The following is a 115343-nucleotide window of genomic DNA, read 5'->3' on the forward strand; positions in this document are numbered from 1 at the left end:
CGGGATCGCTTCGAGGCGGTGGTCGACGGGGTCGTCGCCAAGCGGGAGGGTCTGCCGGGGAAGCCCGCGCCGGACACCTTCCTGCGGGGCGCCGAGCTGCTGGGGGCGGAGCCGGAGCGCACGGCGGTGTTCGAGGACGCCGCGTCGGGAGTCGCTGCGGCGCACGCGGGCCGCTTCGGCCTGGTGGTCGGGGTGGATCGCGGTGCGGGGGCGGCGATGCTCACGGATGCGGGGGCGGACCTGGTGGTGGCGGATCTGGAGGAGCTTGCACGATGAACCCGGAACTCTTCGACATTCCCGTGGAGGACCTGCACCGCGACTTCGGCGAGGACCCGTGGCGGCTCGTGGTGCGCGGCATCGACGGCTCGCACGCGGCCGAGGACGAGACGCTGTTCTCGCTCGCGAACGGCTACCTGGGGCTGCGCGGCAATCATGAGGAGGGGCTGCCGCTCGGCAGCCACGGCACCTTCATCAACGGTCTGCACGAGACGTGGCGCATCCGCCACGCTGAGAACGCGTACGGCTTCGCCGAGCACGGGCAGACGATCGTGAACGCACCCGACGTGAAGACGATCCGCATCTACGTCGACGACGAGCGGCTCAACCTGGAATCGTCGGAGATTCTCGATGTGCAGCGCGTGCTCGACCTGCGCGCCGGCACCCTCACCCGCACGCTGCTGTGGCTCACCCCCACCGGCAAGCGGGTGCGCGTGGAGACGCGGCGCATGGTGTCGTTCGCGTCGCGGCACCTCGCGACGATCGAGATGCGCGTCACCGTGCTCGACGCCGACGCGGATCTCACCATCTCCAGCCTCATCATCAACCGGCAGGATCTGCGGCGCGTGCGCGCCGAGAAGGAGGCCACGGGCATCGCGGACCCCCGCAAGAGCGAGCAGCTGACGGAGGAGCGGATCCTCGACCCCGGCCCTGCCCGTCACGAGGGCGGCCGCAGCGTGCTGAGCTACCGGGTGCACGATTCGGGCATGACGATGGGGGTGGGCGTCGACCACGACTTCGACGGGGGCGACGCGAGCGAGTGGCAGACCCGCGTCGAGACCTCCTCGGACCGGGTGCGGCACCTGTTCCAGGGCACCGCCAGGCAGGGGCGCACGGTGCGGCTCGTGAAGACGGCGGCCTACCACTCCTCGGCGACGGCGGGCCCGGAGGAACTGCTCGACCGCTGCGTGCACACGCTCGCGAAGGTCGCCCCGGAGCCGCCCGAGCTGCGGTGGCAGCGCCAGCGGGAGTTCCTCGACGCGTTCTGGGATCGCAGCGACGTGCAGGTCGAGGCGGAGCCGGGGGTGCAGCAGGCGATCCGTTGGAACCTGTTCCAGCTCGCACAGGCGGCGGCGCGCGCCGACGGGCGCGGGATCCCGGCGAAGGGCCTCACCGGATCGGGGTACAGCGGCCACTACTTCTGGGATTCCGAGATCTACGTGCTGCCGTTCCTGAGCTACACGACGCCGCTGTGGGCGCGCAATGCGCTGCGCTCTCGGGAGCGGATGCTGGATCAGGCGCGGCGCCGCGCGGTCACGCTGAACGAGGACGGCGCGCTGTTCCCGTGGCGCACGATCAACGGCGAGGAGGCGAGCGCCTACTACGCCGCGGGCACGGCCGCATACCACATCAACGCCGACATCACCTATGCGCTGGCGCGGTACGTCTTCGCGACGGGCGACTTCGAGTACCTGCTGTCCGGAGCGTGCGACATCCCCATCGAGACGGCCCGCCTGTGGCGCAGCCTGGGCTTCTGGCGCACGGGGCGCGACGGGGTGAGGCGCTTCCACATCCACGGCGTCACCGGCCCCGACGAATACACGACCGTGGTGAACGACAACCTCTTCACCAACGTCATGGCGCGCTTCAACCTGCGCGTCGCCGTGCACATGGTGCGCCGGCTCGAACGGGAGGCTCCGGAGGTCTACGCCGGGCTGCTCGACCGCCTGCGCCTCGACCCCGACGAGGTGCTGGCCTGGGAGGAGGCGGCCGATGCGATGAGCGTGCCCTACTCGGAGGAGATGGGGATCCACCCGCAGGACGCCCACTTCCTCGACCGCGAGGTGTGGGATCTGGCGGCGACGCCGCCCGAGCAGAAGCCGCTGCTGCTGCACTTCCACCCGCTCGTGATCTACCGCTTCCAGGTGCTCAAGCAGGCCGACGTGGTGCTGGCCCTGCTGCTCGCGGGCGACGATTTCACCCGCGACGAGAAGCTGCGCGACTTCGAGTACTACGACGCGCTCACCACGGGCGATTCGACGCTCTCGGCCGTGGTGCAGTCGATCATCGCCGCCGAGGTGGGGTATCCCGAGCTGGCGTACCGCTACTTCGAGCACGCCCTGCGCGTCGACCTCGACGACCTGCACCGCAACTCGGCAGACGGGGTGCACATCGCCTCCACGGGCGGCGTCTGGATGATGCTCGTGCAGGGGTTCGCGGGGCTGCGCGACTCCGCCGGGAGGCAGCTCGCCTTCGATCCGCGGCTGCCCGTGCACTGGGATTCGCTGCGCTTCAAACTGGTCTGGCGCGGCTGCCGGATCGCGGTCGAGCTGCGGCGGGATCGCATCGCGTTCGAGATGATCGAGGGGGAGACGCCCGTCGTGGTGAGCGTGCGCGGCGAGCAGGTCGAGATCGGCCCGCGCGGGCGGCGGGAGGTGGCGCTCGCCGACCAGGGCCCTGATCTCGGCCCGTTCCGCGGTCTCTCGGCGGGGATGCTGCCGCGGGAGGGCGACACGGGCGTGCTGCCGCCGCTGTACCCCGACGTGCCCGCGGTGACCACGGAGATCCCCACGCGCGACTACTCCGAGCTCTGAGCGCGGGAGTCCGGGGCGGTGATCCGCCGGGGAGTAGGATAGGGGCGTTACGAGCCGAGTGAAGACGGTCGGCTGAGGCGAATGGTGATCCGTCGCCGTTCGACCGCTGCGGCGAGTGCCGCGGCCTGATGGAGTGAAACGAAAGGTAGGGGCATCGTGACCTATGTGATCGCTCTTCCGTGCGTCGACGTGAAGGATCGTGCCTGCGTCGACGAGTGCCCGGTCGACTGCATCTACGAGGGCGAGCGCTCGCTCTACATCCACCCGGACGAGTGCGTCGACTGCGGTGCGTGCGAGCCGGTCTGCCCCGTCGAGGCCATCTACTACGAAGACGACCTCCCCGAGGAGTGGGCCGACTACTACAAGGCCAACGTCGAGTTCTTCGACGAGATCGGCTCGCCCGGCGGGGCGGCGAAGGTCGGCGTCTACGACTTCGATCACCCGATCATCGCGGCGCTGCCGCCGCAGGGCGAGTAGCCGCATGCGCGGCCCGCTTCCCGACTACCCCTGGGACGCGATGGCGCCCTACGCCGAGCAGGCCGCGCGCCACCCCGGGGGCGCGCTGAACCTCTCCGTGGGGTCTCCCGTCGACCCGGCGCCGCAGAGCGTGCGCGAGGCGCTCGCCGCGGCGACCGACGCGCACGGCTACCCGGCGACCGCCGGCACCCCGCGGCTGCGCGAGGCGATCGCCGAGTGGTTCTCGCGCCGCCGCGGGGTCGCGGTGGACCCCGGCGCGGTGCTGCCCACGGTCGGCTCGAAAGAGCTGGTCGCCCTGATGCCGTTCCTGCTGGGGCTCGGCGCAGACGAGGCGGTCGTCTTCCCCCGGATCGCCTACCCGAGCTACGCGATGGGTGCGGCCCTCGTGGGCGCCGAGGCGGTCCCCTCCGACGACCCGGCGGAGTGGCCGGAGCACACCCGCCTGGTGTGGATCAACTCGCCGTCGAACCCCGACGGCCGCGTGCTGGGCGTCGACGCGCTGCGCGCCGCCGTGGCGCGGGCGCGCGAGCTCGGCGCCGTGATCGTCGGCGACGAGTGCTACGCCGAGTTCGGCTGGGAGTCGCCGTGGCGATCGGAGCGAATCCCCTCGATCCTCGATCCCCGCGTCGTCGGCGACGATCACCGCGGCGTGCTCGCGGCGTACTCGCTGAGCAAGCAGTCGAATCTCGCGGGGTACCGTGCCGCGTTCGTGGCCGGCGATCCGCAGCTCATCGACCGCCTGCTCACCGTGCGCAAGCATGCCGGGCTCATGGCGCCCGCACCGGTGCAGGCCGCGATGGTGGCGGCGCTCGGAGACGAGACGCACGTCGACGAGCAGCGCGAGCGGTACCGGGCGCGACGCGAGGTGCTGCGGCCGGCGCTCGAGGCGGCGGGCTACCGGGTGGAGGGGAGCGAGGCGGGCCTGTACCTCTGGGTCACCCGCGACGCCGACGCCTGGGACGCCGTGGCGGAGTTCGCGGGGCTCGGCATCGTGGTGGGGTCGGGGCACTTCTACGGATCCCACTCGCCGCGCCACGTGCGACTCGCCCTCACCGCGAGCGACGAGGCCATCGCGGCTGCGGCGCACCGGATCCGCGAGGCTGCGGCGGGGGCGTGACCGCGAGCGCGGTCGAATCGCAATTTGCTCGACGTCAAGATATTCTAGGTGGCGGCACAGCGAATCGACGGTGTGCACGTTCGCTCCCACGGAGCCGATAGGGTGATAAGAACGAAGGCGTCTACCCGATGCCTTTCCGTATGAGACCTCACGAGGAGACGACGTGACCGATTCGACTCAGCAGCAGGGCCCGGCCACCGCGAAGCTCACCTTCCCCGGAGGGGAGGCCGAGTTCCCCATCCTCGAGTCGGTCGACGGGCACTCGGCCATCGACGTCAGCACGCTCACCAAGCAGACGGGCTACACCGCCCTCGACTACGGCTTCGTCAACACGGCGTCCACGAAGTCGGGCATCACCTACATCGACGGCGAAGAGGGCGTGCTGCGCTACCGCGGCTACCCGATCGAGGAGCTGGCCCGCAACTCGACCTTCCTCGAGGTCGCCTACCTGCTCATCTACGGCGAGCTGCCGAGCTCCGATGAGCTGGCCGCCTTCGACGACGAGATCCGCCGCCACACGCTGCTGCACGAGGACATGCGCTACTACTTCGAGGGCGTGCCGCACACGGCGCACCCGATGGCGGTGCTCTCCGGCGGTCTGCAGACCATGTCGACCTACTACGAGAGCTCGCTCGACACCACGGTGCCCGAGTTCGTCGAGGTCAACACCATTCGCCTGCTCGCGAAGCTGCCCGTGCTCGCGGCGTACGCGCACAAGAAGTCGATCGGTCAGGCCTTCCTGTACCCGAAGAACTCGCTCGGCTTCGTCGAGAACTTCCTGCGTCTCAACTTCGGCAACAAGGCCGAGGACTACGAGATGAACCCGGTGCTGGTCGACGCGCTCGACAAGCTGCTCATCCTGCACGCCGACCACGAGCAGAACGCCTCGACCTCGACCGTGCGCCTCGTCGGGTCGACCGGGGCCAACATGTTCTCGTCGGTCTCGGCCGGCATCAACGCGCTCTCGGGCCCGCTGCACGGCGGCGCGAACGAGGCCGTGCTCGACATGCTCGCCCAGATCCGCGACTCGGGCCAGAGCGTCGAGACCTTCGTGGAGAAGGTCAAGCGCAAGGAAGACGGCGTCAAGCTCATGGGCTTCGGGCACCGCGTCTACAAGAACTACGACCCGCGCGCCCGCATCGTGAAGGAGAGCGCCAGCCGCGTGCTCGAAGAGCTGGGCGTCAACGACCCGCTGCTCGGCCTCGCGCAGGAGCTCGAGCAGATCGCCCTCGAGGACGACTACTTCAAGGAGCGCAAGCTCTACCCGAACGTCGACTTCTACACCGGCGTGATCTACAAGGCGATGGGCTTCCCCACGCGCATGTTCACGGTGCTGTTCGCGATCGGCCGCCTGCCGGGCTGGATCGCCCAGTGGCGCGAGGCCCGCGACGACGTGCAGACGAAGATCGGCCGCCCCCAGCAGCTGTACACGGGGGCCGGGGAGCGTCACCTGGGCCGCTGATCGGCCGCTCGCACTGACACCTCCTCGCCGGGCTCGCCGAGCCCGGCGGGGAGGTGTCGTTTCTGCGCGGTGCGCCGCGCCGCGAGGTGTGCTGCTGGTTCGTCCGCGATGCCGGTGGCGTCGGGACTCACCTCACCGAAGCGATCGCAGTTCAGGCGGAGGAAATGCGCTGACCTCCTCCGCCTGAACTGCGATCTCCGGTCTGAGCTGCGAGCCCGTGCGAGCGGCGGCCCGGCAGGCCCGTTGGCCCGTGGGCCGCCGGGTGCGGCGAGCTACGCGTGCAGCTCTGAGTTCAGCTCGATGCCGGCGCCCTCGCGGGGCAGCGCCTCGACGCCACCGGTGCGCGAGTTGCGGCGGAACAGCAGCTGCGGCAGACCCGACAGCTCCACGGCCTTCACCTCGACGGGCTCGCCGCCCGACTGAGCCGTGCCCTTCGGCAGCACCACCTTGGTGCCGGCCGTCACGTAGAGGCCCGCCTCGACGACGCTGTCGTCGCCCAGCGAGATGCCGATGCCCGAGTTCGCGCCCAGCAGGGCCCGTTCGCCGATCGTGATCCGCTGCGTGCCGCCGCCCGAGAGCGTGCCCATGATCGAAGCGCCGCCCCCGATGTCGGAACCGTCGCCCACGACGACGCCCTGCGAGATGCGACCCTCCACCATCGAGGCACCCAGCGTGCCCGCGTTGAAGTTCACGAAGCCCTCGTGCATCACCGTGGTGCCCGGCGCGAGATGCGCGCCGAGGCGCACCCGCGACGCGTCGGCGATGCGCACCCCCTCAGGCACGACGTAGTCGGTGAGGCGCGGGAATTTGTCGAGCCCGACCGCGGTGATGCCCGCGCGCTTCAGCCGCGGCAGGCGCTCCGCGTACACCTCGGGCAGCATCGGGCCGGCCGTGGTCCACGCCACGTTCGGCAGCTTGCCGAAGATGCCGTCGAGGTTGATGCTGTTGGGGCGCACCAGGCAGTGGGAGAGCAGGTGCAGGCGCAGGTAGGCGTCCTCGGTGGAGGCCGGGGCCGCATCCAGATCGATCTCCACGTTCACCGGGCGCAGCTCAACCCCGCGCAGCTCGTCGGCGCCGGCGAGCTCCTCCAACTCGGCGGGAGCGATCCAGCGATCGCGATCCGTCGGCCGTTCGCCCAGCGCGGGCGAGGGGAACCAGGCGTCGAGTACCGTGCCGTCGGCTGCGGTGGTGGCGATACCGGCGGACCATGCAAAGCGGGAGTCAGTCATGGGATCTAGGCTACCGTTAGGCTGGGTCGGGTGAACGCCGATCCGTCCCTCGCCTCCGCCCTCCGACTCGATCCGGCCCTCGGAGCCGTCGAGCTCACCCGCCAGCTGTGCGACATCCCGTCGGTGTCCGGCGACGAGCGGGCCATCGCCGACGCGGTCGAGGCGGTGCTGCGCGAGCGCGCCCCGCACCTGCGGATCACCCGCGACGGCGACACCATCGTCGCGCGCACGGAGCTGGGCCGCGAGCGCCGCGTCGCGATCGCCGGACACCTCGACACCGTGCCCATCAACGACAACCTGCCGGTGCGCGATGAGATCGACCCCGCGACGGGGGAGACGTCGATCTGGGGTCGCGGCACGGTCGATATGAAGGCCGGCGTCGCCGTGCAGCTCGCGCTCGCGGTCGAGCTCGCCGAGCCCGCAGTCGACCTCACGTGGATCTGGTACGACCATGAGGAAGTCGCGTCGGAGCTGAGCGGCCTCGGGCGGGCGATGCGCAACCACCCCCAGCTCTTCGCCGCCGACTTCGCGATCCTCGGCGAGCCCTCCAACGGGACCATCGAGGGCGGCTGCAACGGCACGCTGCGTGCGCGGATCACGGTGCACGGCAAGCGCGCCCACTCGGCGCGCAGCTGGATGGGCGTGAACGCGATCCAGCGGGCTGGTGCGCTGCTCGACCGGCTCGCCCGTTACGAGGCCGAACGCATCGTCGTCGACGGGCTCGAGTACCGCGAGGGCCTGAACGCGGTGCGCATCGAGGGCGGTGTCGCCGGTAATGTGATCCCCGACCGCTGCAGCTTCGAAGTCAATTACCGCTTCGCCCCCAGCCGATCCACCGATGAGGCCGCACAGGTGGTGCGCGAGTTCTTCTCGGATGCCGACGAGGTCGAGATCGTGGATCTCGCGCCCGGCGCGCGCCCCGGCCTGGACGCGCCCCTCGCGCAGCGCTTCGTCGCGGCTGTCGGGGCCGAGCCCACGGCGAAGTTCGGCTGGACCGACGTGGCACGTTTCTCGGCGCTCGGCATCCCCGCAGTCAACTTCGGTCCGGGCGACGCACTGCTCGCGCACGCCGACGACGAACGGGTGCCCGTGAGCCAGATCGAGTTCACCGAGCGGGCGCTGCGCGCCTGGTTGCAGAGCGACGAAGCGTAATCGGCGGTAAGCGGGTTGGCCCTCATCTACGGCGGCCCGATAAACTGGACATCAACCATAACTTTCGAGGAGGCGTCATGGCTGCAATGAAACCGAGGACTGGGGACGGACCCATGGAGGCGGTTCGTGAGAGTCGGCTGATCGTCGTGCGCGTACCGCTGGAGGGCGGCGGCCGTCTCGTGGTGTCGGTCAACGACCAGGAGGCCACCGAGCTGCGCGACGTGCTGTCGTCGGTGCTCGACGGCTGAGCCGGTCGAAGCCTAGGCGCAGAACCTAGAGGAGCCCCGGGAATCTTCGGATTCCCGGGGCTCCTCGCTGTCTGCGGCGGCTGCAGCGGCGCCGTGCCGCGCCGCACAGTGCGGCGGTGCTGTGCCTTGCTGCGGTGCGCGTCAGCCGTCGAGCCGCACGAGGGTGAGCACGCCGTCACCTGCGGGGGAGAGCGTGGGCGCGATCGCCGGCGACTCGGCCACGAGAGCGAGCAGATCGCGGCACGCGACGGTCGCCTCGTCGCGGGCGGCCGGATCCGGCACCCGGCCGTGGGCGAAGACCCCCGGCACCACGATGCAGCCGCCGGGGCGCACGATGCCGAGCGCGTGCTCGAAGTGCTCGAGCAGCAGCCGCGGCTCCGCATCGAGCAGCACCAGATCGTAGGCGGCGAGGTTCAGTCGCTGCATGACGTGGCGGGCATCGCCCTCGATCAGACGCTGCCGCGACGACGGCACCCCCGCCTCCGCGAACACGGTGCGCGCCTCGCGCAGGTGCTCCGGTTCGATCTCGATCGAGGTGAGAGTGGCTTCGGGCACGTAGCGCAGCAGCGCGAGACCGCTCACCCCGACGCCTGTGCCGACTTCGCAGATCGCCTGCGCGCGGGTGAGCGCGGTGAGGGCCGAGAGCTGCGCGGCGGTGGATCGGCTGACCGGCTCCAGCCCGAGCTCGAGCGACAGGCGGCGCGCGCGCACGATCGCGTCGGTCTCGCCCGGATACTGCTCGGCGTACTGCCAGTTGCGTTCGAGCTTGCTCACGATCTCCTCCGGTGTGCTGCGGCATCCTCGCGCCGATGCGTTCTAGCGTAGCGCGACCTCGACCAGGTCCTCCGAGCGCTACGATAGTGGGTGATGGGCCTCACGATAGACAAAATCCTGGTGATCATGGTGATCGCCTTGTTTGTGCTGGGTCCCGACCGCCTGCCGGTCTATGCCAAGAAGCTCGGGGAGTTCGTGCGCGGGGCGAAGCGCATGGCCGACGGCGCCAAGGAGCGTCTGCGCGACGAGATGGGGCCGGAGTTCGACGAGGTCGACTGGAAGCAGCTGGACCCCAGGCAGTACGATCCGCGACGCATCATCCGCGACGCGCTCGTCGAAGATGAACGAGAGGCGCGTGCCGCCGCTCGACGCGCCCGGGCTGCCGAGGTGGCCCAGAACCGGCGGGCGGTCTCGGGAACCGCCGACGCCGGAACAGACGCACCACCAGGGGGGCTGCACTACGACGAGGAGGCCACGTGAGCGCACCGGGCGCAGCCCCGAATGCTATCAGCGCAGAGCTGCGAGAGCAGTTCAGCGCATCGGATAGCGAGTTCAACGAGATCATCTCTGCCCTCAATAGCTTCTCCATCGTTGCGGTCACCGATCGGCGAGGCATCATCATGCACGCCAACGATCGTTTCTGCGAGATCTCGAAGTACTCGCGCGAGGAGCTGATTGGCCAGACCCACAGCATCATCAACTCCGGCTACCATCCGCGGGAGTTCTTCAAGGAGATGTGGCGGGTCATCGGCCGCGGCGACGTCTGGAAGAACGAGATCTGCAATCGTGCCAAGGACGGCAGCGAGTACTGGGTCGACACCACCATCATTCCGCTGCTCGACGGCGACGGGCGGCCGCAGCGGTACATCAGCATCCGCACCGAGGAGACCCAGCGCCACCTCGCCGAGGAGCAGGCGCACAAACTGGCCTATTGCGACCGGGCGACCGGGCTCTCGAACCGGGCATCGATGCTGCTGATGATCGGCACCGCCATGTCGCGGATGCCGGGGTGCGAGTTCAGCGGCTTCATCGCGGCCAGCGTCGACGACCTCTCCGTCGTCAACGACGCCTTCGGCTACGAAGTCGGAGACCGCCTGCTGCTCGACGCTGCGCAGAAGCTCACTGTACTGGGCGAAGACGGGCTGAGCGTGGCCAGGATCGGATCGAACACCTTCGCCGTGCTGCTGCCACGCATCGGCAGCGACCACCGCCTCGCTGAGCAGCAGGCCGCCGAGGTCGTGCACCGGGTGCTCGCGCTCCTGAGCGGCCCCGTCGATCTCGGTTCCGGCGTCGTCGTTGACGCCTCGGCGAGCGTCGGCTACGTGCTGTGGGCGGCGCCCGGCATCAGGCAGCGCCGCCACGACCAGGAGAACGGCGAGGCCGCCACGGCCGACGGCTACATCGAGACCGCCGACCCGCACGAGGTCATCAAGTGCGCCGACATCGCCCGGAAGCGTGCCCGTCGCGCCGGCGGGCACCGGCGCATGCGGCACTTCCGCCAGAGCATGCTCGACGACGCGCAGCAGCGCGTGCACCTCGTCTCCGAGCTGCGGCGTGGCATCGAGAACCGCGAGCTGCGACTCTTCGCCCAGCCGATCGTCGACCGCGAACGTCGGGTGATCGGCGAAGAGGGGCTGATCCGCTGGCTCAGCCCGGCGCGCGGGCTCGTGCCGCCCGGAGACTTCATCCCGCTCGCCGAGCAGACCGGCATCATCGTCGAGATCGGCGAGTGGGTACTCGACGAGGCCTGCCGCGTGCTCGCCGCCTGGAAGGACGACCCGGAGCGCCAGCACCTCACCTTATCCGTGAACCTCAGCGAGCGGCAGCTGCGGGTGGAGGACTTCGCCGAACGCGTGAGCGCCATCATCGCACGCCACGGCGTGACCCCGGGCAGCCTTAAGTTCGAACTCACCGAGAGCGTGCTCCACACCGACCTCGACCGCACGATCCGACTGCTGTCGCTGCTGCGAGCCGAAGGCGTGCTCTCATCGCTCGACGATTTCGGCACCGGTTACTCCTCGCTGAGCTATATGCGGCACCTGCCCGTGCAGCAGATCAAGATCGACCGCTCCTTCGTGATGGCCGTCGGCTATGACGAGCAGGCGGCCGCGATTGCCCGCACCATCGTCCAGCTCGGCCGCAGCTTCGAACTGCAGGTCGTCGCCGAGGGCGTCGAGACTGAAGCCCAGTTCGAGAAGCTGCGAGACCTCGGCGTCGACGCTTTCCAGGGCTTCCTGTTCGCGCGGCCGCGCCCCGTCGACGAGACGCTCACGGCGATCTGAGCAGCTGAGTCGCGGTGCGCGGATCGCCATCGCGAGCGGGGGGGCGGATCGGCGCCGCGCTCGGCGCGGGGCGGTTCAGCGCGGCGCGATCCCGAGCGACCTACCGGCGAGGCTCCGGCCCTGCGCTGCGATCGTGCGCGCCACCCGGATCACCTCCGCCGCAGCCGGATCATCAGGGGCCGACAGCACCGCCGGCTCGCCGCGGTCGCCGCCCTCGCGGAACGCCGGACTGAGCGGCACACTGCCGAGCAGCGGCACCACGCCGTGCTCGTCGTCGCTGAGGCGATCCGCCACCAGTCTTCCGCCGCCGCTGCCGAAGATCTCGACCACACTGCCGTCGGGCTGCACCAGCCCCGCCATGTTCTCGACCACGCCGAGCACGCGCTGCCCCGTCTGGCGCGCCACGAGCGCGCTGCGCACGGCCACATCGGCGGCCGCCTCCTGCGGCGTCGTCACCACGAGCACCTCGGCGTGGGGGAGCAGCTGCCCCACGCTGATGGCGATATCGCCCGTGCCCGGCGGCAGATCGAGTAGCAGCACATCGAGGTCGCCGAACCACACATCGCGCAGGAACTGCTCGATCGTGCGATGCAGCATCGGGCCGCGCCAGGACACCGCCGTGGTGCGCGGATCCGCGTCGCCCAGGAACATGCCGATCGACACCGTCTTCACGCCGTGCGCGACCGGCGGCAGGATCATATCGTCGAGGCGCGTCGGCTGCTCGGTGCGCCCGTCGCGGCTGAGTCCCAGGATGCCCGGGATCGAGAAGCCGAACACGTCGGCGTCGACGAGCCCCACCGACAACCCCTCCTGAGCGAGCGCGACCGCGAGCCCCGCCGTGAGCGACGACTTGCCCACACCGCCCTTCCCGCTCGTCACCGCGATCACCCGCGTCAGCGAATCCGGGCCGAACTGCTGCGGCCGTGCGCCGCGGTCGCCCCGTACCCGCTCCACGAACGCCTTGCGCTCGGCGGGCGACATCACACCCACCTCGACCGACGCCGACGAGACGCCCGGTGCCGACTCGGCCGCCGCCAGCGTATCCGCCTCGATGCGCCGGGCCGCCGGGCAGCCCGCGATGGTGAGCAGAATCGAGACCGTCGCCCGGCCCTCCTCGTCCACCCGAACCCCGCGCACCATGCCGAGCTCCGTGATCGGGCGCATGATCTCGGGATCGCGCACCCGGTCGAGCGCGGCCAGCACCGCCGCCTCAGCGCTCGTCGGCATCGCGATCCTCGACGGTGCGCCGCTCAGTCGGTTCGGCGCGGGGCGCCTCGGGCAGCGGCGTCTCCGGATCCGGATCCTCGATCACCGCCGCATCCTCCCGCTCCGCTTCCAACTCGGCGAGCAGCGAGCGCAGCTCCGCGCGAATGAAGTCGCGATCCGGCAGATCCTTCAACGCGATCCGCAGCGCCACCACCTCGCGCGCCAGGAACTCGGTGTCGGCGAGGTTGCGCTCCGCGCGCTGCCGATCCTGCTCCATCTGCACGCGATCGCGGTCGTCCTGCCGGTTCTGCGCGAGCAGGATCATCGGCGCCGCATACGACGCCTGCAACGACAGGATCAGCGTCAACGCCGTGAAGCCCAGCGCCGCAGAGTCGAAGCGCCAGCTCTCCGGGCCCCAGGTGTTCCACGCCAACCACGCCACGCAGATCAGCGAGAGGATCAGCAGGAACCACGGCGTGCCCATACCGCGGGCGATGCTCTCCGTCCACCGCCCGAAGCGCTCGTTGCCCGATCCGCCGCGACCCGCGCGCGTCCCCGCCGAAAGCGGTGCGTCGAAGCCGGGATCCCGCTTGAACAGGCTCATCGCCGCCCGCCCTGCGAATCGGAGGCGCGCGGCGCCTCGTCGTCGGCGTGACGCCAATCGTCGGGCAGTAGATGATCGAGCACGTCATCGACCGTCACCACGCCCACCAGCCGGTGCTGCGCATCGACCACCGGGATCGCCACCAGATCGTAGCTCGCAATGCGGCGCGACACCTCGGCAGCGCTCGCATCGACCGTCACCGGCTCGATCTCGGTGTCGATCAACGCCACCAGGCGCTCGTGCGGAGGGAAGCGCAGCATGCGCTGGAAGTGGGCCATGCCGATGTACTCGCCCGTGGGGGTCTCGTACGGGGGATGGGTGACGTAGACCGCCGACGCCATCGCCGGCGGGATCTCGGCGCGACGGATCATCGCCAGCCCCTCGGCGACGCTCGACTCGCCAGACAGCACGATCGGAGCCGGGCTCATGAGGCCGCCCGCCGTGTCGGCGTCGTACTCGAGCAGGCGGCGCACATCCTCCGCCTCCTCGGGCTCCATCAGGTCGAGCAGCTCTTCGCCCTTCGCGGCAGGCAGCGCCGAGATCAGGTCGGCCGCGTCGTCCGGCTCCATCCGGTCGAGCACGTCGGCGGTGCGATCCGGCGGCAGCTGCGCCAGCAGGGCCAGCTGATCCTGCTCGCTCATCTCCTCGAGCGCATCCGCCACCCGCTCGTCGGCCAGCTCGCCGATCACCTCGAGCATGCGGTGCTGCGGCAGTTCGAGCAGCGCCTCGGCGAGGTCGGCCGGTTTCAGATCGACCATCGTCTGGATGAGCAGCTCCGCCGACTGCGCCGACTCGCTCGAACTCGGCAGCACCAGATCCGACCAGCGCACGATCCGCGAATCGCCGCGGCTGAACGGGGCAGCCGGCTTCGGCAGCCGCAGGAACACCTCCGAGACCACCCACTCGCCCGTCCGGGTGCGCTCGATCGCGGCGTCCTCGATGCGGGCCGACTGCGGGGCGCCGCCCGGTCGTTCGGACGCGAGCTGCACGTCGCGGCCGATGATCTCGGCGATCATGCGCGTCTCGCCCCCGCGCTGCTCGAAACGGCGCACGTTGATGAGGCCCGTGGTGATGACCTGGCCGGAACCGATCGAAGTCACTCGGCCGATCGGCACGAATACGCGCCGCTTACCGGGGATCTCGACGATCAGGCCCACTACGCGCGGTGCACCTGCGGCGCGGAACACGACCAGCACGTCGCGCACCTTGCCGATCCGGTCGCCCACAGGATCGAACACCCCGCGCCCGGCGAGGCGCCCGACGAAGACCCGCGTAGTACTCACACCCCTAGCGTAGTGGTGGCGGGCGCTGCGGTGAGAGAATGGACGGTATGAGTACTCCCGGCCCCCTCTCCTCCTCGCGCGCACCGCTGATGCCCGAGATCCCGCAGGGCGAGATCGTCTCCACCTACGACCGCTACGAAGACGCGAAGCACGCCGTCGACGTGCTCGCCCGCGCCAGCTTCCCCGTGCAGCGCATCAGCATCGTCGGCAACGACGTGCGCAGCGTCGAGCGCGTCACGGGCCGGCTCAGCTACGGGCGCGTCGCCCTCATGGGGGCGCTCTCGGGCGCCTACCTCGGCCTCTTCCTCGGCCTGCTGCTCTTCATCTTCCAGCCCGACAATGCCGCCATCTTCGGCGTGTTCATCTCGGCGGTCGTGATCGGCGCCGGCTTCGGCATGCTCTTCGGCGTGCTGTCGTACGCGATGAACCGCAACCGCCGCGACTTCTCCTCGGTCATGCAGATGGTCGCCACCCGCTACGACCTCATCACCGAGCCCGAGCTCGTGCACGAGGCCCGGCGGATCCTCGTAGAGTCGGCCCAGCAGTAGCCGCCCGCGGGCCCGCTCCCGCCCGCCCGCGCACGCTCCCGCTGAGTCGGCCTATTCGTATCGAGTCGGCCGACAATTCGCGCAAGTTCCGGGCTGACTCGATACGAATAGGCCGACTCGATGGGGCCCGGGCGGGCGCGGGACTTCGCTCACAGGGCGGGGTCTGGGCGGAGAACGGCGGATCCGTCCACAGGCGGCGTCCGGACGTGCTCGGCGTCGCCGAACGCTGCCAGGCTGAAGGGCATGACGCCCGCGCACGACTCCGCCTCGATCGCCGCCGCGGTGCGTTCGCGCGACGAACTGCTGCAGTGCGATTGGACGGCGCGCCAGATCGCACGAGCGGTCGAAGACGGCGCGCTGGTCAGGATCGCCTCGGCGAAGTACATCGACGGCGAGGCGTGGCGCGGGTTCTGGCCGGACCAGAAGCTGCTCGCGCGGGTGATCGCGATCTCCGCGAACCGCGAGCTGAGGGGGTACTTCTGGCGAGAGTCGGCGGCGGCTCTCCACGGGCTGCGTCTGTACTCCCCACCGCATGATCGCGCTCAGCTGCTGCTGCCCGGTGCTGGCACCGCCAGGAGCAGCACCTTCATCGCACGCAGCGTCGATCAGGTGGCGGAGGGGGAGGTCGGCCTGCTGCGGGGCACCCCGGCCACGAGTCTCGCGAGAACAGTGCTGGATCTGGCCAGGCTCTCCCCGCCCGAATTGGCGCTCGGAGCGCTCGACCATGCGCTGCACCTGCGCTTCGGCAGGCATCGGGGCGTTCCGAACTCGCCGGGCGTCGTGGAGTGGCTGGATCGGCTGCGCGCCGAGGTGCTCTCGGTTCCCCACCGGCGCGGGGTGCGGCGAGCACTGCGCGTCATCGAACTCGCCGACGCCGGAGCCGAATCGGTGCTGGAGAGCCTCGGGCGACTCCGCTTCGCGCAGCTGGGCTATCGGGTGAGCACGCAATCGCCGGTGCTGCACCACGACGGTCGCCTGAGCTACTTCGACCTCGAACTCGACGGCCTCGACATCCTGTGCGAGATCGATGGGCGCTCGAAGTATCTCGATGAGGATCTGCGCAAGGGACGAAGCGCCGAGGAGGTGGTCATCGCGGAGAAACGACGTGAGGACCGGGCTCGGGGAATCACGCCGAAGCGAGTGATCCGGCTGATGCACGAGGATCTGCGCACGCCGGGAACCTTTCGCGCGGCCGTGCGCCACTTCAAGATTCCGCCCCCGCCTGAGCCATTCCGTTGAGCCGGCCTATTCGTATCGAGTCGGCCGACGAATCGCGCAAATTCCGTGCGGACTCGATACGAATAGGCCGACTCGACGGAGCGGGAGCGGGAGCGGGACCGGGAGCGGGCCGGGGCCGCCCGCTACGCCTCGCGCAGCAGCTTCTGGATGCGCTGCAGGGAGACCGGCTCGGCCGTGCGCAGCTGTTGCGCGAAGAGGCTCACCCGCAGCTCCTCGATGAGCCAGCGCACGCGCACGGGGTGCTCGGGCGCCGCGTCGGGCAGCGGGATCGTCCCGCCCGCCTGCTCGAAGAGCGCGAGCGCGCGATCCACCTCGTTCTGCCACGCCCGGTCGCGACCCGCGTTCTCGGCGAGGCCGCGCATGCGCAGTTGCACGGCTTCGAGGTAGACGGGCAGGCGCGCCAGTTGCGCGAGCCCCGTGCGCGACACGAAGCCGTCGCCGCCCGCTGCACCGGCGCCCGGGCCGGCAGCGGCCCACACGAGCCGATCCACCTGCGCCGCCGAGTCGGCGACCTGGCCGAGCACCTGGATCGTCTTGGCGCCGTCGATGGCCTTGCGGGCGAGCCGCGCCCCGTCGATCACCCGCGCCGTGAGCGCGATCGCGCCATAGATGTCGTCGATGAGGGAGCGCGCGTAGTCGTTCGCGATCCGCTCGAACACGGCCTCCGACCACACGAGCCCGTCGGGGGCGTGACGGCGGATCGCGCCGTCGGCGACCGCGAGCGACACGTCGGCGATCGCGGCGTCGAGCGAGCGGTACGGGCCCGCGCCGAGCAGCAGCTTCTCCTGGTTCGAGAGGTGATCGCGGATGTAGCTGGCGGGGGAGGGCGAGCTCAGCGCGATGAGACGGCGGATCCCGCGCCGCGACAGGCGGGCCTGCTCGGCTTCATCGGCGACGAGCACGAGGTCGACGCCGGTGCGCCGGTCGACGATGGCGGGGTAGGCGCGCACCACGCCGCCTCCCGACCCGCGGCCCTTCGCATAGGCGGTGTCGACGTGGCGTGGGAGTTCGCCGAAGTCCCAGCCGGTCGCGCCGCTGCGCTCGAGATCGCTCTTCGGCAGCGCGGCCGCGGCGACCTTCGCGACGCCCTGCATCGCGCGATCCTTGTGCGCGGCCTGCAGCGCGGCGAGGTCCTTGCCGGAGCCGATGGTGCGCCCGCGCCCGTCGACCACCCGGAAAGTGGGGGTGAGGTGGGCGGGCAGCCGCGAGGCGTCGAAGTCGCCGGGGGAGACGGGCACGCTGGTGCGGCGGCGGATCTCATCGGCGAGCAGCTGCAGCAGCGACGGCGGTGCATCTGCTGCTCCGGCCGCACCGCCCGCCCCGGCCAGCTTCGGCTCGACGGTCTCGAGCAGACTGCGCGCCCAGTCCGCGGCAGGCACCACGTGCTTGCGGATCGCCTTCGGCAGCGTCTTGATGAGCGCGGTGACGAGTTCCTGGCGCAAACCCGGTACGAGCTTCTCGAAGTCGCCGCGTTCGAGGCGGGGCAGCAGCGGCAGCGGCACGTTCACGGTGACGCCGTCGTCGTCGGCCGTGGGGTCGAAGCGGTACTTCAGCCGCAGCGTCTGATCGCCGTGCCGCCATTGGCGGGGGTACTCGCTCTCGTCGACCTCGGCGGCCTCGCCCTCGACGAGGTCTTCGCGGCGCATGGTGAGCAGTTTCGGCTGCGCGCGCTGCGCCTCCTTCCACCAGCCCTCGAAGCTGCGGGTCGAGACGACGTCGGCGGGGATGCGGGCGTCGTAGAAGTCGTAGACGGCCTCCTCGTCGCTCACGAGGTCGCGGCGACGGGTGCGCTCCTCGAGCTGTTCGAGCTCGCGCCGCAGCTGCCGGTTGGCGCGGTCGAAGGCCTGCGGCGAGTCCCATTCGCCGTCGACGAGAGCGTGGCGGATGAACAGTTCGCGCGCGTGCTCCTGGTCGAAGCGGGCGAGCTGCACGCGACGGCGGTCGACGATGGGCACGCCGAAGAGGGTGACCCGTTCGTAGGCGACGGCGGCGCCCTGCTTCTTCTCCCAGTGCGGTTCGGAGACCTGACGCTTGGCCAGAGGGCCCGCGAGCTCTTCGGCCCAGGCCGGATCGACCACCGCGTTCGATCGCGCGAACAGCCGCGAGGTCTCGACGAGCTCGACGCTCATCACCACCTCGGGCGGCTTCTTGGCGAGCACCGACCCCGGGTACAGCACGAAGCGGGTGCCGCGTGAGCCGAGGTACTCCTGGGCCGGCTTGCGCTTGACGGCGCCGGCGACGCCGCGGCCGCGGGCGGGCGCGCTGCGATCCTGCCGGTCGTCGCGCACGCCGAGCTGCGAGAGCAGACCGGCGAGGATCGCGCGGTGGATCGCCTCGTCGGGTCCGGCTCCGGTCCCGGCTCCGGGGCTGGGCCCGGAGCCGCCACCCGCCGCGCCCGTCGTCTCCGCGGCAGCGGCGCGCGGGCGAGACCGCTGCGCCGCGCCCTTCACCCCCGCGATGCGCGCGAGCTGCCGGTTGAGGTCCATCCACTCGCGCACGCGCAGGAAGTTCAGGTACTCGGCCTTGCACAGGCGGCGGAACGCGCTCGATGACATCTCGCGCTGCTGCTCCTGCAGGTAGTCCCAGAGGTTCAGCAGGGTCATGAGATCGCCCTGCGGGTCGGCGAAGCGGGCGTGCAGCTGATCCGCCTGCGCGCGCTGCTCCTGCGGTCGCTCGCGCACATCCTGGATCGTGAGGCCCGCGACGATCGCGAGCACCTGCGGCACCACCTCGTGCCGGCGCGCCTCGACGACCATGCGGGCGAAGCGCGGCTCGATGGGCAGGCGGGCCAGCTCGCGGCCGATCTTCGTGATGCGGTGGGTGGCGGATCCGCCAGCCCTCCCGGCCCGGCCCCTGCCGCGCCCCTCGCGGGATTCGCCCTCGCTGCCGCGGGCCGCCGCCTCGACGGCGCCCAGCTCGGCGAGCAGCCCGAGGCCGTCGGCGATGCCGCGCTGGTCGGGCGGGGTGAGGAACGGGAAGCGGGCGATGTCGCCGAGACCGAGCGACAGCATCTGCAGGATCACGGATGCGAGGCCGGTGCGTCGGATCTCGGGCTCGGTGAACTCGGGGCGGCTCTCGAAGTCCTCCTCGGAGTAGAGGCGGATCGCGATGCCGGGGCTCGTGCGACCGGACCGGCCAGAGCGCTGGTTGGCGCTCGCCTGGGAGACGGCCTCGATCGGGAGGCGCTGCACTTTGCTGCGCGCCGAGTAGCGGGAGATGCGGGCGGTGCCGGCGTCGACGACGTAGCGGATGCCGGGCACCGTGAGCGAGGTCTCGGCGACGTTCGTGGCGAGCACGATGCGGCGCGCCGCCGCGTTCGCACCGCTCGCGCGCTCGAAGACGCGGTGCTGCTCCGCGGCGCTGAGCCGGCCGTAGAGGGGTAGGATCTCGACGGGTCTCGCCCGGTTCGCTCCGAGGCGCCCGCGCAGCGCGTCGGCGGCGTCGCGGATCTCGGCCTCGCCGCTCAGGAACACGAGCACGTCGCCCCGGTCCTCGCGCGCCAGTTCGTCGACCGCGTCTCCGATGGCGTCGAAGAGGTCGCGCTCGACGGTGGAGACCTTCGGCGCCCCGCCCTTCGGGTCGGGACGCTCGATCTTCTCGACGAGCGGCCGGTACCTGATCTCGACGGGGTAGGTGCGGCCCGACACTTCGATGATGGGCGCGGGGCGCTTCGTCCGCGGGTCGGCGAAGTGCTTCGCGAACGATTCCGGGTCGATCGTCGCCGAGGTGATGATGACCTTGAGATCGGGTCGGCGGGGGAGCAGGGTCTGCAGGTAGCCGAGCAGGAAGTCGATGTTCAGCGACCGCTCGTGAGCCTCGTCGATGATGATCGTGTCGTAGGCGCGCAGCTCGCGGTCGCGGTGGATCGCGTTCAGCAGGATGCCGTCGGTCATGAGGCGGATCCGCGTGTCCTCCGAGACCTTGTCGGTGAACCGCACCTGGTAGCCGACGAGCCCCCCGAGCTCGGAGCCCAGCTCCTCGGCGATGCGTTCGGCGATGGTGCGGGCGGCGATGCGGCGCGGCTGCGTGTGCGCGATGCGCTCGCGGCCGAGAGCGAGGGCGATCTTGGGCAGCTGGGTGGTCTTGCCCGAGCCGGTCTCCCCCGCCACGATGACCACCTGGTGGTCGCGGATCGCCGCCTGGATCTCGTCGCGCATCTGCGAGACGGGGAGATCCGCGGGGAATTCGATGCGGGGCTGCGTCATGATCCCCCCATTATCCCGTGAAGGAGCGGGCGCGGTCGTCTCAGTGTCAGAGGTGGCCCGTAGACTGAGCGCACATCCCGCCAGGTACCGAAGGAGAATCATGGCTGCGCTCGACACCCCGAACCTCACCCTCAGCAACGGCACCGAGATCCCGCAGCTGGGACTCGGCGTCTTCCTTGTCGAACCGGGCGAGGCGGAACGGGTGGTCTCCGACGCGCTCGAGGTGGGCTACCGGCACATCGACACCGCGCGCATCTACGACAACGAGGCCGAGGTGGGTCGCGCGATCGCATCGAGCGGCATCCCGCGCGACGAGCTCTTCGTCACCACCAAGCTCTGGAACAACGATCACGACCGCGCCGCAGACGCCTTCGAGCAGAGCCTCGACCGGCTCGGCCTCGACCGCGTCGACCTCTACCTCGTGCACTGGCCCATCCCGATGGTCGAGGGCAGTGCCCTCACCGCGTGGCGCGGGCTCATCGACATCGCCGAGACCGGCCGCGCCTCCGCGATCGGCGTCTCCAACTTCGAGATCGAGCATCTGCAGCAGGTGATCGACGCGACCGGCGTCGTGCCCGCCGCCAACCAGATCGAGCTGCACCCGCTGCACCAGCGGCGCGAACTCACCGCGTTCTGCGCCGAGCACGGCATCGCGGTCGAGGCGTGGGGCCCGCTCGCCCAGGGCAAGACCGACCTCTTCGAGCGCCCCGAGGTGGTCGCCGCGGCTGAGCGTCACGGCAAGACCCCCGCCCAGGTGGTCCTGCGCTGGCACTTGCAGCAGGGGCGCATCATCTTCCCGAAGACCGGCCGCCGGGAGCGCATGGTCGAGAACGCCGACATCTTCGACTTCGAGCTCAGCGGCACCGAGCTTGAGGCCATCGACTCGCTGGAGGCGGGCACCAACTTCGGGCCCGACCCCCGCAGCTTCGACGTGCGCTGAACCGGGCGCCCTGGGCGGTGAGCGCCGCCCAGGCGTCGGTGCCGTGCCGACGGCTCAGCCGCCGCGATCCGCCGCGATCCGCCACGATCCGCCACGATCCGCGGCGATCCGCGGCGATCCGCCGCCTGAGATGAAGGAGACGCAGTGACCAACACCACGCAGCCCATCACCGTGACGCTGACGGGAGCGGGCGGCCAGATCGGCTACGCAGCGCTCTTCCGCATCGCGGCCGGAGACATGCTCGGCGCCGACCAGCGCGTCGCGCTGCGCCTGCTCGAGATCCCGCAGGGCATGCGTGCGGCCGAGGGGGCCGCGCTCGAACTGACCGACTGCGCCTTCCCGCTGCTCTCGAGCATCGAGCTCGTCGATGACCCCGATGCGGCGTTCGACGGCGCGAACGTGGCGATGCTCATCGGATCGCGCCCCCGCACCGCCGGCATGGAACGCGGCGAACTGCTCGAAGCGAACGGCGCCATCTTCGGGCCGCAGGGTCGCGCGATCGGCGCGCATGCGGCCGACGATGTGCGCGTGATCGTGGTCGGCAACCCCGCCAACACCAACGCCCTCATCGCCCAGCAGCACGCGCCCGACGTGCCTGCCGAGCGCTTCACCGCGCTCACCCGCCTCGACCACAACCGCGCCGTGGGGCTGCTCGCCGGCGAAGCCGGCGCGACGGTGACCGACGTCGACGGCATCACCATCTGGGGCAACCACTCGGCCACGCAGTACCCCGATCTCAGCCACGCCACCGTCGGCGGACGTGCGGCGCTCGACGTCATCGACCCGGCGTGGGGGCGCGGGGCCTACATCGACAGGGTCGCGAAGCGCGGCGCCGAGATCATTGAGGTGCGGGGCGGGTCCTCGGTCGCGTCGGCCGCCAACGCCGCCATCGAGCACGTGCGCGACTGGATGCTGGGCACGGGCACCGGGGCAGGTGGGGTCGAGCGCCGCACGAGCGCCGCGGTGGTGTCGCACGGGGAGTACGGTGTGCCGGAGGGGCTCGTCTCGTCGTTCCCGGTCGTGTCGCGCGGCGGCGACTGGGAGATCGTCGAGGGCCTGACCGTCGACGAGTTCTCGCGGCAGCGCATCGACGCCTCGGTGGCCGAGCTCGTGGCGGAGCGCGACGCGGTGCGGCGGCTCGGGCTGATCTGAGACCGGAGCTCCGGGTCGAGCACGATCCGGGGCCCGGGGGATCCGGGAGCCGTGACCTGGCCAGCGTCGGGCCGCGTCGGTGTCGGGCCGTGTCGCTGTCCGGGCCGGGTCGGGGTCGATGCCGCAGCGAACCGGGCGCGTCCTTCCGCCCAGTAGGATGGGAAGCATGTCTAAGGTGCTTTCTTCCCTGCCTGTCGGCGAACGCGTCGGCATTGCATTCTCCGGTGGTCTCGATACCTCGTGCGCGGTCGCTTGGATGCGCGAGAACGGCGCCATCCCGTGCACGTACACCGCCGACATCGGGCAGTACGACGAGCCCGACATTGACGGGGTCGCCGGCCGCGCGAAGGAGTACGGTGCCGAGATCGCTCGCCACGTCGACGCGAAGCGCGCCCTGGTCGAGGAGGGCTTCGTCGCCCTGCAGACCGGCGCCTTCAACGTGCGCTCGGGCGGCAAGACCTACTTCAACACTACGCCGCTCGGCCGCGCCGTCACCGGCACGCTGCTGGTGCGCGCCATGAAGGAGGACGGCGTCGACATCTGGGGCGACGGATCCACCTACAAGGGCAACGACATCGAGCGCTTCTACCGCTACGGCCTCATGGCCAACCCAGCGCTGCGCATCTACAAGCCGTGGCTCGACAAGCAGTTCGTCGAAGAGCTCGGCGGCCGCCAGGAGATGAGCGAGTGGCTCGTCGCCCACGGCTACCCCTACCGCGACTCCACCGAGAAGGCGTACTCGACCGACGCCAACATCTGGGGCGCCACCCACGAGGCCAAGAAGCTCGAGTTCCTCGACGCCGGCCTCGACATCGTCGAGCCCATCATGGGCGTCGCCGCCTGGCGCGAAGACGTCGAGGTGGCCACCGAGGAGGTTTCGGTGCGCTTCGAGGCGGGCCGCCCCGTCGCGATCAACGGCGTCGAGTTCGACGACCCGGTGGCGCTCGTCTACGAGGCGAACGCGATCGGCGGCCGTCACGGCCTGGGCGCCAGCGACCAGATCGAGAACCGCATCATCGAGGCGAAGTCGCGCGGCATCTACGAGGCCCCCGGCATGGCGCTGCTGCACATCACCTACGAACGGCTCGTCAACGCGATCCACAACGAGAACACGCTCGCCTCGTACCACACCGACGGCCGCAAGCTCGGCCGCCTCATGTACGAGGGCCGCTGGCTCGACCCCGAGTCGCTCATGCTGCGCGAGGCGCTGCAGCGCTGGGTCGGCTCGGCGATCACCGGCGAGGTCACGGTGCGCCTGCGCCGCGGCGACGACTACACGATCCTCAACACCACCGGCCCGAACCTCAGCTACCACCCCGAGAAGCTCTCGATGGAGCGCACCGTGGGCGCCGCCTTCGGTCCGGAGGATCGCATCGGCCAGCTCACCATGCGCAACCTCGACATCGCCGACTCGCGTGCGCGCCTCGAGCAGTACGCGCAGCTCGGGCTCGTGGGCGGCGCCACCGCCGAGCTCGTGGGTGAGCTCGAAGCGGGCGGAGCCGCCGAGATCGCCGACGCCGTCGGCGGCATCGACGAGGAGGGCGACGCTCTCGGTCTCTCGGCCGCGTTCGACGCCGGCACCGACTGAGACGCCGACATGCACGACGGCCCGGGCTCTTCGGAGCCCGGGCCGTCGTGCGCGTGCGGGGTCTGCGTGCCGGGAGCCCCGCTGTGCCGGGAGCCCCGCTCTGCGAAAGCGTCCCAGTAGTGCGACAGCCCCCGCTCCGCCGAGTGCATCGGCGAGGCGGGGGCTGTCACGGCGGGCTCGGAAGCCGCCGGGGGATCAGGAGGCGCGGCGCGCGCGAGCGGCGCGGCGCTTGAGGGCGCGGCGCTCATCCTCGCTGAGGCCGCCCCAGACGCCGGAATCCTGGCCGGTGTCCATGGCGTACTGCAGGCACATCTCGGTCACGGTGCAGCGGGCGCAGACCGACTTCGCGCGCTCGATCTGCTCGACCGCCGGCCCGGTGTTGCCCACCGGGAAGAAAAGCTCGGGGTCTACGGTGAGGCAAGCAGCCTTCTCGCGCCAATCCATGTGTGTCCTCCATTTGTAAACGCACGCACACGAAATACACTGGAGGCTGATGCCCGGAATCTCGCGCCGTAACTACCTGAAACGTGGCTGAGAATGCTCACGTCAGTGTGCGCGAAACTCGACGGAATATATAGTTTCACGGATGTAGAAGCAAATCAATAGTGTATTTGCAATTGATTGGAAAGAGGCTCGAAATGCCGTCGTCACCTGCTGATCACCCGCGGTCCCGAGTCGCCTGGCGGGCGCTGGGAGCGCTGCTGGCGGCCGAGACCGCGCTGCTGCTCTGGGTGCTCGGCGTCACCATCGTCGGAGCGTTCGCACCCGGAGGCGATCCGCTGCAGAATCTCAGCCTCATCGTGACCGCGGCGCTCGCCTTCGCCTGGGTGGCGGTCACCCTCGTCGGCGCGGTGAAGGCGCAGGCCAGTTGGGTGCGCGGATCCTCGCTCACGATCCACGTACTGCTGTTCGCGGCGGGCACCGGCTGCCTGCAGATCGGGATCGGCCCGTGGTGGCTCGGCTTCGCGCTCGTGGCGCTCGCCCTCGCCGGGTTCACGGCGTCGATCCTGGCGCGGCCCGCCGCGCAGCCGAGCGGGGAACCCGCCGAGGAGCGGTAACCGCGGATCCCGGTGGGCGGTGGGGGCGGATCAGCGGATCGCGATCCGCCCCGAATCATTCAGGCCGTGTCGAGCCCGAGCAGCTTGCGCACCCGCGCGACGTGACCGGTCGCCTTCACGTTGTAGAGCGCGTGGGCGATCCGGCCCTCCTCGTCGATCACGAACGTCGAACGGATCACGCCCTCGATGATGCGGCCGTAGCTGTTCTTGGTGCCGTAGGCGCCGTAGGCGCGGTGCACCTCGGCCTCGGGGTCGCTGAGGAACGGGTACTCCAGGCCGTCGCGGTCGGCGAAGCGGCGCAGCCGCTCCACCGCGTCGCGCGACACGCCCAGCACCCGGTAGCCGGCCGCGGCGAGCGACGCCGACGACTCCTGGAACTCGCACGACTCCTTCGTGCACGCCGGGGTCATGGCCTCCGGGATGAAGAACAGCACGACCTTCTCGCCCCGGAAATCGGTGAGCGAGCGACGCGCCCCGTCTTGATCGAGGAGCGAGAAGTCGGGGGCGGGCTGAGTGGGCTCGAGGATCACGCGTTCGGTCATGCCTCCAGCCTATCGGCGCGCTACTTCAACAGGCGGCGCAGCGACTCCACGCGCGCCGCGCCCCCGGCGTCGAGTCGGCCGTCGGCGACCGCCGCATCGAGCTCGCAGTCGGGCGCGTCCTCCAGATGGGTGCAGCCGCGCGGGCAAGCGTCGATGATGCCGGCGAGATCGGTGAAGCCGCGCAGAATGCCCTCGCTCGTGACATGGCCGAGGCCGAAGGAGCGCACACCGGGAGTGTCGATCACCCAGCCGCTGTCGCCGCCCGGGCACCCCGCCGTCTCAGCGCGGTACGCCACCGACGACGACGAGGTGTGGCGCCCGCGCCCCGTCACCTCGTTGACGTGCCCCGTCGCACGGCCGGCCTCCGGCACGAGCTCGTTGATGAGCGTCGACTTGCCGACGCCCGAGTGCCCCACGAAGACCGTGGTGCGGCCCGCGAGCGAGGCGCGGATCTCGGCCAGCGGCCAGGCTCCCGGCCGAGACCGGAAGACGGGCACCTCGAGCGCCGAGAAGTAGGCGAGGAACGGTTCCGGGTCGGCGAGATCCGTCTTCGTGATGCACAGCAGCGGGCGGATCCCCGCATCGTACGCCGCCACCAGGTAGCGATCCACGAGACGCACGCGCGGCTCGGGGTTGGCGGCGGCCACCACGATCAGCATCTGATCCGCGTTCGCCACCATCACCCGCTCGACGGTGTCGCTGTCGTCCGCACTGCGGCGCAGCAGCGTGCGGCGATCCTCGATGCTCACGATCCGCGCGAGCGAGCCCTCCTGCCCGCTGGTGTCGCCGACGAGCTGCACCCGATCGCCGATCACGATGGGCGTGCGGCGCAGCTCGCGGGCTCGGGCCGCGACCACGACCCGCTCGGCAGGGTCGACCGGATCGGCGCCGCGCGCGACGAGCGCCGTGTACCGGCCGCGATCCACCGCCGTCACCATGCCCACGACCGCGTCGCCGTGCTCCGGGCGCCGCTTCGTGCGAGGCCGGTTCGCCTTCGGATTGGGGCGCTGGCGCACGGCGTGATCGGCGTACTCGGCGTACGGGCCGTCTTCGTCGTCGGGGATCAGCCAACTCATTACAGCAGCAGGTCTCGCATGTCGGGGAACACGTACTGGTCGTGCGGGGGCGCGCCCGCCTCGCCGACGCGCGGTGCGGGGCCCGCGCCGCCGCCGGCCTCCGGCTCGAAGCCGAGCATGCGCCGCCACAGCTCCGGGAACTGCGGCAGCGTCTTCGACGTCGACGCGATGTCCTCCACCTCGACGCCCGGCACGCGCAGCCCGATGAGCGCGCCCGTCGTCGCCATGCGGTGATCCGCGTAACTCCGCCAGCGGCCGCCGTGCAGGGGGGCCGGATCGACCGCGATGCCGTCGTCGAGCTCGCGGGCACGGCCGCCGAGGCCGTTGATCTCGGCGACGAGCGCGGCGATGCGGTCGGTCTCATGGTGGCGGATGTGGCCGATGCCGGTGATCTCGCTCGCCTCGCCGTCGGATCCGTCGGAGCCGTGCGCGGCGAGCGCGGCGAGACCCACCAGAGTGGGGGCGAGCTCCCCGGCTTCCGGCACGTGCAGGCGCACGCCGCGCAGTCGGCCGGCGCCGGACACCGCGAGCGAGCCGTCGGCCGCGAGCACGGCTTCCGCGCCGAACGCCGGCAGCAGCGTGCGCAGCTGGTCGCCGACCTGCGTCGTGGCCGACGGCCAGCCGGGCACGACAACCCGACCGCCGACCGCGACCGCTGCGGCGAGGAACGGCGCCGCATTCGAAAGATCGGGCTCGATGGAAACATCGAGGGCGCGGATCGGGCCGGGCGCCACCACCCACTCGCCGGCGGCGGGGGAGAGGACCTCGACGCCGCGCGCTCGGAGCGTCTCGATGGTCATCTCGATGTGCGGCAGGCTCGGCAGACGCTCGCCCGTGTGCACGACGTGCACACCCTCCGCGAAGCGCGCACCCGAGAGCAGCAGTGCCGAGACGAACTGGCTCGACAGCGAGGCGTCGAGCTCGACCCGGCCGCCGCGCAGGGATCCGGTGCCGTGCACCGTGAAGGGCAGCGCGCCCCGCCCCTCATCGGCGATGTCGGCACCGAGCGCGCGCAGCGCGTCGAGCACCGGGCGCATCGGACGCTTGCGGGCGTACGGATCGCCGTCGAAGGCGACCGGGCCGAGCGCGAGCGCCGCGACCGGCGGCACGAAGCGCATCACAGTGCCCGCGAGACCGCAGCCGATGCTGGTCGAACCCGTCAGCTCCGCAGCAGGAAGCACGCGCAGATCGGGGCCGAAAGAACTGTTCGTGGGCAGCTCCTCGATGCCCGTGCCGAGTGCGCGCAGCGCATCGATCATGAGCGCGGAGTCGCGCGAGTGCAGCGGAGCGCGCAGCAGGCCGGGACCATCCGCGAGCGCAGCCAGGATCAGCTCGCGGCCGGTCAACGACTTCGACCCCGGAAGCGCGACACGGGCGTCGAGCGCGCCCTCCGCGAGCGGCGCGGGCCAGAGCGCGGCGAGCTCGCCGGGGCCCTCGCCCGCGCGGGCCTCGTCGCCGTCCTTGCCCTGGTTCATCTTCGCTTCAAGCATCGATCCCGAGTCTACCGCGCACCCCGCCCGGACCTGCCCGCCTACCCCCGAACCTCCCCTGCCCCCGGACCCCTCCTGCCCCCCCGGACCCCTCCTGCCCCCCCCCGGACCCCGCCTGCCTCCGGACCTCCCCGATCCGCCATCCTCGTCTCCTTCGGTCAGGGCGGAGATCGCAGCTCAGACGGAGGAATTCGGCGAGAAGGCCCTGTCTGAACTGCGATCCACATCCTGAACTGCGGGGAGGGGGAGGGGCGGGAAGGGGAGGGGAGTGGTGCGGGCGGGGGCTGAGGGGCGGGGGCTGAGGAGCGGGGGCGCGGGCGTGGCTCAGGCGGGGAGGCGTAGGATCGGGTGTGTGAGTGACACCACTGCGCACGACGACCAGGCGGTCCTGGAACAGCGCTTCACCCAGGAAGCGCTGCCGCTGCTCGACCAGTTGTACGGGGCGGCGATGAAGATGACCCGCAATCCGCAGGACGCGCAAGATCTCGTGCAGGAGACCTTCCTCAAGGCGTTCTCGGCGTTCGCCTCGTTCCAGGAGGGCACGAACCTCAAAGCCTGGCTGTATCGGATCATGACGAACAGCTACATCAACACCTACCGCAAGCGGCAGCGGGAGCCGTACCTCGGAGCTGTCGACGAGCTCGAGGACTGGCAGCTGGGCGGTGCGGAATCGGCCACGGCGATGTCGGCCCGATCCGCCGAGGCGGAGGCCATCGACCGCACCCCGGACTCGGTGGTGAGCGAAGCGCTCAACGCGCTGCCCGAGGATTTCCGCATGGCCGTCTACCTCGCCGACGTCGAAGGCTTCAGCTACCAGGAGATCGCCGACATCGCCGAAGTGCCCATCGGCACCGTCATGAGCCGCCTCCACCGGGGCCGCACCAGGCTGCGCAAGAGCCTCGGGGAATACGCGCGCGAGCAGGGCGTTGGACTCAATGCGGCAGGCAGCACGACGAAGCGGGCCGGCCGCACGAAGACGAAGAACACGGAAGAGGGAGCGGCGCGATGAGCGATTGCGGTTGCGAGAAGGCCAAGGCCAACCTCTACGAGCTGCTGCGCGGCGAGCTCTGCGCCGAAGAGTCCGCGCCGATCCGGGAGCACCTCGAGAACTGCCCCGGCTGCCGCGACGAGGAGACCGTCTGCATCCGCCTCACCGAGGTGGTGCGTCGTGCCTGCGAGGAAGAGCGCGAGAACTGCGCCCCCGAAGACCTGCGCGACGCGATCCTGCGCGGGCTGCGCGTCGAGAGCTGAACCGATCCGCCGAGTCTGAACGGAGCCGCCCGGAGCGGCTCCGCCCGGTCCGCCTCGGCGCGGAACCGACGAAGCCCCGCACCCGGGCCGCGACCCGCTACTCGACCAGCTGCGCGTGGAGCTGCTCGATCGTGGTGTCTGAGACCTCGTTCGCCCGCAGATAGTCGCGCACCGAGCCGAAACGCTCATCGACCGCGGTGAGTGCCCGGTCGATCGCCTCCAGCGGTGTCGCGACGAGCAGCTGTTCGAGCGCCGGGGTCACCTCGATGCCGAGGTGACGGATCAGCTCGAGGTTCTTCGCCCGCCACGCGCCGCTGAGGTTCTGCTCCGAAGCGGCGTAGTCGTGCATCACGTCGTCGCGTTCCACGCCCACCGCCAGCAGCGTGAGGGCCGCGACCGCGCCGGTGCGGTCCTTCCCGGCAGTGCAGTGGAACACGGTCGCGCCAGGCTCGGCGAGCATCGTCACGGCCGAAGCGAGACGGTCGCCGTGCTCGAGGTAGAGCAGCTCGGTGAGTTCGTAGATGTCGAGCTGCTCCGAGATGTGCTGCGTCACGTCGGGGAAGATGGGGTGGGGCACGACGACGGTGCTCTCTGGCACGAGGTCGGGCTGCGGGCCGCGCTCGGCGTCGTCGCGCAGGTCGATCACCCGCGCGACGGAGAGCTCGGCGATCTGCTCGCGACCCCGGTCGCTGAGCGCGGCGAGCGCGTCGGAGCGGAAGAGCGCTCCCGGCTTCGTGCGTCCGCCGTCGGCGCGGAACCCGCCGAGGTCTCGGAAGTTGTAGGTGCCTTCGATGGGCAGCAGAGTGGAGGTCACAGCCTCATCCTAGGCGGTTCCGATCGCGGGCCGCGGTCAGAGATCGCGCACGATCGAGGCGAGCAGCTCGGGGTCGGCCTCGTGCAGGTTGTGCGGGCCTGGAACGGTGATGATCTCGGTGCCCGGCAGGCGCTCCCGCCACTCCTCGACGAGTGCGTTGTTCAAGATCCCGTGCTGCGCCCGCACGAGCGTCACCGGAGCCTCAAGGGTCTGCAGCGCCGACCAGATCGGGGAATAGGGGTGCGGATCACCGTCGGCCGAGCCCGGCAGCGCATCGAGGTGGGCGAGGTGGTGCGTCCACTCGAGCCGGCCGTCCGGGCGACGGCGCGTGTTGAGAGCGACGCCCCGGGTGAGCGCGGCGCGGTCGGAGCCGATGCCGAAGCGGATCGCGCGATCGACGATCTCGTCGACGGAGCCGTAGTGGCGCTGCCCCGTGATGAACTCGACCACCGCCCCCGCATCGCCGCCCGGCGTGATGCCGGGGGTGATGTCGACCATCACGAGGCGCCGTACCCGCTCGGGTCTGGCCTGCGCCACGAGTGCGGCGGCGAGCCCGCCGAGCGAGTGCCCGAGGAGCGTGACCGGGGCGGGTGCGAGCCGATCGAGCGCCGACACGATGTCTGCCGCGAGCAGGTGCGGGCGGTAGTCGGCGTCGTCGCGCCAGTCGCTGCGGCCGTGCCCCGGCAGGTCGAGTGCGAGCGCGGGCCGGCCGAATGCGAGCAGCGCCGGATCGAAGCTGTGCGCGTTCAAGCCGGCGCCGTGCAGCACCACGAGCTCGGGATCCTCAGGAGCGCCGAAGCGCAGTCCGCTCATCGCGCGGCCATCGGTGACGCGCGCCGAGACGCGCTCGACTCTCGGCAGCGGGGCCGTGCGGTGCACGCGCGCGGCATCGCCCGTGAGGAACCGGAACTCGTCGTCGCCGGGGAACGGGGCTTCGCTGCTCATGCGGCCAGTGTAGAGGGTGAGGTCGCGGCTACTCGGGAAACACCCGGCGGCTGATCGCCTGCACGTCGCGGTCGAGATGGCGGACCTCTGTGCGCAGCGATCCGATCTCGGCCCGTATCTCGGCGAGCTCGGCGCTGGTCTCGGCTCGGGACGCGGTGAACTCGGCCCGTGACGCGGCGAGTTCGGCACTCGTCTCGGTCCGCAGCGCGGCGAACTCGGCCCGCATTTCCGCTCTGAATGAGGCGAACTGTGCGGCGATCGCGCGCCACATCACCTGGGTCGTGAATGTGATCATGCCGACGAGCGCGGCGGCGAACACGCCGATGAGGGTCCATATCTGGGGCTCGGTCCATTCGATCACACCTCCATTCTGCTCTATGCGTACCCAATGCTGCCACTGTGAATGGATGGAGGTGGCTGGAATCCCCGATGTGTGGACAACTCCGCTCGCACAGGCGGACTCGCCCGCCTGTGAGCGAAGTGGCAAGATCCGCGGCTCAGCCCGCGCGGTGCCTCGCAGCGGAGCGCCGCCGCACATAACCGCCGTCTTCCAGACCGGCCTCGATCTCGAAGCGGTTGCGCAGCGGATCGCGACCGGCGAGCAGGTAGAGCAGCGGCATCGCGAAACCGTAGCGCCGCCACTGCTCACGATGCACCAGCTCGTGCCGCAGCACTGCGGGCGAGGTGTTGCGGTCGGTGAGATAGCAGGATCCGACGCAGCTGCCGCCGCGACCGAACGTCCACCGCGGCATGCCCCGGAACACCCAGAGACCCTCGTGCCGCTCCACGCGGCCGGTGCTCCAGATGGAACCCCACACGAATCCGACCGTCGTGGCGTACAGATAGCCGAGGCGCGCGAAGGGCCAGCGGGAGCGTGGGGTGCTCTGCTCATTCGCCGCCGGTGCCGACTCCGTCATCGCGCCGCCCCCGAGGTGAGCGCCGCGAGCACCCGCAGCACCGTCGGCAGATCCTCGGCCGCCGCCGAGGCATTCGCCGGCGCGAACTCGCAGATCGCGGCCCCGGCAAGCGGTAGCGCGGCCACCGCGGCGCGGATCGCCGCCGTCAGCTGCGCCACCGTCACCCCGAAGGGCACCGCCTCGTGCACGGCTGAGAATTCCGCCGGGTCGAGCACGTCGAAGTCGACGTGCACGTACACGTACGCGGCGCCCGACTGCGCGAGTCGATCCCGCACCGCGGCGGCGAGCGCATCGGGATCAGGAGCCTGCTCAGGGTCGGTGACGCCCGAGATCGAAACCGGGTCGAGCACGTGCACGCCGCGCCGTTCGATCTCCGTCTCCTCTTCGGGGTCGATCGCCCGCGTGCCGACGAGCGTGAGCAGTAGCGGATCGATGGGATCCGCGCTCGCGAGATCCGGGGAGCCGTCACCGAGAGCGTGTCGCAGCGTCATGCCGGAGGCGGCACCCGACGGCGACGTGCTCGGGTGCTGCAGATCGGGGTGCGCGTCGAACCAGAGCACCGCGAGGCGATCCGCGCCGTGCGCGCGCACCGCCGCTTCGAGACCCGCCAGTGACGAGGCGCAGTCGCCGCCGACGATCAGCGGGGGAGCGCCGTCGAGCTCGCCGATCGTCTGCCGCGCCGCGTCGCGGGCGCGCAGCAGGCTGCTCAGACGCGCCACTGGTGTGCCCATCGCGTCACCGGCTTCGAGCGGCACCGCCACCTCGCGGGTGGCGGAGGACGGCAGATCCTCGCGCAGCGTCTCCGCTCCCTCTGCGAGCTGCATCGCGCGCGACGAGGCGGATCCCTGCCACTCGGGCATCATCAGGAACACGGGTTTCGACACAGCGCCTCCTCGCCTCGCGCACCCCTCCAGAATACTCCGCCCAGGCGGTAGGCCGGCAGCGCTTTCTGCGCGTTCGCGCCCAGCTCAGCCCACCGTGACGAAGTCGATGAGGTGCTCGACCCGGCCCACCAGCTCGGGCTCCAGATCTCGGAAGTTGCGCACCCTGCCGCGGATGCGCGCCCACGCGTCGGCGATGTCGGCCGGCTCGTCCGATGGCCAGCCGAGCGCGCGGCAGATACCGGTCTTCCACTCGATCGAGCGGGGGATCTCGGGCCACGCCTCGAGCCCCACGCGTGCGGGCTTCACCGCCTGCCAGATGTCGACGAAGGGGTGGCCGACGATGAGCACGTGCGCCCCGTGCGGCCCCCGCGCGATCGCCTCCGCGATCCGCGTCTCCTTGCTGCCGCGCACCAGGTGGTCCAGCAGCACGCCGGCGCGCCGATCCGCAGCCGGACCGAACTCGGCGAGCACCTGCTCCAGGTTGTCGGCGCCCTGCAGCAGCTCGACCACCACGCCCTCGACGCGCAGATCGTCGCCCCACACCTGCTCCACCAGCTCGGCGTCGTGCTTGCCCTCCACGAAGATGCGACTCGGCATCGCGACCCGCGCGCGCTGCTGCGGCGCCGCGAACGAACCCGAAGCGGTGCGCTGGCGCCCGGCCGGCTGGCGCTTCGGCGGTACGAGGCGCACCGGCTCGCCGTCGATGAGGAAGCCGTCGCTCAGGGGGAACGCGCGCACCTTGCCGCGGAAGTCCTCGAGCTGCACGAGCCCCTCGCGGGCGCCCACGACGGCGCCGCACCACTCGGTCTCGCTGTGCTCGACGACGAGGCCGCGGGCGAGCGGCACCTCGCGGCGCTGCACCGGGCCGCGCCGGGGCTTCATCTTGGCGAGGGGATCGTCGTCGTAGCGGGGGTCGAACACGGAACCCGAGCCTAGCGCGGGGCGCCGTGCCATGTCCGAGCCGCCGGGGGAGCGGTCGGCCTCCATCTCGGTCGGGCCCGCTCCCGGGTTTCGGATCTCTCCCGTATCTCGGATGGAAACGAGCGATCTCATCCGAGACACGGGAGACATCCGAAGCGACGAGCGGGTCGCATACGGGTGAAGCCGCAGCGGCGGCCCGCAACGGCGGCCCGGATAGGCTGGGCCGGTGCACGACGACCCCGATGAATCAGCCGCCCGACGACGCGGTCTGCGAGGACTGCTCGTCGATACCACCCCGCTGACGGCGAGCCCCGCGTTCGCGAAGCTCTGGACGGGCACCTCCGTTGCGCAGATCGGCGCGCAGGTGACGATCGTCGCGGTGAGCCTGCACATCTACGAGCTCACGCACTCCACGCTGGCGGTGTCGTTCGTCGCGCTGTGGGCGCTCGGGCCGATGATCCTCGCGGGTTTCGTGGGCGGTGCGCTCGCGGACGCCTTCGACCGGCGCACGGTCGCGCTCGTCACCGCGGTCGTGGCCTGGTGCAGCACGGGCACGCTCGCCCTCATCGCCTTCCTCGGGGTCGAGGCGACCTGGCCCTACTACGCGCTCGCCGCGGTGAACGCCGCTTCCGCGACGATCAAGGGTGCGGCGCAGGGCGCGATCCTGCCCCGCCTGCTGCCCACCCAGCTGCTGCCCGCGGCGGCGGCGCTCAGCGGGATCACGATGGGGCTCGCGGTGACGGTGGGGCCGGCGGTCGCGGGTGTGCTCGTGGCGACCGTGGGCTTCTCGTGGACGTACCTGCTCGACGTGGTGCTGTTCACGGGCGCGTTCCTCGGGATCCGGAGCCTGCCGCGGATCGCCCCCGACGGGGAGCGGCGCGGCGTCGGCATCGGGTCGGTGGCCGACAGCATGCGCTTCCTGCGGCGCGCTCCGAACGTGCGCGCCACCTTCGTCTGGGATCTGATCGCGATGATCCTGGGCCAGCCGCGCGTGGTGTTCCCCGCCGCCGGGGCGATCGTGCTCGGCGGCGGGCCGGTGACCGTGGGCATCCTCACCGCCTCGTTCGCGGTGGGCGCGCTGCTGAGCGGCCTCGTCTCGGGGCCGCTGGGTGCGGTGCGACGGCAGGGACGCGCGGTGACGCTCGCGGTGGCCGCGTTCGGGATCTGCACGGCCCTCTTCGGGGTCGTGCTGCTGCTCGCTTCGCTGGGCGTCGACGAGCGCCTGGTCGCGATGGTCGCGGCCCACGACGACGCCTTCATCCCCGCCGACGTTCTCGCGATCGTGCTGGCGGGTCTCGCACTCGCGGGAGCGGGCGCCGCGGACAACGTGAGCGCCGTGTTCCGCACCACGATCCTGCAGGCGGCCGCGCCCGACGATGTGCGCGGACGCATGCAGGGGCTCTTCTACGTGGTGGTGGCGGGCGGCCCGCGCGTGGGCGACCTCGTGGCGGGCGGTCTCGCGACGCTGTTCGCGCTGTGGGCGTCGCCGCTCGTGGGCGGGGTGCTCATCTTCGGCATCATGCTCGTGCTGCTGCGCACTGCCCGGGGCTTCCACCGCTACGACGCCCACCACCCGACCCCGTAGGGCGCTGCCGGATCCGCCCTGCCGAGAGGCGGGTTTCGCATGCATCTGTGTTCGCCCAGCTGTGAAATCCGCCTCTCGGCAGCGCAGCCTGCGCGCGAGGGCTCCCCGCCCGCGTGCCACCTGATACCGTGCAAGCATGAGCACCGATGCGCCCCAGATCGCCCCAGCACCGCTCGTGATCACCCGCCGCGAGGGCGCGATCACGCGCATCACGCTCAACCGGCCGCGCGCGATCAACGCGCTCACGCTCGAGATGTTCGGGCTGCTCGGCGCGGCGCTCGAGACGGCGCAGCGCGACGGCTCCGCGGCGATCCTGCTCGACGGCGCGGGCGAGCGCGGCTTCTGCGGCGGCGGTGACATCAAGGAGATCTCGGGCGGTGACACGATGCGGATCCTCGCGACCGAGTACCGGCTCGACCTGGCGCTCGCGGAGTCGCCGGTGCCCGTGGTGGGCCTCATGGACGGCATCGCGATGGGCGGCGGCATCGGCTTGGCCGGGCACGCGAAGCACCGCGTGGTGACGGAGCGCAGCCGCCTCGCGATGCCGGAGGCGCGCATCGGGATCGTGCCCGATGTGGGCGGGCACCTGCTGCTGGCGCGAGCGCCCGGCCGGCTGGGGGAGCTGCTCGCCGTGACGGCGGCCGAGATGGGCCCGGGCGACGCGATCGCGCTGGGCTTCGCGGATCGCTTCGTGCCGTCGGAGCGGCTCGCTGCACTGCGCGAAGCGCTCGCGGGGGGTGCGGATCCGGGGGCCGCCTGCGCCCGCTTCGCCGAGCCGGCGCCGAGCTCGCCGCTGCTCGCGGCGCAGGCCTGGTGGGAGCCGATCGCGGAGGCCGCGTTCGGCGGCGCCCACGCGCCGGCATCGGAGGACCCTGCGGGGGCGGCGCTCCGGCTGGTGCACGCGCTCGACGCGGCGGCGGCCCGCGGGGGAGCCGGAGCCGCCGAGGCTGCCGACGCCGCCGCGACGGTGCGCGCTATGTGCCCGGTCTCGGTGGCGGTGACGCTCGCGCAGATCGACCGCACGCGCCGACTCGGGCTGGGCCTCGCCGAGGTGCTCGCAGACGACCTGCGGGTGCTGGGGCGCGTGGCGCCGCGCGCCGATTTCACCGAGGGCGTGCGCGCCCAGGTGATCGACAAGGACCGCGACCCGCGCTGGTCGCCCGCCCGCGTCGAAGACCTCGACCCCGCGGAGCTCGCGGCGATCCTCGCCCCCTAGCGGCGAGGCTGCTGGCGGCGAGGCCGCTGGCTGCGAGGTCGCTGGCTGCGAGGGCTCAGCGCCTCGGCCGGGCTCGGCTCAGTGCGGGTCGCCGATGCAGAACTCGTTGCCGGCGGGGTCGGCGAAGGTGTCCCACGAGAAGCCCTGCTCGCCGCGCCGGCCGAGGTGCACCGCGCCGGCGTCGACCCACTCGGCGACCATCTGCTCGCGGTCGACATCCGGGCTGCGGTCGAGGTCGAGGTGCATCCGGTTCTTGCCCGGGGCGATCTCCTCCACTCGCTGGAATCCCAGCGCCACCGGCACCTCGGGCGCGCGCACGATGCAGAACCAGCCGTCGGCGTCCTCGACGATCTCGCCGTCCAGGCGCTCGGCCCACCAGGCGGCGAGGGGCCGCGGGTCCGCCGTGTCGACGGTGATCATGCCCAGTCGGATCATGGTGGCTCCGCTCGCTCGGTGAGATGTGCGCTCCACGATACCCTGGGACGATGCACTGGACCGCCGACGGCCCCGACCTGGTGGCCGCGGGCGACAATCTGCCGATTCTGCGCGGGCTGCCGGGCAGCGCGTTCTCGGTCGTGTACCTCGATCCGCCGTTCAACACGGGCCGTACGCGGCAGGCCGAGCGGGTGCGGGGCACGCGGTTCGATGCGGATCGCGGCGGCGAGACCGGGTCCGGGCTCGCGCGCGGGGAGCGGCTGGGCTTCCGCGGGCAGGGCTACCGGGTGACGCGGGAGCGCACGCTCGCCTACGACGACCGCTTCGGCGACTACTGGGACTTCCTCGAGCCCCGGCTCGAGGAGGCGTGGCGGGTGCTCGCCCCGGACGGCACGCTCTACCTGCACCTCGACTACCGCGAGGTGCACTACGCGAAGGTGCTGCTCGACGCGCTCTTCGGCCCGGAGTGCTTCATCAATGAGATCATCTGGGCCTACGATTTCGGGGCGCGCACGAAGCGCCGCTGGCCGGCGAAGCACGACAACATCCTGGTCTACGCGAAGCACCCCGATCATTTCTTCTTCGACGCCGAGGCGGTGGATCGCGAGCCGTACATGGCGCCCGGCCTCGTGACGCCCGAGAAGGCCGAGCGGGGCAAGCTGCCCACCGACGTGTGGTGGCACACGATCGTGTCGCCCACGGGTCGCGAGCGCACGGGCTACCCGACGCAGAAGCCTCTGGGGGTGGTGCGCCGCATCGTGCAGGCCTCGTCGCGGCCGGGGGACTGGGTGCTCGACCCCTTCGCGGGCAGCGGCACGACCGGTGCGGCGGCCGCGGAGCTGGGGCGGCGCTTCATGCTGATCGACGACAACCCCGAGGCGATCGAGGTGATGCGCGGGCGCCTGGCCGGCGCCGCGCCGGTCTTCGCCTGAGGCCCGCGGCCCGCGTTGGCGCGGTGGTGCTGGTGACCTCGATGGGGGCGGCGGAGCGGAAGTGGATCATGAGGTTGCGGCCGCCTCTCTCGGAGGAATGGACCACTCGACGGCGGGCTGCCAGACTGGAGCGGTGACCGATCCCGCACTCCGCGGCCCCGCCGAGCTCGTGGTGGAGCTCGACCGCGCCGCAGCCGTCCCGCTGCCCGCGCAGCTCGCCGCGGCGCTGCGGGAGTCGATCGACGCCGCACGGCTGCGACCCGGCGAGAGCGTACCCGCGACCCGTGCGCTCGCCGCACGGCTCGGGGTCGCCAGAGGCGTCGTGGTCGCCGCCTACGAGCAGCTCATCGCGGAGGGCTATCTGCACGCCGAGCACGGACGGGGCACCCTGGTGAACCCCGACCTCGGCGCGACGATCCAGGCCGTGGCGCGCGCCGGGATCGGCGGACGCAGCGGATCTGCGCGAATCACGGGCAGCACGGGAAGCGCCGAGCCTCCGCCTCCCGCACCGGCCCTCGTCGGCGCGGGAAGCGGGCGCCCCGCCGATCCGCACCCCGAGCGCACTCCGGAGCCCGACACCGAGCTCGACGGCTCAGCTGCGGCGCCCCGCCCCCCGCTCGCGCCCGGCACCCCGCTCACCGACGCGACCCAGCGCCCCGCCTGGCGCGCCGCGTGGCGAGCTGCCGTCGCGCGTGCCGACCGCCGATCACCCGCTCTCGGCGAACCGGCGCTGCGGCGCGAGGTCGCCGAGCACCTGCGGCTCGTGCGCGGCACGGCCCGCCCCGCGCGCGACGTGATCGTGACCGCCGGCGCGCGCGAGGGCCTCGGGCTGCTGCTCACCGCGCTCGGCACGACCCGCGGGCACGGCCTGGTGGTGGGGGTGGAGGATCCCGGCTTCCCGTCGCTGCGCAGCGTCGCCGCCCGCCACGGCGCGCGCATCGTCTCGCTGCCGGTCGACGCCGAAGGGCTGCGCACCGACCGCCTGCCCGAGGGGCTGCTCGACCTCGTGATCGTCACGCCGAGCCACCAGTATCCGGTGGGCGGTTCGCTGCCGCTGCCGCGCAGACGGGAGCTGCTCGACTGGGCGAGACGCACCGGCGTCGTGGTCATCGAGGACGACTACGACTCGGAGCTGCGCCACGCCGGCGGGCCGCTGCCCGCGCTCGCAGCGCTCGACGACCCCGAGGCCGGGTCGGTCGTGACCCTCGGCACCTTCTCGAGCACGGTGACACCCGCGGTCGCCGCGGGCTTCCTGCTCGCCCCGCGCAACCTGCGCGCGCTGCTCGAACCGGTGCGTCAGGATCTCGGATCACCCGTCTCCGCCGTGGTGCAGCTGGCGCTCGCCGACTACCTCGCCACGGGGGAGCTGCGCCGCAACATCGCGCGGGTGCGCCGCCGACATGCGGCGCGGCGCGACCTGATCTCGGAGTGCTTCGCGGGGGTGCCGCGCGTGCGCGTGCGCCCGATGAGCGGCGGCCTGCACGCGGTGCTCGAGTTCTCGGGGGAGGCGGCCGTGCGCCGGGAGGCCCGCGCGGTGGAGCTGGCGTCGCGCGAGACCGCGGCGTTCCCGGCGGGGCTCGGCATCGCGGCCCTCGGCGCCTACTGGCAGCATCACAGCCCCGACCGCACGGCCGGCGTGGTGCTCGGGATGGGCGGCCCCGACGACACTGAGTTCGAGGCTGCGCTCGACTGCCTGCGGCGGATCCTGCGGGCCGACTGAGCGGCGCATCGGCCGGCGCGGGGTTTGGCCAGAATGGCGGATCCGGCTGAGCGGCGGATCCGGATGAGCGGGCCCCGGCCCGCGATCCGCCCGCCGCGGGTCATGCGCGACGGAGCAGCGCCTCCCGCAGCACGATGGCGTGATTCCTGCGTTCGTCTTTCGCGCCGTACAGCAGGGTGAGCACGTCGTGCTCCCGCGCGAGGGCGACGAGGCGGTCGAGCGCCTCGGCGGCCGGCGGCTCGGCGAGCTCGGCCCGGTAGTGCTCGGCGAAGGCGGCGAAGTGGTCGGGATCGCGGCCCTCGGGGTCGTCGTGCCATTCCCGCCGCAGTTCGGGGCTCGGCGCGGCGTCCTGCTCCCAGAGGTCGAGCGCTGCGCGTTCCTTGGATACGCCGCGCGGCCAGAGGCGATCCACGAGCACGCGGCAGCCGTCACCCGGCGCGGCGGGGTCGTAGACGCGCTTGATCCTGACATCCATGCCTCCAGTCTGCGCCCCGGCCGGGGCGAGCGCCAGAGGCCCGCGGAGCACTGGACCGAAGCACCCGGTACTGATACGCTTGCCGAAACGTTACGGCACATCGATGCTTGTGAAGCAAAGAAGCTCCAAAACGTTTCAACATAGATCACGGCGGGCTCGGCCCGCACCACCACTGAAAAGAGGAACCATGACTGAAGAGTCGACCGGCTCGTTCGACGAGACCATGTGGAACGGCCTCCTGCACGGCGGCCTCGGCGGCACCTTCATGGGCGTGCCCAGCGTCGAGCTGCAGCGCGACGCGATCATCGCCTCGGGAGCGAAGGCCGTCGTCTACGGCTTCCCCTTCGACGCCACCACCATCAGCCGCAGCGGCGCCAACTACGGCCCGCGCGCGATTCGCGAGACCTCGGTGCAGTACACGAACTTCCAGGCGACGTTCGACTTCGACCTGTTCGCGCACCTGCCGCTCGTCGACGGCGGCGACTGCAAGGTGGCGCTGGGCAACACCCCCAAGACGTTCGAGCGGGTCGAAGCCGACATCGCCGAGATCGTGGCCGCCGGGGCGATCCCGGTGGTCTTCGGCGGCGACCACTCCGTGAGCATCCCCGTGGGCAAGGCGGCGAAGAAGCCGGGCACGAGCCCCGGCTGGGTGCAGTTCGACACCCACCTCGACGCCGCCCCGCACGTCGGCGGCGAAGAGCTGAACCACTGCTGCACCATCACCCGCGCCGTCGACAACGGCTACGACCCCGCGAAGATCGTGCTGGTCGGCATCAGCGGCTGGATGAACCCGAAGACCGAGCTGAAGTACTGCCGCGACCACGGCATCCGCGTGATCTGGCTCGAGGACATCTGGCAGAAGGGCACGCTCTGGGCCGTCGAGCAGATCCTGGAGCGGGTCGGCGAGGAGGGCTTCTACCTCACCTTCGACGTCGACGCCCTCGACGCGGCCTTCGCGCCGGGCACCTGCGCGCCCACGCCCGGCGGCATGACGATCCGCGAGGCTTTCGAGATCATCCGCGGCATCGCGCCCGCGGGGCTCATCGGGCTCGACATCGCCGAGCCGGCTCCGTCGCTCGATCACTCCACCCGCACGCAGCTGATCGCCGGGCGGATCGCGCTGGAGGCGCTGGCCTTCCACGCGGGATCGCCGAACACGCCGGTCTACGTCGGCTGAGCCGCGAGAACGCAGGCGGGCCGGGGAGAGATCCCCGGCCCGTCTGCGTGTCTGCGGAAGGCCTGTGCGTCTGCGTGTCTGCGGAAGGCCTGTGCGTCTGCGGGGAGGGGCGTGCGCCGCCCCCTCGCTTTCCTACGCCTCGTAGAGTGCGGGTCGCCGCTGCGCGAGCATGGCGGTGGCGCCGTCGCCACCGGCTCCGAGTTCGAGCATTGCGGTCAGCTCGCCGCGCGTCTCGGTGTCGAGTTCGGCGATCGTCGTGCCATCGGGGGCGACGATGCGGCTCGATCCGCAGAAGTCGTGGCCCGATTCGCTGCCGACCCGGTTGGCGTAGGCGACCGGCACCCGGTTCTCCAGCGCGCGGGCGGTGACCGCGGTGCGGTGATCGAGCTCGTAGGGGTGCATGTTCGCCGATCCTGCGATGAGCAGTTCGGCGCCGCGCAGTGCGAGGGTGCGGCCGACCTCGGGGAACTCGATCTCGAAGCAGTTGATCACGCCGATGCGCGCGCCGCTGAGGGTGATGGGGGTGATGCTGTCGCCGGCTCGGAAGACGTCGCGTTCGCCGCCGAAGAGGTGGGTCTTGCGGATCGCGGGGAGCACGCGGCCGTCGCGGTCGATGGCGAGGTAGGCGTCGAAGAAGCCGTCCTCTGAGGGTTCGACGAAGCCGATGAGCAGCGCCGTTCCGGCCTCTCGGCACGCCGAGGCGAGTGCCGCGATCCGAGGGTCGTCGGTGTCGATGGCGAGTTCGGAGAGCCGCTCGGTCTGGTAGCCGGTGAGGAACAGCTCGGGGAAGACGAGGAGGTCGGCGTCGCTCGCGGCGAGCGCGGCTCGGGCGCGAGCGAGGTTGCCGGCGATGTCGCGGGGGAGCGGCGCGTCCTGGACGACGGTGATGCGGAGAGTGGAAGTGCTCATGGTGCTCACATTCTCGCACGGCGGTGCGGTGCTGGCCAGCGGTTGCTAAATCGTTTCGATAATCCACTCTACTGAAAATAAAGACCTCCCAGCATCTTGTTAAAACGTTTCGGCTCAGGTAACGTGGGCCGCGGATGACCCCGGATCGCGCCCTCAGCGGCACGCCCCGGCGCTCCCGGCGGAGGCGCCGATGATCGTCGCACTCCGTCGCCGTATCTTGAACCAAGGGAGTTTCCATGACCACGGCGCCGACGGTGATGAAGAGAGAATTCACCATGTTTTCCGCGCTCTCAGTCGCATTCGCGTTCGTCTCGCCGATCGTCGCGCTGTACAGCGTGCTCGGGCTCGGCCTCACCACCTCGGGTCCGGCCTTCATCTGGGGCGGCATGATCCTCTACCTCGGCCAGTTCATCGTCGTGCTCACCCTCGGCGTCCTCGCGTCGAAGTGGGCCGACTCCGGCGGCATCTACCAGTGGTCCAGGCGCCTGCTCGGGCACCGCTACGGCTGGTTCGCGTCGTGGACGTACATCTGGACGCTGCTCATCACGCTGCCCGCCGTCGCCTACGCGGGCGCCGTGCTGATCCCGCCGATCTTCGACGTGCCGGCCGCCGATCACGGCCTGGTGACCTGGCTCGCCGTGGGCCTGCTCGCCTTCAGCACCATCGTGAACCTCGCCGGGCGGGTCTTCATCAAGATCCTCATGGTCGGCGTGATCGTCGCCGAGGCCGTGGGCTCCATCGGCGTGGCGATCTGGCTGCTGTTCTTCGAGCGGCACCAGGGCCTCGACTACCTGTCGCCCGCCTCGCTCGGCGACTACAGCGGCGTCTTCTTCTCCGCCCCGCTCGTCATGGCGATCGCGTTCTCCAGCTACTTCGCCATCGGCTTCGAGAGCGCGAGCTCCATCGCCGAGGAAGTGCGCCGCCCGAAGAAGGCCGTGCCCCGCGCGATGGTGGTGTCGTTCTTCGCGATCATGATCATCGTGCTGCTGAGCACGCTCGCCTTCACCCTGGCCGTGCCGAGCGACGCGTTCCTGCAGGATCCCGACAACGCCGCCGATCCCGCGGTCGCGATCATGGCCGCCACCTTCCCGGAGCCCGTGTTCCGCGGCATCCTCGCCCTGTTCGTGATCGCGTTCGCGGCGAGCCTGATGACGATCCAGATCACCGTGTCGCGCATCGTGTGGGCCACGGGCCGCAACGGCGAGCTGCCGTTCGCGAGGTTCCTCACCAAGCTGTCCGGCGCGACCGGGCTGCCCCGCCGCGCGGTCATCGTGACCGCCGTGATCGCGGTGCTGCTGTTCATCCCGTTCCAGAGCGAGGGGATCCAGATGGCCCTCATCTCGTTCTCCTCGGTGGGATTCTTCATCTCCTTCCTGTTCCCGGTGCTCGGCATGGCGATCGCGCGCTTCACCGGTCGCTGGAGCGACGATCCGAAGCTCTTCCTGGGGCGCGCCGGGCAGATCGTGAGCTGGCTCGCGCTCGTGTGGCTGGTGTTCCAGATCGCGAACGTCGCGTGGCCGCGCGAGACGGGCGCCGGCTGGGCGAGCGACTGGTCGACGATCATCGGCGTCGCCGCCGTGGGCGTGCTCGGAATCATCGTCGAGGCGTGGGTGCACCGCAAGCGGGTGCACGCCGCGACCACGGGTTCGACGATCGTGATCGTCGAACGCGACGAGTCCGACGACGATGACGAAGACGAGGCCGTGCCGGCCGCCGGTGCGGCGGCGGTGCTGCTCGAAGAACCCGCGGGGAGCGAGCGGGCCTGAGACGGACGATGCCGCGCGAGCCGAGGGGCCGCGCGGCATCGCTGTCTGCGCCTGCGGGGGCGGGCGGTGGATCAGGCCGGGCCAGCCCGGTAGCGGACGCGGATCGGCCTTCCTCCCGAGAAGTCGTGCACCGGCGCCCCTTCCGGTGCGATCCCTCAGTCGGCGAGCGTCGACTCGCGCACGTTCAGCGAGGTCGGCACGAGCTCCCGTCGCCGCTCGGCCGTGCCGTCGAGCGAGTCGATGAGCAGGTCGACCGCGATCTCGCCGAGCCGCACCGGGTGCAGGTCGAGCGCGGTGATCGGCCGCTGCAGACCGTAGTCGAGGTAGCGGCTGTCGGTGAGACTCAGCACCTGCAGATCGCCCGGAACGTCGAGTCCGAGGGTGTGCGCGCTGCGCTCGGTCGCGTGGGCGAGCGTGTCGAGCGTGGTGAGCACCGCGTCGAAGCGCCGATCCGGCGCCGCGAGCGCGGCCTGGATGACGGGCTCCGCCTCGTCGACGCGGGGCCCGGGGGAGCGGATGATGATCGGCTCGATGCCGGCCGTCGAACACCAGTCGAGATACGCCGAGAGCTCGTCGCGCACGTAGGACGAGCTGGTCTCGCTGAGGAACAGCGCGGGCTTCGCGCCGCGGGTCGCCGCGAGATGGGCGAGCGCCGTCGTGGTGCCCGAGGCGAAGTCGTTGTCCACCCAGCTCAGGTCGTCGGAGTTGCGGCCGACCGTGACGCAGGCGATGCCCGCGCCCGCAGCCGCGGCGAGCAGCGGATCGTTCTGACTCGGGTCGACCACGATGAGGCCGTCGGCCGCGGAGAAGAACGTGCGCGACGACTCGTGAGAGGGCAGCATCGAGAGCAGGAAGCCGCGCTGGAAGGCCTGCGCGCTCGCCCCGCTCAGCACCCGGAAGTAGTACTCGACGTCCCACTCGGGCTGCCCCGGCTTCGTGGACTGCGCCGCCATCGGCGACACGGTGAGCACGAGCGATCCGGTGCGGCCGGCGTTGAGATTCTTCGCGATGCGGTTGACGGTGTAGCCGAGGCGCGCCGCCGTATCGATGACGTTCTGGCGTGTGGCGGGGGCGACGCGCCCCTTGCCGTTCAGGGCTTCCGAGGCGGTCGCGACCGAGACGCCGGCCTCGGCCGCCACGTCCTTGATGGTGATTCTGCGCGGTTTCACGGTGCCTCGTTTCACTGGTGGAGCTGCCGGGAAGTCGCGGGCTCGAAAGCAGCGCCGGGCACGACGATGCCTGCGGCGAGATCGAGCAGTTGCGGCCGGAGCGCGGGCGGCAGCAGCGCCCGCCCCTCGACGAACAGCTCGGCGATGCGCGCTTCGGCCTCGGCCGTCACCTCTGGCGCGCCCGCGGCCGCCGCGAGCCGGTCAGCGGCGACCGCGGCGGGGTCGGCGGCCTCCGCGCCCGCTGCGGCGCCGAGCCCGGTCGGTCCGGCCAGGCGCCGGAACGCCAGCCAGAGCGGCAGCGTGGGGATGCCGTTCCGCAGATCCGCGCCGTGATCCTTGCCGAGCTCCGCGACGTCGCCGTGCACGTCGAGCAGATCGTCGGCGACTTGGAATGCGAGCCCGAGTCGCTCGCCCGCGGCCGCGAGGGCGGCGGGATCCGGCGCCGCGCCCACTGCGGTCCCCGCCGCGGCGGCAGCCCCGCCGAGCTCGAAGGCGGCACCGAACAGCGCCCCGGTCTTCAGCGTCGCGTACCGCTCCAGGGCCCTCGGGGCGTCGGCGCCCCAGCCGAGTGCGGGTTCGAGCAGCTGCCCCGTGCTCAGCGCGCGCAGCGCACGCGCGAGCGGTGCACTCGCCGCGGATCCCAGCGGGGCCACGACCTCCTGCGCGATGCCGATCAGCAGATCGCCGACGAGGATCGCGGTGTCGTCGCCCGAGACGGTGTGGAGCGCGGCGGCCCCGCGCCGCATGCTCGAACCGTCGATGAAGTCGTCGTGGACGAGCGAGGCCGTGTGCAGCAGCTCGACCGCGGCGGCGGCCTCGGCGAGGAAGCGGGGATCGGGATCGCCGTAGGCGTGCGCCACCGCGATCAACGCCCGTGCGCGCACATACTTGCCGCCGGTGAGCGCGGCCGCCTGAGCGGGCGGCACGGTGCCGGAGGGGAGAACGGCGAGGTGCAGGTCGAGCAGCTCTTGCAGACGGGCGACCGCGTCGGCGAGGCCGGCGGGCTCGGCCTGCCGCGCGAACCCCGGCGCCGGGCTCTGAACGGGTGCGGACGAGGCGGTCATGCGGCTCCTTCGGGTCGGGTACGCCGTACGACTCCAGGGTAGGTCTCCGGCTCCCCGCTGCCAAATCGATTCGGCAACGATCGCGCCGCCGCGGAGCCGCGCCGACCGAGGCTGATGCACCCCGGTCGGCGGCGTTCGCAAGCTATCCTGAGGGCGTGAGCGTCGACGATCTATCGCCCAGTATGCAGAACTACCTCAAGGTGATCTGGGGCCTGCAGGAGTGGTCAGACGCGCCCGTCTCGAACTCGGCGATCGCCGAAGCGGCGGGCGTCCGACTGTCGACCGTCTCCGACGCGCTCCGCAAGCTCTCGGACCAGGAGCTCATCGGCCACGTGCGCTACGGCACCGTCACCCTCACGGAACTCGGGCGGGAGCACGCGGTCTCGATGATCCGCCGGCACCGGCTGCTCGAGACCTTCCTCGTGCAGGCGCTCGGCTACGAGTGGGACGAGGTGCACGAGGAGGCCGACAGGCTCGAGCACGCCGTCTCCGACGGGCTCATCGACCGCGTCGACCGCGTGCTCGGGTACCCCACGCGCGATCCGCACGGCGACCCGATCCCGAGGGCCGACGGGCGCGTGCACCGGCCCGACGCGGTGATCCTCTCGGCCGTGCAGGCTCCGTGCCGCGCCCGCGTCGAGCGGATCTCCGACGCCGACAACGAGATGCTGCAGTACTTCGCGAGCCGGGGCCTCGTGGTCGACGCCGAACTCGAAGTGCTGCCCGGCGAGCCCTACTCCGAGACCGTGACGGTGCGCGTCGGCGACGCCGAGGCCCCGGTCAGCCTCGGCCCCGCCGCCGCCGCGTCCATATGGGTGTCGGTGACGGCCCGGTAGCGGCCGCTACGCAGGGTCGGGCGAAGAGACCGGATCCGGATCCTTCGCGAACTTCAGGCCGATCACGCAGCCCACGATGCCGGCGAGGAAGACGAGCTTCAGAGCGGTGGGCGTGTCGGTGCCGAGCGCGAAGGAGGCACCGACGGTCAGCGCCGCCCCGAGGCCGGTCCAGATCGCGTAGGCCACGCTCACGGGCAGGCCCCGCATGGCGTAGCCCAGACCGAACAGGCTGATGGGGTTGGTGATGAAGAACACCACGGTCGGCGCCGTCACGGTGAAGCCGTGCGACTGCTTCAGCGCGATCGCCCACACCGCTTCGAGCACCGCGCTCGCGAGCAGCGCCAACCAGTGGCGGATCGACGCGGTCTTGGCTTCGGGAGCCCCGCGCATCGGTCGACGAGCCATGATCAGCTCACCGCCTTCAGGCCGACCACGCAGCCGATCAGCCCGATCAGCAGCACGACCCGCAGCACGGTGGCCCGATCCTTGCGGGTGATCAGCGCCCACGCCGCCGTCAGCACCGCGCCGATGCCCACCCACACCGCATAGGCGGTGCCGACGGGGATCTCGCGCATGGCCCAGGCCAGCCCCGCCATACTCGCGAGATAGGAGACGACGAAGAGGACGCTCGGCCAGAGCCGCTTGAACCCTCGGGAGGCGTCGAGCGCGGTCGCCCAGACCGCCTCGAGCATTCCGCTCAGCACCAGCAGTATCCACGCGAATGACATGACGCGACTTCTCTCTGGCCGTCGTCAATGTGCGGGTACAGCTCCCTCGTCCGCGCCCCCGGAAACAGAGGCCGTATTCAGTGTCTCACGCGCCGCCCCTCGCGGTGCTCGGGATCTGCACAGCTAGGGCCCGTCCGTCCCGCCTGGTCCGTCCGTCCCGCCTGGCCAGCCTGGCCCGCCCGGTCCGCCGCCGCCCCCGCCGCCGTCCCGCCCCCGTCCATCCCCGCACCCGCCCTCAGAAATCGGGGTCGCTTTTGGCCGTGTCGGAGGCCGCGACACGGCCAAAAGCGACCCCGATTTCTGGAATGGTGGCGCGGAGGCCGTATTCGGAAGACCGCAGGCAGAGGAGTGACGCGGGCGCGTTTTACGCGATAATGGGAGAGGCCCGTGTGGGCCCCGGAAGGAGCGCGGTGTTCGGCTGGTCGAAGAAACGCAAGCGCGGCAGTGCGCGGCCGCCGCGACGCCTGCCCCGCCGCGTGCTCGCGCCAGTCGAGGAGATCGTCGAGCAGGGGCTGCTCGTCGCCGACGTCGCGGTGCGCATGACGGTCAAGAACGAGATCATCATGAACGCGCTCAAGCGCCACGCCGACTACGACCAGACCCAGATCCGCGAGATGGTGCGCCAGGCCACCGCAGACCTCGCGAAGGAGCGGGAGCGTGACGCCCGGCACATCGGGCGCATGCGCGACGAGATCCGCGACACCGGCCGCAGCTCGTGGAGCGAATCGGACTACGGCAACGACGACAACCGCACCCTGCGCCATCGCCAGGAAGTGTACGAGCGCGTCGCCGAAGAACTCCAGACGCGCGCCGAGGACGAGACCTACCTCACCGAGACCGCCGAACGCGCCCGCTCGATGGCGTGGGACGAGATCGGCGACTCGCTCAAGGAGCGCGCCACCCACCCCTACTACAGCGGCGGCGACAACGAAGAGTACCGGGAGGCGCGCGAGAGCCGCATCCAGCAGCTCATCGAGAAGGACCTCACAGCCCTCGTGCAGCAGCAGGCGAAGCCTGCCAGCCGACTGCGCCGGAAGCGCAAGACCGAGGAGTAGCCCGCGGCGCCGAGCCGGCTGAGAAGGGCCCTCGGCGGCGGATCAGCGCTCGCGGAGCTCCGGGTGGCGCGTGAGGTAGCCGTCGATGAACCAGCACGAGGCGTGCAGCGTGCGGTGCCCGATCGCGTCACCCGTCAGCGCGTGGTGCGCGAGCAGGCCTGCGAGCCCGGTGCCGCGCAGCTCGGGCAGCACGACCGTGTGATCGAAGTCGATGGTGTGCTCGCCGACGAAGGAGTAGTGCGCCTCGCCGACGAGCTGCCCCTCGCCCTCGCCGTTGCTCTGGTAGATCGCATAGCGCTGCTCGCCGGGCTCGTGCACGATGCGGAATCCGTCGGCCGCGGCCTGCTGCTCGTCCAAGTATCTCGCCATGCTCCCCACCCTATGCGGCGTGCGCCGCGAGCGCGGAGGGGTTGACAGGATCGCGATCCTCGCGCGAACCTGCACGTGTGCGCGCCGCGCGATCGCAGGGATATGCAGCTGGTGCGTTGGCAAGTGTGGGAGCCAGTCTGGCCGGGGCCGGGGCCGGAGCCGCGGTACGGGCGGGGGCTGCTGGCGTCTGCGCCAGGAATGTCGGTGGTGCCGACTATTCTCAAAGAGTGCTTCAGCTGCCTCGTGTCCGCCGCGCCCCGATCGGGGCGCTCGCCTGCCTGCTGCTCGTGGGCGGGCTCGCGGGCTGCGCTGCGCCGGAGCCTCCTCCCGAGCCCGAGGTGCTGTCGGCGACGAAGGCCGGAGGCGTCTATCTCGACGCCGTCTGCCCGGTGAACGCCGCGTGGGACGATGCCGACGCTGAGCTCGACAGGCTGCGCATCGCGGTCGCTCGCGGTGGCGACGTGCAGATCGACACGGCGCGCTTCGCTACGGCGATGGAGCGCGTGGCCGAGGCGAGCGCCGAGGCCGGCGAACAGCTCGACACAGAGCAGCAGAGCTGGCCGGCGGTGGCGGAGGCGCCGGTGGCCTCGGTACGGAAGACGCTGCAGGCGGATCGGAAGCAGGCGGCGAGCGTGGCGAAGCTCGACGCCGCCGAAGCCGTGGCCTACGCCTGGCAGGGGGCCGCAGAATCCGGTGAGGCGGCCGCGGCGGCTCGCGCCGCGCTCGGGCTGCCGGATGATCCTGAAGCGGCGTGCGCGCAGTGGGAGGCCCAGCAGGCCGAGCGCGAAGCCTCGGACAGAGGCACGGGCTCAGGCGCCGGCACGGGCTCAGACACCGGTACGGGCAGCGGCAGCGATACGGATTCAGGCGCAGGCGGATCCAGTGCGAAGGACCGGAGCTCCGGTGCCGCCGACCCGACGACGCCCGCGGATCAGCAGACCCCGACCGGATCCGGACCGGACGCGGGCAGTGACGACTCCGAGCGGAAGGCGCAGGATCGATGACCGAACTCGACGGACGAGGATCGCGCGCCGCGGCGGCGCTGCGGGTCGAGCGCGCGATCCGCGCGGCCGCTCGCGCGGGCAACCGGCTGCTGGCGGGCGGCGTCGCCCGCGTCGAACTCGCAGACGGGTGCGAGCGCGAGACCCTGCTCGTCGCGCTCGCCCGCATGGGCGTGCGCCTCGAAGAGCCGGCGGCTCGCCCAGCCGAGTTCGTCTTCGTCGAGCGGTTGGGCGACGAGCATCGGGCGGGCTCCGCCGATCCGGATCGCCAGGGTGCCGGCGCGGGTCCAGCGCCAGATGCAGCCCGCGGGCTGGCGCCCGTGCTGGTGGCGCTCGACGGCGGCATGGCGTCGGCCCGCGGCGACGACGCGGCGGCGAGGATCGCGTGGGCGGCCGACGGCATGCGCGCCACGGCGCGCCTCGCGGCCGAGTTCGCCGAGACCGCCCGGGCGAGCGCCGGGACCGGTGGGAAGCCGCGCATCGGCGTGAGCCTCGTGCTGGAGCCGAAGACCGCCGCGCTGACCCTCGCGCTCGCCGACGCCGGCTGCGAGGTGGCGCTCTTCAGCGCCGTCTCCGAGACCGATCCCGAGGTCGCCGCCGCGCTCGCCGCCGATGGTCGGGTCGAGGTGTTCGCCCCCACGAGCGCCGGCGCGGCCGACGCAGCAGGATCCGCCGCCTCCGTCGATGCGGAGCACGCCGCAGCGATCCTCGACTGGGGTCCCGAGTACCTCGTCGACGACGGATCCCACCTGATCCGCCTCGCCCACACCGAGCGCCCGGCCGCCCTCGACCGCCTGCGAGGCGCCGCCGAGGAGACCACCAGCGGCGTGCGCCCGCTGCGCGAGATGGCGGCGGACGGAGTGCTGCGCATCCCCGTCATCACCGTCAACGACGCCCGCACCAAGACCGACTTCGATAACCTCGTGGGGACGGGGCAGTCGTGCGTGCTCGCGATCGCGGACCTGCTCGATCGCGCCGGCTGGGCGCCGCCCGCAGGGGCCGATCCGCGCGCCGCCGCCCCGGAGTACGCCGGAATCGCGGGCAGCCGGTGGGCGGTGATCGGCTACGGGCCCGTCGGCGTGGGCACGGCCCGCTTCGCCGCCGCGCTCGGCGCCGAGGTGACCGTCGTGGAGCGGGACCCCGTGCGCGCGCTCGCGGCCCTGCACGACGGCTTCGAAGCCCGCCGCGCCGAAGCCGCGCTCCCGTCCGCCGATGTGGTGGTCAGCGCCACCGGCGTCTGGCACACGCTCGACGTAAGCGGCTTCGCCCTGCTGCGGCCCGGCACCGCGGTCGCCGTGGCGGGCGGCATCGACGACGAGCTCGCGCTCGACGAGCTGCGGGCGGCGGGCTGGAGCGTGCAGTCCGCCGGCGAGGGCGTCGCGGAGTGGACCGCGCCGGGCGCGGCCCGTGGCCCGCTCGTGCTCGCCGACGGCGGGGGCGTCAACTACACGGCCGCCGAGGGCAACCCCGTCGAGGTGATGGACCTCTCCTTCGCGACCCAGCTCGCGGCGCTCACCCGCCTCATGCGCGGTGACCTCGCCCCCGGCGTGCACGCCCTCTCGGGGGAGGACGAGGCCCGGGTGGCGCGGACAGCGCTCGCGTTGCGCGGCGGATCAGCCGATCCGGCACCCTCCCGCAGCCGCCCCGGCGGCGCAGCCCAGCCGTGGTCCGTGCACCGCTACCGCGCAGCCCGCTGAGCCCGCGGTCCGCGCGGCCGCGGACGGCGGGTGCGCGGCGACCGAGGCGAGCGCACGCCCTAGAATCATGCGGGTGAGCACAGCACCCGAGATCGTCGTCTACAGCGCCTCCCTCGTCTTCCCCGTCGTCAGCCCGCGCATCGAGGACGGCGCCGTGGCGGTGCAGAACGGACGCATCCTGCACGTGGGGGACCGCCGCTGGGTGCTCGACGCGCTCGCCGCCCGCGGCGTCGAGCACCGCGAGGAGCACTGGGAGGGCGTGCTCGCCCCCGGCCTCGTGAACGCGCACACCCACCTGCAGTACACGCGCATGGCCGAGGTCGCGCAGCGCAACTACACCGGCTTCGACCACTGGGGCGACGCCTTCGACGTGGTCTACGAGCGCGGCGGGCACGACTGGGCCGCCGCCGCTGCCGACGGTGCGCAGCAGAGCCTCGCCGCCGGGGTGACCGCCGCCGCCGACGTCGTCACCGACCGCGAGGCGCTCAGCGCCCTGCACGACGCCGGCATGCACGGCATCGCCTACTGGGAGGTCTACGGCAAGAGCAATGCCGACTGGGATGCCGCCGCCCGCGACGAGGTGCGCGAGCAGATCCGCGCCATCCCCACCCCGCCCGGCGCGGGCGTCTCGCCGCACGCGCCCTACTCGCTCGAAGTGCAGCCGCTGCTCGAACTGCCCGACATCGTGCGCGAGGAGGGCCTGCGGCTGCACATCCACCTCGCCGAGGCGCACATGGAGCGCGAGTTCGACGGCATCGACGGCTACGTGGGCGCCGGGCCCGGCGGGCACGGGGAGTGGCCGGAGCTCGGCGCCGACAGCTTCCGCGCACTGCGCTCGCACGGCATCGGCGTCTCGTCGACGCAGTTCGTCGACCACCTCGGCGTGCTCGGGCCCGACTGCCACATCGCGCACGGCGTGTACGTGAGCGCCGAGGATCGCGCGCTGCTGCGCGCGAGGGGCACCAGCGTGGCGCTGTGCCCGCGATCCAACGAGGTCATCGGCCTCGACATGCCGCCCGTGGCCGCCTACCTGCGCGAGGGCAATCTCATCGCGGTCGGCACCGACTCGCTCTCGTCGTCGCCCTCGCTCGACCTGCTCGCCGACGTCGCGGCGCTCTACCGGGTCGCCCGGTCACAGGGCTACCGCGACGACGATCTGCACCAGCGGCTCTTCACCGCGGCCACGCTCGGCGGCGCCGCCGCGCTCGGCCAGCACGTGGGCAAACGCCGCATCGGGCAGCTCGGCGTGGGGGCGATGGCGGACCTCGCCTTCTTCGCATCAGCGTCGCGCCAACCGGACGCCGCGCTGGCCGAGCTCGTCGAGGACGGCGCCGGCCGTGCCCGCCGCACCATCGTCGCAGGCGTGGAGCGCTTCCGCGCGTAGCGCGCGCAGCGCAGAGCGCGTAGCGCAGCGTCACGCCCCGCCGAGAGGCGGGTATCGCATGGCGAGCCGGGATCCCGCATGCGAGATCCGCCTCTCGACGCATGGCGACCTGGCGGGGAGGGGCCCGGCTCGTGTGACTCCCGGTGACGCGCGATGCGGGATACGGCCTGGAATCTCATAGACTGGTCTGCGGTCGGCGCGGCTGCGCCATGCCCGGACGCGCCCGCGCCTCTGCACTGATCGAAGGAGCCCCCCATGTCACGCACCTCCCGCCTCGTCGCGGCCGCCGCTGCCGGCGCCGCGGCCCTGCTCGCCCTCACCGCCTGCACCAGCGGCGCATCGTCCGACGGCGGCGCGGCAGAGGTCGGCCCCGTCACCGAGGGCAAGCTCACCGTCGCCACCGGCGAGCCCGCCTACGCGCCCTGGGTGCTGAACGACGACCCCGAGAGCGGCGAGGGCTTCGAGGCCGCAGTCGTCTACGCCGTGGCCGAGGAGATGGGCTACGCCGAGGGCGACGTCGTGTGGGTGCGCTCGAGCTTCGACTCGGCCATCGCCCCCGGCCCCAAGGACTGGGATCTCAACGTGCAGCAGTTCTCGGTGAGCGAGGAGCGCGCGAAGGCCGTCGACTTCTCGTCGCCCTACTACGAGACCACCCAGGCCGTCGTTGCCGCGGGCGGCACCCCCGCCGCCGACGCGAAGAGCATCGCCGACCTCAAGGACACCGTCATCGGTGTCGCCTCGGGCACCACCTCGCTGAAGGTGGCCGAGGAGGTCATCGCACCGAACCAGCAGATCCAGGTCTTCAACAACGTCGATGACACCGTCGCGGCCCTGCAGAACGGCACCATCGACGCGATGGTCACCGACCTCCCCGGCGCCTTCTACGTGCGCGATGCGCAGCTCGACGACGGTGTGATCGTCGGCCAGCTCGACTCGGCCGAGGGCGGCGACGAGTTCGCCTTCGTGCTGCCGAAGGGCTCCTCGCTGACAGCCGAGGTCTCGAAGGCGCTCGACGCGCTCCGCGAGAAGGGCGCGCTCGATGAGCTGGCGGCGAAGTGGATCGCCGACCAGGGCGCACCGGTCCTGAAGTAGTCCTCTCCTCGTGACCACCACCCGCCCCGGCGGCGCGCCGTTCGAGCCCTCGGCCATCGAGCTCGAGCGGCGCGCGTACCGCCGCGCCCGCAAGCAGCGGTCGATCCTCCTCAGCGTCGCGAGCACGCTCGTGTTCGCGGCGGTGATCGCCGTCGTGCTCGTCAACAGCCCCGGCTGGAGCCGGGTGAGCGAGACCTTCTTCGATCTCGAGGTGGCGGTCCAGTCGTTCCCCCGTGTGATCGAGGGGCTGTGGCTCAACGTCCAGGTGCTCTTCGTCGCGGCGATCGGCGTGGCGATCCTGGGCACGCTGCTCGCGGTCGCGCGCACGCTCAAGGGGCCGGTGTTCACGCCGATCCGCCTCATCGCCGCCGGCTACACCGACATCTTCCGGGGCATCCCGGTGCTGCTGGTGCTCTACCTGGTGGGCTTCGGCATCCCGGGCCTTGAACTGACAGGCCGCATGCCGGCGCAGTTCTGGGGCACGATCGCGCTGATCCTCAGCTATTCGGCGTACGTGGCCGAGGTGCTGCGCGCTGGAATTGACGCGGTGCACCCCTCGCAGCGGCTCGCCGCTCGCTCGCTCGGTCTCAGCCACGGCAAGACGCTGCGGCTCGTCGTGATGCCGCAGGCGGTGCGCAAGGTGACACCCGCGCTCATGAACGACTTCGTGTCGATGCAGAAGGATGTCGGCCTCATCTCGGTGCTCGGCGCCGTTGACGCCGTGCGCGCCGCGCAGATCGAGGTGGCATCGAGCTACAACTTCACGCCCTACGTGCTCGCGGGCGTGCTCTTCGTGCTGCTGTCGTGGCCGTTCATCCGGCTCACCGACTGGCTGACGGCTCGCGCGCAGAAGCGCGAGCAGGTGGGAGGCGCCGTATGACCGCATCGATGGAGCGGACGGCGGATCCCGCGGCGCGGCCTGTGCTCGACGTGCAGGGGGTGCACAAGCGCTTCGGCGACCACCCGGTGCTGCGCGGAATCGATCTCACCGTCGACCGTCACGAGGTCGTGGTGCTCATCGGCGCCTCGGGCTCGGGCAAGTCGACGCTGCTGAAGACCATCAACCTGCTCGAGCAGATCGACGACGGTCGCATCCTGCTGGCGCGGGCGTCCGCGGGGGAGCGGGGCGCCGCGGCCGACGGCACCGAGATGGAGGACATCACCGATCCGCGCATCGACCCGGACCGGGTGCGCGCGCGGATCGGCGTGGTGTTCCAGCACTACAACCTCTTCCCGCACATGAACGTGCTCGACAACGTCACCCTCGCCGCGCGCCAGGTGTTCGGCGCGTCGCGCAGCGAGGCCGAGCGCACCGGGCTCGCCCTGCTCACCCGCATCGGTCTCGCCGACAAGGCGAAGGAGTACCCTGATCGGCTCTCGGGCGGTCAGCAGCAGCGCGTGGCGATCGCGCGCGCGATCGCCACCGATCCGGAGCTGCTGCTGCTCGACGAGATCACCAGCGCGCTCGATCCGCAGCTCGTGGGCGAGGTGCTCGACCTCGTGCGTGATCTCAAGGCGGCGGGCTCGACGATCGTGATGGCGACGCACGAGATGTCATTCGCGCGGCGGGTGGCGGATCGCGTCGTCTACCTGAAGGACGGCGTGATCGTGGAGTCGGGCCCGCCCGAGCAGATCTTCGACGACCCGCAGCGCGAGGAGACGCGGGAGTTCCTGGCGCGCGTGCGCGACCCTTTCGGGGAGTGATCGCGGTGCGGTGCGCGGTGCGTCAGTCCGCCACCGCGGCGTTCTGAGCGCCGGGTCGCCGGAAGCGGGCTCATCCTTGCGATGCGATGTGCCGAGGGAGTAGGCTGTTAGGTCTGCCTCCGAAGGGTCCTCTGCGCGATCCCGGCCGGGGCGGCCCATCTCAAGGAGTCTTGCCGTGACCTCAGATACCGCTTCGGTGCGAGTGCCGCCCTCGCCCGGCGACACCATCGACCCCGCCGGGATGCGAGTGATCTGGCTGCTGCTCGTCGCCGCTTTCGTCGCGATCCTCAACGAGACCACGATGGCGATCGCGATCCCCGCGCTCAACGTGTCGCTCGGCATCCCGCCCGAGCTCGGCCAGTGGCTCACGAGCGCCTTCATGCTCACCATGGCCGTGGTGATCCCCACCACCGGCTTCCTGCTGCAGCGCTTCACGACCCGCCAGATCTTCCTGGCCGCGATGATCTCCTTCGTGCTGGGCACCGCGATCTGCCTCGTGGCCCCCGGCTTCATCGTGCTGCTCCTCGGCCGCATCGTGCAGGCCGCGGGCACGGGCATCATGATGCCGCTGCTCATGACGACCATGATGAACGTCGTGCCGCCGCACTCCCGCGGCCGCATGATGGGCCGCGTCGGTCTCGTCATCAGCCTCGCACCGGCGCTCGGGCCGACGCTCTCGGGCGTGGTGCTCGATCATCTCGGCTGGCGCTGGCTCTTCGGCATCATCCTGCCGATCGCGCTCGTCGCGCTCGCACTGGGCGCGAAGTGGATGACGAACCTCGGCGAGACGCGGAACGCGCCCATCGACGTGCTCTCGATCGTGCTGTCGGTGTTCGCATTCGGCGGCATCGTCTTCGGGCTGAGCCAGATCGGCGGCCACGGCGGGGCGGCCGGAAGCGGCGTCGGCGTGCCGCCGTGGGCGGTGCTCGTGGGCGGTGCGCTGTTCCTCGGCCTGTTCGTGTGGCGTCAGCTCGCGCTGCAGAAGCAGGATGATGCGCTGCTCGACCTGCGGGTCTTCACCTCGCGCAACTACGTCGTCTCCGCGGTGATCATGGCCGTGATCTCGCTGTCGATGTTCGGCACCTTCTCGCTGCTGCCGCTCTACCTGCAGAACGTCGCCGGACTCGAACCCACCGTCGCAGGCCTGGTGCTGTTGCCCGGGTCGATCCTGATGGGTCTGCTCGGGCCGGTGATGGGCCGCATCTACGATGCGCGCGGTCCGAGAACGCTGCTCGTGCCCGGCACGACGCTCATCACGGCGGCGATGTTCATGTACTCGACGGTGGGCACGCAGACGCCGGTGTGGCTGCTCGTCGTGGTGCAGATCGCGATGTCGCTGGGCCTTGCCAGCTCGTTCACGCCTCTGTTCTCGGCCTCGCTCGGAGCGCTCGACCGTTCGCTCTACTCGCACGGCTCGGCGGTGCTGAACACGCTGCAGCAGGTCGGCGGGGCGGCCGGCACGGCGGTGCTGATCTCGATCTACTCGACGTCCCTGCACGCGGGCGAGGCTCGCGGGCTGCCGACGGCCGAGGCCGGCGAGCCGGGCACGCACGCGGCGTTCTTCGTCGCGGCGTGCATCTCGATCGTGCCGCTCGTGCTCGCGTACTTCGTGCGGAAGCCCGCCGATCAGGAGGGTGCCGCCGCGCACTGACCGGCGGAGGCGGCGCAACCCGTCTCAGTCGGTGGCGGAGATGGAGCGCCGCACCGCCTCCGCGAGCTGGCGCACCGCCGTCACGGGGCCGGCCGGGCCCGCGGGCGCCGCGAGCAGCAGCTCGCGCGCGAAGCGGGCGTCATCGATGGGGCGCAGCACGACGCCCTCCGGCGGATTCGCGGCGACGAGGCTCGGCACGACGCCCACCGCCATGCCGGCCGCGATCAGCCCGAGCATCACCGAGTAGTCGTCGGTGCGGATCGCCACATCGATCTTGTGTCCCTCGACCTCGAACATCTCGCGCACGAGATCGTCGATGGTGTCGCCGGGGGTGGAGCCGATCACCCAGCTGTCCGATGCCAGCGAGAGCAGTGCGGCCCGGTCGAAGCGGGCGCGCCCCGCGGCGGGGTGCGCGGACGGCAGGGCGATGAGCAGCGGATCCGTGAACAGCCGGGTGGTGTGCACCTCGGAGCGGAAGGGCAGTTCATAGCCGCCCGCGGCGTAGACGAGCGCAGCATCGAGCGTGTGCTGATTGACGCGCGCCACGAGCGGGGAGACCTCTTCGAGGGTCGCGTCGAGCTCGATCCCGAACTCGGAGACGCGGCTCACGATGCCCGGCAGGAGTCGGGCGGCGGCGGTGGGGAAGATGCCGAAGCGCAGCCGGATCCGCCCCAGCTGCGCGAGATCTCGCACATCGGTGAGGGCGCGGTCGGCGAGCCCGAGGATCTCCTCGCCGCGCTCGAGCATGAGCGCGCCCGCGGTGGTGAGCCGGCTGCCGCGCGTGCTGCGGATCGTGAGGTCGGCGCCGACGAGGCGGTCGAGGTTCTTGAGGTGGTAGTCGACGGTCGGCTGGCTCCAGCCGAGGCGCGTGGCGGCACGCGCCACCGAGCCCTCGGCCGCCACGGCGCTGAGAGCTTGGAGCTGGCGCAGATCGATCATGATACTCCCGTCACCTTCTGGAGCGAGGCGGGGTCTTCGCCCGGCCTGGCTCAAGACAGTATATGGTTCCCGTGAGGGGTTTGCGGGGTTCCCACGCGCGCCGCGCGCGCGAGAGGCTGGCCCCATGCTGCATCAGGACACGACGACCCCCAGCCTCCCCGCGCACGACGCGATGATCGAGGCGCCCGCCGATGCCGCGCCGCGTCGCGTCGCCACGGCTCCGCGCTACGCCGAGGACCAGAGCCGCACCCCGTACGCCGACGCGATCACCGCGTTCGGCGACTCTGCACCGCTCTCGCTCATGGTGCCCGGGCACGGCAACGCCCCCGATGCCGGGGCCGAGCACATCGCCGAGCTCTTCGGCGCCCGGGTCGCGCAGCTCGACGTGCCCCTGCTGCTCGAAGGCATCGATGCCGGCGAGAACAGTCCGCTGCAGCAGTCGCAGCGGCTCGCCGCCGACGCCTGGGGCGCGCGCCGCACATGGTTCCTCACCAACGGCGCCTCGCAGGCCAACCGGACCGCCGCGATCGCCGTGCGCGGCCTCGGGGAGCGGATCCTGATCCAGCGCGCCATGCACTCCAGCCTCACCGACGGCGTGCTGCTGTCGGGCCTCGTGCCCTCTTTCGTGGCCCCCGCCGTCGACGCCAGGCACGGCATCGCCCACGGCCTCACCCCTGAATCCCTCGACGCGGCCCTCACCCGCGAGGCCCGGGCCGGCCGCGCCGTGTCGAGCGTCTACGTGGTCTCGCCCAGCTACTTCGGCTCCGTCGCCGACGTGGCCGGGCTCGCCGAGGTGTCGCACCGGCACGGCGCTGCGATCATCGTCGACAACGCGTGGGGCGCCCACTTCGGCTTCCACCCCGAGCTGCCCGAGTCGCCCGCGCGCCTCGGCGCCGACCTCGTCGTGTCGAGCACGCACAAGCTCGCCGGCTCCCTCACGCAGTCGGCCATGCTGCACCTCGGCCACGGCCCCTTCGCCGACCGCCTCGAACCGCTCGTGGCCCGCGCCTTCAGCATGACATCCTCGACGTCGATGAGCGGAGTGCTCATGGGGTCGCTCGACACCGCGCGTCACGCGATGGCGAGCGGCGAGGAGCGCATCGGGCGGGCAGTGCGGGCCGCCGCGGAGATTCGAGATCGCCTGCAGCAGGATCCGCGCTTCTCGGACATCGGCGACGGCTTCGCTGAGTTCCCCGACATCGCCGCCACCGATCCGCTGCGCATCCCGATCGACGTCTCGCGGCTGGGCCGCAGCGGCCACTGGGTGCGCGGCGCCCTGAAGGAGCGCCACGGCGTCTACCTGGAGATGTCGACCGCGACCAGCGTCGTCGCCGTCATCGGCGCGACGCGCGAGATCGACGTCGATCGCTTCATGGTCGCGCTCGACGAGGTCGCGCAGGAGGCCGCGCGCATCGGCGCCGAGCCGATGCACGAGTTCCCCGAGCTGCCCGAGCCGGGCGCCCTGCGCATGCTGCCTCGCGACGCCTATTTCGGCGCCAGCGAAGTGGTGCCCGCCGCGCAGGCCGTGGGCCGCATCTCGGCAGACACCCTCGCGGCCTACCCGCCCGGCATCCCGAACCTGCTGCCCGGTGAAGAGGTCACCGCCGACACCGTCGACTTCCTGCAGGCCGTCGCGGCCTCGCCCACGGGCTACGTGCGGGGAGCTGCAGACGCCGAGGTCGCGGGCATCCGCGTGGTCGTCGACTGAGCAGCTGAGGCCTGCCGGGGGACTCTCCCGATGCGTCGGGTTCGGCCGGCTTTTCGGGTTCGGCCGGTGCTTTGGGTAGGGCCGATGCTTCGGACCAGACCGATGTTTCGGATGAGATCGGTGCTTCCCGTCCGCAGTACCGGTGAGGCCCGAATGAACGGCGACGTATTCTGGCCCGGATACGACGCAGGCGGCGGATCCCGAAGGATCCGCCGCCTGCGTCAGGGAGGCCTACTTCTTCTCGAAGAGGTTGCCGATCAGGGTCGAGCCGATGAGCACCACGGCGAGCAGCACAACGCCGACGATCGAGATGGCCACCACGTCGACGGGCTGGCCCGCTGACGAGAACATCGACTCGTGCTCGTGCCCGTCGTGGGCGAAAGCGGGAACCGCCACGAAGACCGAGGCGATGGCCGCGGTCACGGCGGTGGCGATGCGGGTGCGGATCTTCACGGTGTCTCCTCGCGAGTGTCTGTCGTGCTGGAGCGGCGCAGCGCCCGGAGGACGCGCCGCGATATCTCCTATCCTATCCCGCCCGTGACGCTCGTGCGCGCCGCGGGCAGCCGGGGCCTCGTCGACGGCGCGCCCCAGCGGGGCACGGGTCCAGGAGCCGGCGGAACCTCCTAGGCTGGAGCCGTGAACGATCAGGATCCCTGCCCCTGCGGTCGAGGGGCCGTCTACGCCGAGTGCTGCGGGCCGCTGCACGCCGGTGATCCGGCGCCCACCGCCGAGCGTCTCATGCGCTCCCGTTTCAGTGCCTTCGCGCTCGGGGACGGGGCGTACCTGCTCGCGAGCTGGGCCGCGGAGACCCGGCCGGCGCAGCTCGACCTCGACGACGGAGTCGAGTGGCGGCGTCTGCTGATCCGCGACGTCACGGCCGGGGGGCCTGCCGACCGCACCGGACGAGTCGCCTTCACCGCGGTCGGACGCGGCCCCGAGGGGCGCGTCGAACTGCGCGAGCGCAGCCGATTCGCGCGCGATGAGGCCGGGCGCTGGGTCTACGTCGACGGCGACATCGAGTAGGGTGCACCGACCGCCTCAGCGGATGTAGACGTCGAGGTGGTTGCCGAAGGTGCCGCGATCGTAAATCTTGCCCGGGTAGCCGAAGGGGGTCTCGAAGACGGTGCCCTTCGGGTGCGACCCGGCGAGCACGATGAATCCGTCGGCGTCGCTCACGTAGCCGGCTTCGTTGACGTGACGGCCCGGGATGGCGAGCCCGGGGCCCGGCAGCACCTGCTGGCTGTAGAAGGTGAAGCGGTATCCGCCCCAGTTGACTGCGCCCGTGAACATGAACTGCTCGAGCGTGTAGAGGGCCGCCGCGGGTGCCCCGCCCGATCCCGCGCCGCCGGAGACCTGCGACGCCTCGACGCTCATGTCGATCAAGGCTGAGGCAGCCGGCGCCGCATCGAGCCGCTGCTGCCGAGCGAAGGCGCTGCCGTCGGCGGCGAACGCCGTCGACATGGAGTAGGGGGCGAGGACCGCCGCGCCCAGGAGCACGATCACGCTCGCCGCAGCGCCCGCTCCGAGGAAGCGGGACCAGCGGGAGACTCCCGGGCAGGCGGACACGTGTGACATCGGGATCCGATGCTACCCCGCGAAGCTGCGTGCCCGGGGAGAGCCCCCTACGCCTGCGCCGCCCGGATCCAGGCCTCGACGTCGTCGGCCGTGCGGGGGATGCCCGCCGACAGATTCACGCAGCCGTCCTCGGTGACGACGATGTCGTCCTCGATGCGCACGCCGATGCCGCGCAGCTCCTCCGGCACCGTCAGATCGTCGGGCTGGAAGTAGAGCCCCGGCTCGATCGTGAACACCATGCCGGGCTCCACCACGCCGTCGAGGTACATCTCGCGGCGAGCCTGCGCGCAGTCGTGCACGTCGAGCCCCAGGTGGTGGCTCGTGCCGTGCACCATGTAGCGGCGGTGGTAGGCGGTGCCGTCGTCTTCGGGCAGCAGGCCCCACTCGCGGGTGCGGCGCTCGATGACGGCCATCGCGGCGTCGTGCACGTCGCCGAAGCGGATGCCGGGGCGCACGATCGCGCGGGCCGCATCGGCGGCCTCGAGCACGGCCTCGTAGACGCGGCGCTGCACCGCGGTGAACGTTCCCGAGACCGGCACGGTGCGGGTGATGTCGGCGGTGTAGAGGCTGTCGAGCTCGACGCCCGCGTCGAGCAGCAGCAGGTCGCCGTTGCGCACGGCACCGTCGTTGCGGATCCAGTGCAGCGTGCAGGCGTGGGGGCCCGAAGCCGCGATCGTCTCGTAGCCGACGGTGTTGCCATCGAGGCGGGCCCGCTGGTTGAACACGCCCTCGACGATGCGCTCGCCGCGGGGGTGCGCGCTCGCCTGGGGCAGCGCGGCCAGCACCTCCTCGAAGCCGCGCGCGGTGGCGTCGACGGCCGCCTGCATCTCGGCCAGCTCGAACTCGTCCTTGACGAGCCGCAGCTCGGAGGTCGCACGGGCGAGCTCCTCGTCCTCGCCGGGGACCGATCCGTCGGCCTCGGCGGCACCGCGCCCGATGACCCTGTCGGTGTCGGATGGTGCGAAGTCCGCGATCGGGGCGGTGCGGATCCCGAGCAGACCCGCCACCTGCGCGAGCGAGGGGCGCGCACCGATCCAGAACTCGCCGATCTCGGGGTTCGCGAAGAACTCGTCGCTGTCGCGACCCGCGCGCTCGCGGAAGTAGAGGGTCGCCTCGTGCGCATCGCCCGCGGGGTCGAGCACGAGGATGGAGCCGGGCTCGCTCTCGGAGCCCCAGCCGGTGAGGTGTGCGAAGGCGCTGTGGGCGCGGAACGGGTAGAAGGTGTCGTTCGAGCGCTGCTTCATGGCGCCGGCGTGCAGCACCAGGCGCTCGCCTGGGAAGAGCGCGCCGAGCGCGGCGCGGCGGCCCGCGGCGCGGGGAGCGACGGGCAGCGGATCCGGAACCGTCTCCGGGCGGTCGGCCCAGTGCGACGAGATGTACTCGAGGAAGACGGCGGTCTGCGGCGTGGTGCTGCGGTTGCTGTGGTCGATCTCCACCTCGTGGGTGGTCTGCGCGCTCTCGGTCATCCTCCCATCCTCTCACCCCCCCCGGTGCCCATCCTCTGTCCCCGTGCGCCCTGCTGCTCCTACCCTCCGCAGTTCACACAGTCGATCGCAGTTCAGGCGGATCAAAATTACGAAGATCTCAGTCTGAACTGCGATCCACTGCATGAACTGCGGGCATAGACTGGGGGGATGGCGCGATCCGGGACGCAGCAGGGCTTCGACCTGCACACGCACTCGGTGTTCTCCGACGGCACGACGAGACCCGCCGATATCGCGCGCGAGGCCGCCGAGCTCGGCCTCACAGGATTCGCGCTCACCGACCACGACACGGTCGACGGCTGGGACGAGGCCCGCGCCGCCGCGCGCACCGCGGGCATCGAGTTCCTGCCCGGCATCGAGATCACCACGAAGCACGCCGGCCGCTCCCGGCACCTGCTGGGCTACGGCATCGACCCGGCCGCCGGCGAGCTGTTCGCCGCCCTCGCCGAGGTGCGGCGCTCCCGGCTCGCGCGGGCGCAGGAGATGGTGCGGCGGCTCTCGGCCGACTACGCCATCACCTGGGAGTCGGTGGTCGGCGAGGAGGACGCCCGCACCGTGGGGCGCCCCCACATCGCCGATGCGCTCGTCGCCGCCGGATACTTCGCTGACCGCAGCACCGCCTTCGCCGAGATCCTGCACCCGGCATCGCCCTACTATCTCGGCACCCACGCGATCGACACGCTCGAAGCGATCCGGCTGGTGCGCGCCGCCGGGGGAGCCGCTGCCCTCGCGCACCCGGCTGCGTTCCGGCAGCGCACCCCCACCGGGGCCCAGGAGCTGCGCGCCTTCGCCGCGGCCGGCCTCTGGGGCGTCGAGCTCGACCACCCGGAGAACCGCGCCGACTGGCTGCCCCCGATCACCGCGACGGCCGCCGAGACCGGCCTCGCCGCGATCGGCTCGAGCGACTACCACGGCGCCGGCAAGCCCAATCTGCTGGGGGAGCGGTCGACCGACCCGGCGCTCGTGCAACTCCTGCGCGAACGGGTCGCCACGCCGCGCTGAGCCGAGCGTCTCGCCGATCCGGGATCCGCCCGCGTCGTTGCACCGTCCGAAACGAATACCGCGAGCCCCGCTGGATCCTCGATGAGGAAGCAGCGGGGCTCGCGGTGTTCGGCGTGATGCCGGCGACGCTCCGGCGCCGAGGCGCTACTCCGCCGAGGTCGCGGCGGTGGTGTCGGCCGAGGTCGCGGTAGTGTCGGCACCCTCGACGCCCTGCGAACCGCCGCGGCGACGGCGACGGCGACGGCGCGACGTCGACCCCTCGCCCCCGTCCTGCAGCAGCGGGGCGCCGGGCTCGCCGCCGCCCTCCTGGTCGTGGCCGTGCTGCTCGTGGCCGTGAGCCTCGTGGCGGCCCGGGCCCTTCGGGTTGGCGCTGCGGGTGCGGCTGCGGTTGCGCGAGCGTCCGCGCTCCTCGCGCGATCCGTCTCCGCCCGACCGCGAGCCCTCCGAACGGGGAGCGCGCTCCTTCACCGGGGTGGCCTTCAGCCGGCCCTTCGAGCCCTCGGGGATCTTGAGATCGGCGAACAGGTGCGGCGACGAGGAGTACGTTTCGACCGGCTCGGGCACGCCGAAGTCGAGGGCTTTGTTGATGAGCGCCCACTTGTGCAGATCGTCCCAGTCGACGAAGGTGACGGCGATGCCGGTGCGGCCCGCGCGGCCCGTGCGGCCCACCCGGTGCAGGTAGGTCTTCTCGTCGTCGGGCACGGTGTGGTTGATCACGTGCGTGACGTCGTCGACGTCGATGCCGCGCGCGGCGACGTCCGTCGCGATGAGGATGTCCTTCTTGCCCGCCTTGAACGCGGCCATCGCCCGCTCGCGCTGATCCTGGTTGAGGTCGCCGTGCACCGAGGCGGCGTTGAAGCCGCGATCCACCAGTTCCTCCTGGAGTTTCGCGGCCGCGCGCTTCGTGCGCATGAAGATGACCGTCTTGCCGCGGCCCTCGGCCTGCAGGATGCGGCCGATCACCTCGTCCTTGTCGAGGGAGTGAGCGCGGTAGATGATGTGCTCGATGTTGGCCTGGGCCGCGCCCTCATCCGGATCGCTCGCGCGGATGTGGATCGGCTTCGACATGAAGCGGCGCGCCAGCGTCACGATCGTGCCGGGCATCGTTGCCGAGAACAGCATGGTGTGGCGCGTCGCCGGGGTCTTCGCGAAGAGCTTCTCGATGTCGGCGAGGAAGCCGAGGTCGAGCATCTTGTCGGCCTCGTCGAGCACCATCTCGCGCACGTTCCCGAGGTTCAGCAGACGCTGGCTGGCGAGGTCGAGCAGGCGACCGGGCGTGCCGACGACGATCTGCGCGCCCGCCTTCAGCTGCTCGATCTGCCCCTCGTAGGCCTTGCCGCCGTAGATCGGCACCACGGTCGCCCCGCGGTTCTTCGCGGCCAGCTCGAGGTCCTCGTACACCTGCACGCAGAGCTCGCGGGTGGGCACCACGACCAGCGCCTGCACGCCGGGCTCGGGATCGGCACCCACGCGCTGCAGCAGCGGCAGTCCGAAGCCGAAGGTCTTGCCGGTGCCGGTCTTGGCCTGGCCGATGATGTCCTGTCCCGTGAGCGCGAGCGGGATCGTCTGCTCCTGGATGGGGAAGGCCTCGGTGATGCCCTTGTCGGTGAGCGCATCGACCATGTCCTGGTCGACGCCGAGTTCGAGGAATGTCGTCACGTTGCGTCCTATTCGAGAGTGCGGTGCTGCGCGCACAATCACGAAGGCGCAGCGGCCGGCGCTCCTGCGTCACCGGCGATGAATACAATCGAGCACAGTCTATTCCAGCAACGCTCCGGGTCGGCGGTAAGCTGACAGGGTGTTCGAGTGGATCCGTGGGCTGCGCAAGAAGAATGCCCCAGCGCGCAAGCTGCGTTCGCGCGGCGATGCCGGAGACGCTGAGCGCGTCGAGCTCTCAGAGTTCGCGCCCGGCATCATGCCGTTCCTCGGACTGACCTCCTACCTGCAGCTCGAACTCTACGAGGGCGCCACGCGCGCCGTCTCGGGTGCGGCTACGCTCGAAGCCAAGGACGTGCTCGCCCGGGTGGCCGGGCAGACGCTGTCGAAGCATCAGCGACTCACGGCCGAGATCCGCAGGCGCGGCGAGGAGCCGCACGTGGTGATGACGCCGTTCGCGCCCGTGATCGAGCGCTATGTGCGGCGCATCGACGCGGCCGACTGGCATCAGCACGTGCTCTCCCTGTACCTCGTGGGCGGGCTCTTCGACGACTTCTTCGCGAGCCTCGCGAGCGGGCTGCGCGACGGCTACCGCAGCGAAGCGATCGCGATCCTGCATGACGACACCGGCCGCGCCGAGCTGAAAGAGCTGCTCGAGGCCGCGTTGGCCGCTGACGAGGGGCTGTCGAGCTGGCTCGCGCTGTGGGGTCGCCGCCTCGTGGGCGACACGCTGCTCGTCTCGCGCGCAGTGCTGGCGCTCAGCGAGTCCCGCCCGTTCGTCGAGAGCGAGGTGGAGCCGGTGTTCACCGAGCTCATCGCCGACCACATCCGCCGCATGGACGGACTCGGTCTGACGGCATGAGCCCCGTCCGGCGCCTGCCCGTCGAGGAGCCGGGGGACCGCACGAGGCTCCCGCTCGCGGGCGACACCCCGGTCTGCCACTACTTCGAGGCGGGGCGCTGCCGCTCCTGCACCCTCATTGAGACCCCCGCGGCGCAGCAGCTGCGCGACAAGGAGGAGCGCTGCCGGGCACTGCTGCCGGGTGTGCCCGAGCAGGCCTGGCTGCCCACGGTGCCCGGCGGCGTGCGCGACTTCCGCAACAAGGCGAAGCTCGTCGTGGGCGGTCGCCCCGGGCGGGTGACGCTCGGCATTCTCGGACCGGACGGCGCGGGGGTCGACCTGCGCGATTGCCTGATCCAGCAGCCCGCGATCCGGGCCATGATCCCGGATCTGGCTCGCTTCATCGAGCAGACCGGCCTGCCGCCCTACGATGTGCCGAAGCGGCGCGGCGAGCTCAAGTTCGTGCACGTCACCGTGTCGCCCTCGGAAGAACTGATGCTGCGTTTCGTGGTGCGCAGCGCGCAGGCGCTCGAGGTGCTGCGCGACCGGCTGCCGCAGTTGCGTCGCGCCGTGCCCGCCGCGACGGTCGTCTCGGTCAATCTGCTGCCCGAGCACAAGGCCGTGCTCGAGGGCGAGCGTGAGGAACTGCTGCTCGGTTCCTCGCTGGCGATGGACACCGGCGCCGGGTTCGCACTGCACCTGCGGCCGCAGAGCTTCTTCCAGACCAACACCGGGGTGGCGCGGGCGCTGTACGCGCAGGCCGCCGAGTGGATCGGCTTCGCCGGCCCCGACTCCCTGTGGGATCTCTACTGCGGTGTCGGCGGCTTCGCGCTGCACTGCGCGGGGTCCGTTCGCAGCGTGCTGGGCGTCGAGATCAGCGAGGAGGCCGTGCGCTCGGCCAGGCGCAGCGCGCGCGAGGCGGGGATCACGGCCCGCTTCGAAGCGGGGGATGCGACCGCCTTCGCCCTCGGCTCGGAGGAGATCCCCGAGGCGGTGATCGTGAACCCGCCGAGGCGCGGGATCGGCGGGGAACTCGCCGGCTGGCTCGAAGAGGCTCATGGGATCCGGCACGTCGTCTATTCGAGTTGCAACCCGGAGAGCCTGGCCGTGGATCTCGCCGCGATGCCCTCTCTCGCGGTGCGCGAGGCGCGGGTCTTCGACATGTTCCCGCACACGCGGCACCTGGAGGTCGCCGTGCTGCTCGAACGCCGCTGAAGTCGGCCGGCCGTAGATATGGAATCTGCCGAAGATATGGCCGATCCGCCCCGAACCCGCATATCTTCGGCAGATCCCATGCCCTGCGCCGGGACCCGAGGCGTGGGCGAACACGGGCATGGCAGGATGTCCCTATGAACATCGTGCTCGGAGTGACCGGCGGCATCGCCGCCTACAAGGCCGTCGCGCTCGCGAGGCTGCTCGTCGAGGCTGGCCACGAGGTGCATGTGGTGCCCACAGACGACGCGCTGCGCTTCGTCGGCAAGCCCACTTGGGAGGCGATCAGCCGGCACCCCGTGACCACCTCGGTGCACGAGGACGTGCCCGAGGTGCGCCACGTCGCCCTCGGCCAGCGCGCCGATCTCGTGGTCGTGGCGCCCGCGACCGCGAACACGCTCGCGCGCATGTCCGCTGGTCTCGCCGACGACCTGCTCGGCACGACGCTGCTCGCCACGCGCGCACCCGTGCTCGTCGCACCCGCCATGCACACCGAGATGTGGCAGCACCCGGCTACGCAGGATAACGTGGCGATCCTGCGCGCTCGCGGGGTGCGCTTCGTCGGCCCTGAGAGCGGCCGACTCACCGGCGATGACAGCGGCCCGGGCCGCATGAGCGAGCCTGAGCGGATCGCCGAGGTCGTCGAGGGCCTGCTCGCGGGCGGGGCGGATCCGGAGACGTCCGCCGATCCGGATGTCCTCCCGATGACCGAGGATACGGGGGAGTCGGTCTTCGCACCGGAGGCTGCCCCGGCCGTGCCGGGCGACCTCGACGGGATCCGTGTGCTCGTCACCGCGGGCGGCACCCGCGAGCCGATCGACCCCGTGCGCTACCTCGGCAACCGATCGAGCGGCCGCCAGGGCGTCGCGATCGCCGCAGCCGCAGCGGATCGCGGCGCGAAGGTGGTGCTGCTCGCTGCGAACATCGACGAGTCGGTGCTTGCGGAGGTGCGGGATCGGGCCGCCGTGCGGGTCGTGCCCGTCGGCACGACCGCCGAGCTGGAGGCCGCGGCCCACGCGGCGGCGTCCGGCGCCGAGGCCGTCATCATGGCCGCGGCCGTGGCCGACTACCGGGTGGCGCACGTGGCGGACCAGAAGCTGCGCAAGGAGGACTCGCCGGGCGAGGCCCCGGTGATCGAGCTCGTCGAGAATCCCGACGTGCTCGTGGGGCTCGTGCGGGACCGCCGGGAGGGGCAGATTATCGTCGGCTTCGCCGCCGAAACCGTCGCCGACGGAGCCGAAGGCGAGGCCCCGTCCGAGGCCGAAGCCCGCGCCGAGCTGCTCGAGCGCGGGCGGCGCAAGCTCGCCCGGAAGGGCGTCGACCTGCTTGCCGTGAACGCGGTCGGCTGGCACGCCGGCTTCGAGTCCGATGACAACAGCCTGCTGGTGCTCGACGCCGACGGGCACCTCGCCCGCGAAACGCACGGCAGCAAGCGCGAAGTGGCCGAGCGCCTGCTCGACTCCGTGCGCGACGAGCTGCGGTAGGGCCGTCCGCGCTTCGGTGAGTTGCCGCTCGGTGAGTTGCCGCTCGGCAGGCGCCTACTCGGCGGTCGCCCGATCAGGGGCAGCGGCCCCGCGATCCACCCGGTTCTTGACGAGCATGATGGCGAGCAGGGCGACGGCGATGTAAACGAAGCTGAACAGGCCCGCGATCGAGAGCAGACCCTGCGACGTCGAAGCGGCGGCCGTGTGCGTGTCGATGCCGCCGGTGGCGAGCATCGTGGTCGGATCGGTCGCCGCGTGGAGCAGCATCGCCCACACCAGTCGCCCGGTGGCGCGCAGCGAGAGGTACATCATCGCGCCGAACCCGAAGGTGTAGGCGACGGTGACGAGCACGGTCTGCAACGGCTGCCCGGTGAGCGCGTTCCCCGCGTGCAGCAGCGCGAAGTACCCCGACGACAGCACGAGGACGAGCTTTTCGCCGTGGCCGCCGTCGCGCAGCATCTTCACGACGAAGCCGCGGGTCAGCAGCTCCTCCGCGAAGCCGATGCACAGGCCGAGGAAGAGCAGCGTCAGCACGGTCGACACGGAGTACGCCTCCCACCTCGCGGCGATGAGGCGGATGACGACCGGGATGAGCACGAGCACGACGGCCACCCACATCCAGGGGCGGCCCGGCACCGGCTGACGACCGAAGAGTTCGCGCGCCCAGCCGAGCGAGACCGCGAAGAGGAAGAGCAGGCCGCCCGCGATGATGACCGGCAGCGCGACGGTGAAGAAGATGGCCGTCGGGCTCGCAAGCGGGTTCTTGACGTCGATGAACGGGTGGAACAGTGTCGACGTACCGAGGCCGATCAGTTGGTATGCGCCCCAGTACACGACGACCAGGAGCAGCGCCTTCCACCAGCTCCCGCGGTTCCAGAAGGTCTGCCAGCCGTTTCCTCGCGCGTGCTCACCCTTGATCCCTCTTCCGTTCGACGGTGAGTCGAACGCTACCGCGTCGGGGGCAGCTTGCGCGAGGGTTTGGGCATTTTGTGCCTCGAACGAACTGCGCCGACGCCGCACGGGCGCCGGCGCAGTGCGAGTACCCCGACCCGGTGCTCGCAGATCGGGGGCATCTCGGCTGTCAGCTGATGAAGCCCACCTTGCGGCCGCCCTCGCCGCCCAGCTCGACGTAACTGATCGAGTCGGTGTCGACGAGGTACTGGCGCCCTCGGGTGTCGGTGAGGGCGACGAGCGCCGAATCCTGCGCGATCGCGGCGTCGATGAGGCCGCGCACCTCGCCCGCGCTCGCCTCGGTCTCGAACGCGAGCTCACGGGGCGAGTGCTTGATGCCGATACGAACTTCCACGGGTGCCTCCTCGGGTGTCGCGGCCGATGCCGCGGAGTGTGATTGCCACTGCTTCGAGTGTATGGCGGAGAGCGCGCTGCGTGCGGCGAACCGGGCGCGCGTTCGCCCTCGGCGCAGTGCGAGGTGGTGCGCTGCGCCTGCTGCTCGCTCTGCTCCGGCTCCGCTTCTCCTGCGGATCGAGGTCACGCGTGAGGTCGTTTCGCGGGGGCGCGAGCAGCCACACGGGTGACCTCGATGCGATTGCGGCGACCCGGTGACGGCGCGCGGCGAAGAATGTCCGAGGTGGTCGATAGGGTGATCGCATGTTCTCCTTCGACCCGTCGCAGCAGGCCGTCCTGGCCCTCGATCCCGGCCGCCACGCGCGCGTGCTGGGTGCGCCGGGAACGGGCAAGACGACAGTGCTGATCGAGGCGTTCGCGCGCGTCATCGGCCGTGACGGCTGGGATGAGGATCACGCGCTGGTCGTGGCCCCGAACCGCCTGGTGGCGAGCGAGCTGCGAGGGCGGGTCGAGCGCCGTGCGGGGCGCGCGATCGGCGGCACGCCCGTGCGCACCGCGACCTCACTCGCCTTCGCAGTGCTCGCCCGCGCTGCGGCCGTCGAGGGACGCCCGGCCCCGCGCCTGCTCACCGGCACCGCCCAGGATGAGGCGATCGCCGAGACGATCGAGCGGGGGCTCGCCGGGGCTGCGGGGATCTCGGGGCTCGTGCCCGAGGTGCTGCAGAGTCCAGCGTTCCGCGCCGAGCTGCGCGAGCTGTGGCGCATCGTCGATGACTTCGACCTTCGACCCACGGAGTTCGCCGCTCGGCTGCGCGAGATGCGGGGCAGCGCCGGCGGCGAGGCGCAGACGCGGATGCCCGCGCCCGAGACGCTCGATCGCTGGTGCGAGGGCCTCGATCTCATCGCGGCCGTCGACGAACGCCTGGCCCGTGAGCGGCCTGGAGAGCTGAGCTCGAGCGCGCTCCTGCGCGCGGCCGCGGCGGCCGTGCGTTCGAGCGGCGCTGCACGCGACGGCGGGCCGGCCGAACCGGGCACCTTCCCGGTGCCGCGGCTGCTGCTCGTCGACGATGCGCAGGAGCTCGGTGAGGGCGAGCTCGCCCTGCTCGCCGCCTGTGCGAGCGCGGGCAGCCGAGTGTGGGCCTTCGGCGACCCCGATGAAGCGACCGGGGCATTCCACGGCGAGCGCACCGCGGTGCTCGCCCGGCTCGGCGACGAACTGCGGAGGCGCGGCGCGGCCGACGGGCCGGAGCAGTGCACCGTGCTGCGCACGGCGCACCGTCAGGGCGCGGGGCTGCGCGGCTTCGTGCGGCACCTCACCGACCGGGTCGGTGCGGCGGGAACGGGGGAACAGCGGGCAGCCCAGGGCGCGACCGAGGATCCCGGAACGGTGGAGTTCGCGGTGGTGGGGTCGCCCGCCGAGCAGCTGGGGGTGATCGCGCACCGGTTGCGCGCACGCCACCTCGGGCTGGATGCCCGCGCCCGCACGAACTGGAACGAGATGGCGGTCGTCTGCCGCAGCCGAGCGGAAGCGCTGCGCGTCTCGCGGGCGCTCGCCGCCCACCAGGTGCCCACCGGGGTCGCGGCGGGCGGCATCGTGCTGCGAGAGCACCAGATCGTGCGCGAACTCGTGCGGCTGCTGCAGCATGCCCTCGGACTGTCCCCACTCACCGGCGACCAGGTGCTGCAGCTCGCGGGGGGCACGATCGGGGGCCTCGATCCGGTGGCGATCCGGCGGCTGCGGGGTGCGCTGCTCATGCAGGAGCGGCGAGACGCCCGCGCCGAACAGCGAGAGCCCGGCGAGATCGGCGAGATCGTGCTCGAAGCCTTCACCCGCCCGGGAGACACCCCGTTGATCGACAGCTCGGGCGGGCGGGCGCTGCGCCGCATTGGCCTCCTCGCCGCCGCGGCGGTGCGGGTGCGCGAGGCTGGCGGCACGCCCCGTGAGACGCTCTGGGCACTGTGGGAGGGCACTCGCCTGGCAGCGCGGTGGCAGAGCGACGCTCTCGACGGACGCGGGGTGCGAGCCGACGAGGCGCATCGCTCGCTCGACGCGGTGATGGGTCTGTTCTTCGCCCTGCAGCGCCATGAAGAGCAGGACAGCGACCAGCCGATCGGGGAGCTGCTCGACGAACTGCTCCTCAGCGCCGTGCCCGAGGACTCGCTCGCGCAGCGCAGCGAGCGAGCCGCGGTCACCGTCACCACCCCCCAGGGCGCGATCGGCCGCGAGTTCTCCGTGCTCGCGGTCATCGGTGTGCAAGACGGAGCGTGGCCCAATCTCCGCGCGCGCGGATCACTGCTCGGAACGGCGGCGCTCGAGCGCTGGCTGCGCGGGGCGGAGGCGATTCCGCCCTCCCGCAAAGACACGATGCACGACGAGCTGCGCCTCTTCGTGCACAGCTGTGCGCGAGCACGCGACGAGCTGCTGGTCGTGGCGGTCTCCGACGACGACCAGCACCCGAGCCCGTTCTTCGGCCTCGGCCGCGAGCACCGCTGCGACGGCCTGCCCAGCAGCCGACTCACGCTGCGCGGATCGGTGGCGGAGATGAGACGGCGGATCACGCTCGACCCGGACGATGCCGAGGCGATGCGCGCGCTCGTCGCACTCGCCCGCGAATCCGCGCCCGGCGCCCGGCCCGCCGAGTGGTACGGCGTGCTGCCGCCCAGCACCACGGCCCCGCTGTTCGACCTGGGCGACCCGGAGACCACCGTGCCGGTCAGCCCCTCGCAGCTCGAACGCGCAGAGACCTGCCCGCTCGATTGGGCCATCGCGAGTCTCGGAGGCGGCACCGGCAACCTGCAGGCCAGCCTCGGCACGCTCGTGCATCACGCGTTGGAGACCGCGCAGAGCCCCGATGCCGAAGCGATGCTCGACGCGGTGAAGGCCGAATGGGCCAAACTGCCCTTCGACGCCGAGTGGGAGTCGGAGCGCGCCGAACGGCTCGCCCGCGCCATGACCGAGAGCCTTGCCGCCTACCTGCGATCCTTCGACGCCTCGGAGCGCCGCCTGCTCGGGCGCGAGACGCCGTTCTCGATCCCGATCGACCGGGCCGTGCTGCGGGGCATGGCCGACCGGCTCGAAGCGGTGGAACGCCCCGACGGCGAGACCGAGGTGACCGTGCTCGACCTGAAGACGGGGCGCACACCGCCGAGCAAGGCCGCGGCGGAAGAGCACGCACAGCTGCAGGCCTACCAGCTGGGGGTGGCGCGCGGGGCCTTCGATCTCCCCGACGCGGCAGCGATGCCCGCCCATGCGCACAGCGGCGGCGCCCGGCTCCTCTACGTGCACCCCGACGCCACCAAGCGGGCCGACTACATCGAACGGATGCAGCAGCCCATCACTGCAGAAGCGACGGAGCTGCTGCAGCAGCGCGTCGTCGACGTGGCGGACATCATGGCCTCCGGCGAGTTCACCGCCCGCGTCGAGCACCACTGCTCCGACCCGCACCAGCCCGGCGAATGCCGGCTGCACATCATTCCGGCGGTGAGCCGCGCATGAACCGTCACCACCCGATGCCCGCGCACCGCGAGGCCCCCGTGTTCTCCGCCTCGCGCATCGCCGAAATCCTGGCCGTGCCCCCCAAGCCGGCCCTCACCCCCACCGCCGAGCAGCGGGCGGTGATCGAGCACCCCCTCGGAGGCAGCGCGCTGGTGGTGGCCGGGGCCGGCAGCGGGAAGACCGAGACGATGGCGAATCGAGTGGTCTGGCTCGTCGCGAACGGCCTCATCGAACCCGACCAGGTGCTCGGGCTCACCTTCACGCGCAAGGCCGCCGGTGAACTCCGCGAACGCATCTCGGGCAGGATCGACGCGTTCGTCGAACGGCTTCGCGACGCCGCCGAACGCGGCGCGCTCTCGACCGACGAGGCCCGGCGGGCGGCCCTGCTCTCCGAACAGCTCTCCGATGGCCTAGACATCCCAGACGTGAGTACCTATAACTCCTTCGCGGCGCGCGTGCTCCAGGAGTTCGGCGCCGCCGCCGGTGTCGCGCCCGGTGCCGCGATCATCGACGAGGCGACGGCTTGGCGCATCGCGCGCGAGACGGTGATCGCGAGCCGCGACCCTGAACTCGCCACGAGCGAGCTCAGCCTGCCGCAGCTCGTCCGCCACCTGCTCAACCTCGACCACGCCGTCTCGGACCACCTCACCTCGCTCGACCGCGTCGATCGCGTCGTCGAGGAGTTCGGCCGTGCGATCCATTTGCCCTACAACGAGAAGGAGCTCGGCGGCGAGCCCAGCGGCAAGGTGTACGCACCGGTGCGCGACGCGGTCGCGAGCCTCGCCGAGACCCCCCTCATCACCCGCCTCGCGCGGGAGTACTCGGCCGAGAAGCAGCGCCGCGGCGTCATCGAGTTCTCCGACCAGCTCGCGCTCGCCGCGCTCGCCCTCGAACGCTCCGGCGACGCCGTCGCGGTGCTGCGGCGCCGGCATCGGGCGGTGCTGCTCGACGAGGTGCAGGACACCTCGGTGGGCCAGACGCGGTTCCTCTCGCGCATCTTCGCGGGCGGCTCCGTCATGGCCGTGGGAGACCCGCACCAGTCGATCTACGGGTGGCGAGGCGCCTCTGCCGAGGGCCTGCAGTCGTTCCACGCCGACTTCCGGGGCCGCGGCCCCGCGGGCAGCACGCCCCCCGCGACACTCAACCTCTCCACGAGCTGGCGCAACCCCGACCGCGTGCTCGACGCCGCGAACGTCATCGCCGCGCCCCTCTCCGCCGACGCCGCGATCGACGTGCCGAAGTTGGCCCCGCGTCCCGGTGCCGCCCGCGGCAGCATCGAGTGGCGTTACCCCGAGACCGCCCATGAGGAGCGCGCCCTGGTGGCCGCGTGGATGCGCGAGGCGCGCGATGCGCACCTCGCCGAACACGGCGAGCCGCCCACGGCCGCTCTCATCTTCCGCAAGCGCAGCCCCATGGCCGCCTTCTCCGCCGCGCTCGACGACGCCGGCGTGCCCAACCGAATCATCGGTCTCGGCGGGTTGCTCACCACACCCGAGGTCACCGACGTCGTGAGTACCCTGCGCTGCGTCTGGTACGCCGACGCGGGGAGCGATCTCATCCGGCTGCTCGCCGGCCCGCGCTTCCGCCTCGGCGTCGCCGATCTCGCCGGATTGCGCGACGCGGCCCGGTGGTTCGCGCAGCGCGACGTCTCGCAGCAGCTCCTCAGCGACGAGGACCGTGCCGACGACAGCGTGCTGCCTGACCCCGACCGCCGCTTCACGCTCATCGATGCCCTCGACCAGATCGCGACGATGCGGATCCTCGACCACTCGGCGCTGCGGGGGATCAGCGAGATCGGCCGCGAACGGCTGCGCGACGCGGGTCGCATGCTCGCCAAGTTGCGGCAGGGCGTCGGCGGCAGCATTCCCGAACTCATCGGGGCGACCGTGCAGGCGCTGCGGCTCGATATCGAACTCGACGCCAACGAGGCGCGCGAGCACGCCGGCAGTTCGGCGGCCCACGCCAACCTCGACATCTTCACCGAGCTGGTCGAAGGGTATCTCGCCGTCGACAGCCGGGGTACGCTCGCCTCGCTGCTCGAGTGGGTCGAGCGGGCGGTCGAAGCCGACGAGACCGCTGAGCACGTCGCCGCTCCCGCCCCGGGAACGGTGCAGCTCATCACAGCGCACGGGTCCAAAGGCCTGGAGTGGGATCTCGTCGCCGTCCCGCGTCTCGTCACGGGCGAGTTCCCCGGCACCCCCCGCAGCGGTGCCGGGTGGTTGCGCACCGGCGAACTGCCCGACGAGCTGCGGGGCGACGCAGCCGCGCGGCCCGAACTGAACTGGCGCATCGCGGCGACGCAGCAGGAGCTGCGCGACCGCATCGCCGTCTACCGGGAGCAGCTGAAGGAACGGCATCAGGAAGAGGAGCGCAGGCTCGCCTACGTCGCGGTGACCCGATCCGCGAGCCGGCTGCTGCTCAGCGGTTCCTTCTGGGGCGGCCAGACCCGGCCGCGGACCCCCTCGCCCTACCTGCTCGAACTGCAGCAGGCCGGCCTCATCGTCGGGCTCCCGGAGCAGAGCGCTCACGAGAGCGACCCCAGCGAACTCGCCGAACTCACACTGCAGTGGCCGCTCGACCCACTGGGTTCCCGCGGTCCCGCCGTGCTGCGGGCCGCCGATGCGGTGAATCGCGCTCTGGGCGCGGAAGACGCGCACCCCGATCCGCTCGGAGATCCGGAACTCCACCCGACCGTTCGGCTGCTGCTCGCCGAGCGGCGCGCCTCGCGGAGCGGATCGGTCCACCCCGCGGTCTCGACCTCCGGAACGGACGACGCACTCGGCGCTTCATCGGCCGAGCTGCCCGAGCGCATCACCGCATCGACATTCCACGAGTTCATCGAGGATCCGGAGCTCGCTGAGCGCCGCCGACTCCGCCCCGTACCCCAGCGCCCCTACCGGCGCACCCGAATCGGCAACCGCTTCCACGAGTGGGTCGAGCGGCGAGCCACGACAGCGCGGGGCACCGCACTGGCCCTCACCGGCCTCGACCTCGAAGGGTGGGACCCCGAGCTGACCGAGTTCGAGGGCGAAGCCGAGCTGCGGCCCCTCATCGAGCAGTTCGAGCAGTCGCGATGGGCGCAGCTGCAGCCCATCGCCGTCGAGCAGGAGGTCACTCTGCCCTTCGCCGGGCGCACCCTCGTCTGCAAACTCGACGCCGTGTACCGCGTGCCCGGCGAGGCCGACGCGCCCGATCGATTCGAGATCGTCGACTGGAAGGCCGGGCGATCGCCCGGCACCGATGCCGAGCGCGAGAGCCGGTTCTTCCAGCTCGACCTCTACCGGCACGCCTATGCCCAGTGGGCCGGCATCGAACCCGAGCGCATCGACGTCTCGCTGTTCTACGTCGCCGAGGGCGTCGAACTCACCGGCAGTCGACCGCGAAGCCTGCGAGAACTCGAAGAGATCTGGGGCTCAGCGGCCGCCCGCCTGCGCGCGGGGGATGACGGGGGTCACTGATGCGGACAGGCTCGGCATGCCGCGCGAGCCTGGCGCGGGGGACACCGGGAGCGGCCTCAGCGTGTCGGGGGCTCCGGCAACTCGTCGGCGTCGATCGGCTCCGTCAGCTGCTCCGCGAGCGGCTCGGTCAGGTGCTCCGAGCGATCCGCGCCAGTCCGGCCAACAGGCTCCTCCGCGAGCGCACCATCGGCGCCGTCGCTCGGTTCGCTCGCACGCGCGGCGTCGGCGCCGTCGTTCGCGTTCTCGTCGAGCGGCTCGATGAAGTCGGTGTCGACCCCGAACATGCGATCCTCGTCCAGCGCCTCGTACGCGGCCGTGTCCGAGAGATGATCCACCACCTCCGGCGTCTCCTCCAGCAGTGCAGATACCTCCGACTCATCGAGCGGCGACCGGTGCTGGGCGGCGAAGAACGCCGCTCCGAGCGGTCCCGTCGAACCCACCATGCGATCGAGCATCCCGACGGCGTCGTCGATCACGGCCTGGTCGTGCGACTCCACGCCGTGCAGCAGCCAGCGGGCGACCTCCAGCTCGTGGTAGAGCGCAGCTCGCACCCGCAGATGCGAGAGCGAACCCGTGTTGCGGTGCTGCGCATACCTCGCGAGCACCGCGTCGAGCACGTCCGATCCGGCCGCCAGCAGCCAGGCGAGATCACCGGCAGGATCGCCGACGGAGAGCTCGGACCAGCCCAGCACGCCGGTGATCCGCTCGTCCTCGACGAGCAACTGCTCGGCGTCGAGCGATCCGTGCACGACTGTCGGCGTGAAATCCCAGATCTCCGCGGTCTCCACCGCCTGCTGCCAGCGACGCAGCACCGTCTCCGGCAGCAGGCGGGTCGCCTCCGCCCGGTCGATGAGGCGCGTGGCGAGCAGCCGGAGATCCTGCGCACTGCGGATGGGCAGGCCGCCGTGCTGCGCCACGCTCGGCGGGAGGTCGTGCACGGCGCCGATCACCTCGGCGATCGGCTGCAGCAGCCGCGCGTCGTCGGCGAGATCCTCGGCCTCGAAGTGCGAGCCCGCGAGCATCGTGGACACCACGGCCCGTGTGTCGCCGGCGCGCGTCATGCCGAGCGTCTCGGGCACCGCGAACGGCAGACGGCTGCGGGATCCCTCGGTGAGCGCGGCGAGCCCCAGCAGCTCCGCCGACTGCTGCACCTCGGCGGCCTGCGTACGCGGCACCCGCACGAGCAGTTCGGCGTCCTCGCTCGCGACGACGGCGGAGGCGAAGCTCTCATCGCCCTCGTGCCCGCGCACCCCGAAGACCACGAGGCCCGGTACGGCCGAAGTCGCGAGCGCGGCTAGAGTGAAGGGAATGGTGGCCATGTATTCAGGGTATGCACGTGAGCGGACTCCGAGGCCGCGCCACGCGCACCGCACGCCACACCGGGCGCAACTTCGGGAGGCCGTGATGCGGCCCCTCGCGGCCCCCGCACGAGAGGAGACCCGATGATCACCGATCACCCGCCGCTCGCGGGGAGCGCCCTCGACCGCGATGCCGAGACCCGCGCCGAATTCGGGCTCCTGCGCGACGCTTGGAACGATCCGGCGGCGAGGCTCCTGCGACTGCGCGGCGTCGAGATCCCGGTCGTCGACGGCCAGGACGGGCCTGGGCTGCGGCTCGCGCTGATCCCCACCGCCGGCGAGTTCGAGACCGCGGATGCGGATCAGGCCGCCCGTCATCTCTTCCTCGGCCGTGCGCACGGTTCTCCCGTCTTCGCGCTCGCGGTTGCGGCGCACCCCGCCGCCGACGTCGCTCGCGACGGGGCGCCGCACGCCGCCGGAGCCGCCGACGGCGTCGGCGGCGGATCGGGCCTGCCCGCCGGCGAGCGGTGGTGCCATCCTTTCGAGATCGCCGATCGGCTGCCCGAGGCGGAGCGCGAGATGATCGCCGTCGCCTCCGCCCTCGTGCGCTGGCATGAATCGGCGCGGTTCTCGTCGCGCGACGGTAGCCTCACCGAACCTGCGCTCGGCGGCTGGATGCGACGCGACGCGCACGGCGGCGAGCACTTCCCGCGCACCGATCCGGCCGTGATCGTGCTCGTCGAGCACGAGGGCCGCGTGCTGCTCGGCTCGAACGCGCTCTGGGAGAGCGGCCGCTTCTCGCTGCTCGCCGGATTCGTGGAAGCAGGGGAGTCGCTCGAGCAGACGGTCGTGCGAGAGGTGCTCGAGGAGTCGGGGGTGCGCTTGGGCGAGGTGGAGTATGTCGCGTCGCAGCCGTGGCCGTTCCCGCGCTCGCTCATGCTGGGCTTCCGCGCCCGGCTTGCGCCCGGGGCGGATCCGAACGAACTGCACCCCGACCCCGAGGAGATCTCGGAGCTGCGGTGGTTCACCCGCGAGGAACTGCGCAACCCCGCCCCCGGAATTATCCTGCCGATGCCGCTCTCGATCGCGCGCTGGCTGATCGACCGCTGGGTCGCTGAGGGCGACCCCGACGCTGCGCCGTCGAGGCACGATCGTGATCGCGCGGTCTCCGGCGCCGTCTCCGAGGAGGACAAGACCGCCGTCACCCTTGCGGAGAGCGCGCATGGCGAGTGACGCCGATCCCATCCTCGAGGCGCTCGACCCGGAGCAGCGGGAGATCGCGGAGAGCCTGCGCGGCCCGGTCGCGGTCCTCGCCGGGGCGGGCACCGGTAAGACCCGCGCGATCACGCATCGCATCGCCCATGGCGTGCGCAGCGGGGTGTACGCACCCGAGCGGGTGCTCGCCGTGACGTTCACCCGTAAGGCGGCGGGCGAACTGCAAGGGCGTCTGCGAGGGCTGGGAGCCGACGGGGTGCGCGCGCAGACGTTCCACGGTGCGGCGCTCGCCCAGCTGGGACACTTCTGGCCGCAACTCGTCGGGGGTACCGCGCCGAAGGTGCTGCCCGGCAAGGTCGCGGCGCTCTCTCAGGCGGTCGAGGGCATGGGGGTGCGGATCGGCGGCGAGGCCCTGCGCGACGTCGCGTCGGAGATCGAGTGGCGCAAGACGTCGATGCTGAGCATCGACGGCTACGCCGAACGAGTGCAGGACCGGCCCCTGCCGATGGGGCTCACCGCCGAGCAGCTCGTCGATCTGCACCGGGCCTACGGGGCGCTGCTCGAGGAGCGGAGGCAGATCGACTTCGAAGACGTGCTCGTGCTGCTCACCGGCATGCTCGAGGCCGAGCCGCTCGCCGCACTGCAGGTGCGGGAGCGCTACCGCTTCTTCACCGTGGACGAGTTCCAGGACGTGTCCCCGCTGCAGCACGCGCTGCTGCGGGTGTGGCTCGGAGACCGGGACGACCTCTGCGTGGTGGGCGACGCGAGCCAGACCATCTACTCCTTCGCGGGCGCCTCGAGCTCGTACCTGCTGCGCTTCGGCGCCGAGTACCCGCACGCGCGCGAGATCAGGCTCGAGCGCAACTACCGTTCGACGGAGCCGGTCGTGCGGCTCGCCAACCGGCTCATGCGGGATCGGCCCGGTGCGCTCACGCTGCGGGCGACCCGCGAGCGCACGGAGGCGGCTCCGCCCACCTTCGAGTGGTTCGGCAGCGAGCACGACGAGGCCGCCGCGGTGGCGGATTCCATCGCCGACGCGCTGAAGCGGGGCACTCCGGCCTCCGAGATCGCGATCCTCTACCGCACGAACGCGCAGTCCGCCCGCTTCGAGGAGGCGCTGCAACGGCGAGGGGTCAGTGTGCGCGTGCACGGGGCGCAGCGCTTCTTCGAGCGTGCCGACGTGCGCCAGGCGGTGATGCTCATCAGGGGAGAGGCGAAGGTCGCGGACTCGCGGCCGCTGTTCCAGATCGTCAGCGATGTGCTGCGCGCCGGCGGATGGACCGGGAAGGCCCCCGAGGGCGCCGCCGCGCGCGAGCGCTGGGAGGCGCTCAGCGCGCTGCTCGCGCTCGTGGACGAGATGCCGCCTGGCACGGGGATCCGCGAGTTCAGCGAGGAGCTGCTCGCCCGGCAGCGCACTCAGCATGAGCCGACACTCGAAGCGGTCACGCTCAGCGCCATCCACGCGGCCAAGGGTCTCGAGTGGTCGATGGTGCACGTCGTCGGGATGAGCGAGGGCCTGCTGCCGATCGCCCACGCCGATGACGAAGCGGCCATCGACGAGGAGCGGCGGCTCGCCTACGTCGCCTTCACCCGGGCGCGCGATGTGCTGCGGCTCTCCGGGGTGGGCGGCGGAGCGCGCGCGCCGCGGCAGCCGTCGCGGTTCATCTCGGAGGCCGGTCTGCTGGCGTGATCGGCCCGCACGCGCACTCGGGGTGCGCGGCGACCCGCGTGAGCCGGGGCGCACCGCTGACCTGACCCTGGCGCATGGGGATCACCGCTCGCGTCGAGTGCGCCGATGCGTCGCCCGCGCGCCAGCGGCTGATGAGCATCGTGGCGAAGGCCGCCGCCATGTGCGCGCCGGCGGCGGTCTCGGTGCGCGGCTTCGAGCCGTGGAGCTGCGCGGCGAGCACCGGGTAGGCGGGATCCTCTGCGAGCAGGGTCAGCGCGCAGCAGGTGTGACAGGGGGCTCCGTCTTCGGAGACGAGCGGGCCCACCAGGATCGCGCGGTCGGTGAACCGGATGAGCAGGTGGGGCACCGCGAGGCTCAGCCACCGCTGCGCCCGCTCGAGCGGTTCGAGGAACCGTTCGACGTGCACCACGAGCTCGTACGCCTCGTCGGTTTCCGGCGGCGCGTCGAGCGTGCAGAGGCCGGCCGCGGTCAGCGCGTCGCGCAGCGCGGGGACCTCGCGCCCGTCGTCGCAGAGCAGTGCGCGCAGGACCTGCTGAGAGGGACCCGCCGTGCAGCCCGGTTCGGTCGGCGCCGGCACCGACTCGAGCGCGGGCGAGAGCGCCGAGAGCACCGCCCGAGTCTCCTGCGGGGTGGCGCCCAGACGGCGCGCCTCTTGCGACATGCGCTGGGGCGGAATCCCGGCGACGAGCGCGCCGATGAGGCGCTGCACGCCCGCGCTCGGGTGGTGCACCCGGGCCTCGGCGCGTTCGAAGCCGACGCGCAGGGTGTCTGGATCCTCCCAGCAGAGCGGAAGGTCGGAGCGGATGCGGGTGATCGTGTCGTTCATGCCACGAGTCTGGGCCAGGTCGGATCCGCCGGAGCGGTTATCCACAGAGATCGGCCGAGATCGGAAGGACAACCGCCGAACCGATCGCCTGTGAGCGAAGTCCGGCCCGCCGCGGGACTCCCCGCTCAGGCGGAAATCACCCGCCCGGGAGAGCGGAGGCCCGCTCCGGCCGGCTCGCCCTGTACGAGCGATTCAGGCGGTGCGCCCGCGCCCGTCCTCGCCGCCCTCGTGCGGGGGCAGCTCTCCGTCGAGCAGCTGCGCCAGCGCGGTGTCGAACTCGTCGGCTTCGGCGTCGGGAGCCGCCCCCGCGAGTCCGAGCCGTTCGAGCAGCCGCGCCGGGTGGTCGAGCTCCTCGGCGGTGGGCAGCAGATCGGGGTGGGCCCACAGGCCGTCGCGGGTCGCGGCATCGCTGCGCTCCGCGACGAGCCGCCACACGGCGGCCGCATCCCGCAGTCGCCGGGGCCGCAGTTCGAGGCCCGCGAGCGCGGAGAACGCGTGTTCCGCCGGGCCGCCGGTAGCGCGCCGCCGCCGCACCATCTCGGCGATCGCATCCGCGCCGGGGATCCGCTTCGCCGCCTCCGCGGTGACCACGTCGACCCAGCCCTCGATGAGTGCGAGCATGGTCTCGAGACGCGCGTGCGCGGCCTCCTGCGCGTCCGTCTTCGGCGGAATCAGCGCGCCGTTCGAGATCAGCTCCTGGATCTGCTCCGGATGCTGCGGATCGATCTCCCGCGCCATCTCCTCGATGCGGTCGGTGTCGATCCTGATGCCGCGCGCGTAGTCCGTGATCGCCGTCAGCAGGTGCAGCCGCAGCCACTTCGTGTGGCGGAACAGGCGGGCGTGCGCGAGCTCGCGCACGGCAAGGTAGAGCGTGACCGCCTCGGCATCCTGATCCAGCCCTTCGGCGAACGCCGCGACCCCGCTCGGCAGCAGCGCTCCGCCCTCGCGGCCCGGGCCCGACAGCAGCGGGATCCCGATATCGCCGGCCGAGACGACCTCGCCCGAGATCCGCCCCACGATGGTGCCCAGCTGCACTGCGAAGAGCGCGCCGCCCACACTGCGCAGCATCGGTGTCGCGCCCTGCAGAGCCCCGTTCAGCTCATCCGGCATCTGGCTCTGCAGCGCCTCCACGAGCGCGCGCGTGATGGACTCGGCGACGGGCTCGGCCAGGCTGATCCACGTGTCGACCGACTGCTGCACCCATTCGATGCGGGTGAGCGTGCGCGGCGCATCCGGCGTCGCCCCCAGTTCCGTCGCCTCGTCGAGCCACAGCGAGGCGACGGGGAAGGCGCGCATCGCCGGCGCGGGATCGCCCGCCGGCGCACCGGCGCTCGCAACCTCGATCGCGGTGCGGCGCGCGGTCGACCAGTCGATCTCATCGCTGGGGTGCTGCATGGCCCCCTGCAGCGTGCTGAACAGGCCCTGCAGCGTCTTCGGATCGACAGGGATCCCCGCGGCCTTCGCGAACTGCTCGGCATCGAGGCCGTTCGCCCCGCCGCCGCCCTGGAGCATCTCCCGGAGGATGCGCTGCAGCTCCTCGAAGTCCTCCGGACCTCGGCCGCCGGGGTTGTCGTGGTCGCTCTCGCTCATTGCCCGTTCCTCCGCTCGTGCGTCGCCATCCACGCTACGGCACCACCGTCAGATCCGCCTGCTAGATTGGCCGTCGCTCGGCGAATCCCATTGCGCCGACTGCGAACAGGCCCGGTGCGGATCCGCCCGGCGGAGGAGACCAGTGAACGACGACCGGATCGAGCGCCGCCGCCTGCGCATCATGCTCACGATCGGCCTCATCGCGTGCGCGGTGCTGCTGGCGGCGCTGATTCCGTCGCCCTTCGCGATCGAGCGGCCCGGGCCCGTGGTGAACGTGCTCGGCGAGGTGCGGCTCGACGACGGCGATACAGGTCCCGTCATCTCGATCGACGACGCCGAGCTGTTCGAGACCGAGGGGGAGCTGAACCTGCTCACCGTCTCGATCCTCGGCGATCCCGAGCATCCGAAGAGCTGGCTGTCGCTGCTGCCCGCGCTCGTCGACCCCGCGCAGCGCATCGCCCCGGTGAGCGAGTTCTACCCCGAGGGGCTGACGGTCGAGCAGCGAGCCTCGCAGAACGCCGCCTACATGGACTCGTCGCAGATGCAGGCCGCGGCTGCCGCGTTCCGACAGATGGGGGAGCCCGTGCCGGTGGAGCTGAGCGTCGCGGCGGTGATCGAGGGCGGCCCGGCCGACGGCGTGCTGCAGGAGGGCGACGTGCTGCTCACCGCCGCCGGCGAACCCGTCGGCGATTTCGCAGCGCTGCGGGAGCGCGTGATCGCCGCCGGCGCGGGCGGCAGCTTGGTGCTCGGGATCGAACGCGACGGCCGGGCGCAGGAGGCCGTGCTCGAGCCTCAGCTCCCGCAGGGCGGGGACGAGCCCCTCATCGGGGCGTCCATCGCCTCCCAGTACGAGCTGCCGAGTGACGTCGACATCAGTCTCTCCCAGATCGGCGGCCCGAGTGCGGGCCTCGTCTTCGCGCTCGCGATCGTCGACAGGCTGACACCGGGCGCGATGCTGGACGGGCTGACCGTCAGCGCGACCGGCACCATCGACGGAGCCGGGAAAGTCGGCGCGATCGGCGGCCTGACCCAGAAGATGTGGGCGGCGGATCGGGCCGAGAGCGACCTCTTCCTCATGCCGATGGGCAACTGCGGCGATCTGCCGGACCAGCGCCCGGACGGGCTCAGGATCGCCCCCGTCGCGACGCTCGACGAGGCGATCGCCGCCGTCGAGGCCGTCGCGGAGGGGGAGGAGCCTGCGGGCGTCGAACGCTGCGGCGCCTGACGGCTCGGCGCATTGTCAGCGGCGCCCGATAGGGTGGACGGCAGCCCCCGCCCGGCGCGCCTGAGGCGCGCAATCAGGACAGGAAGAACCTCGACGACGTGACCGACCAGAACGCAGGCGCTCCGGCCGCCAGTCCACGCAGAATCTCTCCGCTCGCCATCACCGTCGTGCTGGTGGTGCTGCTGATCCTCGGCTTCCTCGCGGTCGCCGCGGTATCGGCCGAGGTGCTGTGGTACCGCCAGATCGGGTACCTGCCGGTGCTCACGACGCAGTGGATCGCGGCGGCGGTGATGTTCCTCATCGGCTTCGTCGGGATGGCCGTGCCGCTGTTCTTCGCGATCGATATCGCGTACCGCAAGCGCCCCGTCTACGCGCGCCTCACCGCCCAGCTCGATCGCTACCAGGAGCTGTTCGAACCGCTGCGACGCCTCGTGAAGTGGGCACTGCCCTCCGTCTTCGGCCTGTTCGCCGGCATCAGCACCGCCACCCAGTGGCAGCGCGCGCTGCTCTGGGTCAACAGTGAGCCCACGGGCGAGAAGGATCCGCAGTTCGGCTTCGACGTCTCGTTCTACCTCTTCGACCTGCCGATGCTGCAGGGCATCGTCGGCTTCGCGTCTGCCGTGGCGCTCATCGCCCTCATCGCGGGGGTCGCCACGAGCTACCTCTACGGCGGGATCTCGTTCTCGGGACGCGACGTGCGCGTGTCGAAGGCGACCCGCATCCAGGCCGCGGTGATCGCCACGATCTACCTGGTGCTCCAGGCCGCGAGCCTCTGGCTCGACCAGTACGCATCGCTCAGCGACAGCGGCGGCCGGTGGACGGGCGCGCTCTTCCAGGATGTGCACGCGGTGATCCCGGGCAAGCAGATCCTGGCGGGCATCGCCGTGATCGTGGCGGTGCTGTTCCTCATCACCGCGTTCACGGGCAAGTGGCGCCTGCCGGTGATCGGCACCGCGCTGTTCCTCGTGTCGAGCATCGTGCTCGGCGTGGGCTACCCCTGGGCGGTGCAGCAGTTCCAGGTGGGGCCCGACGAGAAGAGCCTCGAATCCGAGTACATCGAGCGCAACATCGAGGCCACACGCGCCGCTTACGGCATCGAGAACGTCGAGGTCGAGCGCTACGACGCCGTCACCGACGCCGAGCCCGGCGCGCTGCGCAACGATGCGGTCACCACCGCGAACATCCGCATCATCGACCCCGAGATCGTGTCGCCCACCTTCGCGCAGCTCGAGCAGATCCGCCAGTACTACCAGTTCCCGCGCTCGCTCAGCGTCGACCGCTACGAGATCGACGGCCAGGTCGAAGACGCGGTCACGGCGGTTCGCGACATCGACATCAGCGATCAGGAGGGCTGGTACAACCGCACCCTCGTCTACACGCACGGCTACGGACTGGTCGCCGCCTACGGCAACCAGCGCTCGCCGGGCGGCGAGCCCGTGTTCCTCGAGAACGGGATCCCCACCAGCGGCAAGCTCGGCGAGTTCGAGCCGCGCGTCTACTTCGGTACGAACTCGCCCGAGTACTCCATCGTGGGCGGCGAGCGGAAGCGCGCCATCGAACTCGACTACCCGGCGGACGCCGAGAGCGAGGCCGAGGCCTCCGCCGACGCCGAGGACGGAGCCGCGCCCGCCGAGGGCGAAGCCGTCGAATCCGAGACGGTCGAGGAGGACGGTGGCAACGGCCGCCAGAACATGACGACCTTCTCGGGCGACGGCGGTCCCGAGCTGAGCAACCTCTTCGCCAAGCTCATCTACGCCCTGAAGTTCCAGGACATGGAGGTGCTGCTCTCGGGCGCGGTGGTCGACGGATCGCAGATCCTCTACGACCGCGATCCGGTCGACCGCGTGCAGAAGGTCGCCCCCTACCTCACGGTGGACGGCGCCCCCTACGCCTCGGTGGTCGACGGGCGCATCGTCTGGATCATCGACGGCTACACCACCTCGGACGACTACCCCTACTCCGAGGTGACCGACATGAACGCGCTGACGGTCGACGCGGATAACGAGCGCACCGACCCGCTGCCCAAGCCGGTCAACTACATCCGAAACTCGGTGAAGGCCACGGTCGATGCCTACGACGGTTCGGTGAAGCTGTACGCCTGGGACACGGAGGATCCGCTGCTCAAGGCCTGGGGCAACATCTTCCCCGGCACGCTCGAGAACGTCTCCGAGATGAGCGGCGACCTGCTCGCCCACGTGCGCTACCCGAGCGACCTCTTCAAGGTGCAGCGCGCGATGCTCGGCGAGTACCACGTCACCGACGCCGACGCCTTCTACTCGGCCGAGGACCGCTGGCGCACGCCGAACGACCCGGTGTCGAGCGCGGGCGCCGGGGCGCAGGCGCTCGCGCAGCCGCCCTACTATCTGACACTCGCCGCGGGTGCCGACGCCGAGCCGAACTTCTCGATCTACTCGACCTACATCCCCGATCAGAAGGGCGAGGGATCGCGAGACATCCTCACCGGCTACCTCGCCGCGAACTCGAACGCGGGTTCCGACTCGGGCAAGGTCTCCGAGGAGTACGGCACGCTGAAACTGCTCACCCTCCCGAAGGGCGACCCGATCCCCGGCCCGGGCCAGGTGCAGAACAGCTTCACCACGGACAGCGAGGTGTCACGCCTGCTCAACATCCTGCGCCAGGGTGAAAGCCAGGTCATCAGCGGCAACCTGCTGACCCTGCCGGTCGGCGGCGGTCTGCTGTACGTGCAGCCGGTCTACGTGAAGGCGTCCTCGGGAACGAGCTTCCCCATCCTGCAGAAGGTGCTCGTCTCCTTCGGCGACCAGATCGCCTTCGAGGACACGCTCGATGCGGCCCTCGACGCGCTGTTCGGCGGCAACTCCGGTGCGAGCGCCGGCGACGGCGACACCACGCCGACGACCGAGGACCCGACCGACAGCGGAGACGGTGACACCGGCTCGGGCGACACCGGCGGTGACGCGGCGACCGGCGGCGGTTCAGCCGGTGGCGGCAACGCGTCGCTGGATGTCGCGCTGCGCGACATGCAGCAGGCGATTCGGGATCGCGACCAGGCGATGCAGGCGGGCGACTGGACGGCCTTCGGCGAGGCCGATGAGCGACTGCGCGCGGCGCTCGAGGCGGCGCTGGCTGCGGAGTAGCTCGGAGGAGCGTCGGCTCGCGGCCGGGGAGGGGAGTGATTCCCTCTCCGGCCGCTGTCGTTGTCGACCGGGGTCAGGTTCGGTGCCCCGATGCCGAGTGCTGCACTTCGCTCACAGGCGGTGCAGAAGACTCGGGCGAAATTGCTCAGTGACGGGAGATGGAACCGTGCTGAGGTTCCCGCTCAAGGATCTTCGCGCGCACAGGGGTGATCCGCGGCAGCAGGCCAGCGACTTCTGGGAAAGCGAAAGGCCCCTGATCTAGTGGTAAACACCTGATCAGGGGTCAATCTCATCGTTGCGGGGGCGGGATTTGAACCCACGACCTCCGGGTTATGAGCCCGGCGAGCTACCGAACTGCTCCACCCCGCGGCACAAGAATTAACTATACATGGGCATTCGGGTGGATGCAAATCCCGCTCGAATGGTGCCTGTGGACAGAGCGTGCGGGGTGCGGCGCACAGGGACAGCATCGAGGGAGATGCGTGCCGGTGCGGCGGGGCGGATCGCAGTTCACACCGATCCCGTGAAAGGGGAACCCCATGCTTCGTCTCGATCCGCCGCCGAACCGAACCTGCCCGCACATCGGGAAGGAGCGCGCCTCCGGCCACAGTGGCCCCGGGTCGCTTTCCGTGCCGCGAGCCCTGCTCCGGGCCGCGGGGCTCGGGATCATCAGCATCGTTCTCGCGGGTGCAGCCTGCGTCTCCGCTGCGGCGGCGCACGCGGCACCGCAGACGGCCCCACACCCCCGAGCCTCGCAACCGCCGTCTGCGGCGCCTCCAGCGGCTGCGTCTCCTGCCGGAGGAGGACAGCCCGGCGAATGCGCGATCGCGCAGGCCGTGATCTCTCGCAACACTGTCACGGGGACCGCCGGCTCGGTGCTCTACGACTATCGCCTGCGGCAGTTCCGCTGGTTCGCCGGGGCCGGAAACTACACCCTCGATCTCGAACTCGCCGCGTCGGTCGCGGCCGGCAGCCGTGTGCGGATCGACTTCGAGAACGCCTACGCTTCGAGGCCGGATGCGCTTGAGATCGACGGCGTGCAGGTGGCGCGGGCCGTCGGCGGCGGCGCCCCCTACAGTGCGAACGACCGGGCATCGGCCTGGGTCGAGTACGAGTTCCTGCCGTCGATCGACGGCCTCGTCGATCGACGCATTTCGTTCTCGTCGTTCTACGAGTTCTACGGACTCGGAGACCTGCCCGCTCTCGGCACGCAGCTCACCGGCCGAGTGTCGAGCTGCGTGCCAGTGGCGAACGCCGACCTCGGTCTCGTGCTCGAAACGGCCGTTCCCATGGGCGTGAGCAGTTCGTACGCGGCGGCGCCGGGGGCCGGGATGAACTGGCAGCTCTCGCACCACGCCGACGCCGGGCCGGCGGCTGCGCAGGGTCGTCGCATCGAGGTGGTCCTGGCGAACCCGCACGAATACCGGCTCAATCCGCGAACGATCAAGGCCGCGAGCTACGCGGTGAACGAAGCCCGGTTACGTCCGATCATCGGCACGGAGCAGCAGTTCGATGCCCAGAACGGCATGACGGTGACCGATCTACCGAACGGCGACGTGAGCTTCAGCTTCACGGCACCGCGGTTGGGCGATCATCGACGCTTCGTCGTGCACGTGACCGGTACTTCTGCTCTGACCGGACAGCATCTCGACCCGCACCATCGTCAGATCGCCGGCAGTTTCCGGATCGACGGCGGAGAGGCGGCCCTCGTCTCGCCGGAGGCAGGCTACGGCTCGGTCGGCGGGCAAGCGCGGCCGGTCGGGCCGCCGATCTTCGAGAAGACTCTCGACGGCGATCGGGGGTACCTGCTGCGGATCAGCAATCCGTCCGAGGGTGACGCCGGCTACGTGGTGCGTCCGGGGACGGCAGTCGATCGCTTCCTCGTCAACGGCGACGCGAACACCCCTGGGTTGCCCATCGTCGAACCCTCGCGCGGCACCGTCGCGGGGAGCAGCTGGAACTATCCCATGCTGGAACCGGGCGAGAGCATCACCGCATCGGTGCCGTTCGACCCCGTCGCCTGGCTGGAGACCGGCGGGTCGCGGATCGCGTCCTCCGTCAATGCCTTCGGACTGGAGGGCATGGGCGAGTGCGTGGCGGGGCCCGTGCTGCTGGAGCAGGGAACCGAATGCTCGAAGGTGGACGGTGGCGCACCGACGACCCCTCCCGCGAAGCTGCAGATCGACAAGGCTCAGCTGGGGGAAGCGGCACCCACCGAGGACGGCGCCGCGATCACGGTGAGCTACCGGATCGAGGTGCGGAACGCCGGAGGCATCGAGGCCTGGGCCGACGACGCAGTGGTGCGCGACGCGTTTCCCGAGGGCGCACGCGAGGTGACGCTGCTGACCCCGCCGATGCTCGTCGCCGGCGGAGTGCCAGAGACGGGGGCTGCTGCGACGCCGACCGGCGCTCCGGCGGGGTCTTTCGACCCGGAGACCGGCGTGTGGGACGGCTTCGCGTTGAACGGCGGAGCGGTTGCGGCGATGGAGTACTCCGTGGTGCTGCCGATGCCGGAGGCGGCGGGCGAACGGCTGAGTCATGTCAATCGTGCGACCGTGGAGGCCGCGGGGCTGACGCCGCATGAGGCCGGTGCCCGCTGCGCCCCGAACGACACGCTCGATGATGACGATGACCGTTGCGACGAGGTGACGACGGTGGCGGAGCGCCAGCCGGTCGAGAGCGAGGGCGACCTCGCGCCCGCGCCGTCACCGCAAGCACCCGCGACCCCCGGGGTCGAGCCTCCCGCGGCGGCCCGCCTCGCGGTGACCGGAGGCGACCGCGGTATGCTCGCGGTCGCGGCCGCCGGAGGTGCGCTGCTCGTCGGGGGCGCGATCGCGGCAGGAGCGGCGGCTGCGCGCACACGACGCCGGAGGCTCCGCATGCACGTCGCTGGGCCGGACTTGGGCGACGGGAGTCGGGCCGGAGCAGCGCAAGGGCACCGTCCCGGGGACTGATCGCCGCCGGACGTCTGCACCGCCGGACGTCCGCACCCTCGGGATTCCGGGAGGCGATCCGCGATCCGCAGCCGACACGCAGCGTGCGTAAATGCAATTCATAAGTTCGCACGCCAGGGTGGGATACACGAGAAGGGAGCACCCATGACCACCACCCCCGAGCACGATCACCCGGGCGCCCAGCCCACCCCCGGAACCCCCGCAGGGGCTGGTGACGGTGCAGCGCCGCAGCACCCCGCCCCCGAGGCTCAGCAGCCGGCCACCCACCTCACGCAGCCCACCACGCCACTGCCCGAGAGCCTCGCGGAGCAGCGAGACTCGTGGCACGACGTCCCCGCGACTCAGACGCCCGCGGCGCACTCGGCCTCCCAGCAGCAGACTTCTCAGCAGACCTCTCAGCAGGCGCCGACGCAGGCGCAGCCGTACGCTCCGCAGGCGCCGGTGGCCGGTGTTCCCGGCGCACCGCAGGGCGAGCCGGGATCGAACGGACAGTTCCCGGTCGGCGATGCGAACGCTGATCCTCACGCGGCACCGGGCGCGAGCTTCGGGCAGCCGCACGGCCACCAGGCGCAGCCCGCCACGGCGACCGCTCAGGCGCATCCGAAGAGCCGCAGCGGTGCGCTGCTCGCGGGCCTCGCCATCGGTGCGCTGCTGGGCGGCGTCGTGGGCGGCGGCGTCGCGGCCATCGTCGCATCGAACGTCGCACCGCAGACCGTCGCCGAGAGCGGCAGCACGGGCAGGCTCACGCTCAACAACGCCGAGAACGCGACCCAGATCTCGGGCGTCGCGGCAGTCGCCACCCCGAGCGTCGTGACGCTGCAGGTCACGGGCGAGAATGCCTCCGGGTCGGGGTCCGGGGTGATCTACCGCGAAGACGGGTACATCATCACGAACGCCCACGTGGTCACCCTCGACGGCGCCACCTTCGATCCCCAGGTGCGCGTCAAGCTGAGCGACGGCCGTATCCTCGACGGCAAAGTGGTCGGCACTGCTCCGTACTCAGACCTCGCCGTGGTGAAGGTCGATGCCGAGGGGCTGCCCGCCATCGAGGTGGCAGACTCCGAGAAGCTCAACGTCGGCGACCTCACCGTCGCGATAGGCGCTCCTCTCAATCTGGCGAACACCGTCACGAGCGGCGTCGTCAGCGCGGTGAACCGCGGCATCTCGGTCGGCAGCGCGCTCGTGCCGCAGGATCCGACGCCGCAGGAGGACGAAGGCGGCGGCAGCCAGAGCCCCTGGGACTTCCGCTTCGGCCTCCCGGGGGAGCAGCAGCAACAGCAGCAGGAACAGACCACGGGCGGCACCGTCACCCTCCCCGTGATCCAGACCGACGCCTCCATCAATCCCGGCAACTCGGGCGGTGCACTGCTCAACGGCAACGGCGAACTGATCGGCATCAACGTGGCGATCGCGTCCCCCACGAGCTCGCAGGGCGTGGCGGGCAGCGACGGTCTCGGCTTCGCGATCCCCGTGAATCTCGCCACCCGCGTCGCCGATGAGATCATCGCCGGAGAGCAGCCGTCACACGGCCTGCTCGGCGCCTCCGTGGCCGACTCCACGCAGGATACCGACGAGGACGCGAACCACGCCGGCGGCCTGCTCGTCGAGGTCGTCCGCGGTGGGGCGGCCGACGCCGCCGGACTGCGCGCCGGCGACGTTATCACCGCGGTCGACGGCGTCCCCGCGGTCGACGGCACCTCGGTCTCGGCCCTCGTGCGCATGCACCCGGGCGGCAGCAAAGTGTCGATCGAGTACACGCGCGTCGGCGAGGCGAACCAGACGGAGGCCACCCTCGGCACGCTCGAGTGGTGACCGGTGCGGGTCGATGCCCGGTGAGGGTATCGGCCCGCACGCCTGCCGCTCGCCGCTAAGCTGAGTCAGATGAGCACTGCCGGATTCAGCTTCGCGAGCGGCAACCTCGCCAAGCTGCTCGCGCTTCCCAAATATCTGCTGTCGCTGCTGGTCTCGTGGTTCGTTCCCCGAGGCGAGCAGCGATGGGTCTTCGGCAGCGGCATCGGCGTGGGCGAGGGAGCGCTGCCCCTCGCTCGCGCCCTCCGCGACGCCGATCCCGCAGCCCGCATCGTCTGGCTGGTCGCCGACGAGGACGAAGCGGATCTCGCCCGGGCCGAAGGGTTCGAGCCGGTGCCGCGGATCGGCTGGGCCGGATACTGGGAGACGCTCCGGGCGAGCCGCATCGTGGTCACCCACGGGCTCGGCGACGCCAACCGCTTCGGCATCTACGGCGCCACGGTCGTGCAGCTCTGGCACGGCGCCCCGCTCAAGCGACTGCATCTCGACTCTCCGGTCACCACCGCCGTGCGCGGCCCGGCCCTCGTGCGAGGGCTGCTGCGCCGCATGTACCTCGCCGGCTCTCGCGAGGTCGACCTCTTCGTCGCCGGATCCGTCGCCGCCGCCGAGCGGCTGCGCTCGGCCTTCCGCGTCGATCCCGGCAAGGTCCGCGTACTCGGCGATCCGCGCGACGATGCCCTCGCGCGGCAGGCGCACGACGCCGACGCCGCAGCGGACGCCCGCGCCCGACTCGTCGCGGCCCTCGGCGATACCGGATCCGCGCTCAGCAGCGCGGACGCGATCGTGCTCTACGCGCCCACCTGGAGGGACGGGGAGCCCGACCCGGCCGTCCCGGACACCGCCGAGATCGAGACGATCCGGCGCACCCTCGCCGAGACCGGCGCCCACCTCGTCATCCGATCCCACCCCCTCGGCAGCGGCGCCTACGAGCCGCTCGTGGGGGAGCGCGTGCACCTGCTCGGCGCCGATAGGGTGCGCGACATCACGCCGCTCCTCGGCGGGGTCGACATCGTCGTGACCGACTACTCCTCGCTCGCCGTCGACTTCTCGCTGCTCGGGCGCCCGATCGTGTGGTTCGCACCCGACCTCGAGCACTACACCGCCACCCGCGGCCTCTACGAGCCGCTCGAAGTGACGAGCTGCGGTCGCGTCGAACGGAGCTGGGCCGAGGTGATGCGCCGGCTGACCGAGCTGCGCAGCAGTGCCCTCGAGCGCCGTGCTGCGCAGGCCGACGCGCGAGCCCTCGCCGCACGCTTCCACGCCAACCCCGAAGGGGGAGCAGCGGAGCGGGTGCTCGCCGAGATCGCCGTGCTGCGCACCCCGCTGCGCCAACTCGGCACCGCCGATTCGGTGTTCTTCGAGAGCTTCTACGGGCGTCAGGTGGGCTGCAACCCGCTCGCCCTCGACCGCGAGATCGCCGAGCGCTTCCCCCGGCTCATCCGCTACTGGAGCGTCACCAGCGAACGCCAGCAGGTGCCCGAGGGCGGGGTGCCGCTGCTCGTGGGCGGTCGCGAGTGGGTCGCCGCGCGCCGCGCGGCTCGGCTGCTCGTCGTGAACGACTGGCTGCACGGGGGCGTCGGCGGACACCGGTTCCGCCGGCGCCGCGGGCAGACCGTGCTGCAGACCTGGCACGGCACCATGCTCAAGCACCTCGCGCTCGGGCGGCCCCGGGTGGGCCTGCGCACCCGCCTCGCGATCCGCCGCGAGAGCCGCCGCTGGAGCCTGATGCTCTCGCAGAACCCCCACTCGACCGAGCAGTTCCGGTCGAGCTACGCCTTCCGCGGAGAGATCCTCGAAACCGGCTACCCGCGCGATGACCGCCTCGCCCGAGCCATGCTCGGCCGGGAGCGCAACCCGATCGCGGTGCGCACCGCCCGCGCGGCGCTCGGTATCGCGCCCGACGCCCGGGTGCTCGCCTACGCGCCGACCTGGCGTGACGGCGGCCTCACCCTCGTCGACGAACTCGACGTGCGGGCGCTCGCCGAGGATCTCGGCGACGACTGGACCGTCGTGGCGCGCGGGCACACCCGCACGCACGCTTTCGGCCGTTACGGAGGCGCTTCGGCCCGAGTGGTCGACGCGTCGCAGCACCCCGACGTGAACGATGTCATCCTCGCCGCAGACCTGCTCGTCACCGACTACTCGTCGATCATGTTCGATGCTTCGATCGCGCAGCTGCCGATGCTCTTCTTCGTGCCCGATCTCGCCGCCTACCGCGACCGGGAGCGCGGCTTCACCTTCGACTTCGAGCGGGCCGCGCCCGGCCCGCTGCTCTCGCGGCGATCCGAAGTGGTCGAGCGCGCGCGGCAACTCGCCGAACTCGGTGCCGATGCGGAGTGGCTGCGCTCGGCGGAGCCCGCGGCCGCAGCCTGGCGAGCGCGCTTCAACCCGCACGACGACGGCGGTGCCTCCGAGCGCGTGGTGACCGCGCTGGTCGAACGTGGTGCGATCGGCTGAGACCGCAGCCTGCGGTTCCGGTCCCGCCTGCGGCCCGGGTTTCGGACGGGGCCGCGGTGGGCTCCGGGCCGGTCGGCCAGGCCCGATCGGATCGGCACGATCGGATCGGCACGATCGGATCGGCACGGTCGGTGAACGCGGATCCCGTGGCGTGCGCCGCTACACCCGCGAGCGGTCCACCACCCGGCCACCGCCGAAGACGATGCCCCGCAGGAAGCCGGACCCCCAGCTGAGGTGCATGGTCATGAGCGTGGCTGCGGTGAGCAGCCGATCGCGCGTGCCGCGCTGATCCGGGATCCGCGCCGTCGCGTAGGCGATCCCGAGCAGATACAGCGCTGCGGGCGTGAGCAGCAGCGGCCATGCCGAGCCCCAGGGGAGGATGCCGCAGGTGAGCAGCACGAGTCCCACGAGACTCGCCGTCACTCCGAGCACCAGCGCGCCCGGAGCGAAGAACCGCCACGGGTTCGCGCGGCCGTAGCGCCGTACGAGCACGGCCCGCCACGTTCCGGTCGCGAAGAACTGCCGGGCGAGATCGCGAAGCGACGCGCGTGGCCAGTAGGTGACCCCGAGGGCCGGTTCGAACCACACGAGCCCGCCGGCGCGGCGGATCCGGAGGTTGAGCTCCCAGTCCTCGCCGCGCAGGATCGACGGGTCGTAGCCGCCGACGGCTTCGAGCGCTTCGCGCCGGAAGATGCCGAGGTAGGCCGATTCCGCCGGCCCGGCGACGCCGTCGCCGTGATAGGCGCCGCCGCCGAGGCCGAAGGGACTGTTGTAGCCGCGCGCGATCGCCCGCTGCACGGCCCCGCGTCCGGCCGCGCGCATCACGCCGCCGACATTGGCCGCGCCCTCGCGGCGCAGGGCTTCGATGCCGCGCCGGGTGTAGTCGGGGGTGAGCTCAGAGTGGGCGTCGACCCGCACCACGACGGGGTGGCGGCTCGCCGCGATCGCCAGGTCGAGGCCGGCGGGGATGTGCGTCAGCGGATTCTCGACGAGTCGCACACGGGGGTCGGCCGACGCGAGCGCCGCTGCGATCGCGTCGGTGCGGTCGCGCGACGGGCCGAGCGCGAGCACGATCTCCTTCTCGCCCGCGTAGTCCTGGTCGAGGATCGTGCGCACGGCCGTTTCGAGGTAGTCCTCTTCGTTCAGCACCGGCATCACGTAGCTCACTGCGGGCTGCTCGGGAAGCGGGGGAAGATGCACTCCACGATCCTCCCACAGGCTCGCGAGCAGGGGCTTCACGGCGACTGACGATATTCTGGAGGGATGCAATTGGCGAACGATGCGAAACGCGCGGTGCGACTGGCGAAGCGGGTGCTGAAGGGTCGGCGGGCCTACTTCGAGCTGAAGGAGCAGCTGCAGCAGCGGGGCCCGCTGCCCGAGCAGCGTTTCCGCGTCGGCGTCTACTTCGCCGACAGCGACGTCAATATCTACCAGATGCGGCAGTGGTACGCGCCGCTGCAGGAGCTGTCGAAGCGCTGGCCCGTCCTGGTGCTCGCCCGCAACGCGGCCGGCGCGCGGCAGCTCATCGCGGAGAGCGGCCTCGACGTCGCGTTCGTGCAGAAGGTCACCGACATCGAGCGCCTTGTCGAGGAGCAGCCGCTCGACGTGATCCTCTACGTGAATCAGAACACCCGCAACTTCCAGATGATGCGCTACGGCCGTCGCTGGCACGTGTTCATCAATCACGGCGAGAGCGACAAGATGTACATGACGAGCAACCAGCACAAGGCGTACGATCGTGCGCTGGTCGCGGGCGACGCCGCCCGGGCCCGGCTGTCGAGGACTCTCTGGGACTACGACGTGGAGCGCCGCACCATCGCGATCGGGCGCCCGCAGGCCGATCATCTCGGGGGCACTCCGCCCTTCGCTCCCGACGACCGCACCGTCGTGTTCTACGCTCCCACCTGGGAGGGGGACCGGCCCGCCGCGTGCTACGGATCCGTGGCGACCCACGGCGAGACCCTCGTGCGCGAGCTGATCGCAACCGGCCGGCACCGAGTCGTCTACCGTCCGCACCCGCGCAGCGGCGTCGTCGACGCGGCGTTCGGCGCCGCGAACGAGCGCATCATCGAGATGCTGCGCGAGGCGAACCAGCACGATCCCTCGGCTCAGCACGTGTACGACACCTCTCCGGCGCTGGGCTGGCAGCTGAGCCTGCCGGACGTGGCGATCTGCGACATCTCCGCGATGGTCTACGATCGGCTCGCCACCGGCAAGCCGCTCATGGTGACCCGCCCGGTCGCCCCCGAGGCCGAGGTCGACGAGGGCGGCTATCTGAGCGTGTGCGAGTGGCTCGACGCGAATGAGACCGGTGACATCGCGGCCGTGCTCGACCGGGTCATCGGCGACGATGCCGCCCGTGAGCGCCTGGGCACTTGGTCTGAGCGCTACTTCGGCGACACCTCGCCCGGTGCCCCGACGCGGCGCTTCCACGAGGCGATCGAGGGGCTGCTGGCGGAGGCCGACGCGTGGCGGGAGCGGCAGTCCGCGGCGTAGCAGAGCGGATCCGGCCCGGTTCCGGGCCCGGCGCAGGGACTAGCGGGCTTCCCAGACCAGCGCCAGATACTCGGCCACATGTCGAGACTCGATCTCTTCGAGCGCGGAGAGTCTCAGATGCTTCCGGCCCTCCGCGCCTCCCTGACCGGCCAGGAACCCGTAGGGGTCTTCGATGCGGGCGGCTCCGCCGAGCTCCAGGGTGACGTACTCCTTGCGAGCGAAAATGCCGGCGTAGAGAAACGGTCCGTCTTTGTAGAGCAGGCCTCCGTATTGGAACGTCTCCTCCGCGTCGGGGTAGCCGTTCGTGACGAGTCCGCGGAGCCTGACGATGATCGCGTGGCGCCCGTCCGCCTGCTCTTCGAGGGATGTCAGGAACTTCTCGATCTTCGCGTCGCTCTTCATGGTTCAGATGCTAGGCGCGGAGATGAGGCGGCGTATTGAACGATTCGGCCGCCTTCTCGCGGCCTGGAATCGCCCCGTGGCGGGCGGGACGCCCGCCGTGCCGGATCTCGGCAGAAGCGGGCTCGCGGCGAGCCGCGGCCTGCTCGTGAACGTGCGCGGCTAGTCGTTCACGGGATGGTCGCTGTTGTAGCGATCCAGCACTTCGTCGATCGGCGCGTCGAGCGCGAGCCGGCCCCGGTCGAGGTAGAGCCCGCGGGTGCAGAAGCGCCGCAGGTCGCCCTCCTTGTGGGAGACGAGGAAGAGCGTCTTGCCCTGCGCGAGCAACTCTTCGATGCGCCGGTAGCACTTCGCCCGGAACGCGCGGTCGCCCACCGCGAGCACCTCATCGACGAGCAGCACCGGCTCGTCGAGCTGCGAGACCACTGAGAACGCGACGCGCACTTTCATGCCGCTCGAGAGGTGCTTGAAAGGAGTGTCGATCACGTCTTCGGCACCGGCGAAGTCGATGATGTCGTCGAAGCGCCCCGCGATCTCCTGGCGGCTGAGCCCGTGCAGGCCGGCCGCGAGCGTGACGTTGTCGCGCACGGTGAGGTCGCCGACGAAACCGCCCGTGATCTCGATGAGCGGTGCCACGCCGCCGTGCACGGTCACCGAGCCCTCGTCGGGCAGCAGCACACCGGCGACGAGCTTGAGCAGCGTCGACTTGCCCTGGCCGTTGCGGCCGACGACGCCGATCGCCTCGCCCGGGCGCACCTCGAACGACACGTCGCGCAGCGCCCAGAACTCGCCGGGGCGATTGCGGCGGGACCGGCCGGAGAAGAGATCCTTGAAGCTGCGGCGGGAGCCCTTGTTGCGCCGAAAGCGCACGCCGAGGCCCCGCACGGAGATGATGGGCGACGCCTCGGAGGAGCTGTCGCACCCGGTGGTCTCATCGAGTTTGGACATCGGTCACAGCTCCTTCAGGACGCCGCCGGTGGAGCGTCGGAACACGAGCACGCCGACGGCGAGGAAGACCAGCGTGCCCAGGGCGGAGGCGCCGACGAGCGCCCAATCGAGCTGATCGGGGAAGAACCCGGCGCGGAACAGCGCGAAGATTCCCGAGAGCGGGTTGAGCCACGCGAGCGGGCGGGCGAACTCGGGCAGGTCGGCGGCGCCGTAGATGATCGGGGAGGCGTAGAAGAGCACGCGCAGGATCAGCTTCGTGGCCCGTTCGAAATCGCGGAAGAACACGACGAGCGGGGCGACGAGCAGTCCGATCCCGAGTGTGAGCGTTGCGAGCATCAGCACGGCCAGGGGGAACAGCACGAGCTGCCAGCCCACGGTGGCGCCGGTGGCGATCGCGAACGCGACGAGCACCGGCAGGCTCAGCAGGAACTCGACGCCCTTCGAGCAGACGATGCGCCCCACCCAGATCCAGCGCGGCAGAGCCACCGAGCGCACCAGCTTCACATCGCGCAGGAAGGCGCGCGTCGAATCCGACACCGCGCCGTTGAACCAGACCCAGGGCAGCAGCGCCGTGAGCAGGAAGACGATGTAGGGCGCCTCGCCGACCGAGCGGCTGAAGACCTGCGTGAAGATGAACCAGTAGATGAGGCTCATCAGCAGCGGATCGAGGATCGACCACAGATAACCCAGCAGCGAGGTGGAGTAGCGCACCTTGAGGTCGCGCCGGGTCAGCAGCCACAGCGACGACCACGCACGCCTGCGCGCCGACCGGGACTCGGAGGAAAACGTCACACAGCCATTCTGCCCGGTTTTCCCTGAGCCGTCGGCAGCGGAGGCTGCTGAGATGTTCCGCTCGCGCCTATTCCGCCGCCCGGCGAGGGCGCGCGCCCCCGCGGCGAGGATTTGATAAATTAGACATGTGCCGCCCGTATCGCCTTCGACCGAGCCTGTTTTCGAGCCAGCAGAGAGCTCGAGGTCGAGCGGACCGGTTTTGGCGGACAGCGATGAGGCCGGCGTCCAGGACGAGGATCCCACGGCAGAGGCGAGCACGGCTGCCGGATCCCCCCGGGTGCGTCCGAGCCGGGCGGGCGAGGCCGGGGGCGGGCCCGCACCCGCCCGATCCGCTGAGGAGCCCGCACCGTCGGAGCCCGGATCAGCACCCCGCACGGGCCGTATCCAGGTGCCGGTGCCCTCCGTCGTGCGCGCGAGGGAGCGCGGTCGACTGGCCGAGCAGAACCCCATCGTGCTGCGCACCGAGATGCTCACCAAGACCTACGGCTCGCTCGTCGCCGCCAACGAGGTGTCGATCGAGGTGCACGCAGGCTCCTTCACCGGGGTCGTCGGCCCCAACGGCGCGGGCAAGACCACCACGCTCTCGATGATCAGCGGCCTGCTGCGCCCCACGTCGGGCCGGGTGAGCGTGCGCGACGTCGACGTGTGGAGCGATGGCCCGGCTGCGAAGCGTCTCATCGGCACGCTGCCGGATCGGCTGCGCCTGTTCGACCGCCTCACCGGCGCGCAGCTGCTCTACTACTGCGGCGTGCTGCACGGCGTCGAGGAGGGCGTCGTCGCGCAGCGCTCGACGGAGCTCGCCGAGGCGTTCGGCCTCGAGTCGGCGCTCGGTCGCCTCGTCTCCGACTACTCGGCGGGCATGCAGAAGAAGATCGCGCTCGCCTGTTCCATGATCCACGCCCCCGAGGTGCTCGTGCTCGACGAGCCCTTCGAAGCGATCGACCCCGTCTCGGCGTCGAACGTCACCGAGATCCTCGAGAAGTTCGTCTCCGGCGGCGGCAGCGTGGTGATGTCGAGCCACAGCCTCGACCTGATCCAGCGGGTCTGCGATCACGTCTCGATCATCGTCGACGGCAGCGTCATCGCGCAGGGCACCGTCGACGCGGTGCGCGACGGCCTGAGCCTCGAAGAGCGCTTCACGAAGCTGACCGGCACGAGCGACGCCAGGAAGGGGCTCGAATGGTTGCACGGCTCTTCCGACTCCGAGTAGCGCTGCTCGGCGGCGCGTTCCGGGGCTCGGTGGCGAAGGGCCTGCGCACCGCACTGCTCTACGTCCTGCTCGCTTCGGCCGCGGTGCTGCTCGCCGTGGTGCCCGCTCGCCTCCTGCCCGTGGGGCAGGAGCGCGCCATCGTCGACGTCATCATCGGCACCATCGTGCTGGGCGGCGTGTTCGTGGTGCCGTTCTTCGAGAACCGGCGCAACCTCGAACCGCGTCAGTTCGCCCAGTTCCCAGTCGGGGCCGGCGCGATCGGCGTCTCGCTGCTCGTCACCTCGATCGTGACGTGGCCCTTCCTGCTGCTGCTCACCTGGTTCACGGCGCTCGTCGTGCTGCGGCCCGAGTGGGCGCAAGCCGGCTGGATCGCGCCCGTCGCCCTGGTGCTCGCCGCGATTCTCGCACTCTGCGGCGTGCGCGTGGTGTCGGCCCTCTCGAAGCTGCTCGCGGGCGCCCGCAACGCCGGCACGATCCGCACCGTGGGCGTGGTGCTGCTCGTCGCCTTCCTGCCGGTCGCGGTGTTCGCCGCGGCGACCGCATTCGGGGCCGAGGGATCCGCGGCTGCTGCGAGCACCGCGGCCGCTGCGGCGTGGACGCCGTTCGGCGCGCCCTTCGGCGCGGTGACGCTCGCTGCGTCGGGCGAGCAGGGCGGCGCCCTGCTGCACCTCGCGGTCGTGGCCGCCGCGATCCTCGCCCTGCTGCTGGCCTGGTTCCCACTCGTACGCTTCTCCAACCAGCGCGTCGACCGCCCGGTGGCCCCCGATGCGGCACGCGCCGGCCTCGGCTGGTTCGAGCGCTTCGCTGCGCGGCCCGCGCAGGTCATCGCCGCGCGCCAGCTCACCTACTGGGCGCGGGACCCCCGCTACCGCGTCGCGCTGTTCGCGATCCCGATCGCACCCGTCGTGATGCTCGTCGCCTTCGCCGTCGCCGGGGCCGACCTGCGGCCGCTCTCGCTCGTGCCGCTTCCGGTGATCCTGTTCCTGCTGGGCTGGTCGCAGCACAACGACGTCTCCATGGACTCGACGGCCATCTGGGAGCACGTGGCCAGCGGCATCCGCGGCCGGGCCGACCGCGCGGGAAGGCTCGCTCCGGTGCTCATGATCGGCCTGCCGCTCGCGCTCATCGGATCCAGCATCACCGTGACGATCCTCGGCGAGTGGCGGGTGCTGCCCGCCGTGATCGGCATGAACATCTCGGTGCTGCTGGTCGCCTGCGCGGTGTCGAGCGTCTTCTCCGTGCTCATGCCGTACCCGGCGACCCGGCCCGGCGACAGCCCCTTCTCGCAGCCCCAGTGGTCGGGATCGGGGTCGGGCCTCGCGCAGACGCTCTCGATGATCCTGGCCCTGCTGCTCGCCGTGGCGCCCGTCTGGTACGCGATCATCGCGATCGTGAACGTCGAGTTCGGGAGCAACATGTGGGCGCTCGGCTTCGGCGTCGGCTACGGCGTCGTCGTGCTACTGCTCGGTGTGGTGATCGGCGGCCGACTCTTCGATCGCAGCGGCCCCGAACTCATCGCCGTCACCCAGATCTTCGACTGACGCGCTGGGAAGCCCCGAGGTACAATCGGGGCATGGGTATTTTCTCACGTCGTGATCCGGAGACCGTGGGCGGGGGCACCGACGTGCTCGACCGCGAGCTCGAGAAGCTGCTGGAAGACTCGCAGATCGAGGACGGCGACCACGAGCGCTTCTCCCACTACGTGCCCAAGGACAAGATCCTCGAGTCGGCAGTGACCGGCAAGCCGGTGCGCGCGCTCTGCGGCAAGAAATGGACGCCCTCGCGCGATCCTGAGAAGTTCCCGGTCTGCCCCGACTGCAAGAAGGTCTACGAGCGCATGAAGAAGTGACGCTCGCGCGCGTTGGTATCCATGCTGAGTCGACGCTGGCTCTGCGCTGGCGTTGATTCTGCGCTGTCGCTGGCGTTGATTCTGCGCTGACCAGCAGCAGGCCGCCGGTATCGCGGATATCGGCGGCCTGCTGCGCGTGTCAGCGGTACTCGGTGGGGATCGCGGGGTCGCCCCGGGTGAGGCTCAGCGCGACCGGCGGCAGCTCGGCGACGCGGGCGCGGTGCCGCTCGCGTGCGGCGGCCAGCCCCTCGGCCCCGGCGTGCTCGGCCAGGATCTCGCCCGACCGCACGAGCGGTGCGAGCACTTCGCGCGTGGTGCCCGCGAGCTCTTCGCCCTCGGGCTCGCCGCCCGGGCCGTCGCCGAGCAGGATGAGTTCGGCGGTGGCGGTGCCGCGCGAGTCGTAGCGGCGGCGCACGCTCTTGCGGCCGCCCACGGAAGCCTTCTCCGCCGACTTCTTCGCGACCGCGATCCACTCGCCCGACTCGTTCTCATGCGCCACGAGCTTGTAGACCATGCCCATCGTGGGGGTGCCGGATCCGATCACGACCGATGTGCCGACGCCGAAGCTGTCGACGGGTGCAGCGGCGAGGGCGGCGACCGTGTGTTCGTCGAGGTCGTTCGTCACCGTGATGCGGGTGCGCGTGGCGCCCAGCTCATCGAGCAGTCGGCGCACCTGCGCGACGACGACCGGCAGATCGCCGGAGTCGATGCGCACGGCGCCGAGCTCGGGGCCCGCGACCTCGATGGCGGTGCGCACGCCCTGCTCGATGTCGTAGGTGTCGACGAGCAGCGTCGTGTCGGTGCCGAGAGCCGCGATCTGCGCTTCGAAGGCCTGCCGTTCGCTGTCGTGCAGCAGAGTGAAGCTGTGGGCGGCCGTGCCCATCGTGGGGATGCCGTAGCTGCGCCCTGCCTCGAGATTGGAGGTGGCGCTGAACCCTGCGAGATAGGCGGATCGGGCCGCGGCGACGGCGCTGTACTCGCCGGTGCGCCGGGACCCCATCTCTGCGAGCGGTTTACCCGCGGAGGCGTGGCTCATGCGGGACGCCGCCGTGGCGACCGCGGAGTCGGCGTTGAGGATGCTCAGAGCGAGGGTTTCGAGCAGGACGCCCTCGGCGAAGCTCGACTCGACGGTGATGACGGGGGAGCCGGGGAAGAAGACCTCGCCCTCCGGATAGCCCCAGATGTCGCCGGAGAAGCGGAAATCGCTCAGCCAGTCGAGGGTGGCGGGGCTCACGATCCGCCGCTCGCGCAGGAAGTCGAGCTCGGTGTCGGTGAAGCGGAATCGTTCGATGGCGTCGAGCAGGCGACCGGTCCCGGCGACCACGCCGTAGCGGCGCGCGCCCGAGAGGCGCCGGGCGAAGAGCTCGAAGACGCTGCCGCGGTGGGCGGTGCCGGCCTGCAGCGCGGCATCGACCATCGTGAGCTCGTAGTGGTCGGTGAGGAGGGCCGTTGACGTGTGCACGCCGTCAGCATAGCCGGTGCCCTGGCGCCTGCGCGGTCACCGGGCACGCGGCTACCTGAAATCCCGGGATGTGACGCCGGCGGGCGCCGCGAGCGGCTCGAACGCCTCCGCGATGACGTTGATCACCCCCTCGGGGGAGCGTTCGACCATGCCGCGGATCACGAGTGCCGGAGCGGAGCGCGCCACGAGGCGGTTGCGCAGCCAGACGTCGCGCCAGGTCACGACGTTGACGCTGCCCGCCTCGTCTTCCAGTGTTACGAAGACGATGCCGCCAGCAGTGCCCGGCCGCTGGCGGTGGGTCACGAGGCCCGCCACCTCGACGAGCGATCCCGGACGGGTGAGCCGTACCCGATCCGAGCGCACCACGCCGCGCGCATCGAGCGAGTCGCGCAGCAGTTCGAGCGGGTGCATCGCGAGCGGGATGCCGGTGCTCCACATGTCGAGTGCGGTCTGCTCGGCGGGATTGAGCACGGGCAACAGCGGCGGCTGCACGTGTACGGCGATGCCCGGCAGGAACCGCTCCCGGTTGTCGGCGGCCGGCGCAGCCGCCCAGAGCGCCTCCCGGCGGCCGATGCCGAGGCTCTCGCACGCGCCGGCGGAGGCCAGCGCCTCGATCCTGCCGTGGTCGAGATCCGCCCGTCTGGCGAGATCGGCGAGGTCGGCGAAGGGGGCCTGCTCGCGGGCGCGGGCGATGCGCTCGGCTGCTTCGGTCTCGATGCCCCGGATCCCGGTGAGGCCGAGGCGCACCGCGAAGGCGCCGTCGCGGCGGTGGGTGCCGCTCGTGTCGGGCGATCCCGGGACGAAGGCGCCCACCGGGGGCTGCGAGTGCGCGAGGCAGGCCTCGGAGCCGGAGCCGGTGCTGGATCCAGCGTTGCGGGCGGTGCCCGAGCGGGGCAGCCGTTCGAGGTCGGCCTGGGCATCCGAACGCTGCACATCGGGCGGCAGCACTGCGACCCCGTGCCGCCGCGCATCCTGCACGAGTTCGCGGGAGGAGTAGAACCCCATGGGCTGCGAGCGCAGCAGACCCGCGAGGAAGGCCGCGGGGTAGTGCAGTTTGAACCACGAGCTGACGTAGACCAGCAGCGCGAAGCTGAGCGAATGGCTCTCGGCGAAGCCGAAACTGGCGAAGGCTTCGATCTGCTCGTAGAGGCGCTGCGCATCGTCGTCGCCGATGCCGTTCTTGCGCATCCCCGCGAAGAGCTTCGCTTTCAGGCTGTCCATGCGCTCCTGCCCGCGCTTCGAACCCATGGAGCGCCGCAGCAGGTCGGCGTCTTCGCCCGAGCAGTTGCCGATGGCGATGGCCATCTGCATGAGCTGCTCCTGGAAGATGGGCACGCCCAGCGTGCGCTCGAGCACCGGGACGAGCTTCGGATGCGGGTAGTTCACCGGCTCCTGGCCGTTCCTGCGTCGCAGATAGGGGTGCACCGCCCCGCCCTGGATCGGGCCGGGACGGATGAGCGCGATCTCGATGACGAGATCGTAGAAGCTGCGGGGCAGCAGTCGCGGCAGGGTGTTGAGCTGCGCGCGGCTCTCCACCTGGAACACGCCGACGGCGTCGGCGCGGCACAGCATGTCGTAGACGCCGGGCTCTTCCTTGGGAATGGTGTCGAAGGTCCAGCGCTCGCCAGTGCTCGCCTCGACGATGTCCATCGTCTTCTGCAGGGCGCTCAGCATGCCGAGGCCGAGCAGGTCGAATTTGACGAGGCCCATCGTCTCGCAGCTGTCCTTGTCCCACTGCAGCACCGTGCGCCCCGTCATACGGGCGTGCTCGATGGGGCAGACCTCGCCTACGGGGCGCTCCGTCAGCACCATGCCTCCCGAGTGGATGCCGAGGTGGCGCGGTGCTCGCATGAACTGCCGGGCCAGCTGCTGCACGGGGGCCGGGATCGGGCTCTCGGGATCGTCGTCGATGCCGCTCCACCGTTCCAGGCCCTTGGTCCAGGCGCGCTGCTGGCCCGCGCTGTAGCCCAGAGCCTTGGCGGCGTCGCGGATCGCGGCCTTGGGGCGGTAGCTGATGACGTTCGCGACCTGCGCCGCGTTGCGCCTGCCGTACTTCTCGTAGACGTACTGGATGATCTCTTCGCGGCGCTCGGAGTCGAAATCGACGTCGATGTCGGGCTCTTCGTCGCGCAGGCTCGACAGGAAGCGCTCGAACGGCAAGCGGTAGTAGATGGCGTCGACCGCGGTGATGCCCAGCACGTAGCAGACGGCGGAGTTCGCAGCCGATCCGCGCCCCTGGCACAGGATGCCGCGCTCGCGCGCCTCGCGCACGAGGTCGTGCACGATGAGGAAGTAGCCCGGGAAGTCCTTCTGCTCGATCACGGCGAGCTCCTGCTCGATCCGGTCGCGGTGCCCGGTGGGGATGGAAACTCCGTAGCGGCGCTCGGCTCCCGCCCACACGAGACTGCGCAGCCAGCTCATCTGGGTGCGGCCCTCGGGCACGTCGAGTCTGGGGAGCTTCGGGCGCGCGGCTCTGAGCGGGAACGCGAGCTCTCGCGCGAGCGGCACGGTGCGCGCGACGGCGTCGGCGTGACGGGCGAAACGGCGCATCATCGCGGCTCCGCTGCGCAGGTGGGCGGCTCCGGTGGCGGGGAGGTGCGGATCGAGTTCGTCGAGGCTGCGTCGTGCTCGGACCGAGGCCATCGCTTCGGCGAGGGGGGCGTGGGTGCGGGAGGCGTAGTGCACGTTGCCCGTGACGATCGTGGGGAGGCCGCGCTGCGCGGCCAGGCCCGCGAGTCTGTCGTTCCGGGGATCGTCGCCGGGGTGTCCGTGGTGCGTCAGCTCGACGTACACGCTGTCGGCGCCGAAGAGGGCGGTGAGCCGGTCGAGCTCTGCCAGGGCCGCCGTGTCGCCGAGTTCGCGTGACGGGCTCCCCGCCTGTTCGGGTCCGAGCGCACGGCGCACGGCCCCCTTGCGGCAGCCGGTGAGGATCGCCCAGTGGCCGCGCCCCGCCTCGGCGAGCGCCTCCAAATCGTAGACGGGCCGGCCTTTCTCGCCACCAGCCAGCTGCGCCTCCGTGATCGCGCCGGCGAGCCGGTGATACCCCTCCGGGCCGCGGGCGAGTACCAGCAGGTGGGAGCCGACAGGGTCGGCGACCCCGAGCTGTGGCACATCGAGCCCCAGGGAGAGTTCGGCGCCGTAGACGGTGAGGAGCGGGGGTCGCTCCGGTTGTTCCGGCTGCTCGGGCTGCGCCGCCTCTTCCGCCCGCTCCGCGGCGTCTTTCCGGGTCTGCGTTTCGGCAGCCTCCGCGAATCGTGCCGCGCCGTAGAGGCCGTCGTGATCGGTGATCGCGAGGCCCGTGAGCTCGAGCCGCGCAGCCTCCTCGACGAGTTGCTCCGGCGACGACGAGCCGTCGAGGAAGCTGTAGTGGGAGTGCGCGTGCAGCTCGGCATACGGCACGGCGGCCTCTGCGGTTCTCTGCGCTGGTGCTGCGGTTCTCTGTGCTGGTGCTGCGGCTCGCTGCGCTGGCGTTGTGTTTTCAGCGGAGTCCACCGTTTCCGGGCGCTCCGCGCTCTGCGGGCGTTCGGCGTTCTGAACGTGTTCCGTGTGGTGCGCGTGCGCCGGGTCATCACGGCTTCCGGTCTCGGCGCGCTGGCGCCCGACGGTCTCGGCGGGCGGCAGCGCGGCGGTCTTGGCGGGCGGCAGTGCTGCTGGGGCTCTGCCGGAGAGTCGCCGTTCGAACTCCTGCCAGGACAGCGGAGAGTTGTGCCACTTCATCAGTCGTACTTCCCTTCGGCGCGCCAGTGCCCGGCCTCGTGCAGCAGCAGCCAGGCATCGCCGTCGGCGAGCTGCAGTTGCAGCCTGAAGCGCACGGCGGCCCCTCGCCACCACTGCTCTCGCAGAGGCCAGATCGGCGACCAGCCGCAGACCGGAGCTGTGAATGGGGTGCTGTTCACCCGCAGCTGTGCGGGCCGGCCGGTGAGCAGTTCCTCCTCGTCGACGCCCACGACGCCCCCCGCGCTGTCGAGAAGCTCGGCGGGGAGCGGATCGGGGAAGACGAGGCTCGGCACCGGCCCCGGGATCGAACCGGGCCAGGGCCCGGCGGCGGATCCGCGCGCCCCGCGCCGCCCCATGCGACCGGTGCTCCACGGCACGAAGCTCTGCCGGTCGGCGAGCAGACGGCCGCCGATGAGCCCGACTGTGCCCACGCTCGTGTGCCCGAGCCGGCTCTGCACCCTGCTGAGATGGTGGTGCACTCGGGTGTCCGGCTCGGTGCTCCAGAGCCCCGGCTCGTGCGCAGCGGCGCGGTCGGTGTGGACCGGTGACAGGCGTACGTGGCCGATCCCTGCACCTTCCCGGCCGTGTTCCGAGCCTTCGGGCGCCGTCGGCATCGCGGCGACCTGCCAGCGCACCCGATTGACGGCGTCGGCCGCGGTGAAGCGATGCGGGTGGGCCCACACCCGCTCGTGCCGGACGCCGATGTCGTCGGTGAGCTCGACGCGCAGCGCGGTGCAGACGAGGCGGTCCTCGGCGAGCCCTGAGATGAAGCGCTCGGCGAGGGCCATGCACGCGAAGGCCAGCTGCTCGGCGCTCTCGACCGGGGGCTCGAGCGCGAGCTCCACCGAGAGCTCGCGCACCGGCGTGCGCGGACGCACCTCGGAGCCATGCTGCGGGCCGGATGCCGAGGCTCGCCGGTGGGCCGCGACGCCCTGCGGCCCGAACCGCTGCCGCACTGCATCTTCGGGAAGCGCCGCCAGCGCCCCCAGGGTGCGAATGCCGAGGCCGTGCAGCACCTCGGCGAAGGCGGGATCGGCGGCTCGGGCCACGGGGAGGTCGCTGAGGAACGCGGCTGCGGCTTCCGCGGGCACGATGCGCACGCCCTCGGACGGGGCCAGGATCCCGGGGTCGCTGGAGGCCGCACGCGCGGCCTGCTCCGCGGCGAAGCGGCCGTCGGCGATCCCGATCCTCGCCCCCGGCAGACCCAGCTCCGCGGCGAGGCCCAGGAGCGCTGCGGCGGCGCGCTGCTCGCCCCCGTAGTATCGCGCCGGGCCGCGGGCGCGCATGGCGCAGAGCCCCGCCCGCAGCGGCTCGACTCCTGGGATGAGTCGTTCGATCGCGGCGAGCACGGGAGCGAAACGGCGCTCGTCGACCTCGGCATCGTGCGGCGGGACCGCGAGTGACGGACAGCGGGACTGGGCTTCCGTCTCCCGCAGTCCGACCCGCACCCCCTCCGCGCGCGCGGCCTCCGAGCACGCGATCACCTGCCGGTTCGCGATCAGCGCGATGGTGGGGGAGTCGGGCGGATCCTCCCCGGCGCCCTGCAATTCGCGCAGATAGGCGTGCACCGGCCAGTCGGGCACCCAGAAGACGATGATCCGCTCCGCGGCGCTCGGCGCCGCGCGATCGACCGCGGTACTCATCGCGGCACCAGCCTGCGGATCTCGGAGACGGCGGGATCCGCTACGGCGCCGCCCGCGAAGCGCACGGTGTGCCGCGCCGTGCCTCGCCGATCGAGGGTCTGCACGGTGAGCTCGCGCTCGTCGAGCAGGCCGTGCCCCTCGCCGAGTCCGCGCCACCGCGACTCCGTCACCCGGAGCGTGCTCTCGGGGCGGGGCCAGTCGCCCACCGCGACCAGCGCGGAGCCGTGCTCGCGCAGCCGGGCCGAGATCCGCTCGACCTCGCCTGGCCGCACTCGCGCCGGCGGGCGCAGCAGCACCATGGTGAGCACCTCGCTCAGCGCGCCGGCGATGCCCAGGGCGTCAGAGCCCGGGCTGGGCACGAGCACGCAGCGATCGAGCGCAACACCCAGCGCGGCGGCAGCCTCGGCGCCGAAGGCGGGACAGCCGATCACCCCGCACCATGAGCCGGCCGAGGAGGCCTCGGCCAGCAGCGCGAGCGCGAGTTGCATCGAGCCGTGCACCGCATAGCTCGCCCCCTTGCGCAGAGCCCCGCCCGGCAGCAGCGGGCGCAACCCGGGCGAGGTGGGGAGTGCGCGATCGTCGAGCCGCAGGGGCTGCATCTCGGTGATGCGCTGCTGCAGCGAACGGACGGTCGCGGCGGGATTCATGCAGCAATATTCGAACATATGTTCGAATAAGTCAATCCGGGCGCGCCCATCGCGGATCGGGATCGGGGCTCCTGCCAATACCGCGTAGGATAGTGGGGATGAACGAGGACGAGCTAGACGATTACGAGCGCGAGGCCGAGCTGTCGCTGTTCCGCGAGTACCGAGACATCGCCAGCCAGTTCCGCTATGTCGTCGAGACCGAGCGCCGTTTCTACCTGGCCAACGAGGTCGACCTCAAGCGGCAGGACGCCGGCAGCGATTTCTACTTCGAGCTGTCGATGAACGATGTCTGGGTGTGGGACGTGTACCGTTCCGACCGCTTCGTGAAGTCGGTGCGGGTGCTCACCTTCAAAGACGTGAACGTCGAAGAGCTCTCCGCCCGCGAGTTCAAGCTGCCGCAGGAGCTGTCGCTCGACGAGTAGCAGTCGTTGTTGAGCGGGACTCCGCTCACATCCGCGCAGATGAGGCCTCGGCGGTCGGGTTCTCCACAGATCACGGGATCCCGCCCCGCCCGCCGTCGTGCGATGCGAGAGTCGGAGCATGACTCCTTCCGCTCGCGTCGCCGCCGTCCTGCTCACACTGCTCGTGCTCCCGGCGAGCACGGGTGCGGCTGGGGCGGCACCCGCGGTCGCGGCCATCTCAGATGAGGGTGCACCCGCCGCCCGGAACGTGCGGGCGGCGGAGCCTATCCCGGTGGCCGCGAGGCCGCTGGAGCCTGCTCCGGAGCCCGCGAAGCCCTCGGCGGTGGCCCTTGCAGCGCTCGCCGCCGAGAGACCGCCGACGCTCTGGATTCCGCCCTTCGGGTCCCTCGATGTGACGGGTCCGTACCGACCCCCACCACATCGCTACGGCTCGGGCCACCGGGGGATCGATCTCGCCGCCGCAGGAGGGACGACGGTGGTGGCGCCCACCTCCGGAACGGTCACCTTCGCAGGCACGGTGGTGGACCGGCCTGTGGTCTCGGTGCGAGCGAGCGAGGGCGTCGTTTACTCCCTGGAGCCCGTGCGCAGCCGGCTTGCGGCGGGAGACGCGGTGGCGGCCGGCGACCTGCTCGGCGAGGTGGCGGGAAGCGGTCACTGCCTGGAGGAGTGTGTGCACCTGGGGGTGCGGGTGAGTGGCGAGTATGTGAATCCGCTGCGGTACTTCCGCAGCCGCCCGCAACTACTGCCCTGGTGATCGAGCGATGAGGTGATCCGCTCCTCGACGACCCGGGCGGGCTTGTGGTCGCAACCCGTGGGAGCGGCGCTGCGCGGTGCGGTCCCGCATCGACGCCGTGCGGTTCAGGCGCGCGGGTGGGCCTGCCGGTAGCTCTCAGCGAGCCGCTCCGTGGAGACGTGGGTGTAGACCTGGGTGCTGGCGAGGCTCGCGTGGCCGAGCATCTCCTGCACCACGCGCAGATCGGCTCCGCCATTCAGCAGGTGAGTGGCGGCGGTGTGCCGCAGAGTGTGGGGGCCGCGGGGACCGCCCCCGGGTTCGCGTTCGAGCTCGCGTGCCACCAGGCGGTAGACGGCGTTGGTGCCGAGCCGTGCGCCTCGTCGGCCGAGGAAGCACGCAGCGGCGTCGGGCTGCTCGGCGCGTAGCGCGAGCGCCGGTCGCCCAGCCTCCAGATACGCGCCGAGGGCGCTCGCCGCCGGTCCACCGAGCGGCACCACGCGCTCCTTGCCGCCCTTGCCGAGCACCCGCACGGTGCGTTCGCGCCGGTCGATGCCGTCGAGATCGAGTGCGCAGAGCTCGGAGACCCGCAAGGCGGACGCGTAGAGCAGTTCGAGCACGGCGCGGTTGCGCAGCTGGTCGGGATCGCCGCTCTCGGCGAGCCGGGCGGCGCGGTCGAGGATACGGGTGATTTGCTCATCGGCGAGCACCCGGGGGAGTTCGCGCCGGCTCTTTGGCGCGCGCAGGCGCGAGGCCGGGCTGCCGGGAACGAGACGGCGCCGCTCCAGCCACGAGCCGAACGACTTGAGCGTTGCCACGTTGCGGGCGAGCGTGCTCGGGGCGAGTCCGTGCTGCTGCCGCTGCCAGAGCCATCCGCGCATGAGCTCGAGGTCGCATGCGGCGAGCGTGGTGGCACCGGACTGCTCGGCGAAATCGCAGAAGCTGCGCAGGTCGCGCTCGTAGGCGCGTACCGTGTGCTCGGAGTAGCCGTACTCGAGGCGCACCGCGGCGATGAATCCCTCGATCGCCGCCGCCAACTCCATACCTTCATTCTCGCCGCTGCAGCGCCTGCCGAAGGGCGGATCCATCCGGCGTTTCGCGGCACTCCGCCGTTCCGAGGAATTCCAGCCCGGCGTCATAGTCGCGGATCAGCCGATGGCACCCCGCCGAGGCGGGAGTGCTGCAGCCGTTCACCGGCGGATGCAGCGCGTCAGGGGCCGGTCGAGGTGCGATGCTGGTCAGCGAGACCCTGCACCTTTCTCCTCGCCGCGAGCAGCGCACTAGGATCCCTATTATGCGCAGCAGGCTCGGAGGCAACGAGGACCAAGTGATCCGCTTCATCGACGCGGCGCGGAACCTGAGCGCCGAGGACATCGAGCCGGTCGTCGTGGGCTCTCGCGGGCAGGAGGTCCGCGATGCGAGTTTGCGGATCCTGGACGTCCCTCGGTCTGCCTCGCACTACGCGGCCGTAGCGTCTGCTGTTCGCGGCCTCGAGAGGGACGTGCGGGCGAAGCTCCCGCAGCCCACCACGACTGCCGAGCGAATGACAATGGGGAGCTTCACCTCGCTGCTGGCGTCTGCTGTGTTCGCTCTCGCGTCGCGGACGCAGCTCGATGACGACACTGTGGCCTTGGTGGTGGATCCGTTCGCGAAGCGACTCGGGTTCGAGTGGCGCTCCTGGGGAGTGCACAGCGCAACAAGGAACTTCTGGAGCGGCGAGCCCGACGACGACGATGAAGCTCCTGAGCCGAGGTTTGATCGCAACGATCCAGCATCGGCGGCGCGCATAGCATTCGGGGTGAGCGAAGAGCTCGGTGACAGGGAACGGCAGCAGCTCGCCCATTTCCTCGACCCCGACTATTCGGCGAGGATCGAGGACGACGAGCCGGAGACGATGTTCGAGGATCTCTACGACTCGTACGAGCATCGCTTCTCGCTGGGCGCGGAGATCATGTACGGCCTCAAATACCTTTCGTTCCCGGTGTCGACAGGCCTCGTCGACTACGAGGAGTACTACGCCCTCAACGACGACGAGTCCGAGCGGTTCCGCAAAGATCCCGAGCTGGCGCTTCCGCTGCTTGAGCAGTGCCGCCGACGCGAGCAGGACGGCCGCCTCATGCAGCAGCTGCCTGTCAGCAACCGGGGTACACCGGTCTAAGCCGGCGGCCGCTCGCCGTGCGACCATCGCTCCTCGCCATCGGGTCAGGGCTCAGGGCTCAGGGCTCAGAGCTCGGGGCGCGGGACTCCCGGCTGCATCGTGTCGCGCACCAGGCGCTACCGCACTGAGTGTGCGAGTGAGTACCGTCTCCCGTTCGTCGCGTCGTCGTGGCAGCGCACTCGCCCGAGCAGTTCGAGCTCTGCCAGCACGCCCTGGATTCGATGGGGGTCGATGCCTGCGACCGTTGCGAGTTCTTCGAGTGAACGACTGCCTCTGAGAGGGAGAGCGTCGATGACGCGCACGTGGAGGGAGAGCTCACGTTCATCGGTCTCCGGGAGATCGAGCATGTTCGG

99 protein-coding genes and 1 tRNA gene (2 of these 100 cut by a window edge) are annotated in these 115343 nt (G+C 71.3%); 55 read left to right on the top strand and 45 right to left on the bottom strand.

Going from position 1 to position 115343, the window contains the following annotated elements:
• The 5 genes from H629_RS0105615 to H629_RS0105635 form a co-directional block, all read left to right on the top strand.
• A protein-coding gene (locus H629_RS0105615; RefSeq protein ID WP_024356320.1) for an HAD family hydrolase crosses the window boundary here: on the top strand, positions 1-276 show its 3' portion. The gene continues 429 nt to the left of window position 1, outside the view; the window shows 276 of its 705 coding nt (coding positions 430-705); the start codon falls outside the window, past its left edge; its stop codon occupies positions 274-276.
• Positions 273-2810 carry a glycoside hydrolase family 65 protein gene (locus H629_RS0105620; protein ID WP_024356321.1) on the top strand — a complete coding sequence of 846 codons (2538 nt, stop codon included), beginning with the start codon at positions 273-275 and terminating at the stop codon, positions 2808-2810. The genes H629_RS0105615 and H629_RS0105620 overlap by 4 nt, the downstream gene beginning before the upstream one ends.
• A gap of 156 nt (positions 2811-2966) precedes the next feature.
• A complete protein-coding gene (fdxA, locus tag H629_RS0105625) occupies positions 2967-3287 on the top strand; it encodes a ferredoxin (RefSeq protein WP_024356322.1) in 321 nt (106 codons plus the stop codon).
• A gap of 4 nt (positions 3288-3291) precedes the next feature.
• The gene (dapC, locus tag H629_RS0105630) at positions 3292-4404 is read left to right on the top strand and encodes a succinyldiaminopimelate transaminase (RefSeq protein ID WP_024356323.1); all 1113 of its coding nucleotides are present in this window, start codon (positions 3292-3294) and stop codon (positions 4402-4404) included.
• A gap of 163 nt (positions 4405-4567) precedes the next feature.
• Positions 4568-5866: a citrate synthase gene (locus H629_RS0105635; RefSeq protein ID WP_024356324.1), complete on the top strand. Its 1299-nt coding sequence runs from the start codon at positions 4568-4570 to the stop codon at positions 5864-5866.
• Between the two features lie 272 nt (positions 5867-6138).
• On the opposite strand, the gene dapD is transcribed toward H629_RS0105635, so the two are convergent.
• A complete protein-coding gene (dapD, locus tag H629_RS0105640) occupies positions 6139-7095 on the bottom strand; it encodes a 2,3,4,5-tetrahydropyridine-2,6-dicarboxylate N-succinyltransferase (protein ID WP_024356325.1) in 957 nt (318 codons plus the stop codon).
• A gap of 30 nt (positions 7096-7125) precedes the next feature.
• On the opposite strand from dapD, the gene dapE reads away from it, so the two are divergent.
• Together dapE and H629_RS14760 are read left to right on the top strand one after the other, a co-directional pair.
• Positions 7126-8247 carry a succinyl-diaminopimelate desuccinylase gene (gene dapE, locus H629_RS0105645; RefSeq protein WP_024356326.1) on the top strand — a complete coding sequence of 374 codons (1122 nt, stop codon included), beginning with the start codon at positions 7126-7128 and terminating at the stop codon, positions 8245-8247.
• Positions 8248-8324: 77 nt separating this feature from the next.
• Complete coding sequence (locus H629_RS14760) at positions 8325-8495, top strand: DUF3117 domain-containing protein (RefSeq protein WP_076623924.1); 171 nt, start codon at positions 8325-8327, stop codon at positions 8493-8495.
• A 141-nt stretch (positions 8496-8636) separates the two neighbouring features.
• Here the strand turns inward: H629_RS14760 and H629_RS0105655 are convergent, their stop codons facing one another.
• Positions 8637-9269, bottom strand: coding sequence for an O-methyltransferase (locus tag H629_RS0105655; protein WP_024356327.1), 633 nt, complete (start codon positions 9267-9269; stop codon positions 8637-8639).
• Between the two features lie 93 nt (positions 9270-9362).
• On the opposite strand from H629_RS0105655, the gene H629_RS0105660 reads away from it, so the two are divergent.
• Both H629_RS0105660 and H629_RS0105665 read left to right on the top strand, forming a co-directional pair.
• Positions 9363-9749: a twin-arginine translocase TatA/TatE family subunit gene (locus tag H629_RS0105660; RefSeq protein ID WP_051137814.1), complete on the top strand. Its 387-nt coding sequence runs from the start codon at positions 9363-9365 to the stop codon at positions 9747-9749.
• Positions 9746-11551, top strand: coding sequence for a putative bifunctional diguanylate cyclase/phosphodiesterase (locus H629_RS0105665; protein ID WP_024356329.1), 1806 nt, complete (start codon positions 9746-9748; stop codon positions 11549-11551). Before H629_RS0105660 ends, H629_RS0105665 begins: the two co-directional genes overlap by 4 nt.
• Positions 11552-11626: 75 nt before the next feature.
• Here H629_RS0105665 and H629_RS0105670 read toward each other — a convergent pair whose 3' ends face one another.
• The 3 genes from H629_RS0105670 to H629_RS0105680 are packed head-to-tail and all read right to left on the bottom strand — an operon-like array spanning position 11627 to position 14644.
• The gene (locus tag H629_RS0105670) at positions 11627-12778 is read right to left on the bottom strand and encodes an Mrp/NBP35 family ATP-binding protein (RefSeq protein WP_024356330.1); all 1152 of its coding nucleotides are present in this window, start codon (positions 12776-12778) and stop codon (positions 11627-11629) included.
• Entirely contained in the window at positions 12762-13361 is a 600-nt protein-coding gene (locus H629_RS0105675) for a DUF1003 domain-containing protein (protein WP_024356331.1), read from the bottom strand. Before H629_RS0105675 ends, H629_RS0105670 begins: the two co-directional genes overlap by 17 nt.
• Positions 13358-14644: a magnesium transporter MgtE N-terminal domain-containing protein gene (locus H629_RS0105680; RefSeq protein ID WP_024356332.1), complete on the bottom strand. Its 1287-nt coding sequence runs from the start codon at positions 14642-14644 to the stop codon at positions 13358-13360. The genes H629_RS0105675 and H629_RS0105680 overlap by 4 nt, the downstream gene beginning before the upstream one ends.
• Positions 14645-14691: 47 nt before the next feature.
• Here H629_RS0105680 and H629_RS0105685 point away from each other — a divergent pair, with 47 nt between their 5' ends.
• Entirely contained in the window at positions 14692-15192 is a 501-nt protein-coding gene (locus H629_RS0105685) for a YflT domain-containing protein (RefSeq protein WP_024356333.1), read from the top strand.
• A gap of 243 nt (positions 15193-15435) precedes the next feature.
• Positions 15436-16431 carry a hypothetical protein gene (locus H629_RS0105690; protein WP_024356334.1) on the top strand — a complete coding sequence of 332 codons (996 nt, stop codon included), beginning with the start codon at positions 15436-15438 and terminating at the stop codon, positions 16429-16431.
• A gap of 122 nt (positions 16432-16553) precedes the next feature.
• On the opposite strand, the gene hrpA is transcribed toward H629_RS0105690, so the two are convergent.
• On the bottom strand, positions 16554-20636 hold the full coding sequence (hrpA, locus tag H629_RS0105695; protein ID WP_024356335.1) for an ATP-dependent RNA helicase HrpA: 4083 nt from the start codon (positions 20634-20636) through the stop codon (positions 16554-16556).
• Between the two features lie 100 nt (positions 20637-20736).
• Between hrpA and H629_RS0105700 the strand changes: the two genes are divergently transcribed.
• The 3 genes from H629_RS0105700 to argG all read left to right on the top strand — a co-directional run bounded on the left by H629_RS0105700 (position 20737) and on the right by argG (position 24316).
• Positions 20737-21576 carry an aldo/keto reductase gene (locus H629_RS0105700; protein WP_205618688.1) on the top strand — a complete coding sequence of 280 codons (840 nt, stop codon included), beginning with the start codon at positions 20737-20739 and terminating at the stop codon, positions 21574-21576.
• A gap of 144 nt (positions 21577-21720) precedes the next feature.
• A complete protein-coding gene (locus H629_RS0105705; protein ID WP_024356337.1) occupies positions 21721-22728 on the top strand; it encodes a malate dehydrogenase in 1008 nt (335 codons plus the stop codon).
• A 166-nt stretch (positions 22729-22894) separates the two neighbouring features.
• Positions 22895-24316: an argininosuccinate synthase gene (argG, locus tag H629_RS0105710; protein WP_024356338.1), complete on the top strand. Its 1422-nt coding sequence runs from the start codon at positions 22895-22897 to the stop codon at positions 24314-24316.
• A gap of 195 nt (positions 24317-24511) precedes the next feature.
• Here argG and H629_RS0105715 read toward each other — a convergent pair whose 3' ends face one another.
• Positions 24512-24760 carry a WhiB family transcriptional regulator gene (locus H629_RS0105715; RefSeq protein WP_017884807.1) on the bottom strand — a complete coding sequence of 83 codons (249 nt, stop codon included), beginning with the start codon at positions 24758-24760 and terminating at the stop codon, positions 24512-24514.
• Positions 24761-24954: 194 nt separating this feature from the next.
• On the opposite strand from H629_RS0105715, the gene H629_RS0105720 reads away from it, so the two are divergent.
• Positions 24955-25374 (top strand): hypothetical protein, encoded by a 420-nt coding sequence (locus H629_RS0105720; RefSeq protein ID WP_024356339.1) that lies wholly within the window; start codon positions 24955-24957, stop codon positions 25372-25374.
• Between the two features lie 59 nt (positions 25375-25433).
• On the opposite strand, the gene H629_RS0105725 is transcribed toward H629_RS0105720, so the two are convergent.
• The 3 genes from H629_RS0105725 to aroA are packed head-to-tail and all read right to left on the bottom strand — an operon-like array spanning position 25434 to position 28482.
• A complete protein-coding gene (locus tag H629_RS0105725; RefSeq protein WP_024356340.1) occupies positions 25434-25916 on the bottom strand; it encodes a peroxiredoxin in 483 nt (160 codons plus the stop codon).
• A 20-nt stretch (positions 25917-25936) separates the two neighbouring features.
• A complete protein-coding gene (gene rsgA / locus H629_RS0105730) occupies positions 25937-26992 on the bottom strand; it encodes a ribosome small subunit-dependent GTPase A (RefSeq protein WP_024356341.1) in 1056 nt (351 codons plus the stop codon).
• Entirely contained in the window at positions 26992-28482 is a 1491-nt protein-coding gene (aroA, locus tag H629_RS0105735) for a 3-phosphoshikimate 1-carboxyvinyltransferase (RefSeq protein WP_024356342.1), read from the bottom strand. The genes rsgA and aroA overlap by 1 nt, the downstream gene beginning before the upstream one ends.
• Before the next feature lie 352 nt (positions 28483-28834).
• Here aroA and H629_RS14015 point away from each other — a divergent pair, with 352 nt between their 5' ends.
• On the top strand, positions 28835-29491 hold the full coding sequence (locus tag H629_RS14015) for a sigma-70 family RNA polymerase sigma factor (RefSeq protein WP_024356343.1): 657 nt from the start codon (positions 28835-28837) through the stop codon (positions 29489-29491).
• The gene (locus H629_RS0105745) at positions 29488-29733 is read left to right on the top strand and encodes a zf-HC2 domain-containing protein (protein WP_024356344.1); all 246 of its coding nucleotides are present in this window, start codon (positions 29488-29490) and stop codon (positions 29731-29733) included. The genes H629_RS14015 and H629_RS0105745 overlap by 4 nt, the downstream gene beginning before the upstream one ends.
• 97 nt (positions 29734-29830) lie before the next feature.
• Here H629_RS0105745 and H629_RS0105750 read toward each other — a convergent pair whose 3' ends face one another.
• The 6 genes from H629_RS0105750 to H629_RS0105775 all read right to left on the bottom strand — a co-directional run bounded on the left by H629_RS0105750 (position 29831) and on the right by H629_RS0105775 (position 34214).
• A complete protein-coding gene (locus tag H629_RS0105750; RefSeq protein WP_024356345.1) occupies positions 29831-30547 on the bottom strand; it encodes a tyrosine-protein phosphatase in 717 nt (238 codons plus the stop codon).
• A 36-nt stretch (positions 30548-30583) separates the two neighbouring features.
• Positions 30584-31492, bottom strand: coding sequence for an alpha/beta fold hydrolase (locus H629_RS0105755; RefSeq protein ID WP_024356346.1), 909 nt, complete (start codon positions 31490-31492; stop codon positions 30584-30586).
• A 28-nt stretch (positions 31493-31520) separates the two neighbouring features.
• Positions 31521-31811, bottom strand: a complete 291-nt coding sequence (locus tag H629_RS0105760) for a hypothetical protein (protein ID WP_152485651.1) — start codon at positions 31809-31811, stop codon at positions 31521-31523.
• A gap of 178 nt (positions 31812-31989) precedes the next feature.
• Positions 31990-32409, bottom strand: a complete 420-nt coding sequence (locus H629_RS0105765; RefSeq protein ID WP_024356348.1) for a hypothetical protein — start codon at positions 32407-32409, stop codon at positions 31990-31992.
• Complete coding sequence (locus H629_RS0105770; protein ID WP_024356349.1) at positions 32406-33293, bottom strand: arginase family protein; 888 nt, start codon at positions 33291-33293, stop codon at positions 32406-32408. Before H629_RS0105770 ends, H629_RS0105765 begins: the two co-directional genes overlap by 4 nt.
• 84 nt (positions 33294-33377) lie before the next feature.
• On the bottom strand, positions 33378-34214 hold the full coding sequence (locus H629_RS0105775; RefSeq protein ID WP_024356350.1) for a DUF3097 domain-containing protein: 837 nt from the start codon (positions 34212-34214) through the stop codon (positions 33378-33380).
• Between the two features lie 226 nt (positions 34215-34440).
• Here H629_RS0105775 and H629_RS0105780 point away from each other — a divergent pair, with 226 nt between their 5' ends.
• On the top strand, positions 34441-35799 hold the full coding sequence (locus H629_RS0105780) for an MFS transporter (protein ID WP_024356351.1): 1359 nt from the start codon (positions 34441-34443) through the stop codon (positions 35797-35799).
• A 136-nt stretch (positions 35800-35935) separates the two neighbouring features.
• Positions 35936-37015, top strand: coding sequence for an enoyl-CoA hydratase/isomerase family protein (locus H629_RS0105785; RefSeq protein ID WP_029746626.1), 1080 nt, complete (start codon positions 35936-35938; stop codon positions 37013-37015).
• 78 nt (positions 37016-37093) lie between these two features.
• Here H629_RS0105785 and H629_RS0105790 read toward each other — a convergent pair whose 3' ends face one another.
• Positions 37094-37450, bottom strand: a complete 357-nt coding sequence (locus tag H629_RS0105790) for a VOC family protein (protein ID WP_024356353.1) — start codon at positions 37448-37450, stop codon at positions 37094-37096.
• 50 nt (positions 37451-37500) lie between these two features.
• On the opposite strand from H629_RS0105790, the gene H629_RS0105795 reads away from it, so the two are divergent.
• Together H629_RS0105795 and pdxR are read left to right on the top strand one after the other, a co-directional pair.
• Positions 37501-38382 carry a DNA-methyltransferase gene (locus H629_RS0105795; RefSeq protein ID WP_024356354.1) on the top strand — a complete coding sequence of 294 codons (882 nt, stop codon included), beginning with the start codon at positions 37501-37503 and terminating at the stop codon, positions 38380-38382.
• A 133-nt stretch (positions 38383-38515) separates the two neighbouring features.
• A complete protein-coding gene (gene pdxR / locus H629_RS0105800; protein WP_029746627.1) occupies positions 38516-40102 on the top strand; it encodes a MocR-like pyridoxine biosynthesis transcription factor PdxR in 1587 nt (528 codons plus the stop codon).
• A 100-nt stretch (positions 40103-40202) separates the two neighbouring features.
• On the opposite strand, the gene H629_RS0105805 is transcribed toward pdxR, so the two are convergent.
• Positions 40203-40577, bottom strand: a complete 375-nt coding sequence (locus H629_RS0105805; protein WP_024356356.1) for a DUF488 domain-containing protein — start codon at positions 40575-40577, stop codon at positions 40203-40205.
• 187 nt (positions 40578-40764) lie between these two features.
• On the opposite strand from H629_RS0105805, the gene speB reads away from it, so the two are divergent.
• Positions 40765-41754 carry an agmatinase gene (speB, locus tag H629_RS0105810; RefSeq protein ID WP_024356357.1) on the top strand — a complete coding sequence of 330 codons (990 nt, stop codon included), beginning with the start codon at positions 40765-40767 and terminating at the stop codon, positions 41752-41754.
• 132 nt (positions 41755-41886) lie between these two features.
• Here speB and H629_RS0105815 read toward each other — a convergent pair whose 3' ends face one another.
• Positions 41887-42663, bottom strand: a complete 777-nt coding sequence (locus H629_RS0105815) for a nitrilase-related carbon-nitrogen hydrolase (protein ID WP_024356358.1) — start codon at positions 42661-42663, stop codon at positions 41887-41889.
• Positions 42664-42938: 275 nt separating this feature from the next.
• On the opposite strand from H629_RS0105815, the gene H629_RS0105820 reads away from it, so the two are divergent.
• The gene (locus H629_RS0105820) at positions 42939-44429 is read left to right on the top strand and encodes an APC family permease (RefSeq protein WP_240471054.1); all 1491 of its coding nucleotides are present in this window, start codon (positions 42939-42941) and stop codon (positions 44427-44429) included.
• Between the two features lie 155 nt (positions 44430-44584).
• Here the strand turns inward: H629_RS0105820 and H629_RS14020 are convergent, their stop codons facing one another.
• Both H629_RS14020 and H629_RS14475 read right to left on the bottom strand, forming a co-directional pair.
• Positions 44585-45598, bottom strand: coding sequence for a LacI family DNA-binding transcriptional regulator (locus H629_RS14020; protein WP_024356360.1), 1014 nt, complete (start codon positions 45596-45598; stop codon positions 44585-44587).
• Between the two features lie 11 nt (positions 45599-45609).
• Positions 45610-46662, bottom strand: a complete 1053-nt coding sequence (locus H629_RS14475) for a polyprenyl synthetase family protein (protein WP_024356361.1) — start codon at positions 46660-46662, stop codon at positions 45610-45612.
• A 155-nt stretch (positions 46663-46817) separates the two neighbouring features.
• On the opposite strand from H629_RS14475, the gene H629_RS0105835 reads away from it, so the two are divergent.
• A complete protein-coding gene (locus H629_RS0105835; protein WP_024356362.1) occupies positions 46818-47498 on the top strand; it encodes a metal-dependent transcriptional regulator in 681 nt (226 codons plus the stop codon).
• A 6-nt stretch (positions 47499-47504) separates the two neighbouring features.
• Here the strand turns inward: H629_RS0105835 and H629_RS0105840 are convergent, their stop codons facing one another.
• Positions 47505-47903 (bottom strand): DMT family transporter, encoded by a 399-nt coding sequence (locus H629_RS0105840; RefSeq protein WP_152485652.1) that lies wholly within the window; start codon positions 47901-47903, stop codon positions 47505-47507.
• 2 nt (positions 47904-47905) lie between these two features.
• Positions 47906-48226: a DMT family transporter gene (locus tag H629_RS0105845; RefSeq protein ID WP_024356364.1), complete on the bottom strand. Its 321-nt coding sequence runs from the start codon at positions 48224-48226 to the stop codon at positions 47906-47908.
• A 410-nt stretch (positions 48227-48636) separates the two neighbouring features.
• Between H629_RS0105845 and H629_RS0105850 the strand changes: the two genes are divergently transcribed.
• Positions 48637-49281 carry a hypothetical protein gene (locus H629_RS0105850; protein ID WP_024356365.1) on the top strand — a complete coding sequence of 215 codons (645 nt, stop codon included), beginning with the start codon at positions 48637-48639 and terminating at the stop codon, positions 49279-49281.
• Between the two features lie 42 nt (positions 49282-49323).
• On the opposite strand, the gene H629_RS0105855 is transcribed toward H629_RS0105850, so the two are convergent.
• The gene (locus H629_RS0105855; protein WP_029746632.1) at positions 49324-49650 is read right to left on the bottom strand and encodes a GNAT family N-acetyltransferase; all 327 of its coding nucleotides are present in this window, start codon (positions 49648-49650) and stop codon (positions 49324-49326) included.
• A 227-nt stretch (positions 49651-49877) separates the two neighbouring features.
• Here H629_RS0105855 and H629_RS0105860 point away from each other — a divergent pair, with 227 nt between their 5' ends.
• The 7 genes from H629_RS0105860 to H629_RS0105890 all read left to right on the top strand — a co-directional run bounded on the left by H629_RS0105860 (position 49878) and on the right by H629_RS0105890 (position 58179).
• The gene (locus tag H629_RS0105860; protein ID WP_024356367.1) at positions 49878-50654 is read left to right on the top strand and encodes a hypothetical protein; all 777 of its coding nucleotides are present in this window, start codon (positions 49878-49880) and stop codon (positions 50652-50654) included.
• Positions 50651-52348, top strand: a complete 1698-nt coding sequence (locus H629_RS0105865; protein ID WP_024356368.1) for an adenosylhomocysteinase — start codon at positions 50651-50653, stop codon at positions 52346-52348. The genes H629_RS0105860 and H629_RS0105865 overlap by 4 nt, the downstream gene beginning before the upstream one ends.
• 67 nt (positions 52349-52415) lie before the next feature.
• Complete coding sequence (locus H629_RS0105870; RefSeq protein ID WP_029746634.1) at positions 52416-53732, top strand: amidohydrolase family protein; 1317 nt, start codon at positions 52416-52418, stop codon at positions 53730-53732.
• A 255-nt stretch (positions 53733-53987) separates the two neighbouring features.
• Positions 53988-54824 (top strand): ABC transporter substrate-binding protein, encoded by an 837-nt coding sequence (locus H629_RS0105875; protein WP_024356370.1) that lies wholly within the window; start codon positions 53988-53990, stop codon positions 54822-54824.
• A 10-nt stretch (positions 54825-54834) separates the two neighbouring features.
• Positions 54835-55704: an amino acid ABC transporter permease gene (locus H629_RS0105880; protein ID WP_024356371.1), complete on the top strand. Its 870-nt coding sequence runs from the start codon at positions 54835-54837 to the stop codon at positions 55702-55704.
• Complete coding sequence (locus H629_RS0105885) at positions 55701-56528, top strand: amino acid ABC transporter ATP-binding protein (protein ID WP_024356372.1); 828 nt, start codon at positions 55701-55703, stop codon at positions 56526-56528. The genes H629_RS0105880 and H629_RS0105885 overlap by 4 nt, the downstream gene beginning before the upstream one ends.
• 175 nt (positions 56529-56703) lie before the next feature.
• Entirely contained in the window at positions 56704-58179 is a 1476-nt protein-coding gene (locus H629_RS0105890) for a DHA2 family efflux MFS transporter permease subunit (RefSeq protein ID WP_024356373.1), read from the top strand.
• A 24-nt stretch (positions 58180-58203) separates the two neighbouring features.
• On the opposite strand, the gene H629_RS0105895 is transcribed toward H629_RS0105890, so the two are convergent.
• Positions 58204-59118, bottom strand: a complete 915-nt coding sequence (locus tag H629_RS0105895; protein ID WP_024356374.1) for a LysR family transcriptional regulator — start codon at positions 59116-59118, stop codon at positions 58204-58206.
• A gap of 124 nt (positions 59119-59242) precedes the next feature.
• Between H629_RS0105895 and H629_RS0105900 the strand changes: the two genes are divergently transcribed.
• Positions 59243-60826 carry an aminotransferase class I/II-fold pyridoxal phosphate-dependent enzyme gene (locus H629_RS0105900; protein WP_024356375.1) on the top strand — a complete coding sequence of 528 codons (1584 nt, stop codon included), beginning with the start codon at positions 59243-59245 and terminating at the stop codon, positions 60824-60826.
• Positions 60827-61057: 231 nt separating this feature from the next.
• Here H629_RS0105900 and H629_RS0105905 read toward each other — a convergent pair whose 3' ends face one another.
• Positions 61058-61279, bottom strand: coding sequence for a hypothetical protein (locus tag H629_RS0105905; protein ID WP_024356376.1), 222 nt, complete (start codon positions 61277-61279; stop codon positions 61058-61060).
• 183 nt (positions 61280-61462) lie between these two features.
• Between H629_RS0105905 and H629_RS0105910 the strand changes: the two genes are divergently transcribed.
• Positions 61463-61849, top strand: a complete 387-nt coding sequence (locus H629_RS0105910; protein WP_024356377.1) for a YchJ family protein — start codon at positions 61463-61465, stop codon at positions 61847-61849.
• Between the two features lie 15 nt (positions 61850-61864).
• On the opposite strand, the gene H629_RS14480 is transcribed toward H629_RS0105910, so the two are convergent.
• Both H629_RS14480 and H629_RS0105925 read right to left on the bottom strand, forming a co-directional pair.
• Entirely contained in the window at positions 61865-62401 is a 537-nt protein-coding gene (locus H629_RS14480; RefSeq protein WP_024356378.1) for a hypothetical protein, read from the bottom strand.
• Between the two features lie 47 nt (positions 62402-62448).
• Entirely contained in the window at positions 62449-63867 is a 1419-nt protein-coding gene (locus tag H629_RS0105925) for an aminopeptidase P family protein (protein WP_024356379.1), read from the bottom strand.
• A 168-nt stretch (positions 63868-64035) separates the two neighbouring features.
• Between H629_RS0105925 and H629_RS0105930 the strand changes: the two genes are divergently transcribed.
• Positions 64036-64887, top strand: a complete 852-nt coding sequence (locus tag H629_RS0105930; RefSeq protein WP_024356380.1) for a PHP domain-containing protein — start codon at positions 64036-64038, stop codon at positions 64885-64887.
• Between the two features lie 144 nt (positions 64888-65031).
• Here H629_RS0105930 and H629_RS0105935 read toward each other — a convergent pair whose 3' ends face one another.
• Positions 65032-66510, bottom strand: a complete 1479-nt coding sequence (locus H629_RS0105935) for a DEAD/DEAH box helicase (RefSeq protein WP_036084552.1) — start codon at positions 66508-66510, stop codon at positions 65032-65034.
• A 175-nt stretch (positions 66511-66685) separates the two neighbouring features.
• On the opposite strand from H629_RS0105935, the gene H629_RS0105940 reads away from it, so the two are divergent.
• The 3 genes from H629_RS0105940 (at position 66686) to H629_RS0105950 (ending at position 70079) form a co-directional block, all read left to right on the top strand.
• Positions 66686-67405, top strand: coding sequence for a ferritin-like fold-containing protein (locus tag H629_RS0105940; RefSeq protein WP_024356382.1), 720 nt, complete (start codon positions 66686-66688; stop codon positions 67403-67405).
• The gene (locus tag H629_RS0105945; RefSeq protein ID WP_024356383.1) at positions 67402-68598 is read left to right on the top strand and encodes a methyltransferase domain-containing protein; all 1197 of its coding nucleotides are present in this window, start codon (positions 67402-67404) and stop codon (positions 68596-68598) included. The genes H629_RS0105940 and H629_RS0105945 overlap by 4 nt, the downstream gene beginning before the upstream one ends.
• A 134-nt stretch (positions 68599-68732) precedes the next feature.
• Positions 68733-70079, top strand: coding sequence for a bifunctional phosphopantothenoylcysteine decarboxylase/phosphopantothenate synthase (locus H629_RS0105950; RefSeq protein WP_024356384.1), 1347 nt, complete (start codon positions 68733-68735; stop codon positions 70077-70079).
• A 54-nt stretch (positions 70080-70133) separates the two neighbouring features.
• Here H629_RS0105950 and H629_RS0105955 read toward each other — a convergent pair whose 3' ends face one another.
• Positions 70134-70913 carry a CPBP family intramembrane glutamic endopeptidase gene (locus H629_RS0105955; protein WP_240471056.1) on the bottom strand — a complete coding sequence of 260 codons (780 nt, stop codon included), beginning with the start codon at positions 70911-70913 and terminating at the stop codon, positions 70134-70136.
• A 247-nt stretch (positions 70914-71160) separates the two neighbouring features.
• Positions 71161-71385, bottom strand: a complete 225-nt coding sequence (locus H629_RS0105960) for a DUF3107 domain-containing protein (RefSeq protein WP_024356386.1) — start codon at positions 71383-71385, stop codon at positions 71161-71163.
• 302 nt (positions 71386-71687) lie between these two features.
• Here H629_RS0105960 and H629_RS0105965 point away from each other — a divergent pair, with 302 nt between their 5' ends.
• Both H629_RS0105965 and H629_RS0105970 read left to right on the top strand, forming a co-directional pair.
• Positions 71688-74879 carry a UrvD/REP family ATP-dependent DNA helicase gene (locus H629_RS0105965; RefSeq protein ID WP_024356387.1) on the top strand — a complete coding sequence of 1064 codons (3192 nt, stop codon included), beginning with the start codon at positions 71688-71690 and terminating at the stop codon, positions 74877-74879.
• Entirely contained in the window at positions 74876-78337 is a 3462-nt protein-coding gene (locus H629_RS0105970; protein ID WP_024356388.1) for an ATP-dependent DNA helicase, read from the top strand. Before H629_RS0105965 ends, H629_RS0105970 begins: the two co-directional genes overlap by 4 nt.
• Before the next feature lie 56 nt (positions 78338-78393).
• Here the strand turns inward: H629_RS0105970 and H629_RS0105975 are convergent, their stop codons facing one another.
• On the bottom strand, positions 78394-79656 hold the full coding sequence (locus H629_RS0105975; RefSeq protein WP_024356389.1) for a phosphotransferase: 1263 nt from the start codon (positions 79654-79656) through the stop codon (positions 78394-78396).
• Between the two features lie 123 nt (positions 79657-79779).
• Between H629_RS0105975 and nudC the strand changes: the two genes are divergently transcribed.
• Together nudC and H629_RS0105985 are read left to right on the top strand one after the other, a co-directional pair.
• Positions 79780-80868 carry an NAD(+) diphosphatase gene (gene nudC, locus H629_RS0105980; protein ID WP_024356390.1) on the top strand — a complete coding sequence of 363 codons (1089 nt, stop codon included), beginning with the start codon at positions 79780-79782 and terminating at the stop codon, positions 80866-80868.
• Complete coding sequence (locus H629_RS0105985) at positions 80858-82540, top strand: ATP-dependent helicase (protein WP_024356391.1); 1683 nt, start codon at positions 80858-80860, stop codon at positions 82538-82540. The genes nudC and H629_RS0105985 overlap by 11 nt, the downstream gene beginning before the upstream one ends.
• Here the strand turns inward: H629_RS0105985 and H629_RS0105990 are convergent.
• Together H629_RS0105990 and H629_RS0105995 are read right to left on the bottom strand one after the other, a co-directional pair.
• Positions 82512-83366: a hypothetical protein gene (locus H629_RS0105990; RefSeq protein ID WP_024356392.1), complete on the bottom strand. Its 855-nt coding sequence runs from the start codon at positions 83364-83366 to the stop codon at positions 82512-82514. The two genes, H629_RS0105985 and H629_RS0105990, sit on opposite strands and share 29 nt — an antisense overlap.
• Positions 83367-83558: 192 nt before the next feature.
• Positions 83559-84956 carry a zinc-dependent metalloprotease gene (locus H629_RS0105995; RefSeq protein WP_024356393.1) on the bottom strand — a complete coding sequence of 466 codons (1398 nt, stop codon included), beginning with the start codon at positions 84954-84956 and terminating at the stop codon, positions 83559-83561.
• Between the two features lie 142 nt (positions 84957-85098).
• Between H629_RS0105995 and H629_RS0106000 the strand changes: the two genes are divergently transcribed.
• On the top strand, positions 85099-86181 hold the full coding sequence (locus tag H629_RS0106000) for a YlbL family protein (protein ID WP_024356394.1): 1083 nt from the start codon (positions 85099-85101) through the stop codon (positions 86179-86181).
• Between the two features lie 98 nt (positions 86182-86279).
• Positions 86280-89297, top strand: coding sequence for a UPF0182 family membrane protein (locus H629_RS0106005; RefSeq protein ID WP_024356395.1), 3018 nt, complete (start codon positions 86280-86282; stop codon positions 89295-89297).
• Between the two features lie 295 nt (positions 89298-89592).
• Here the strand turns inward: H629_RS0106005 and H629_RS0106010 are convergent.
• A tRNA-Met gene (locus H629_RS0106010) sits at positions 89593-89666 on the bottom strand.
• A 467-nt stretch (positions 89667-90133) separates the two neighbouring features.
• Between H629_RS0106010 and H629_RS0106015 the strand changes: the two genes are divergently transcribed.
• The 3 genes from H629_RS0106015 (at position 90134) to H629_RS0106025 (ending at position 96517) form a co-directional block, all read left to right on the top strand.
• Entirely contained in the window at positions 90134-92251 is a 2118-nt protein-coding gene (locus H629_RS0106015; RefSeq protein ID WP_024356396.1) for a hypothetical protein, read from the top strand.
• A gap of 144 nt (positions 92252-92395) precedes the next feature.
• Entirely contained in the window at positions 92396-94063 is a 1668-nt protein-coding gene (locus tag H629_RS0106020; protein WP_024356397.1) for a S1C family serine protease, read from the top strand.
• 69 nt (positions 94064-94132) lie between these two features.
• On the top strand, positions 94133-96517 hold the full coding sequence (locus tag H629_RS0106025; RefSeq protein ID WP_024356398.1) for a CDP-glycerol glycerophosphotransferase family protein: 2385 nt from the start codon (positions 94133-94135) through the stop codon (positions 96515-96517).
• Between the two features lie 159 nt (positions 96518-96676).
• Here the strand turns inward: H629_RS0106025 and H629_RS0106030 are convergent, their stop codons facing one another.
• Positions 96677-97717, bottom strand: a complete 1041-nt coding sequence (locus H629_RS0106030; protein WP_024356399.1) for a glycosyltransferase family 2 protein — start codon at positions 97715-97717, stop codon at positions 96677-96679.
• Between the two features lie 63 nt (positions 97718-97780).
• On the opposite strand from H629_RS0106030, the gene H629_RS0106035 reads away from it, so the two are divergent.
• Positions 97781-99013 (top strand): hypothetical protein, encoded by a 1233-nt coding sequence (locus H629_RS0106035; RefSeq protein ID WP_024356400.1) that lies wholly within the window; start codon positions 97781-97783, stop codon positions 99011-99013.
• Positions 99014-99052: 39 nt separating this feature from the next.
• On the opposite strand, the gene H629_RS14485 is transcribed toward H629_RS0106035, so the two are convergent.
• On the bottom strand, positions 99053-99415 hold the full coding sequence (locus tag H629_RS14485; RefSeq protein ID WP_024356401.1) for a DUF1801 domain-containing protein: 363 nt from the start codon (positions 99413-99415) through the stop codon (positions 99053-99055).
• Between the two features lie 22 nt (positions 99416-99437).
• Here H629_RS14485 and H629_RS15370 point away from each other — a divergent pair, with 22 nt between their 5' ends.
• A complete protein-coding gene (locus H629_RS15370; RefSeq protein WP_161607984.1) occupies positions 99438-99578 on the top strand; it encodes a hypothetical protein in 141 nt (46 codons plus the stop codon).
• Here the strand turns inward: H629_RS15370 and H629_RS0106050 are convergent.
• On the bottom strand, positions 99575-100360 hold the full coding sequence (locus H629_RS0106050) for an ABC transporter ATP-binding protein (RefSeq protein WP_024356402.1): 786 nt from the start codon (positions 100358-100360) through the stop codon (positions 99575-99577). The two genes, H629_RS15370 and H629_RS0106050, sit on opposite strands and share 4 nt — an antisense overlap.
• Before the next feature lie 3 nt (positions 100361-100363).
• Positions 100364-101152, bottom strand: a complete 789-nt coding sequence (locus H629_RS0106055; RefSeq protein ID WP_024356403.1) for an ABC transporter permease — start codon at positions 101150-101152, stop codon at positions 100364-100366.
• A gap of 199 nt (positions 101153-101351) precedes the next feature.
• Here H629_RS0106055 and H629_RS0106060 point away from each other — a divergent pair, with 199 nt between their 5' ends.
• The 3 genes from H629_RS0106060 to H629_RS0106070 are packed head-to-tail and all read left to right on the top strand — an operon-like array spanning position 101352 to position 104211.
• The gene (locus tag H629_RS0106060; protein WP_029746640.1) at positions 101352-102362 is read left to right on the top strand and encodes an ABC transporter ATP-binding protein; all 1011 of its coding nucleotides are present in this window, start codon (positions 101352-101354) and stop codon (positions 102360-102362) included.
• On the top strand, positions 102332-103903 hold the full coding sequence (locus H629_RS0106065; RefSeq protein WP_024356405.1) for a hypothetical protein: 1572 nt from the start codon (positions 102332-102334) through the stop codon (positions 103901-103903). Before H629_RS0106060 ends, H629_RS0106065 begins: the two co-directional genes overlap by 31 nt.
• 32 nt (positions 103904-103935) lie before the next feature.
• Entirely contained in the window at positions 103936-104211 is a 276-nt protein-coding gene (locus tag H629_RS0106070; protein ID WP_024356406.1) for a DUF3039 domain-containing protein, read from the top strand.
• Positions 104212-104350: 139 nt separating this feature from the next.
• Here the strand turns inward: H629_RS0106070 and H629_RS0106075 are convergent, their stop codons facing one another.
• Genes H629_RS0106075 through H629_RS0106090 form a run of 4 tightly spaced genes read right to left on the bottom strand, consistent with a single transcriptional unit; the run spans position 104351 to position 111680 of the window.
• A complete protein-coding gene (locus H629_RS0106075) occupies positions 104351-105673 on the bottom strand; it encodes a nicotinate phosphoribosyltransferase (protein ID WP_024356407.1) in 1323 nt (440 codons plus the stop codon).
• A 51-nt stretch (positions 105674-105724) separates the two neighbouring features.
• A complete protein-coding gene (locus tag H629_RS0106080) occupies positions 105725-109390 on the bottom strand; it encodes an error-prone DNA polymerase (protein WP_024356408.1) in 3666 nt (1221 codons plus the stop codon).
• On the bottom strand, positions 109390-111033 hold the full coding sequence (locus H629_RS0106085; protein WP_024356409.1) for a DNA polymerase Y family protein: 1644 nt from the start codon (positions 111031-111033) through the stop codon (positions 109390-109392). Before H629_RS0106085 ends, H629_RS0106080 begins: the two co-directional genes overlap by 1 nt.
• Positions 111030-111680 carry a hypothetical protein gene (locus H629_RS0106090; protein ID WP_024356410.1) on the bottom strand — a complete coding sequence of 217 codons (651 nt, stop codon included), beginning with the start codon at positions 111678-111680 and terminating at the stop codon, positions 111030-111032. Before H629_RS0106090 ends, H629_RS0106085 begins: the two co-directional genes overlap by 4 nt.
• 98 nt (positions 111681-111778) lie before the next feature.
• Between H629_RS0106090 and H629_RS0106095 the strand changes: the two genes are divergently transcribed.
• Both H629_RS0106095 and H629_RS0106100 read left to right on the top strand, forming a co-directional pair.
• A complete protein-coding gene (locus tag H629_RS0106095) occupies positions 111779-112102 on the top strand; it encodes a DUF2469 domain-containing protein (protein ID WP_024356411.1) in 324 nt (107 codons plus the stop codon).
• A gap of 118 nt (positions 112103-112220) precedes the next feature.
• Positions 112221-112856, top strand: coding sequence for a M23 family metallopeptidase (locus H629_RS0106100; RefSeq protein WP_024356412.1), 636 nt, complete (start codon positions 112221-112223; stop codon positions 112854-112856).
• 104 nt (positions 112857-112960) lie between these two features.
• On the opposite strand, the gene H629_RS0106105 is transcribed toward H629_RS0106100, so the two are convergent.
• Positions 112961-113875 carry a tyrosine recombinase XerC gene (locus H629_RS0106105; protein ID WP_024356413.1) on the bottom strand — a complete coding sequence of 305 codons (915 nt, stop codon included), beginning with the start codon at positions 113873-113875 and terminating at the stop codon, positions 112961-112963.
• A gap of 251 nt (positions 113876-114126) precedes the next feature.
• On the opposite strand from H629_RS0106105, the gene H629_RS15555 reads away from it, so the two are divergent.
• Positions 114127-114990 (top strand): hypothetical protein, encoded by an 864-nt coding sequence (locus H629_RS15555; protein ID WP_205618689.1) that lies wholly within the window; start codon positions 114127-114129, stop codon positions 114988-114990.
• A gap of 116 nt (positions 114991-115106) precedes the next feature.
• On the opposite strand, the gene dprA is transcribed toward H629_RS15555, so the two are convergent.
• Positions 115107-115343: the 3' portion of a DNA-processing protein DprA gene (gene dprA / locus H629_RS0106115; RefSeq protein WP_024356415.1), read on the bottom strand. It continues 1089 nt past the right edge of the window; the window shows 237 of its 1326 coding nt (coding positions 1090-1326); its start codon lies beyond the right edge, outside the window — the gene reads right to left on this strand; its stop codon occupies positions 115107-115109.

The sequence above is a fragment of the Leucobacter chironomi DSM 19883 genome (assembly GCF_000421845.1).
Lineage (GTDB): Bacteria > Actinomycetota > Actinomycetes > Actinomycetales > Microbacteriaceae > Leucobacter > Leucobacter chironomi.

What these genes read in the sequence shown, in the direction of transcription:
- H629_RS0105620 (WP_024356321.1), top strand. Translation starts at nt 273, where the DNA reads ATGAACCCGGAACTCTTCGACATTCCCGTGGAGGACCTGCACCGCGAC.
- dapC (WP_024356323.1), top strand. Translation starts at nt 3,292, where the DNA reads ATGCGCGGCCCGCTTCCCGACTACCCCTGGGACGCGATGGCGCCCTAC.
- dapD (WP_024356325.1), bottom strand. Translation starts at nt 7,095, where the DNA reads ATGACTGACTCCCGCTTTGCATGGTCCGCCGGTATCGCCACCACCGCA.
- H629_RS14760 (WP_076623924.1), top strand. Translation starts at nt 8,325, where the DNA reads ATGGCTGCAATGAAACCGAGGACTGGGGACGGACCCATGGAGGCGGTT.
- H629_RS0105660 (WP_051137814.1), top strand. Translation starts at nt 9,363, where the DNA reads ATGGGCCTCACGATAGACAAAATCCTGGTGATCATGGTGATCGCCTTG.
- H629_RS0105670 (WP_024356330.1), bottom strand. Translation starts at nt 12,778, where the DNA reads ATGCCGACGAGCGCTGAGGCGGCGGTGCTGGCCGCGCTCGACCGGGTG.
- H629_RS0105675 (WP_024356331.1), bottom strand. Translation starts at nt 13,361, where the DNA reads ATGAGCCTGTTCAAGCGGGATCCCGGCTTCGACGCACCGCTTTCGGCG.
- H629_RS0105685 (WP_024356333.1), top strand. Translation starts at nt 14,692, where the DNA reads ATGAGTACTCCCGGCCCCCTCTCCTCCTCGCGCGCACCGCTGATGCCC.
- H629_RS0105690 (WP_024356334.1), top strand. Translation starts at nt 15,436, where the DNA reads ATGACGCCCGCGCACGACTCCGCCTCGATCGCCGCCGCGGTGCGTTCG.
- hrpA (WP_024356335.1), bottom strand. Translation starts at nt 20,636, where the DNA reads ATGACGCAGCCCCGCATCGAATTCCCCGCGGATCTCCCCGTCTCGCAG.
- H629_RS0105700 (WP_205618688.1), top strand. Translation starts at nt 20,737, where the DNA reads ATGGCTGCGCTCGACACCCCGAACCTCACCCTCAGCAACGGCACCGAG.
- argG (WP_024356338.1), top strand. Translation starts at nt 22,895, where the DNA reads ATGTCTAAGGTGCTTTCTTCCCTGCCTGTCGGCGAACGCGTCGGCATT.
- H629_RS0105715 (WP_017884807.1), bottom strand. Translation starts at nt 24,760, where the DNA reads ATGGATTGGCGCGAGAAGGCTGCTTGCCTCACCGTAGACCCCGAGCTT.
- H629_RS0105720 (WP_024356339.1), top strand. Translation starts at nt 24,955, where the DNA reads ATGCCGTCGTCACCTGCTGATCACCCGCGGTCCCGAGTCGCCTGGCGG.
- H629_RS0105725 (WP_024356340.1), bottom strand. Translation starts at nt 25,916, where the DNA reads ATGACCGAACGCGTGATCCTCGAGCCCACTCAGCCCGCCCCCGACTTC.
- rsgA (WP_024356341.1), bottom strand. Translation starts at nt 26,992, where the DNA reads ATGAGTTGGCTGATCCCCGACGACGAAGACGGCCCGTACGCCGAGTAC.
- aroA (WP_024356342.1), bottom strand. Translation starts at nt 28,482, where the DNA reads ATGCTTGAAGCGAAGATGAACCAGGGCAAGGACGGCGACGAGGCCCGC.
- H629_RS0105745 (WP_024356344.1), top strand. Translation starts at nt 29,488, where the DNA reads ATGAGCGATTGCGGTTGCGAGAAGGCCAAGGCCAACCTCTACGAGCTG.
- H629_RS0105755 (WP_024356346.1), bottom strand. Translation starts at nt 31,492, where the DNA reads ATGAGCAGCGAAGCCCCGTTCCCCGGCGACGACGAGTTCCGGTTCCTC.
- H629_RS0105765 (WP_024356348.1), bottom strand. Translation starts at nt 32,409, where the DNA reads ATGACGGAGTCGGCACCGGCGGCGAATGAGCAGAGCACCCCACGCTCC.
- H629_RS0105785 (WP_029746626.1), top strand. Translation starts at nt 35,936, where the DNA reads ATGAGCACCGATGCGCCCCAGATCGCCCCAGCACCGCTCGTGATCACC.
- H629_RS0105790 (WP_024356353.1), bottom strand. Translation starts at nt 37,450, where the DNA reads ATGATCCGACTGGGCATGATCACCGTCGACACGGCGGACCCGCGGCCC.
- H629_RS0105795 (WP_024356354.1), top strand. Translation starts at nt 37,501, where the DNA reads ATGCACTGGACCGCCGACGGCCCCGACCTGGTGGCCGCGGGCGACAAT.
- H629_RS0105805 (WP_024356356.1), bottom strand. Translation starts at nt 40,577, where the DNA reads ATGGATGTCAGGATCAAGCGCGTCTACGACCCCGCCGCGCCGGGTGAC.
- speB (WP_024356357.1), top strand. Translation starts at nt 40,765, where the DNA reads ATGACTGAAGAGTCGACCGGCTCGTTCGACGAGACCATGTGGAACGGC.
- H629_RS0105815 (WP_024356358.1), bottom strand. Translation starts at nt 42,663, where the DNA reads ATGAGCACTTCCACTCTCCGCATCACCGTCGTCCAGGACGCGCCGCTC.
- H629_RS0105820 (WP_240471054.1), top strand. Translation starts at nt 42,939, where the DNA reads ATGTTTTCCGCGCTCTCAGTCGCATTCGCGTTCGTCTCGCCGATCGTC.
- H629_RS14475 (WP_024356361.1), bottom strand. Translation starts at nt 46,662, where the DNA reads ATGACCGCCTCGTCCGCACCCGTTCAGAGCCCGGCGCCGGGGTTCGCG.
- H629_RS0105840 (WP_152485652.1), bottom strand. Translation starts at nt 47,903, where the DNA reads ATGGCTCGTCGACCGATGCGCGGGGCTCCCGAAGCCAAGACCGCGTCG.
- H629_RS0105845 (WP_024356364.1), bottom strand. Translation starts at nt 48,226, where the DNA reads ATGTCATTCGCGTGGATACTGCTGGTGCTGAGCGGAATGCTCGAGGCG.
- H629_RS0105855 (WP_029746632.1), bottom strand. Translation starts at nt 49,650, where the DNA reads ATGGCGAGATACTTGGACGAGCAGCAGGCCGCGGCCGACGGATTCCGC.
- H629_RS0105865 (WP_024356368.1), top strand. Translation starts at nt 50,651, where the DNA reads ATGACCGAACTCGACGGACGAGGATCGCGCGCCGCGGCGGCGCTGCGG.
- H629_RS0105870 (WP_029746634.1), top strand. Translation starts at nt 52,416, where the DNA reads ATGCGGGTGAGCACAGCACCCGAGATCGTCGTCTACAGCGCCTCCCTC.
- H629_RS0105875 (WP_024356370.1), top strand. Translation starts at nt 53,988, where the DNA reads ATGTCACGCACCTCCCGCCTCGTCGCGGCCGCCGCTGCCGGCGCCGCG.
- H629_RS0105885 (WP_024356372.1), top strand. Translation starts at nt 55,701, where the DNA reads ATGACCGCATCGATGGAGCGGACGGCGGATCCCGCGGCGCGGCCTGTG.
- H629_RS0105895 (WP_024356374.1), bottom strand. Translation starts at nt 59,118, where the DNA reads ATGATCGATCTGCGCCAGCTCCAAGCTCTCAGCGCCGTGGCGGCCGAG.
- H629_RS0105900 (WP_024356375.1), top strand. Translation starts at nt 59,243, where the DNA reads ATGCTGCATCAGGACACGACGACCCCCAGCCTCCCCGCGCACGACGCG.
- H629_RS14480 (WP_024356378.1), bottom strand. Translation starts at nt 62,401, where the DNA reads ATGTCACACGTGTCCGCCTGCCCGGGAGTCTCCCGCTGGTCCCGCTTC.
- H629_RS0105925 (WP_024356379.1), bottom strand. Translation starts at nt 63,867, where the DNA reads ATGACCGAGAGCGCGCAGACCACCCACGAGGTGGAGATCGACCACAGC.
- H629_RS0105930 (WP_024356380.1), top strand. Translation starts at nt 64,036, where the DNA reads ATGGCGCGATCCGGGACGCAGCAGGGCTTCGACCTGCACACGCACTCG.
- H629_RS0105935 (WP_036084552.1), bottom strand. Translation starts at nt 66,510, where the DNA reads ATGGTCGATGCGCTCACCGACAAGGGCATCACCGAGGCCTTCCCCATC.
- H629_RS0105945 (WP_024356383.1), top strand. Translation starts at nt 67,402, where the DNA reads ATGAGCCCCGTCCGGCGCCTGCCCGTCGAGGAGCCGGGGGACCGCACG.
- H629_RS0105950 (WP_024356384.1), top strand. Translation starts at nt 68,733, where the DNA reads ATGAACATCGTGCTCGGAGTGACCGGCGGCATCGCCGCCTACAAGGCC.
- H629_RS0105965 (WP_024356387.1), top strand. Translation starts at nt 71,688, where the DNA reads ATGTTCTCCTTCGACCCGTCGCAGCAGGCCGTCCTGGCCCTCGATCCC.
- H629_RS0105970 (WP_024356388.1), top strand. Translation starts at nt 74,876, where the DNA reads ATGAACCGTCACCACCCGATGCCCGCGCACCGCGAGGCCCCCGTGTTC.
- H629_RS0105975 (WP_024356389.1), bottom strand. Translation starts at nt 79,656, where the DNA reads ATGGCCACCATTCCCTTCACTCTAGCCGCGCTCGCGACTTCGGCCGTA.
- nudC (WP_024356390.1), top strand. Translation starts at nt 79,780, where the DNA reads ATGATCACCGATCACCCGCCGCTCGCGGGGAGCGCCCTCGACCGCGAT.
- H629_RS0105985 (WP_024356391.1), top strand. Translation starts at nt 80,858, where the DNA reads ATGGCGAGTGACGCCGATCCCATCCTCGAGGCGCTCGACCCGGAGCAG.
- H629_RS0105990 (WP_024356392.1), bottom strand. Translation starts at nt 83,366, where the DNA reads ATGAACGACACGATCACCCGCATCCGCTCCGACCTTCCGCTCTGCTGG.
- H629_RS0105995 (WP_024356393.1), bottom strand. Translation starts at nt 84,956, where the DNA reads ATGAGCGAGAGCGACCACGACAACCCCGGCGGCCGAGGTCCGGAGGAC.
- H629_RS0106020 (WP_024356397.1), top strand. Translation starts at nt 92,396, where the DNA reads ATGACCACCACCCCCGAGCACGATCACCCGGGCGCCCAGCCCACCCCC.
- H629_RS0106025 (WP_024356398.1), top strand. Translation starts at nt 94,133, where the DNA reads ATGAGCACTGCCGGATTCAGCTTCGCGAGCGGCAACCTCGCCAAGCTG.
- H629_RS0106035 (WP_024356400.1), top strand. Translation starts at nt 97,781, where the DNA reads ATGCAATTGGCGAACGATGCGAAACGCGCGGTGCGACTGGCGAAGCGG.
- H629_RS14485 (WP_024356401.1), bottom strand. Translation starts at nt 99,415, where the DNA reads ATGAAGAGCGACGCGAAGATCGAGAAGTTCCTGACATCCCTCGAAGAG.
- H629_RS15370 (WP_161607984.1), top strand. Translation starts at nt 99,438, where the DNA reads ATGAGGCGGCGTATTGAACGATTCGGCCGCCTTCTCGCGGCCTGGAAT.
- H629_RS0106050 (WP_024356402.1), bottom strand. Translation starts at nt 100,360, where the DNA reads ATGTCCAAACTCGATGAGACCACCGGGTGCGACAGCTCCTCCGAGGCG.
- H629_RS0106065 (WP_024356405.1), top strand. Translation starts at nt 102,332, where the DNA reads ATGGTTGCACGGCTCTTCCGACTCCGAGTAGCGCTGCTCGGCGGCGCG.
- H629_RS0106070 (WP_024356406.1), top strand. Translation starts at nt 103,936, where the DNA reads ATGGGTATTTTCTCACGTCGTGATCCGGAGACCGTGGGCGGGGGCACC.
- H629_RS0106080 (WP_024356408.1), bottom strand. Translation starts at nt 109,390, where the DNA reads ATGAAGTGGCACAACTCTCCGCTGTCCTGGCAGGAGTTCGAACGGCGA.
- H629_RS0106085 (WP_024356409.1), bottom strand. Translation starts at nt 111,033, where the DNA reads ATGAGTACCGCGGTCGATCGCGCGGCGCCGAGCGCCGCGGAGCGGATC.
- H629_RS0106090 (WP_024356410.1), bottom strand. Translation starts at nt 111,680, where the DNA reads ATGAATCCCGCCGCGACCGTCCGTTCGCTGCAGCAGCGCATCACCGAG.
- H629_RS0106095 (WP_024356411.1), top strand. Translation starts at nt 111,779, where the DNA reads ATGAACGAGGACGAGCTAGACGATTACGAGCGCGAGGCCGAGCTGTCG.
- H629_RS0106100 (WP_024356412.1), top strand. Translation starts at nt 112,221, where the DNA reads ATGACTCCTTCCGCTCGCGTCGCCGCCGTCCTGCTCACACTGCTCGTG.
- H629_RS0106105 (WP_024356413.1), bottom strand. Translation starts at nt 113,875, where the DNA reads ATGGAGTTGGCGGCGGCGATCGAGGGATTCATCGCCGCGGTGCGCCTC.
- H629_RS15555 (WP_205618689.1), top strand. Translation starts at nt 114,127, where the DNA reads ATGCGCAGCAGGCTCGGAGGCAACGAGGACCAAGTGATCCGCTTCATC.